This window comes from Microcoleus sp. CAWBG27 (assembly GCF_020883145.1).
GTDB lineage: Bacteria > Cyanobacteriota > Cyanobacteriia > Cyanobacteriales > Microcoleaceae > Microcoleus.
This window is the reverse complement of the sequence record NZ_JAHREU010000002.1, coordinates 70,440-185,782: the sequence shown is the minus strand read 5'-3', so window position 1 is coordinate 185,782 and position 115,343 is coordinate 70,440. Positions and strand designations below refer to the sequence as shown.

Annotated in this window: 87 protein-coding genes (2 of these 87 cut by a window edge); 50 read left to right on the top strand and 37 right to left on the bottom strand. The window is 45.1% G+C overall.

The features are described from left to right. The 5 genes from QZ938_RS02125 to QZ938_RS02105 all read right to left on the bottom strand — a co-directional run. Positions 1-1,320, bottom strand: the 5' portion of a protein-coding gene (locus tag QZ938_RS02125) for a PP2C family protein-serine/threonine phosphatase (RefSeq protein ID WP_293155513.1). The gene continues 168 nt to the left of window position 1, outside the view; 1,320 of the gene's 1,488 nt are visible here — the first part of the coding sequence; the start codon lies at positions 1,318-1,320; its stop codon lies beyond the left edge, outside the window. Between the two features lie 452 nt (positions 1,321-1,772). Next, the gene (gene ftsY, locus QZ938_RS02120) at positions 1,773-3,476 is read right to left on the bottom strand and encodes a signal recognition particle-docking protein FtsY (protein ID WP_293347197.1); all 1,704 of its coding nucleotides are present in this window, start codon (positions 3,474-3,476) and stop codon (positions 1,773-1,775) included. 119 nt (positions 3,477-3,595) lie between these two features. Further along, a complete protein-coding gene (nusB, locus tag QZ938_RS02115) occupies positions 3,596-4,228 on the bottom strand; it encodes a transcription antitermination factor NusB (RefSeq protein ID WP_293347194.1) in 633 nt (210 codons plus the stop codon). A gap of 341 nt (positions 4,229-4,569) precedes the next feature. Continuing rightward, positions 4,570-5,295, bottom strand: a complete 726-nt coding sequence (locus tag QZ938_RS02110) for a DUF502 domain-containing protein (protein WP_293347191.1) — start codon at positions 5,293-5,295, stop codon at positions 4,570-4,572. An 82-nt stretch (positions 5,296-5,377) separates the two neighbouring features. After that, on the bottom strand, positions 5,378-6,565 hold the full coding sequence (locus QZ938_RS02105) for an RNA-guided endonuclease TnpB family protein (protein WP_293347188.1): 1,188 nt from the start codon (positions 6,563-6,565) through the stop codon (positions 5,378-5,380). A 424-nt stretch (positions 6,566-6,989) separates the two neighbouring features. Here QZ938_RS02105 and QZ938_RS02100 point away from each other — a divergent pair, with 424 nt between their 5' ends. The 3 genes from QZ938_RS02100 (at position 6,990) to QZ938_RS02090 (ending at position 13,681) form a co-directional block, all read left to right on the top strand. Then, a complete protein-coding gene (locus QZ938_RS02100) occupies positions 6,990-7,124 on the top strand; it encodes a hypothetical protein (protein ID WP_293347185.1) in 135 nt (44 codons plus the stop codon). 209 nt (positions 7,125-7,333) lie between these two features. Continuing rightward, positions 7,334-10,132, top strand: coding sequence for an NHL repeat-containing protein (locus tag QZ938_RS02095; RefSeq protein ID WP_293347182.1), 2,799 nt, complete (start codon positions 7,334-7,336; stop codon positions 10,130-10,132). Between the two features lie 726 nt (positions 10,133-10,858). Continuing rightward, positions 10,859-13,681 (top strand): PAS domain S-box protein, encoded by a 2,823-nt coding sequence (locus tag QZ938_RS02090; protein WP_293347179.1) that lies wholly within the window; start codon positions 10,859-10,861, stop codon positions 13,679-13,681. 109 nt (positions 13,682-13,790) lie between these two features. Here the strand turns inward: QZ938_RS02090 and QZ938_RS02085 are convergent, their stop codons facing one another. Next, positions 13,791-14,027: a hypothetical protein gene (locus QZ938_RS02085; RefSeq protein ID WP_293347176.1), complete on the bottom strand. Its 237-nt coding sequence runs from the start codon at positions 14,025-14,027 to the stop codon at positions 13,791-13,793. Between the two features lie 615 nt (positions 14,028-14,642). Then, positions 14,643-14,837 (bottom strand): hypothetical protein, encoded by a 195-nt coding sequence (locus QZ938_RS02080; RefSeq protein WP_293155487.1) that lies wholly within the window; start codon positions 14,835-14,837, stop codon positions 14,643-14,645. 382 nt (positions 14,838-15,219) lie between these two features. Here QZ938_RS02080 and QZ938_RS02075 point away from each other — a divergent pair, with 382 nt between their 5' ends. From QZ938_RS02075 to QZ938_RS02040, 8 genes are all read left to right on the top strand, one after another. Continuing rightward, positions 15,220-15,564, top strand: coding sequence for an STAS domain-containing protein (locus QZ938_RS02075; protein ID WP_293155482.1), 345 nt, complete (start codon positions 15,220-15,222; stop codon positions 15,562-15,564). A 154-nt stretch (positions 15,565-15,718) separates the two neighbouring features. Continuing rightward, complete coding sequence (locus tag QZ938_RS02070) at positions 15,719-18,625, top strand: TIGR03960 family B12-binding radical SAM protein (RefSeq protein ID WP_293347173.1); 2,907 nt, start codon at positions 15,719-15,721, stop codon at positions 18,623-18,625. Between the two features lie 1,062 nt (positions 18,626-19,687). Beyond that, positions 19,688-22,048 (top strand): Rne/Rng family ribonuclease, encoded by a 2,361-nt coding sequence (locus QZ938_RS02065; protein WP_293155476.1) that lies wholly within the window; start codon positions 19,688-19,690, stop codon positions 22,046-22,048. Continuing rightward, on the top strand, positions 22,041-22,238 hold the full coding sequence (locus tag QZ938_RS02060) for a hypothetical protein (protein ID WP_293365338.1): 198 nt from the start codon (positions 22,041-22,043) through the stop codon (positions 22,236-22,238). The genes QZ938_RS02065 and QZ938_RS02060 overlap by 8 nt, the downstream gene beginning before the upstream one ends. 32 nt (positions 22,239-22,270) lie before the next feature. Next, positions 22,271-22,801 carry a ribonuclease HII gene (locus tag QZ938_RS02055; RefSeq protein ID WP_367181816.1) on the top strand — a complete coding sequence of 177 codons (531 nt, stop codon included), beginning with the start codon at positions 22,271-22,273 and terminating at the stop codon, positions 22,799-22,801. Between the two features lie 183 nt (positions 22,802-22,984). Then, positions 22,985-29,074 carry a trifunctional serine/threonine-protein kinase/ATP-binding protein/sensor histidine kinase gene (locus QZ938_RS02050; protein WP_293347167.1) on the top strand — a complete coding sequence of 2,030 codons (6,090 nt, stop codon included), beginning with the start codon at positions 22,985-22,987 and terminating at the stop codon, positions 29,072-29,074. Positions 29,075-29,199: 125 nt separating this feature from the next. After that, positions 29,200-29,595, top strand: a complete 396-nt coding sequence (locus tag QZ938_RS02045) for a response regulator (RefSeq protein WP_293155470.1) — start codon at positions 29,200-29,202, stop codon at positions 29,593-29,595. Positions 29,596-29,635: 40 nt separating this feature from the next. Then, positions 29,636-31,405, top strand: a complete 1,770-nt coding sequence (locus QZ938_RS02040) for an adenylate/guanylate cyclase domain-containing protein (RefSeq protein WP_293347164.1) — start codon at positions 29,636-29,638, stop codon at positions 31,403-31,405. 263 nt (positions 31,406-31,668) lie between these two features. Here QZ938_RS02040 and QZ938_RS02035 read toward each other — a convergent pair whose 3' ends face one another. Together QZ938_RS02035 and QZ938_RS02030 are read right to left on the bottom strand one after the other, a co-directional pair. Further along, the gene (locus QZ938_RS02035) at positions 31,669-34,683 is read right to left on the bottom strand and encodes a PAS domain S-box protein (protein WP_293347161.1); all 3,015 of its coding nucleotides are present in this window, start codon (positions 34,681-34,683) and stop codon (positions 31,669-31,671) included. Positions 34,684-35,015: 332 nt separating this feature from the next. Beyond that, entirely contained in the window at positions 35,016-35,294 is a 279-nt protein-coding gene (locus tag QZ938_RS02030) for a hypothetical protein (RefSeq protein ID WP_293155461.1), read from the bottom strand. Between the two features lie 430 nt (positions 35,295-35,724). Between QZ938_RS02030 and trpD the strand changes: the two genes are divergently transcribed. Then, the gene (trpD, locus tag QZ938_RS02025) at positions 35,725-36,840 is read left to right on the top strand and encodes an anthranilate phosphoribosyltransferase (protein WP_293347317.1); all 1,116 of its coding nucleotides are present in this window, start codon (positions 35,725-35,727) and stop codon (positions 36,838-36,840) included. Positions 36,841-37,302: 462 nt separating this feature from the next. Here trpD and QZ938_RS02020 read toward each other — a convergent pair whose 3' ends face one another. Then, complete coding sequence (locus QZ938_RS02020; protein WP_293347158.1) at positions 37,303-38,055, bottom strand: retropepsin-like aspartic protease; 753 nt, start codon at positions 38,053-38,055, stop codon at positions 37,303-37,305. 135 nt (positions 38,056-38,190) lie between these two features. On the opposite strand from QZ938_RS02020, the gene carA reads away from it, so the two are divergent. From carA to QZ938_RS01990, 6 genes are all read left to right on the top strand, one after another. Beyond that, on the top strand, positions 38,191-39,342 hold the full coding sequence (gene carA, locus QZ938_RS02015) for a glutamine-hydrolyzing carbamoyl-phosphate synthase small subunit (protein WP_293342395.1): 1,152 nt from the start codon (positions 38,191-38,193) through the stop codon (positions 39,340-39,342). A gap of 283 nt (positions 39,343-39,625) precedes the next feature. After that, positions 39,626-39,982 (top strand): STAS domain-containing protein, encoded by a 357-nt coding sequence (locus QZ938_RS02010; RefSeq protein ID WP_293155451.1) that lies wholly within the window; start codon positions 39,626-39,628, stop codon positions 39,980-39,982. Between the two features lie 395 nt (positions 39,983-40,377). Next, positions 40,378-41,160 (top strand): PEP-CTERM sorting domain-containing protein, encoded by a 783-nt coding sequence (locus QZ938_RS02005; protein ID WP_293347155.1) that lies wholly within the window; start codon positions 40,378-40,380, stop codon positions 41,158-41,160. A gap of 280 nt (positions 41,161-41,440) precedes the next feature. Continuing rightward, the gene (locus tag QZ938_RS02000) at positions 41,441-41,896 is read left to right on the top strand and encodes a ribonuclease III domain-containing protein (RefSeq protein WP_293342401.1); all 456 of its coding nucleotides are present in this window, start codon (positions 41,441-41,443) and stop codon (positions 41,894-41,896) included. Positions 41,897-42,132: 236 nt separating this feature from the next. Continuing rightward, positions 42,133-43,581: a 23S rRNA (guanosine(2251)-2'-O)-methyltransferase RlmB gene (gene rlmB / locus QZ938_RS01995; protein ID WP_293347152.1), complete on the top strand. Its 1,449-nt coding sequence runs from the start codon at positions 42,133-42,135 to the stop codon at positions 43,579-43,581. Between the two features lie 493 nt (positions 43,582-44,074). Further along, the gene (locus QZ938_RS01990; protein WP_293342407.1) at positions 44,075-44,353 is read left to right on the top strand and encodes a DUF1816 domain-containing protein; all 279 of its coding nucleotides are present in this window, start codon (positions 44,075-44,077) and stop codon (positions 44,351-44,353) included. A gap of 186 nt (positions 44,354-44,539) precedes the next feature. Here QZ938_RS01990 and QZ938_RS01985 read toward each other — a convergent pair whose 3' ends face one another. The 3 genes from QZ938_RS01985 to QZ938_RS01975 all read right to left on the bottom strand — a co-directional run bounded on the left by QZ938_RS01985 (position 44,540) and on the right by QZ938_RS01975 (position 47,920). After that, a complete protein-coding gene (locus QZ938_RS01985) occupies positions 44,540-45,376 on the bottom strand; it encodes an alpha/beta hydrolase (RefSeq protein ID WP_293347149.1) in 837 nt (278 codons plus the stop codon). Positions 45,377-45,572: 196 nt separating this feature from the next. After that, positions 45,573-46,877 carry a serine hydrolase gene (locus QZ938_RS01980; protein WP_293347146.1) on the bottom strand — a complete coding sequence of 435 codons (1,305 nt, stop codon included), beginning with the start codon at positions 46,875-46,877 and terminating at the stop codon, positions 45,573-45,575. A 587-nt stretch (positions 46,878-47,464) separates the two neighbouring features. Next, positions 47,465-47,920 (bottom strand): helix-turn-helix domain-containing protein, encoded by a 456-nt coding sequence (locus tag QZ938_RS01975; protein ID WP_293175010.1) that lies wholly within the window; start codon positions 47,918-47,920, stop codon positions 47,465-47,467. 596 nt (positions 47,921-48,516) lie between these two features. On the opposite strand from QZ938_RS01975, the gene gatA reads away from it, so the two are divergent. Together gatA and QZ938_RS32970 are read left to right on the top strand one after the other, a co-directional pair. Further along, positions 48,517-49,977 carry an Asp-tRNA(Asn)/Glu-tRNA(Gln) amidotransferase subunit GatA gene (gatA, locus tag QZ938_RS01970; RefSeq protein WP_293347143.1) on the top strand — a complete coding sequence of 487 codons (1,461 nt, stop codon included), beginning with the start codon at positions 48,517-48,519 and terminating at the stop codon, positions 49,975-49,977. 122 nt (positions 49,978-50,099) lie between these two features. Beyond that, on the top strand, positions 50,100-51,263 hold the full coding sequence (locus QZ938_RS32970; protein WP_363318760.1) for an alpha/beta fold hydrolase: 1,164 nt from the start codon (positions 50,100-50,102) through the stop codon (positions 51,261-51,263). A gap of 272 nt (positions 51,264-51,535) precedes the next feature. Here QZ938_RS32970 and QZ938_RS01960 read toward each other — a convergent pair whose 3' ends face one another. After that, positions 51,536-52,279, bottom strand: coding sequence for a pentapeptide repeat-containing protein (locus tag QZ938_RS01960; RefSeq protein ID WP_293347140.1), 744 nt, complete (start codon positions 52,277-52,279; stop codon positions 51,536-51,538). Between the two features lie 741 nt (positions 52,280-53,020). Here QZ938_RS01960 and QZ938_RS01955 point away from each other — a divergent pair. The 5 genes from QZ938_RS01955 (at position 53,021) to QZ938_RS01935 (ending at position 58,124) form a co-directional block, all read left to right on the top strand. Further along, positions 53,021-53,671 (top strand): ATP-binding protein, encoded by a 651-nt coding sequence (locus tag QZ938_RS01955; protein ID WP_293157864.1) that lies wholly within the window; start codon positions 53,021-53,023, stop codon positions 53,669-53,671. A gap of 245 nt (positions 53,672-53,916) precedes the next feature. After that, complete coding sequence (locus QZ938_RS01950) at positions 53,917-54,993, top strand: RNA-guided endonuclease TnpB family protein (protein ID WP_293347137.1); 1,077 nt, start codon at positions 53,917-53,919, stop codon at positions 54,991-54,993. A gap of 236 nt (positions 54,994-55,229) precedes the next feature. Beyond that, the gene (locus QZ938_RS01945) at positions 55,230-55,568 is read left to right on the top strand and encodes a DUF3593 domain-containing protein (RefSeq protein WP_293347135.1); all 339 of its coding nucleotides are present in this window, start codon (positions 55,230-55,232) and stop codon (positions 55,566-55,568) included. A gap of 268 nt (positions 55,569-55,836) precedes the next feature. After that, positions 55,837-56,100: a hypothetical protein gene (locus QZ938_RS01940; protein ID WP_293343186.1), complete on the top strand. Its 264-nt coding sequence runs from the start codon at positions 55,837-55,839 to the stop codon at positions 56,098-56,100. Then, entirely contained in the window at positions 56,097-58,124 is a 2,028-nt protein-coding gene (locus QZ938_RS01935; protein WP_293347132.1) for a serine/threonine-protein kinase, read from the top strand. The genes QZ938_RS01940 and QZ938_RS01935 overlap by 4 nt, the downstream gene beginning before the upstream one ends. Here the strand turns inward: QZ938_RS01935 and QZ938_RS01930 are convergent. From QZ938_RS01930 to QZ938_RS01920, 3 genes are all read right to left on the bottom strand, one after another. Beyond that, positions 58,101-62,504, bottom strand: coding sequence for a DNA polymerase III subunit alpha (locus QZ938_RS01930; RefSeq protein ID WP_293347129.1), 4,404 nt, complete (start codon positions 62,502-62,504; stop codon positions 58,101-58,103). The genes QZ938_RS01935 and QZ938_RS01930 overlap by 24 nt on opposite strands. A 166-nt stretch (positions 62,505-62,670) precedes the next feature. Then, positions 62,671-63,090 carry a lysozyme inhibitor LprI family protein gene (locus QZ938_RS01925; protein ID WP_293347126.1) on the bottom strand — a complete coding sequence of 140 codons (420 nt, stop codon included), beginning with the start codon at positions 63,088-63,090 and terminating at the stop codon, positions 62,671-62,673. A 62-nt stretch (positions 63,091-63,152) separates the two neighbouring features. Next, positions 63,153-63,461 (bottom strand): DUF2499 domain-containing protein, encoded by a 309-nt coding sequence (locus QZ938_RS01920; protein WP_293347123.1) that lies wholly within the window; start codon positions 63,459-63,461, stop codon positions 63,153-63,155. Between the two features lie 312 nt (positions 63,462-63,773). Between QZ938_RS01920 and csaB the strand changes: the two genes are divergently transcribed. The 3 genes from csaB (at position 63,774) to trmB (ending at position 66,341) form a co-directional block, all read left to right on the top strand. Further along, positions 63,774-64,820, top strand: a complete 1,047-nt coding sequence (csaB, locus tag QZ938_RS01915; RefSeq protein WP_293347120.1) for a polysaccharide pyruvyl transferase CsaB — start codon at positions 63,774-63,776, stop codon at positions 64,818-64,820. Between the two features lie 13 nt (positions 64,821-64,833). After that, the gene (locus QZ938_RS01910; protein WP_293154534.1) at positions 64,834-65,586 is read left to right on the top strand and encodes a Uma2 family endonuclease; all 753 of its coding nucleotides are present in this window, start codon (positions 64,834-64,836) and stop codon (positions 65,584-65,586) included. A 122-nt stretch (positions 65,587-65,708) separates the two neighbouring features. Continuing rightward, complete coding sequence (gene trmB, locus QZ938_RS01905; RefSeq protein ID WP_293154537.1) at positions 65,709-66,341, top strand: tRNA (guanosine(46)-N7)-methyltransferase TrmB; 633 nt, start codon at positions 65,709-65,711, stop codon at positions 66,339-66,341. 595 nt (positions 66,342-66,936) lie between these two features. Here trmB and QZ938_RS01900 read toward each other — a convergent pair. The 4 genes from QZ938_RS01900 to QZ938_RS01885 all read right to left on the bottom strand — a co-directional run bounded on the left by QZ938_RS01900 (position 66,937) and on the right by QZ938_RS01885 (position 71,597). Next, positions 66,937-68,127, bottom strand: coding sequence for a lipase family protein (locus QZ938_RS01900; RefSeq protein WP_293347117.1), 1,191 nt, complete (start codon positions 68,125-68,127; stop codon positions 66,937-66,939). 265 nt (positions 68,128-68,392) lie between these two features. After that, positions 68,393-69,226 (bottom strand): Uma2 family endonuclease, encoded by an 834-nt coding sequence (locus QZ938_RS01895; RefSeq protein ID WP_293154543.1) that lies wholly within the window; start codon positions 69,224-69,226, stop codon positions 68,393-68,395. A 22-nt stretch (positions 69,227-69,248) separates the two neighbouring features. Next, positions 69,249-69,878: a hypothetical protein gene (locus QZ938_RS01890; protein WP_293347114.1), complete on the bottom strand. Its 630-nt coding sequence runs from the start codon at positions 69,876-69,878 to the stop codon at positions 69,249-69,251. Between the two features lie 204 nt (positions 69,879-70,082). Next, on the bottom strand, positions 70,083-71,597 hold the full coding sequence (locus QZ938_RS01885; RefSeq protein WP_293347111.1) for a phospholipid carrier-dependent glycosyltransferase: 1,515 nt from the start codon (positions 71,595-71,597) through the stop codon (positions 70,083-70,085). A 333-nt stretch (positions 71,598-71,930) separates the two neighbouring features. On the opposite strand from QZ938_RS01885, the gene QZ938_RS01880 reads away from it, so the two are divergent. Beyond that, complete coding sequence (locus QZ938_RS01880) at positions 71,931-75,377, top strand: CHAT domain-containing protein (protein WP_293347108.1); 3,447 nt, start codon at positions 71,931-71,933, stop codon at positions 75,375-75,377. 131 nt (positions 75,378-75,508) lie between these two features. Here QZ938_RS01880 and QZ938_RS01875 read toward each other — a convergent pair whose 3' ends face one another. From QZ938_RS01875 to acsF, 4 genes are all read right to left on the bottom strand, one after another. Beyond that, a complete protein-coding gene (locus tag QZ938_RS01875; RefSeq protein ID WP_293347105.1) occupies positions 75,509-76,918 on the bottom strand; it encodes a site-specific DNA-methyltransferase in 1,410 nt (469 codons plus the stop codon). Next, on the bottom strand, positions 76,903-77,427 hold the full coding sequence (locus QZ938_RS01870; RefSeq protein WP_293347102.1) for a hypothetical protein: 525 nt from the start codon (positions 77,425-77,427) through the stop codon (positions 76,903-76,905). Before QZ938_RS01870 ends, QZ938_RS01875 begins: the two co-directional genes overlap by 16 nt. Next, a complete protein-coding gene (locus QZ938_RS01865; RefSeq protein WP_293347099.1) occupies positions 77,424-77,783 on the bottom strand; it encodes a hypothetical protein in 360 nt (119 codons plus the stop codon). The genes QZ938_RS01870 and QZ938_RS01865 overlap by 4 nt, the downstream gene beginning before the upstream one ends. 270 nt (positions 77,784-78,053) lie before the next feature. Beyond that, the gene (gene acsF, locus QZ938_RS01860; protein WP_293347096.1) at positions 78,054-79,127 is read right to left on the bottom strand and encodes a magnesium-protoporphyrin IX monomethyl ester (oxidative) cyclase; all 1,074 of its coding nucleotides are present in this window, start codon (positions 79,125-79,127) and stop codon (positions 78,054-78,056) included. Here acsF and QZ938_RS01855 point away from each other — a divergent pair. The 3 genes from QZ938_RS01855 to rpmF all read left to right on the top strand — a co-directional run bounded on the left by QZ938_RS01855 (position 79,111) and on the right by rpmF (position 80,406). After that, the gene (locus QZ938_RS01855) at positions 79,111-79,410 is read left to right on the top strand and encodes a hypothetical protein (RefSeq protein WP_293347094.1); all 300 of its coding nucleotides are present in this window, start codon (positions 79,111-79,113) and stop codon (positions 79,408-79,410) included. The two genes, acsF and QZ938_RS01855, sit on opposite strands and share 17 nt — an antisense overlap. A gap of 108 nt (positions 79,411-79,518) precedes the next feature. After that, positions 79,519-79,995, top strand: coding sequence for a TM2 domain-containing protein (locus tag QZ938_RS01850; RefSeq protein WP_293154576.1), 477 nt, complete (start codon positions 79,519-79,521; stop codon positions 79,993-79,995). A 237-nt stretch (positions 79,996-80,232) separates the two neighbouring features. Then, complete coding sequence (gene rpmF, locus QZ938_RS01845) at positions 80,233-80,406, top strand: 50S ribosomal protein L32 (RefSeq protein ID WP_293132726.1); 174 nt, start codon at positions 80,233-80,235, stop codon at positions 80,404-80,406. A gap of 152 nt (positions 80,407-80,558) precedes the next feature. Here the strand turns inward: rpmF and queA are convergent, their stop codons facing one another. After that, positions 80,559-81,689, bottom strand: coding sequence for a tRNA preQ1(34) S-adenosylmethionine ribosyltransferase-isomerase QueA (queA, locus tag QZ938_RS01840; RefSeq protein WP_293347314.1), 1,131 nt, complete (start codon positions 81,687-81,689; stop codon positions 80,559-80,561). A gap of 145 nt (positions 81,690-81,834) precedes the next feature. Between queA and QZ938_RS01835 the strand changes: the two genes are divergently transcribed. After that, entirely contained in the window at positions 81,835-82,224 is a 390-nt protein-coding gene (locus QZ938_RS01835) for a hypothetical protein (RefSeq protein WP_293154581.1), read from the top strand. Positions 82,225-82,420: 196 nt separating this feature from the next. Here QZ938_RS01835 and QZ938_RS01830 read toward each other — a convergent pair whose 3' ends face one another. Continuing rightward, entirely contained in the window at positions 82,421-82,987 is a 567-nt protein-coding gene (locus tag QZ938_RS01830; RefSeq protein WP_293347091.1) for a YraN family protein, read from the bottom strand. 12 nt (positions 82,988-82,999) lie between these two features. On the opposite strand from QZ938_RS01830, the gene QZ938_RS01825 reads away from it, so the two are divergent. Then, on the top strand, positions 83,000-83,521 hold the full coding sequence (locus QZ938_RS01825; RefSeq protein ID WP_293347088.1) for a pentapeptide repeat-containing protein: 522 nt from the start codon (positions 83,000-83,002) through the stop codon (positions 83,519-83,521). A 440-nt stretch (positions 83,522-83,961) separates the two neighbouring features. On the opposite strand, the gene dnaG is transcribed toward QZ938_RS01825, so the two are convergent. Continuing rightward, positions 83,962-85,962 (bottom strand): DNA primase, encoded by a 2,001-nt coding sequence (dnaG, locus tag QZ938_RS01820; protein ID WP_293347085.1) that lies wholly within the window; start codon positions 85,960-85,962, stop codon positions 83,962-83,964. Between the two features lie 228 nt (positions 85,963-86,190). On the opposite strand from dnaG, the gene QZ938_RS01815 reads away from it, so the two are divergent. The 3 genes from QZ938_RS01815 to QZ938_RS01805 all read left to right on the top strand — a co-directional run bounded on the left by QZ938_RS01815 (position 86,191) and on the right by QZ938_RS01805 (position 90,882). Further along, positions 86,191-87,126 (top strand): NAD-dependent epimerase/dehydratase family protein, encoded by a 936-nt coding sequence (locus tag QZ938_RS01815; protein WP_293347082.1) that lies wholly within the window; start codon positions 86,191-86,193, stop codon positions 87,124-87,126. 173 nt (positions 87,127-87,299) lie between these two features. Next, positions 87,300-88,226 (top strand): Rpn family recombination-promoting nuclease/putative transposase, encoded by a 927-nt coding sequence (locus tag QZ938_RS01810; protein ID WP_293347079.1) that lies wholly within the window; start codon positions 87,300-87,302, stop codon positions 88,224-88,226. A 460-nt stretch (positions 88,227-88,686) separates the two neighbouring features. Continuing rightward, complete coding sequence (locus QZ938_RS01805; protein WP_293365335.1) at positions 88,687-90,882, top strand: tetratricopeptide repeat protein; 2,196 nt, start codon at positions 88,687-88,689, stop codon at positions 90,880-90,882. A 428-nt stretch (positions 90,883-91,310) separates the two neighbouring features. On the opposite strand, the gene QZ938_RS01800 is transcribed toward QZ938_RS01805, so the two are convergent. Together QZ938_RS01800 and QZ938_RS01795 are read right to left on the bottom strand one after the other, a co-directional pair. After that, positions 91,311-92,048, bottom strand: a complete 738-nt coding sequence (locus QZ938_RS01800; RefSeq protein ID WP_293347073.1) for a hypothetical protein — start codon at positions 92,046-92,048, stop codon at positions 91,311-91,313. Continuing rightward, entirely contained in the window at positions 92,045-92,371 is a 327-nt protein-coding gene (locus QZ938_RS01795; protein WP_293347070.1) for an MgPME-cyclase complex family protein, read from the bottom strand. The genes QZ938_RS01800 and QZ938_RS01795 overlap by 4 nt, the downstream gene beginning before the upstream one ends. A 346-nt stretch (positions 92,372-92,717) precedes the next feature. Between QZ938_RS01795 and QZ938_RS01790 the strand changes: the two genes are divergently transcribed. After that, positions 92,718-92,873 carry a hypothetical protein gene (locus QZ938_RS01790; RefSeq protein WP_293347067.1) on the top strand — a complete coding sequence of 52 codons (156 nt, stop codon included), beginning with the start codon at positions 92,718-92,720 and terminating at the stop codon, positions 92,871-92,873. Here the strand turns inward: QZ938_RS01790 and QZ938_RS01785 are convergent. Continuing rightward, positions 92,836-94,242, bottom strand: a complete 1,407-nt coding sequence (locus tag QZ938_RS01785; RefSeq protein WP_293347064.1) for a TIGR03985 family CRISPR-associated protein — start codon at positions 94,240-94,242, stop codon at positions 92,836-92,838. The two genes, QZ938_RS01790 and QZ938_RS01785, sit on opposite strands and share 38 nt — an antisense overlap. A gap of 83 nt (positions 94,243-94,325) precedes the next feature. Here QZ938_RS01785 and QZ938_RS01780 point away from each other — a divergent pair, with 83 nt between their 5' ends. The 8 genes from QZ938_RS01780 (at position 94,326) to QZ938_RS01745 (ending at position 104,592) form a co-directional block, all read left to right on the top strand. Then, on the top strand, positions 94,326-95,627 hold the full coding sequence (locus QZ938_RS01780) for a DUF1887 domain-containing protein (RefSeq protein ID WP_293154610.1): 1,302 nt from the start codon (positions 94,326-94,328) through the stop codon (positions 95,625-95,627). Then, entirely contained in the window at positions 95,624-97,300 is a 1,677-nt protein-coding gene (locus tag QZ938_RS01775) for a hypothetical protein (RefSeq protein ID WP_293154613.1), read from the top strand. The genes QZ938_RS01780 and QZ938_RS01775 overlap by 4 nt, the downstream gene beginning before the upstream one ends. Further along, positions 97,263-97,931: an RAMP superfamily CRISPR-associated protein gene (locus QZ938_RS01770; RefSeq protein WP_293154616.1), complete on the top strand. Its 669-nt coding sequence runs from the start codon at positions 97,263-97,265 to the stop codon at positions 97,929-97,931. The genes QZ938_RS01775 and QZ938_RS01770 overlap by 38 nt, the downstream gene beginning before the upstream one ends. Next, on the top strand, positions 97,928-99,487 hold the full coding sequence (locus QZ938_RS01765) for a CRISPR-associated protein Csx10 (protein WP_293347061.1): 1,560 nt from the start codon (positions 97,928-97,930) through the stop codon (positions 99,485-99,487). Before QZ938_RS01770 ends, QZ938_RS01765 begins: the two co-directional genes overlap by 4 nt. Further along, positions 99,487-100,974 (top strand): RAMP superfamily CRISPR-associated protein, encoded by a 1,488-nt coding sequence (locus QZ938_RS01760; protein WP_293347058.1) that lies wholly within the window; start codon positions 99,487-99,489, stop codon positions 100,972-100,974. The genes QZ938_RS01765 and QZ938_RS01760 overlap by 1 nt, the downstream gene beginning before the upstream one ends. After that, on the top strand, positions 100,971-101,552 hold the full coding sequence (gene csx19, locus QZ938_RS01755; RefSeq protein WP_293347055.1) for a CRISPR-associated protein Csx19: 582 nt from the start codon (positions 100,971-100,973) through the stop codon (positions 101,550-101,552). Before QZ938_RS01760 ends, csx19 begins: the two co-directional genes overlap by 4 nt. A gap of 18 nt (positions 101,553-101,570) precedes the next feature. Next, complete coding sequence (locus QZ938_RS01750; protein WP_293347052.1) at positions 101,571-103,853, top strand: TIGR03986 family CRISPR-associated RAMP protein; 2,283 nt, start codon at positions 101,571-101,573, stop codon at positions 103,851-103,853. Positions 103,854-104,004: 151 nt separating this feature from the next. Next, positions 104,005-104,592: a Uma2 family endonuclease gene (locus QZ938_RS01745; protein ID WP_293347049.1), complete on the top strand. Its 588-nt coding sequence runs from the start codon at positions 104,005-104,007 to the stop codon at positions 104,590-104,592. Positions 104,593-104,638: 46 nt separating this feature from the next. On the opposite strand, the gene QZ938_RS01740 is transcribed toward QZ938_RS01745, so the two are convergent. Beyond that, complete coding sequence (locus tag QZ938_RS01740; RefSeq protein ID WP_293347046.1) at positions 104,639-105,121, bottom strand: hypothetical protein; 483 nt, start codon at positions 105,119-105,121, stop codon at positions 104,639-104,641. 170 nt (positions 105,122-105,291) lie between these two features. On the opposite strand from QZ938_RS01740, the gene QZ938_RS01735 reads away from it, so the two are divergent. The 3 genes from QZ938_RS01735 to QZ938_RS01725 all read left to right on the top strand — a co-directional run bounded on the left by QZ938_RS01735 (position 105,292) and on the right by QZ938_RS01725 (position 108,240). Continuing rightward, positions 105,292-105,918, top strand: coding sequence for a hypothetical protein (locus tag QZ938_RS01735; protein ID WP_293347043.1), 627 nt, complete (start codon positions 105,292-105,294; stop codon positions 105,916-105,918). A gap of 68 nt (positions 105,919-105,986) precedes the next feature. Beyond that, positions 105,987-106,613, top strand: coding sequence for a hypothetical protein (locus QZ938_RS01730; protein ID WP_293347040.1), 627 nt, complete (start codon positions 105,987-105,989; stop codon positions 106,611-106,613). A gap of 412 nt (positions 106,614-107,025) precedes the next feature. Continuing rightward, entirely contained in the window at positions 107,026-108,240 is a 1,215-nt protein-coding gene (locus tag QZ938_RS01725; protein WP_293347037.1) for a glycosyltransferase, read from the top strand. Positions 108,241-108,432: 192 nt separating this feature from the next. Here QZ938_RS01725 and QZ938_RS01720 read toward each other — a convergent pair whose 3' ends face one another. The 3 genes from QZ938_RS01720 to QZ938_RS01710 all read right to left on the bottom strand — a co-directional run bounded on the left by QZ938_RS01720 (position 108,433) and on the right by QZ938_RS01710 (position 112,169). Beyond that, positions 108,433-109,341: a MoxR family ATPase gene (locus QZ938_RS01720; RefSeq protein WP_293347034.1), complete on the bottom strand. Its 909-nt coding sequence runs from the start codon at positions 109,339-109,341 to the stop codon at positions 108,433-108,435. Between the two features lie 450 nt (positions 109,342-109,791). Beyond that, positions 109,792-111,006: a bifunctional riboflavin kinase/FAD synthetase gene (locus tag QZ938_RS01715; RefSeq protein ID WP_293347031.1), complete on the bottom strand. Its 1,215-nt coding sequence runs from the start codon at positions 111,004-111,006 to the stop codon at positions 109,792-109,794. A gap of 239 nt (positions 111,007-111,245) precedes the next feature. Further along, positions 111,246-112,169: an MBL fold metallo-hydrolase gene (locus QZ938_RS01710; protein ID WP_293152959.1), complete on the bottom strand. Its 924-nt coding sequence runs from the start codon at positions 112,167-112,169 to the stop codon at positions 111,246-111,248. Positions 112,170-113,697: 1,528 nt separating this feature from the next. On the opposite strand from QZ938_RS01710, the gene QZ938_RS01705 reads away from it, so the two are divergent. After that, the gene (locus QZ938_RS01705) at positions 113,698-114,627 is read left to right on the top strand and encodes a hypothetical protein (protein WP_293347028.1); all 930 of its coding nucleotides are present in this window, start codon (positions 113,698-113,700) and stop codon (positions 114,625-114,627) included. Here the strand turns inward: QZ938_RS01705 and QZ938_RS01700 are convergent. Both QZ938_RS01700 and QZ938_RS01695 read right to left on the bottom strand, forming a co-directional pair. Next, positions 114,595-115,173 carry a hypothetical protein gene (locus QZ938_RS01700; RefSeq protein WP_293347025.1) on the bottom strand — a complete coding sequence of 193 codons (579 nt, stop codon included), beginning with the start codon at positions 115,171-115,173 and terminating at the stop codon, positions 114,595-114,597. The genes QZ938_RS01705 and QZ938_RS01700 overlap by 33 nt on opposite strands. 167 nt (positions 115,174-115,340) lie before the next feature. Next, a protein-coding gene (locus QZ938_RS01695) for a hypothetical protein (protein WP_293152974.1) crosses the window boundary here: on the bottom strand, positions 115,341-115,343 show its end. It continues 162 nt past the right edge of the window; the window shows 3 of its 165 coding nt (coding positions 163-165); the start codon falls outside the window, past its right edge — the gene reads right to left on this strand; the stop codon is at positions 115,341-115,343.

Sequence of the window (115,343 nt, the reverse complement as noted above, 5' to 3'; positions counted from 1 at the left end):
CGCTGTCAAGTTATCCTCATCAAAGCGATCGCCTCTTTGATTAGCAGCATCAGTAAATCCGTCTGTGTAATAAATAATAGTATCACCAGGCTGCAATTGCACGTGGGCTTCTTGGTAGCGCGAATCAGCATCCAAGCCAATCAACATTCCCTCCAAAGTATCGAGCCGAACAATCGAATTAGTTGCAGCTTGCCACAGCAAAGGCGGGTGGTGAGCAGCATTACTGTAAGACAGAATGCGAGTTTTCGGATCGTACTCCGAATAAAACAGAGTCACAAAACGGTGAGAATTCTCCAAATCCGCGTGCATTACCCGGTTTAAATGTTGCAAAATTCTCGCAGGCGAATGGCGGTTCAAAACCTCCGCCCGCAGCATACCCCGCGTCATCGTCATCAACAGGCCAGCCGGTACCCCTTTGCCCATTACGTCGCCGATGACAATGCTCCAGCGACCCTTGTCGATTTTGGACTTGAGATTTTTAATCAGGGATGGGGGGTGTTCCCCCTCATTCTCCTTGCCGATCGGGTCATAGTCAGCGGGAATAAAATCATAATAATCACCGCCGACTCTGCTAGCAGTTTGGCAGCGGGCGGCCACATCAAGACCGGGAATTGTGGGACAACTGCGGGGTTGCAGCCGCAATTGAATTTCCGCCCCAATTTCTAACTCTCTGTCCAGGCGTTCTTTTTCGGCCAACTTCACCGTCAGTTCGTCTTTGCAAATTGCCACGGCGGTTTGATCCGCCACCAAGCGAACTAATTTCTGCCTGCCGGGAGTCCAAATATATTGTGGGTCACTGCTAAAAACAAACAGCCGTCCGCGTTCCAAATTCTTGACTAAAATTGGCGCCCCAAACAAATGAACATCCGGGCCCAAATAACGGCCGACTTGCAAATCGAGACTAGAAGTTTGCCCGCTTGTTTGAGAAAAAGATTCACCAGCCGCGCCCGCACCTGCTGTAGCTTGCCTGGTGGCTATTTCCAGCGCTTTCCGCATATCTTGGCACTGCCGTCCTTCCTGACAGTGCAACTGCTGGAACCTGACTTGACCGTTGGGTTTGAACAGCACTAGGGCTCCCCCGTCGGCGTCGGTAACGCGAGTTGCCACCAAAGGCACCAACTCCAAAAATTGGTTGAGATTGTTAAAACTACGCAGGGCAAATCCCAGCGAGCCCAACATATCTTGAACGTTGTGCTGGTATCGGTGCAAGCGCGCTACCAGTTCTTTGAGGGCAAATACTGGCGTCGCGTCGGTGGAATTGCGACCCGTAGGGCGGTCAGCAGGTTGAGGTGAGGGGCGAGGCAAGGGCACAGCAGTCATTTTATATTGGTGATTTTCGATCTTAAAAGGAGATTGAGTGAGTGAGGAATTACGTACCACACGAACAGAAATCCGGTTATTTTTCGAGCAAGTAGTTTTGGCAGTATGCCATTGGTGCGAATTTAAGCCTGAAATCGTCAAGAAATCTCGTTTATAGCTGAGTCTAAATCCCCCTTAATAAGGGAGACTTTGAGCCCTTCTGAAACTACTTAATCAAGGTATGTAGTTGGGCTTTAGCCCTCTTTATCCATAGGCCTAAAGAGGGCTAAAGCCCAACTACGTACCTAATTTCGATGAGGATAATAAAACCACACTGTTTTTTAAGGGGGGCGCCCGGTGGCCGTCGGCGCAAGTCCTGCGATCGTAGTTTGAGGTTAAGGATTTGATATGTTGAAGCTCTGTATTCGCTTTCCCAAATCGGGACGGCTAGAGATACCTCATCAATCTAAAATCTAAAATCTAAAATCGAGTAGGGCTTCCACAAATTCGTAACTAGAAAACGGGCGCAAATCTTCGATGCTTTCCCCCACTCCAATAAACCGGATTGGCAGACCTAGCTGCTGCACTACTGCTAGGGCAACACCACCTTTAGCAGAACCGTCAAGTTTTGTCAATACTACTCCGCTTAATTTTGCCGATTCAGCGAATACTTCTGCCTGTCGCAAACCATTTTGACCTAGGGTGGCATCCAAGACCAGTAGAGATTCTACGGTAGCGCCGGGGGCTTTTTTGTCTACAATGCGACGGATTTTACTTAATTCGTCCATCAGATTTTTTTTGTTTTGCAGGCGGCCTGCGGTGTCTACGATCAACAATTCTGTGCCTCGGGCGCTGGCGGCGGCGATCGCATCAAACACTACAGCAGCCGGATCGGTATTTTTCCCCTCGTTGGCAATAATTTCGACACCGCTGCGGGATCCCCAAACTTTGACTTGTTCGACGGCGGCGGCGCGGAAAGTGTCGGCGGCGGCAATCAGGGTTTTGTAGCCTGATATTTGGGCGATGTGGGCAAGTTTGCCGATCGTCGTAGTTTTGCCTGCACCGTTAACTCCTACAATCAACCAGATGTTGAAAGTGTCTTTTTCCGGGGCAAAAGTCAAGCTGTAGGCGGGATTGCCGGCGGCGGTTTCGGCTGTCGGAGCGTCGAGAATGTCGCGCAGGATGCTTTTGAGAAAGGCTAGAGCCTGTTCTGGCGGCAAAACTTCTTTTGTGAGTCTTTCTTGGAGGCGCTTAATAATGATGTCGGTGGCGGCGACTCCGACATCGGCTTGTAGGAGCAAAGTTTCAATTTCGGCTACCGCGTCTTGATTGAGCGGGCCTTGACCGACGATCGCCTTTAGTCGATTAATTAAGCTGCGGCGGGTTCTTTCCAAACCTTTCCGCAGTTTTTGCAACCAACTGATTTCCTCAACGGATACTTGATCTGGCCGGCGCCCTTGACTGGCTAGGATTTCAGATGACCAGAGGAAGCCTTCGTCAAAGGCAAAACCGGGAATTTCTTGGATAATTGCGGCTCTTTCGGCGGCGGCTGCGATGACTTCTGGTTCCTCAAGGGCGGTTTCCTTGAGGCGTTCGATGCGATCCATGCGATCGGCTTGAGCTCGGGCCCAAAACGGCAGGGCTTCGGCTGTAGAGTCTTCAGATGCGATCGATTCTGTGTCTGCGAGCTCAGTTGCAGGTTGAGCAATTGCTATATTTTCTGCTGTAACTTCTAATTTTTGAGTAACAGGTTGAGGCGCGATCGACTCAGGGGACTGTAACAGAGGTTCGGGAATCTCTACTGAGCTTGCTGCTTCTGGCTCTTGACCGTCGCTACTTTCATCTTGCAGTGATGGTGAAACTTCTGGAACTTCTGCAACAGTTGGTGCAGATTCTGCAACTTCTGCAACTTCTGTTTCGGCTGCTGGAACTTCCGCCGGTGCTGTTTCAGTAACTTCTGTTTCAGGTTTTTGCTGTTTTTGAATATTTTTGTAAGCAGCTTTGGCCCAATTGAGATAATCCTCAGCTACAGCGGGGGAAGTTTCCTCAACTGCTGCATCTGTTTGAGGCTCAACCGGTGCGGATTTTGCCGCCTCATCTTGGGGCTGTTCGGGGGGAGTTTCTGGTTCAGAAGATCCGCTTTCGCTGTACTGGCGACGAAACCAATTAAATACCATAGAAGTAAATGGGGAAATAGAGAATAGTTATCAGTCATTTAGCCATCAGTCCTTAGTTTAGAGCGGATTGTGGATTGTGGATTGCCGATCGCTAATGACTAATGACTGCTGACTAATGACTACTGACTTACAACTTCTGCATTGATTTTATCGACGACTCGGCGGAGGACTCCGTTGATGAACCGATGTCCTTCATCACCGCTGTAGCGTTTTGCGAGTTGGACGGCTTCGCTGACGCTGACTTGTTCAGCTAAGCCGAGATAGAGGATTTCGGCGATCGCGATTCTCATGATATCTCGATCGATCCTGGGCAGGCGATCGATTTGCCAGTCTACCAGGGCTTCCGAGAGCAATTCGTCAATTTGAACGCGGTTGGCGCTGACTTTTGTCAGGATTTGCAAAGCATAGGTACGGACATCTTGCTGGTTGGCTAGCTGGATCAGTTCCGGAAACTCCATTGCTGAACCCAGACGGTTGATGGCGGTTTGGGTGAGTTCGAGTGCATCCCGCACCATTGCTCTAGCACTTTGTATATCAGCGGCGCGGATTTCGCTAGCCAGCAGTTTGTCGCTACCTCGCTGCACTTCGGAGGCTGCTGCTTCTAGGGATTCTTGAACTTCTGTAGTCAGGGTGCGGATGGCGGCGAGGAGAACATCTTGCAGTTTCTTAGCTTCTAAGAGTTCTGGATTCGCCGGTAGTTGGCTGATACCGAGGAGTGCGAGTTCGCGTGAGGTTTCGCGTGCTTTTTTCATATGTTTTAGATAGCAATTGGGAATTTAGGAATTTCAGAATTGTTGAGATTGCTAAGCGCTGGTTCAGAGCATAGACTTGGACTTTAGCAGAAAAACTCGCAAAAAAACCTGCCCTCAGTAACGATTGTTTCTGGGCAGGTTTTGGAAAAATATTATTTGCGATGGGGAAAGTTTACGCGTGATGAAAATGTAGACAAAGCGAACCAAAGGCTGTCGTCTAAGCTCTACAGGATGTCAATTGTATATTTCGCTGAGCATTATTAAAAATCCTCTCCCTCTCTCCCCCTCTCCCCCTCTCCCCTTCCAACACCCCACACAATCTATATTCAAAAAACCTTTGTCTAATCTTCTTCGACTGGTACAGGCTGGTATCTTGATTCCGATAGCAAGGGTTCGAGTGTTTTGCCGGGGGGGTTGCCGGGGGTGACTGCAACTGAGTTGCTGGGGTTGACGATGCCGCCGGAGATGATGACTTTAAAGGCATCTTCGATCGACATTGACAAATTAACGACATCTGCTTCCGGGACTATAGCGTACCATCCGGTGGTGGGGTTGGGAGTGGTGGGGATGAAAATGCCGATCGGGCTTTCGCCGGAAAGATGAGACGGAATGTCGTTACTCTCGATCGTACCGGTCACAAATGCTAAAGTCCAGATTCCCCGCCGGGGATACTCTACCAACACCACCCGGCGAAATTTGTCATTAGATTTGAGGATAGTTCCCAGCAGTTGTTTCAGGGTTTTGTAAACCGAACCCGCTAGGGGAATGGCCTGTAACAGGCGTTCGCCAAAGTCTAGCAGCCACTTCCCGAAGATGTTGCGGGCCATCAAACCAATGACTAAAATGCTCAGCAGGGGTACAGCCAACCCTACTAAGAGATTTAGCAGGTTGACCAAAATCGGGTGGAGTCCGTCAAAAGGATTAATCTGCTTGGGAATTTTGGTAAGAAAATTGATCACCCAACTGGCGACGGTAATTGTCAGCCAGATGGTGGTAGCTAAGGGTATCACTACCAGCAGACCTGCGATCAGGTCATTTTTTAAGTCTTGTTTGATGCGTTGGAGCACGGCGGGTCAAATCTCCTCGTAACTGGCTGCAATCACCTGATTGACATCCACCCCGGCGTAAACGCGCGGGGATTTCCAAACCTCACGATTTAGGTTTCTGCTTCTGTCCCTTGCGGGGTTTCGCACCAGCCCGAACAGATTTACTCTGTTCAGGTCTTACAGTCGCTCCACAGACTGAAACGGCAAGCCCTGCCGCCAAAATATTTTTTGCTGCATTGATATCTCGATCGTGGTGAGTCCCGCAATTAGGACAATCCCATGAACGGACATTCAAGGGCATCTTTTGAGCAATATATCCGCACTCAAAACACCGTTTTGAACTCGGAAACCATCGGTCAATCTTGACCAAGGTACGACCGTACCAATCGCACTTGTACTCAAGTTGCCTGACCAGTTCGCCCCAACTAGCGTCACTAATAGCAAGGGCAAGTTTCCGGTTTTTAACCATGTTTTTCACAGCCAAATCTTCTACGGCGATGGCTTGATTTTCACGCACCAACCTAGTTGTTAACTTGTGAAGATTATCTTTCCTTGTGTCAGCAATTTCTTGATGCACTCTTGCTACTTTACGCCGTGCTTTGTGCCGATTATTCGACCCTTTTTGTTTTCTACTTAAAGCTTTCTGCGCTCTTTTTAACTTGCGATATTTTGCCTGAAATCCTTTGGGATTGACAATCTTTTCGCCGTTGCTCAGTGCCACCAAGCTTGTAATTCCTAAGTCAATGCCAACTTGACTATTTGTTTTAACCAGTGCTTCAATTTCAACATCCACCAATAGGGAGATTGACCACCGACCAGACGGTGCAAGTTTCACCGTAATAGTTGATGGTCTTGCACCCTCTGGTAATGTTCGACTCCAGCGAATCGACAACGGTTGGGTACATTTTGCCAGAGTTACTTGTCCGTCTTTGAACTTAAATGCCGATTTGGTAAATTGTGCGCTACCACCGTTTCGTTTCTTCTTGAAGTTAGGATACTTTGCCTGCCCGTCAAAAAAGTTGGTGTAAGCAGTTTGCAAATGTCGCAAGCATTGCTGCAATGGTACTGAAGAAACAGCATTGAGAAAATCTAATTCTTCAGTTTTTTTCCACTCGGTTAACATTGAAGAAGTTTCAGCGTATCCTACCCGTTTTTGTTCTGTGTACCAAGCTTCGGTTCTTGCAGCTAAAGCACGGTTGTAGACCAAACGAGTACAACCTATAGTGCGTCGCAACAAAATTTCTTGTTCCGGCGTTGGGTAGAATCGATAGCTGAAGGCTTTTAGTGTCATGCTTACAGTGTAATACCTAAATTGTAAGATGTGCGTAATTTCTTGTCAAGTTTTGTAAAGCCGTCGAGCGAAGGACGGGTTTTAGACCCAAATTTTTGATAAAGCAACTGCACGGGCTGTACTGAAAGTTACTGTGGACGATCGTCTTCTCTGCTGCCAAACCCTACGCTTGCCGAGCGCGGAAGAGTTAGGGATCGGCGGTGCTATATCTATATTTTAAATAATTATTGCAGGCAAAGCGCCTGATTTTAATATATGCGGGCTGTGCAACACCCGAGCATATTGTATATTTTAAGACAATTTGCCTCGTAATTCAAAAATAGGCTCATATTGTTAAGGCTGCCGGAGTCGGGGTGTTTCCTGTAGAGTGCTTTTGGGCTGCTTCCACAATTGATAAATTTTTAGGATGGGGCGGGCTAGAACAATGCCAGTGGTGATTGTATCGCGATCGCGCCCGCTCCCATCGGACAATCTATTTTTTGAGAACTTGACAGAAGTGCGATCGAGAAAGGTGAGAGATTTTACATTAAATGTTTCTCAAATGCCAGCTACTTCTTAAACTATTTGACTCCGTTAAAAAATGGATGCCGTGCCACGTAGACTCCTGATTGGAAGGTTAAAAAAATTACACCAAAGTTCCTAATCCCAAATTCAATTCTGCAAGTAAATCTTCAATCTAAAATCTCAAATCGATTGACTATTCTTTGAAAAACCGTAAAATATAGTCAAATTTATACCCGATCGCGGTAATCTCGCCAAAAATAGCTTATGTTCAATACAGCCGGACTGTTTGAAGAAAAACCTCTTCAGGGAAATATTGCGGGTGTTTCAGCAGAAATACCAGACTTATTTGGCAGTAAGTTCGTTAGCGAAGCCCTCGTAGAGGATCGCCTAAATCGATTGACCCAAATTGCGATCGGGGATACGAATGTTTTATTTGATACCAGCTATGGTTTGACTCAAACATCCGATTTGGTTGCCGGTGCGACTGGTAGTGCGATCCTCTACGAGGGCTTCGCTAACGACCTTTTTGACCAAATCACCGACTTCCGGCTCCCGCACTCACCAGACGACAATCTTAAATGCGATCGCACTCTAACATCCCAGACCGATATCTCCACTCAACTTCAGAGAGACGAACTTACAGGGATGGATTTTGCTGTGGGTGATGCTGGTAGCGATCCAGAGCGATCGCAATCCCGAACTGCTGCGCTATTACCTTCAGAAAAATGGGCTTTCAATTTCCCAGATTATACCATCGACCACCAAGGTTTAAACAGCCTCAATATCAAAATTGGTTACGGCTTAAAACCCGGAATCACCAAAAATGAATATCCCGATTTTGTGCCAATCTACAAAAGTATTGATAACTTCCTACTTAACTACCCCAATGAAACGGACACCTGGGAAAATATTAACAAAAATCTGAGTCAAAAAGTGCTAGAGGAAAATCCGGCACTGACCGATGTTACCATCCAACTCGAAGTTTTGCCAACAAATAGATTGCCCTACGAACGAGCAACTACAGTTTTCCGAAGTCGTGTCGGTCAACTCAAAGAAAATGGCAACTTTTCCTTGAAAGACTACGCAATTAATCACCAAGGATTGAACAAGATCGATCTGGATGTTGATTATCAGTACAAACCGGGGACTTCCCCAAACGAATATCCCGATTTCTTGTCAATCTTAAAGAGCATTGATAACTTTTTAAGCAAGTATCCCAATGAGACAGATTTCTGGGAAATTGTCAATAAAAGATTGACTCAAAACATCCTCAACGAATATTCTGGCTTAGCAGCAATTAAGATCGATTTGAACGTTTTGCCAAGCCAAACATTACCCTATAACCGCACCAGCAAAGTTACTCGCACTCAACCCAGCAATCCTCAAGGAACTTTCCTCGTTGGCAATACAAAAGGCAATAATGTGCTGCGGTTTGACGGCAATACGGGCAATCTTCTAGGCGAATTTATCCCATCGGGCAGCGGCGGTTTATTTAGTCCAGATACAATTCTTTTTGGCCCAGATGGCAACGGCGACGGTAAGCCGGACATTTACATTGCCAGTGGCGACAAGCCAGGAAATTCCGGACAACCGACAGCATCTGCCGTATTGCGATATGACGGAGTTAGTGGCGGATTTATTGACAAGTTTGTCGGCGACAATCCGAACACTACTGCTGATGAAACTGGCGGATTGTCTCGTCCTTATGGTTTAGCTTTTGGTGCCGACGGTAATTTTTATGTCAGCAGTTTTTTGACCGATCAAATTCTTAGATACAACGGCAAAACAGGACAATTTATAGATGTATTTGCAACGGGCAAACAGCAAGCGGGAGGATTGAATGGGCCGAACAATTTACTGTTTGCTCCTGACGGCAATTTGTACGTGACAACGCAGGGGAGTGTTGCTCGTGATGGCAAAGCTGATTTTAGTGCAGGTTTCGCCAGCCAGGTGCTGCTTTACAACCCGCAAACTGGGCAGTCAAGTATCTTTGCTTCCCCCGATCCTTCGCCTCGGAGTCAGGGATTTGTGAGTCTTTTGGGCATGGCAATCGGGCCCGCTGACGGCGACCTGTATGTGAGCGATTTTGCTAACGATATCAGGCGCTACAATTTAAAAAGTGGGGATTTGGTCAAGGTTTTATCTACCAATTATACTGATACTTCCCCCAGTAGCAATTATGTAGGTGGTTTGGCATTTTCGCCGATCGGCAATTTGTTTGCAGTTGGCTTTGACAACCGCGCCAATGCTAACAATGTTGGTGCGGTTTTGCGGTACAATGGCAAAACTGGGGAACCGCTGCCAATATCGAGCAATCCTTTGTCTAGTAACAGTTCGATTTTTGTCCCTCCCGACAGCAAGTTACAGCGTCCGGTAGGAATTGCTTTCTTTCCTTCGGATGCTAAGCTGACCGAGAAGTGGAATTTTACAGCGGCAAATTACCCAATTAACCATCAAGGGTTAAACAACCTAAATCTTGATGTAAACTATCAGTACAAAGAGGGGATTCAAAATTATCAGTATCCCGATTTTGTGCCGATTTACAAGAGCGTTGATGATTTTTTAGTTAACTATTCTAACGAAACTGATTTTTGGGAAATTGTTAACAAAAATTTGACCGAAAAAGTGCTTGCCGAAAATCCAGCAATTTCTTCGGTGACTGTTGATTTGAATGTTTTGCCAACGAACCAATTGCCTTACGATCGCAGCAGTACCGTTACTCGCACTACAAATGGTAAATTAGGGGAAGCCTGGGATTTCAAGATTCCTAATTATTCGATCGCTCACCAGGGTTTGAATAACCTGAACATTGATGTCAAGTATCAGTACAAGCCAGGAATTACGCAGGCTGAATATCCCGACTTTGTGCCGATTTACAAAAGCATAGACAATTTTTTGGTTGATTATCCAAATGAAACGGATTTATGGGAGATTTTGAATAAGAATTTGACGCAAAAGCTGCTGGAACAAAATCCGGCTTTGGATTCGCTGGAAGTTAGTATCGAGGTTTTGCCGACTAACAGATTGCCTTACGAACGAGCTAGTATTGTGTCGCTGGCTTAGCGTCTAATTCAATACGGTTAACTTAACGATTTTTGACGAATTTCACTTCGCGATTTTCTAGGCAATACAGGCATTATTTGCCAGTTAGATTGTTCTTAAGTTAAGCGTATTGGCTTCAAAATGTTTTTTTTGTGGACAATTATTGACAGGGAATACATTCCTTGCTAAGGTGTGTGTAATTCAGTAGGTTGCGTAGAAACGGAGTTTTTGTGCATCCAGAACGAACGCATTTAAATTGTCTGTTGTGGTCAAAAAACATTTTTTTGAAGAAACTGGGTTTATGAATTAAAGCGAGTTTGCAAAGATCTATCTTGGGATAGATGGGTCTGTTTCAGGCAATTGCTATAAAGCAGTCCAGGCTTTAGGTGGGTTAAAAACCCGGTTTCTGGGTTAAGATCGATCGCTCATAGGATTTGAACTTTGAGATTTGAGATGGGTAATGACTTATTCTGTATGGGTTTGCAGTTTGCCTAAAGTTGCATTATTTTGTGAAACGGGTATCACAGATTTTGCGTAGAAATCGGGTTGTTCTGTGTTTGGAACTAAGAAAGATAGTTGTTTTGCGATCGAAAATCTGGATGCAGTCGCTTTCCTGGCGCAGAGGTTCCAGCAGTAAGCTGAGTATTTTTTATCTTTTCTTTAGAATGACGATGGAAATTAGGTAAATAATGGAATTATTCAAGGATTTTTGATTGCATTTTTCTGTAAATATATCAAGGAATTTTTGTGAAAACGCTCAATATCCTCTTAGTAGAGGACAGTCCCCTAGATGCCGAGCTGATTGAGGCATATCTCATGGATGGCGGTCTAGACTTTTGTTTGCTGTGCGTGGAAACTCGGGAAGATTTTGCCGTAGCGCTGGAAAAACACTGTGTTGATATTATTTTGGCAGATTATATGCTGCCTTGTTTTAACGGGATAGCAGCGCTGGAAATGGCCCGCACTACTTGTCCGGGAGTGCCGTTTATTTTTGTGTCGGCTACTTTGGGCGAGGAAGTGGCAATTGAGACTTTGAAAAGCGGGGCTACAGACTACGTTCTCAAACGGCGTTTGACGCGGTTGGTTCCGTCGATCGAGCGGGCCCTGCGGGAAGTTAAAGAACGGCTCGATCGCAAAGCAGCTCAAGCACAGCGTCAAGAAAGTGAAGCCAGGTTTCGGATGATGGCAGATACCGCGCCGGTGATGATTTGGATGTCGGATATCGATCGACTTGGCGATTACTTTAACAAAGTTTGGTTGGAGTTTACCGGTAAAACTTTGGCGCAAGAAATCGGCATCGGTTGGATGGAAAGCTTGCACCCTGACGACTTGCCAAAATATATGGATGTTTACCGGAGAGCCTTCGACGCCCGCAGCGAGTACCGGATCGAGTACCGCTTGAGGCGCTATGACGGGGAGTACCGCTGGGTTGTGAGTACGGGGGTACCCCTGTACAGACCCGATCGCACTTTTGCCGGTTACATCGGTTCTTGCATCGATATTAGCGATCGCCAACAGGCAGAACAAGAACGTGTTATGGCTTTGTCCCGGGAACAAGCAGCTCGCAAGCAAGCAGAAGAAACAGCTCAAGCGCTACTATCGGCAAACGCTCGAATTACTAACATTCTCGAAAGCATTACCGACGCTTTTGTCGCCTTCGATTTAAACTGGAACTACACATATATTAACCACAAAGCTCTTGAGCTTATAGGCAAGTCACAAGTCGAACTAATTGGGAAAAACATTCGGGATATTTTTCCCAAGGTTGTCGATTTACAGTGCTACGAAATGGCTACCAAAGCATTAGCCGAAAAGGTGACGGTCGAGTATGAAGAATTTGTACCTTTATTGAATAAGTGGTTGGAAGTGCGTTTTTATCCTTCCGAGTCTGGTTTGTCGGCTTACATCCAAGATGTGAGCGATCGCAAGCAATCAGAAGCAGCACTCAAAGCCAGTCAAGAAAAGCTGAGAATGTTGGCAGAATCTAACTTGATCGGAATTCTCTTCGGCGATGTTGACGGCGGTATCAGTGAGGCTAACGACGAATTTTTGCGCCTGGTTGGCTACACGCGGGAACAGTTGCAGCGCGGGGAACTCCGCTGGATTGACATTACACCGCCGGAGTACCTACCGCTGGACGAAATCGGCATCGCAGAGGCAAAGGCCGAGGGCGTTTGCACTCCCTACGAAAAGGAATACATTCGGCCCGATGGCAGCCGGATTCCGGTGTTGGTGGGGTATATTTTGTTGGGGGAAAAGCGGCAAGAATCAGTGGCTTTTATTCTTGATTTGACGGTTCGCAAGGAGTTGGAAAAAGAACTGCACGATCGAGCCGAGGAATTGGCACGGGCGAACCGGATTAAAGACGAGTTTCTGGGAACTTTGTCCCACGAATTGCGGACGCCGTTGAATGCGATGCTGGGATGGGCGCAACTGCTGCGCCACCGCAAGTTTGATGAAAAAACGACTGTTAAGGCTCTGGAAACGATCGACCGCAATACGCGATCGCTGGGGACGCTAATTGAGGATTTGTTAGACGTGTCGCAGATTATGACTGGCCAACTGTCGCTGAATTTGCGGTGGGTAGATTTGATTTCGACTGTTGAAGGCGCTATCGATACTCTCGCCCCGGCGATTGGGGCAAAAAATATTGAAATTGTGACGGATTTCGACCAAACTGCGGGGCGGATGTTTGGCGATTCCGGCCGCTTGCAGCAGGTGGCGTGGAATTTGCTGTCGAATGCAATTAAGTTTACTCCTGACGGAGGACAGGTGAGGGTGGCGCTGCGTAAAATGGAGAAAACGAGTATCCCCGGACAATCCGCCTGTTATGAAAATTTGTCACCGCCTAGTGTGGAAATTGAAGTCAGCGACACGGGACAAGGGATTCGGGGAGAGTTTTTGCCGCACGTTTTTGAGCGCTTCAGCCAAGCTGACAGCTCTGCAACCCGATCGTACAACGGATTGGGTCTAGGTTTGGCTCTCGTGCGCCATTTTGTGGAAATGCACGGGGGAACAGTGCAAGTAGAATCGGCTGGCCAAGGACAAGGAGCGAGCTTTTTCGTTAGATTGCCAATTAAACAGCCAGAGGGCGACAGCGGATTTTCTGTTACCGGGGCTGGGGAGTTTTTGGTTCGAGAAACCCCGGCCAGATCCCCTATAGATCCGTCTTTTGTTAGCAGCAACCTTTCGGGAGTGCGGGTGTTGGTGGTTGATGGCGACGCCGATTCCTTGGATTTTGCGCGTACAGTGCTCGAAGATTGCGGAGCCGAGGTGGAGACGGCTGTCTCGGGAATGGAAGCCTTGGAAGCGATTTCTAGGCTGAATCCGGATGTGTTGGCGATCGATCTTAGGATACAAACCGCTGAAGGAGAGGCTCTGCTGCCGCAAGTGCGAGAGCAAATGGGGGACAGGGAAATTCCGGCGGTGGCTTTCACAGCTTACGGTAGGCTGGAGGAACGGGTGCGGGCGCTGCGACAGGGTTTTCAAATTCACCTACCCAAGCCTCTCGATCCTGCTGAGTTGGTGGCGGTGGTGGCAAGTTTGGTGTCGCGGGCGATCGATTTTTGATTGACTTGGCAAGGATGGAAATCTTCACTAAAAATCAATTTTCTTTCATTCGGGCGATCGTACATTCATTATATAACAATCAATAACCAATGACCCAACCGTTAATCGCTCAATCTCCTTCGGCAATTTGATTTGAAACCCACTCATTTATGCCTTCAGGACCAATAACATAACGATAATGAGTAGAGCCTCGAATGATTACTTTGATTTTTTTAGGACTGATTTTTTCGCTCTCAATAGTTAGGCATCCGTGGCCTGTTTCTTGCCAAGTCTGTATCAGCAAGCTCTCGATTTTGGCAAATAGACTGCTGACTGAAGTTTCCCTGCTATCTGGTTCTCTTGACATATTAGATGGGTTGAGATACAAATTGACAGACTCTCTCGCCACTAGGACGCGAGCCTCTCTATTTGAGCTATCGGCGCAACTTCTTCTTTTTTATGCAAATTACCTATATTTTTTACAAAACTTTACACAACTGGCGATCGCGCCTGATTTATATGGTGTGCGATCGATTACCGCAATAAGTAAGGTTCGTAGTGCGGACTTCAGTCCGCAGCTTTTTGCGGACTGAAGTCCGCACTACGAACCATTTTTTATGGTAATGCACCGGACATGATATGAGTCGTCTCTCGCTGGAGGAGGAGCGAAGTCCGAACGATCGAACCAATTTAATTATGGTCGTGCCAAACCGGATTTCTGTCTCAGCCAGGTAACAGTAATCATTAATAAATTACTATTACAGCTAATTTGTCAAGCCCCTAAAGTTATATATTTAATTTAAGTAAAAGTATTTTTTTGATAGTGAGGTGAACAAACCATCGCCTCAAATGTCAAGCTCATCAACTGGGTGCGAGCTTTTAAAAGTACCGTGCCGGGGTAAATGCTTCTGAGACTCCCGTCTTTCCCACCGTGCAAGGATTTTTTTTCAATCTGTGATTTTTCCGCGCTCTCCGGTTCCAACTATCTACTAGATACCAATTGCACCCGGCCAGCATCCATTTCATCCATTAATAACTCTAAAGCCTCATAATCAATATCCGAGATGTAGCCCAAACGGGTCAGCTCGTTGTTGATTTCGTTTTCAATGTCAGGCGTCAACTGCTTAATGTAGAGGGCTTTTTCTACAAGTTGACGAATAGCATGAGTTGCTTGCATAGTATATCGGAGAACTCCGTACAGTTTTATTGTCATCTTAACAGTCGATGGAGTGAGTGATCCAAATCAGAACTAACCAGTGATTTCAATTACATTGCTCGGTTTAACCTAACAGCTAGGGTAAGGTCGATCGCAATCTTTACGATTGCCAACACTAAACCTCGTCGCACAAATAAAAAATAGTATAGTAGCTTACCTTTACTCCGTAAATCTTGCATAAACTTTTATAAAAAAGACTAAATAAATAAAGATTCAGTAAACCACTCAAAACTACCGGTCGGTTTTCCTCAGGTAGGGTTACGCTCGTAGGTGTCAAGTAGGTTTAGGCTTACCTCCGTCCAGTACGGTAGTTGAAAATACGTAGCAACCATAGGTTTGATATATGCAGACACTTCTTGTCCATAAACCAATTACGGTGATTCGACCCCTAGACCACCTAAATGCAGCCACAGCCGGAGAATTCACAGAGCAACTAACCACAACAATTTCAGCCCCTGGAGTAGTAGCGGTACTCGTAGATGTTGGCGCAGTAACATTTATTGACAGCGCGGGTTTGATGGCATTGATTTCCGGCCTCAAGCAGGCGAAAAAAATGGGACGCAGGTTTAGTCTGTGTTCAGTTACCGCCGGAATTAGAATGATTCTGGAACTCAGCCAACTCGATCGAGTTTTTGAGATATTTGAAAATGTCGAAAGCTTTGAAGCAGCAAACTCTTGTCTTGTGTAAACAAGCACTTCTAGAATCTACTCACCGGTGAAAACAAGTAAGCAAACACAGCAACTTCAGTTAAAGGCCTCCAAAGAGATAGGACTGCCGTTGGCGTATTGGCAGATTTTAAGGTAGGCTGCTTAAGAGTCGCAAGTATTTAGCGAGTCGAGCCGTGGCAGTAAAAGTCGAAGAATTACTTACAGCAGAAATCAATCAGCCTGCTCGTTATCTAGGAAACGAGTTGGGGGCTGTCCGCAAGCCTTGGGATGGGGCGTCTGTACGCTGGGTGCTCACATATCCAGAAGTGTATGAAGTTGGTGCTTCCAATCTGGGACACATCATCCTTTACAATATTTTGAATGCTGGGCCGAGACAGTTGTGCGATCGAGCTTATTTGCCGGCACCAGACTTAGCAGCAAAACTGCGATCGACCAAAACTCCCCTGTTTGCTGTAGAATCCAGGCGATCGCTCACAGAATTTGATATTCTCGGCTTCAGCCTCAGCTACGAACTCGGAGCAACAAACATTCTGGAAATGCTGGATTTAGCCGGCATTCCCCTAACTTGGAAAGAAAGAGCGACAAATGCCCAAAATGGTGGCGATTTGCCGCTAATTTTTGCTGGCGGACAAACCGCAACCTCCAATCCCGAACCCTACGCTGACTTTTTTGACTTCATCGCTTTGGGAGATGGAGAAGAATTGCTGCCAGAAATTGGCTTGATTTTGGCTGATGGCAAAACTAATAATTTGAGCCGAGAAGCTTTGTTGTTGGATTTAGCGCAAATTCCCGGCGTTTATGTCCCCCAATTCTACGAAATGGCGGCAGACGGTTCTGTTCATCCCAACCGCCCGCAAGTCCCAGAAAAAATTCTGCGCCGCGTGGCGACTCCCATACCAGCTTATTCGATCGGGCTAGTACCCTACGTCGAAACAGTACACGACAGACTGACAGTCGAAATCCGCCGGGGATGCACCCGCGGCTGTCGCTTCTGTCAGCCGGGAATGCTGACTCGCCCCGCCCGCGATGTGGAACCGCAGCAAGTCGTAGAGGCGATAGAAGAAGGAATGAAAGCCACCGGGCACAGTGAGTTTTCCCTGCTTTCCCTGAGTTGTTCCGACTATCTGGCACTCCCGGCTGTGGGGATGGAAATCAAAAACCGCCTCAAAGACAAAAATATCTCTCTGTCTTTACCCAGTCAGCGGGTTGACAGATTTGACGATAATATTGCCGACATTCTCGGCGGCACGCGGCAAAGCGGTTTGACTTTTGCCCCGGAAGCCGGCACGCAGCGGATGCGCGACATCGTTAACAAAGGTTTGACGAATGAAGAATTGTTGCGGGGTGTCAAAACTGCGGTCGATCGCGGTTGGGATAAAATCAAGCTGTATTTTATGATCGGTTTGCCGGGAGAAACCGATTTTGATGTTCTGGGAATCGCCGAAACAGTCCGCTGGCTGCAAAGGGAATGCAGGCTTAATGGCAGGCGGCCACTGAATTTTAACTTGACAATTTCTAATTTTACCCCCAAGCCTCACACTCCTTTTCAGTGGCATTCGGTTTCTACTGCCGAGTTTTCACGGAAGCAAAAATTGCTGAAGGGTGAATTCAAAGCGATGAGAAATATCAAGGTGAATTATACCGATGTGCGGATTTCGGCAATGGAGGATTTTGTCGGTAGGGGCGATAGGCGTTTGGGCGCTGTAGTCCGCCGTGCTTGGGAACTTGGCGCTGGTATGGATGCTTGGTGGGAAAGCTTAGATCAAGCATACAAGGCTTGGACAAGGGCGATCGATGAATCGGGACTTACCTGGAAATACCGCCAAGTCGAAAGCGGCGAATGGAATCTGTTTGAGAAGGAAGAAGGAAGTTCGGCAACGAGCACTGTACAAGATGTAACGGATAGAATGAAGAATGAAGAAGGAAGTTCGGCAACGAATTCTGTAACGGATGTAACGGATGTCAGTCCGATGGAAGTCGGAAGAAGGAAGAAGGAAGAAGGAAGAAGTACAAACTCCGCCACTCTCCCAATCTCCCAATCTCCCAATCCCCCAATCTCCCAATCCCCCAATCCCCCACTCTCCCCCTCCCACACTCTCCCCCTCTTTCTCGATCGACCTTTACCTTGGGATCACCTAGACACGGGGATCGACAAAAACTGGCTGAAAATTGACTTGCAAAAGGCTTTAGAAGCAGCGACGGTTCCTGACTGTTCCTTTGAAGGGTGTTCGCGGTGCGGGGTTTGCGGCACAGATTTCGGACACAATGTGGTTGTGGATGCCCTGCCAATTCCGGAGTTTGCTGGGGAATTCGTGCCGAATACAGAACGGAAACAGCGTTTTCGGGTTTGGTTTGGGAAGGTGGGCGATATGGCTTTGGTTGGTCATTTGGATTTGCTGCGATTGTTCGATCGAGTTGTCCGTAGGGCTGATCTACCCATTTCGTTTACCGGCGGCTTCCACCCAAATCCTCGGATTTCTGTCGCAAATGCTCTGCCTCTGGGCGTTACCAGCACTGGGGAAATTGCTGATTTTGAACTCACTGAGTCGATCGATCTTGAGATTTTTCGAGCAAAATTGGTGGCGACTCTGCCGGAAAATATTCCGATTTACAAGGTTGAGTCGATCGACCTCAAAGCTCCTTCTGCCAGTCAGTTGTTAGAAGCTGCGGAGTACGTCATTACTGTGGCTGCAACAGGCCTGTTGACCGAAAATGGCGAATCTGACCGGGATGATTCTACTGCTGTCTCCGTCGCAGATACTGCCAATTGGGAAGCTTGGGTGCAGGCGATCGCCGAAACAGAGGCTTTTTGGCGGGTGCACACTACTAAGTCGGGAAAGACGCGGGATGTCAATTTGCGCGATCGGCTGCACAAACTCGAACTTGTTGAGCAGAAACCAGAAAACAGCACCTCCGGTAAATCCGAAGGTACAGCCGTCTTGCGCTATACCGGCAGTTGTCGCAGCGACGGCAACTTGCTCAAGCCAGAACATCTGGTTTTTATGCTCGAACAAGTAAGCGAGCAACAAATTCAGCTTGTGCAGGTTCAACGCAGTCAGCTAATCCTGAGTTATTGTTAAGATAGGGAAGCTAAGAGTGGAATATTTCACCCGGGGTTCCCTATCGGGATGTATCGTTTTACGCTATAATTGCTTGTTATGGAAGCCGCAGCGGCTTGAGCGCTTTTGTCGCTCGTCGCTAAAAGTCAACCAGCAACGCGGGCTGGGTGCAAATTGCTTCTGTTCAAGACTTCAAGCCTTTTTGTAGATTCACGGGCTAAATCTAGCGCTAAACCCGCAGGAGCAGGGCCTGAACCAAATTGATGGATTAATTTCGATCGATCGAGTGGTTGTCGATCGTCGGCTTACTCAAAAATCTCATGGTTCAAGCCGCAGAGCGGGTATTCAACAATAGATGTTTTTGACCTCGATCGAAAACGGATACAAGCCCGGACTTAATTCGTGGAGAACCCCAAATTTTAGACCAAGGTTCAAGCTCCCAGATTCATCTGCGCTTGTAAATCTCAAATCTAAAATCTCAAATCTAAAATCGACTGACCAGGTTTTAGGGTTGGCAGGGGCGGAAGTTCCAGTCGAATGCCAAGAGTAGAATCTGTTGAGTGCGATCGCGCAAGAATTCAACAAAAGTCTAGGCGATTTAACTCCTACTTAACTTTCCCTCAAAACCAGCCCTCAACCACGCAAGCAGAGTTATCAGTTCGTAGTGTTAAGTTGTGTGTTCAGTTGTGTGTTAAGAAATTGGTGAGAGTGTCGCTGAATTTATTCCCTGAGTTCAAAGGAAGAGTTGCAAATGTTGAATTTTGAAGTATTGAGGAAAGCAATTCTCAACTTAAAACTCAATATTGCTAACTCGATAAAAACCTCCTTATTTCTATCTCTCAGATTTATCTGCTGAGCATAACTCATAACTCTCGATCGGGCGGGTTTAACTACTTTTTTATCTGTAACAGTGAACAGTGAACAGTGAACAGTGAACAGTTAAATTGCCTTCCACCCTCCACCAACTCACAGCTAATAACTCTTCAAGCTACTACTACTACTACTACTAATTACAGTTAAAGTCAGAGGCACTCAGAGGGCGTTAGTGTCTCTAACTTACTGACAGTTTTTTGAGGAAATTGAATGACAAAGCAGATAGTTATAGCAGAGCAGCATCGCATTGCTGCCGTCTTTTCAGAAGATCAAATCCAAGAACTCGTGGTAGCCACAGGCAGCCATCAAGTCAGTGACATTTACTTGGGAATTGTCGAAAATGTACTTCCTGGAATAGATGCGGCCTTCGTCAATATTGGCGACCCAGAACGCAACGGGTTCATGCACGTCACAGACCTCGGCCCACTGCGGCTCAAACGATCGGCAGGAGCAATTACAGAACTCTTGACCCCCCAGCAAAAAGTGCTGGTACAGGTGATGAAAGAACCGACGGGCAGCAAAGGCCCCCGGCTGACAGGCAACATTACCTTACCCGGGCGATATTTGGTACTGATGCCCTACGGCAGGGGAGTCAATCTTTCACGGCGCATCAAGTCGGAAGCCGAGCGCAACCGCCTCCGAGCCCTGGCTATTTTGGTGAAACCGGCCGGGATGGGGCTGCTGGTAAGAACCGAAGCCGAAGGCATGACTGAAGAAGCCATCATGGAAGATTTGGAAGTGCTGCAAAAGCAGTGGGAAGCTGTTCAACTTGAAGGTGGTTCCACGCGGGCGCCGGCACTGCTCAACCGCGATGACGATTTTATCCAGCGGGTGCTGCGGGATATGTTCAGCGGCGACGTGAACCGGATTGTGGTGGACTCGCAAAATGGGATTAAGCGGGTGAAGCAGCAGTTGATGAGCTGGAACGGCGGTAAACTTCCTGCGGGAGTTTTGATCGACCACCACCGAGAGCGCGCCTCGATTTTAGAATTTTTCCGCGTCAACGCTGCGATTCGAGAAGCTCTCAGACCAAGGGTAGATTTACCTTCTGGCGGTTATGTGATTATTGAGCCGACAGAAGCGCTGACGGTAATTGATGTGAACTCTGGCTCGTTTACTCGATCGGCAACAGCTCGCGAAACTGTACTCTGGACAAATTGCGAAGCAGCCACGGAAATTGCCAGACAGTTGCGACTGCGGAATATTGCCGGGGTGATTATTGTTGACTTTATTGACATGGAATCCCGCCGCGATCAGTTGCAGGTGCTGGAACATTTCAATAAAGCTCTCAAAGCTGACAAATCTCGACCCCAAATCGCTCAACTGTCGGAATTGGGACTGGTAGAACTCACCCGCAAACGCCAAGGTCAAAATATTTACGAGTTATTCGGCCACAGTTGCCCTACTTGCAGTGGGTTGGGTCATCTGGTACAACTCCCGGGCGAAGAGGACTTCGGCGCAGCGGTGCGGGAAGCAGCCGATCGCACTGTGACTTCCTCCAACCGACTGATGTTGAATTTGCCAGAAGGATTGGAACGCCGCAGCTTGGCGCCTGTAGCTGCTGCAACTGCTGCACCAGTGCGAGAAGAACGTTCCCCCGAACTCGCTCGGGCTGCTTGGGAACCTCAGAGCGAAAGTTTGGATTTTGTTGAGACCGGCGGCAACGCCTCGGCTTTGGACTTGCTCAACCATCCCAGCTATCAGGATTTGGGCAACGGAACCAGACGGCGCCGCCGCCGCCGGATTGGTGAAGAGCCTTTTGCTGTCACACCAGAGGAGGAACCGGTGCGTAGCAAGTTGCGGCTGCCGAATACTTCGAGTGCGCCCGTCGCGGAGACACGCTCCGAGTATCTGGCACCCCCCGGCATCCGCGCAGCTTCCGAGGGCTTCGGGCTGGTGAATATGTCAACTGTTGGCAGGCGCGAGGAATTCGATCGCGTGCGGCCAACTAAGTCTGAGCTGCTGAAGCCGATGGTGGAGCCTCCGGAGGTGATTTCGGTGGAAATGACGCCAGAGGAGCAGGATGTTTATGCTCTGATGGGGGTTTCTCCTTTGGTGCTAACGGATCGCAGCGTCAAAAATCCTAAAAATGCGATCGTTTCGGTGACACTCCCCGGAGCTGGGCCGAATAAGCCGCCTTTTGAGCAGCTCGAATTTGAATTTGAAGCGCCTGCGCCAGCACAGAATGTTGAGGAACAAAATTATTATTCAGAAATGTCGGTTGTTGAGCCGGTATTTGCTGAGGATGACGATGACGATGATGCTGATGATGAGGCTGAAATTTACGGCGCAAGTTCGATCGACGAAATCGATGATTTTGAGCCGATGGAGGAAGCCGACGATGTGATGGCTTTCTCGAATCAGCCGAATAAGCTATATGAGTCGATCGAATCCTATGAGCCGATCGAATCCTATGAGCCGATCGAATCCCACGAGCCGATCGAATCCCACGAGCCGATCGAATCCCACGAGCCGATCGAATCCCACGAGCCGATCGAATCGAGCGAACCCGAGGAGCCTGCGATCAACAGGCGCCGCCGCCGTCGCTCCTCTGCTGTTTTGGATGAGTGATTATGAAGGAAGAAGGAAGAGGGAAGAAGGAAGAAGGAACAAAGAAGAAGGAAGAGGGAGGAAGGAAGAAGGAACAAAGAAAAAGGAACAAAGAAGAAGTAGAAATTTTTACTCTCTTCCCATCTTTCCATCTCCCAATCTCCCCCTCTCCCTCTCCCCCTCTCCCCCTCCCCCTCTTTCCCTCGGATAATTGCAGGTGTAGATGAAGTAGGAAGAGGAGCTTTGTTCGGGCCAGTGGTGGCAGCCGCCTGCATTTTGCCCGACGAAGTTCTCGAAGAATTAGTAAGTTGCGGGGTGCGCGACAGCAAACAGTTGAGTGCCGCAGCCCGGAGTCGGTTAGCAGTCAAAATCAGGGCTGTGGCGGTTGACTGTCAAATTGGTGCAGCTTCGGTGCGGGAGATCGATCGCCTGAATATTTTGCAGGCTTCTTTGTTGGCAATGAAACGGGCGATTTTGAAATTAAATGTCGCGCCCGATTTGTGTTTGGTTGACGGCAATCAAAGAATACCCAATTTGTCGATCGACCAAGAGACGATGATTAAAGGTGATTCGCGATCGATTCAGATTGCCGCTGCTAGTATTGTCGCCAAAGTTTGGCGCGACGAATTAATCCTGCGGATGGCCGTCAAATATCCCGAATATGACTTGACAAACAACAAGGGATATGGTACAAAAAAACATAGATTGGGGTTAGAACGTTACGGTGTGTCTGTCTTTCATCGGACATCTTTTAGTCCCTGTCAAAAATCTTAAAATAGCACTAAAAAACCTAATTAATTTCAGCCAGAGCATCTAAAATTTGAACAGCCAAGAATTTTGGATTAATTGTTCTCGGCGCATAAACTCTACTCTGTAAGATGTGCAATATGCACCTTACCGCTTTATCATTTTCAGCCTCCGATAGCATCTACAGAATATTGATTTAACCTCTTCACCATGACTGATAATATGTTAAAAATTCCCGGCTATCACCTCACCGAGCAAATCTATAATGGCTCTAGAACCCAGGTTTATCGAGGAGTTTCTGAGTCAAACCAAAAAGTAATTATCAAACTGTTATGGAGTGAGTATCCCACTTTTAGCGAACTGATACAGTTTCGCAATCAGTACACGATCGCCAAAAATCTTGACCTTCCGGGAATTGTCAAACCCATTGCACTCTTAAACTATCAGAATGCTTTTGCTCTGATTACCGAGGATATTGGAGGTATTTCCCTATCTGAGTATACTGTTAATTCAGAGCAATTGGATAATATCAAATCCAGTAAATCTGACATTTCCTCCCTCCAGAGTTCGCCTCTACCGCTAAATGAATTTTTGCCGATCGCAATTCAGATCGTCCAAGCCCTAGAAGGACTATATCACAACCGAATTATTCACAAAGACATCAAGCCCCAGAATATCATCATTAACCCGGAAACTAAAGAAGTTAAATTAATTGACTTCAGCATTTCATCTCTTTTACCCAGAGAAAACCAGGAAATCCAAAATCCAAACATCTTAGAAGGAACCCTAGCTTATATGTCCCCCGAACAAACGGGACGCATGAATCGGGGTATCGACTACCGTACCGACTTTTACTCGTTGGGAATTACATTTTACCAAATACTAACAGGGAAATTGCCCTTTGACTCTAACGATCCAATGGAGTTAGTCCACTGTCATATTGCCAGAATGCCAACTGAGCCAATCAATCTGGTTCCAGCTATCTCAGTGATGGTGAATAATATCATCATAAAACTGATGGCAAAAACTCCAGAATCACGCTATCAAAGTGCTGCTGGGCTGCGCTACGACTTAGAAAAATGCTCGCAGCAATGGCACGAAAATGGGACTATTAGCGAGTTTGTATTGGCAAATCGGGATATTTGCGATCGCTTCGTCATTCCCGAAAAACTCTACGGTAGAGAAACTGAAGTTAAAGCCCTATTAGCAGCCTTCGATCGCATCAGCGAAGGTAATATCGAAATCATGCTAATCGCTGGCTTTTCTGGCATTGGCAAAACAGCCGTTGTCAACGAAGTTCACAAACCCATCGTCCGCCAACGGGGTTACTTCATCAAAGGAAAATTCGATCAATTTAACCGCAACAGTCCCTTCTCGTCGTGGGTGCAGGCATTCCAAAGTCTCATGCAGCAACTGCTCACCGAAAGCGCCACCGAAGTCCAAAAATGGCGAGCAAAAATCCTAGAGGCTTTGGGTGAAAACAGTCAAGTTATTATTGATGTCATCCCCGAATTAGAACACCTAATTGGTAAGCAGCCAGAAGTCCTCAAACTAGAAGGAGTCGCATCTCAAAATCGTTTTAATTTGCTATTTGGCAAGTTTATCCGAGTATTCGCCACCAAAGAACATCCTTTAGTAATTTTCTTGGATGATTTGCAGTGGGCAGACTCAGCTTCTTTGAAATTGATGCAGTTGCTGATGAGCGAAACAGATACCCGCTATCTGTTGTTAATGGGAGCATATCGAGACAACGAAGTATTTCCGGCTCACCCGCTAATGTTGACATTGGGTGAGATTAGGAAAGTAGAGGCTAATTCGTCAGCATCTTCTCTAGAAAAGCAGGATATCGATCCACCAGTCCTGAAAGTCAATCAAATTACCTTAGCACCTCTCAACCTAACTTCCCTAAATTGCCTAATTGCCGATACTTTTTCTTGTCCAATAGAAAGAGCAATGCCTTTGACGGAATTGATTTTTGCCAAAACCAAAGGCAATCCCTTTTTTGCAACTAAATTTCTGCAATTTTTGCACAGCGATGGATTTATATCATTTGATTTCACCCCCGGGGCAAGGGGAGGTTGGCAGTGCGACATTGCCAAATTGAGGGCGCTTTCTTGGACTGATGATGTCGTCGAGTTTATGGCAATTCAGTTGCAGAAGTTGCCTGAAAATACTAAGCAAGCTTTAAAACTTGCAGCTTGTGTAGGTAATCAATTTGACTTAGCAACGCTAGCAATTGTCTCCAAAAAATCCGAGTCGGAAACAGCAGCCGATTTGTGGCTAGCACTGCAAGAAGGATTAGTTATTCCCACCAGTGAAGTATACAAATTTTTTCAGGAATCTGAATCAGTTGAAATTCTTCAAGGATCGGAGTTATCGGTTCCCTACAGATTTTTGCACGATCGAGTACAGCAAGCGGCATATTCTCTAATTCCCGAATCCCAGAAACAGTCCACCCACCTCGAAATCGGACAACTGTTGTTGAGGAATACGCCAGAAGCAGAACAAGAAGAGAAGATTTTTGATATTGTCAACCAATTAAATATCGGGGTGGAGTTAATTACCGATCGAATCAAACGAGATGAGCTTGCTCAATTAAATTTAATAGCTGGACGTAAAGCTAAATCTTCCACGGCTTACGCGGCTGCTGAAAAATATTTAACTTTAGGCATAGAACTCCTGGATGTTGAGTGTTGGCAGAATCATTACAACCTGAGTTTAGCACTTTACGAAGAAGCCACAGAGGCGATGTATCTGAATGGTGATTTTGAGCAAATGGAGCCATTGGCAGAAATAGTCCTGGAAAAGGCAAATACACTCTTAGATCAAATCAAAACTTATCAAGTTAAAATTCAAGCTTTGAAAGCGCAGAACCAACTCAAACAATCTTTGAATTTTGGGTTAGACATTCTCAAACTCTTGGGGATAGATCTACCTAAAGATCCAGAACTGACAGAAATTCCCTTGGCTTTTGAAAAGACGCAATTGGCTTTACAAGGAAAACCGATTCATGACTTAATTGATTTACCTGACATGAGTGACCCGCAAAAACTGGCAGCAACTCAGATGCTGTTACAACTCTGTCCTTCTGCTTACATGGTCACTCCAGTTTTGTTACCTCTCATTACTTTTAAACAAATTCAATTAGCCCTTAAATATGGTAATGCACCAACTCATACTCATGCCTATGCTAATTATGGACTCATTCTCTGCGGAGTCATGGGGGAGTTAGAATCGGGCTATCAATTTGGACAACTGGCACTAAATCTACTAGAGAAACTCGATGCTAAGCCTTTTAAATCTATGACAATGTTTGTAGAAGCTTGCTTTATCAAGCATTGGAAACAGCATATTACACAGACCTTAAAACCTTTTCTAGCTTCTTACTTTAGCGGTTTAGAGACAGGAGATTTAGAACACGCTTGCTATTCTGCCCACAGGTATTGCTACCATTTATTCTTTAGTGGATCGGTCGAGCTATCAAGCGTGAAACTAGAGATGGAAACTTACGGTGATGCGATCGACAAGATGAATCAGGATAGCATTCTTCAATTGCATCAAATTTACCATCAAGTTGTATTAAACTTACTGGAAAGGACGGATAATCCTTGCTTTTTAATCGGTTCAGCTTGTGATGAAGCTAAAATGTTACCGATTCATATTGCCAATAATTACAGAATAGCGTGTTACTATTTTTTCTTAAATAAGTTAATCCTTTGTTATCTTTTTTGTGACTACCACCAAGCGATCGAGCATTCTGCCGGAGCAGAAGAGTATTTAGATGCAGGAGTAGCTTCGATATTAGTGCCGATTTTTTATACCTACGATTCTCTCTCTAAGTTGGCGGTGTATCCAGATGTAGAGATTTCGGAACAACAACAATTCCTCGAAACTGTAATCGCCAATCAGGAGAAAATGCAAAAATGGGCGAATCATGCCCCGATGAATTATCTACATAAATTTTATCTAGTAGAGGCAGAACGGCATCGAGTTTTAGAGGAAAAATTAGAGGCGATCGAATTGTACGATCGCGCCATTTCCCTCGCCAAAGAAAACGGTTATCTCAACGAAGAAGCACTAGCCCAGGAACTCGCGGCTAAATTCTATCTCGCTTGGGGTAAAGATAAAGTTGGCACAGTTTACTTAACCGACGCCTACTACGCTTATGCGCGTTGGGGTGCAAAGGCAAAGGTTGAGGATCTAGAAAAACGGTATCCCCAATTGCTCGCCCCAATCCTGAACCAGAAAAAGAGCATTCATACAGACGAAACAATTGTGCTAATGAACTCTGGAACTATCTCATCCACGAGTTCCAGTGTTTCAGAAATCCTGGACTTCGGGACAATCATGAAAGCATCTCAAACACTTTCAGGAGAAATTCAGCTTGACAAATTGCTGTCAATTTTAATGCAAGTAGTGATGGAAAATGCCGGAGCAGAAACAGGCAATTTTATTTTGCAAAAAGCAGGTGATTTAGTAATTGAAGCTACCGGAACTAGCGGTGTTGCAGAAATAAAAGTTCTGGAGTCAATTCCTCTTGAAACTAGCAATAAGTTACCTCGAAGCGTCATCAACTATGTTTTTAGGACTCAAGAATATGTCATTTTTAACGACTTGTTCGAGGAAATCAACCAACCAGAATCTCCCATTAAAAATATTAACGATCCATACATAAATCAGCACAAACCAAAATCAGTATTGTGTTTGCCTATTCAACATCAAGGAAAGGCGATCGGTATCCTTTACCTAGAAAACAACTTGACAGTCGGTGCATTTACTCCCGATCGATTAGCAGTTCTACAATTATTGTCTTCTCAAGCTGCCATCTCGATCGAAAATGCCCAACTCTATGCCAATTTAGAAGCAAAAGTAGAAGAACGCACCCAAGAACTCCAGCAGTCAGAAGCTCGTTTTCGACAACTTTACGAGCAATCCGCCGATGCAATTTTGCTTTTAGATGGAGATGTTTTTATCGACTGCAACCCCGCCACGGTCAAAATGATGCGTTGCAATGACAAAAAACAGCTTCTTTCCTTGCCGCCGGCTCAACTTTCTCCGGAGATTCAACCAGACGGTAGAAACTCTTTTGAAAAAGCCCAGGAAATCACAGCCATTGCTTTTTCGCGAGGTAGCTATCGCTTTGAATGGATGCACCGCCGCAGCGACGGAGAAGACTTTTGGGTGGAAGTATTGCTGACTGTAATTCCTGTAGATGGTAGGCAAATTCTGCATACGGTGTGGCGAGAAATTGGCGATCGCAAGCAGGCTGAAGCAGCTTTGTACCAGAAAAATCAAGAACTAAGCGATACTCTCCAACAGCTCGAAACCACCCAAGAAGAACTGATTCAATCAGAAAAAATGGCAGCTTTAGGACAACTTGTGGCGGGAGTTGCTCACGAAGTTAACACACCCTTGGGTGCAATTCGTTCTTCAGCGGGAAATGTGTCTAAGTTCTTGGATCAAACTCTCGAACATTTGCCAGCACTTTTTCAATCTTTATCTCCAGAAGAAGGGCAAAAATTTTCAGAATTACTTCAGCGATCTCTCCAACAAGAATCAACACTATCAACCAAAGAAGAACGCAAATTGAAGAGAGCTTTAAGAAGCGAACTGCAAGAATTAGAGATTGAGAATGCCGATACTGTTGCAGATATATTAGTTGTGATGGGGATCTACGATCGTATCGAAACTTGTCTCCTGCTACTCCAAAAACCGGATAGTTTGCACATCCTAGGAATCGCTTACAAACTATCTGAATTAAAAAGAGGCATCGCTACTATCAATACAGCTACAGATCGAGCATCAAAAGTTGTGTTTGCCTTAAAAACCTATGCCCGTTACGAACAGGCAGGCAATAAGACAACAGCCAGCATTGCTGAAGGGATCGAAACCATCTTAACTCTCTATCAAAATCTACTCAAACAAGGAGTTGAGGTAGTCAGAAACTATACCGAAATACCGCCGATACTATGCTATCCAGATGAACTAAATCAAGTGTGGACAAATCTCGTTCACAATGCTTTGCAAGCAATGGATAATCGTGGCACATTAACTATTGGATTGACGGAGCAATCCGATCAGGTAAAGATTAGCGTTACTGACAGCGGCAAAGGCATCCCTGAAGAGATCGAGGCGAAAATATTCGAGCCATTTTTTACTACTAAACCCGCAGGAGAAGGCAGCGGATTGGGACTGGACATTGTGAAGAAGATTGTCGAAAAACATCAAGGAAGGATTGAGGTAGAATCAATTCCAGGTGAAACTACATTTAATGTTTTTCTGCCGATCCTTAGAGTATAATTATGAAATGTACCAATATCAGGACTTAAGCATAAGCTGGTTTGCAAGACTATTAGTAGCGGTAAGGGGCGTAGTTCCCACCCTACCAACATAGTTATATCGCTAATAATAGAGGATAAAAAATAATGTCTAAGCCAGTTATTTTGTGTGTTGATGATGAGAGAATTGTGTTAAATAGTCTGAGAACGCAACTGTCAAGAGCATTCGGTAGTGATTACCTCTATGAAGGAGCGGAAGATGCGGATGAAGCTCTAGAGTTAATCGAAGAACTTAATGAGGAAGATATAAGTATTATTTTGATTATTTCTGATTGGCTAATGCCGGGAATTAAAGGAGATGAGCTGCTGATTCGGATTCACAAAAAATTCCCCAAAGTCATTAAAATTATGCTGACTGGTCAAGCTGACGAAGCAGCGATTAACCGAGCTAAGAACGAAGCGAATCTCCATTGCTGTTTGTCTAAACCTTGGTCGGAAGCCGAACTGTTGGAAACGATTAAATCTGGTTTAGCGCAACTATAGCCGAGTTGTTGAAAACTATTAAATCCGGTCGGTCTCAATTATGGATCTACAAGTAATTGTCTGTGTTGATGATGAGAAAACTGTACTCCGAAGTCTGAAAGCAGAACTTCAAGAGGCAATCAGCAATGATTATATTATCGAAATTGCTGAAGGTGGGGAAGAAGCATTAGAATTAATCATGGAATTGCTAGACGATGGCTATGAAGTCCCGTTAATTATTTCCGACCATATTATGCCTGAAATGAATGGAGATGAGCTGTTAAGGCGAGTTCATATCATTTCACCCAAAACTCTGAAAATCATGCTCACAGGACAAGCAGATATTGAAGCGGTAGGAAATGCTATCAAAAATGCAAATTTATATCGTTATATCGCCAAGCCATGGCAGCAAGAAGACCTGAGTTTGACGGTAAAAGAAGCTGTCAATAGTTACCATCAAAACAAACTGTTGGCGGAACAAAATGCCCAACTCCAGCAAATGAATAGCGAGTTGGCAAAGTTAAACTTTGACCAAGCTTTACTGATTGCCCAACTCAATGAAAACGAAAATCGCTTGACACAGTTTTTGGAAGCAATGCCAATTGGTGTGGGGGTGCTGGATGCTGAGGGCAAAGTTTACTATATCAATCAGAAAGCCAAAGAGATCTTTGGTAAGGGAGTGGTGCCGGATATAAATTCAGAACAATTGTCAGAGGTTTATCACACTTATCGAGCAGGCACGGATCTAGAATATCCTCCTGAAGACTTGCCAGTTGTGCGGGCGTTGAGAGGAGAAAATGCCGCCGCTGACGATGTAGAAGTCCACAACGGCGACAAAATTATTCCCTTAGAAATTTCGGCAACTCCTATCTACGATCGCACGGGAAAAATTACTTATGCTATTAATACCATCCTAGATATTACCGATCGCAAAAAAGCTGAAGCCGAGCGCAAAAATCTGATTACAGAACTTTTTCAAGTTAATTGCAATCTGGAACTGGCACTAGATACAGAAGTAAAAATTACTGAGGCGACAAGTCGCTTTGTACCAAATCAGTTTTTATCTTTTTTGGGATATGACAGTATTGTTGATGTTAAATTGGGAGATGCGGTAGAGTTGGAAATGTCGATTTTATTTTCTGACATTCGAGATTTCACTACTCTCTCTGAACAAATGACACCGAAAGATAATTTTAAATTTATAAATTCATATTTGAGTTATATGGAACCGCTGATTGTGGAAAATCACGGGTTTATTGATAAATATATTGGCGATGCAATTATGGCTTTGTTTAGCGAGGGCGCCGACAATGCTGTGAAAGCGGGAATTGCGATGCTGCATACTCTTGCTGAATACAATCAACATCGCGCTTCTACGGGCGATGTGCCGATTCAGATTGGGGTGGGAATTAATACTGGTTCTTTGATGTTGGGTACTGTTGGCGGACGCAATCGGATGGACGGTACTGTGATTGGCGATGCGGTTAATTTGGCTGCTCGGATTGAAAGTTTGACGAAGAATTATGGGGTGTCGCTGTTAATTACTCAGCAGACTGTCGATGGCTTGAGAAATCCTGCTGATTATGGGATTCGCGTGATTGATAAGGTTCAGGTTAAGGGGAAGTCTGAATTGGTTACTGTTTATGAGGTTTTTGATGCAGATTTGCCGTTCGTTAAAGCGGGGAAGTTGGCTACTTTGCCAGTGTTTACTGAGGCTTTGTCTTTGTACAATATCTATAATTTTACTGAAGCGGCGGGGTTATTTGCTGATTGTTTGCGGGAAAATCCGGGGGATAGGGTGGCTCGAATTTATTTGGATAGGTGTCAGTAGTTAGTTGGCAGTTTGCAGTTGATAGTTGGCAGTGTAGACGCGATTTCCAATCGCCGGGATTTCTAAATTGGGATATAATCATTGGGATGTCATCGCATGGCAAATCAATCACCCGGCGGTTGAAACCGCGTCTACACAAACCAAACCCGCCTCCGCGGGTTAAGGATTTCAAACGATGATTTCTCATCTGGTGAATACCCTCTTCGTCCGCGGAGGCGGACATCGTTTGTGTAGTCGCGATTTCTAATCGCCGGGGCTTCAACTTACGCACTAATTTGCTCGATCGGCATTTCGATGATAAATTCGGCTCCTTGGCCCGGTGCAGACACGCAAGTCAGCATTCCGCCGTGTTCTTGGAGGACTTTGTAGGAAATGGACAGGCCCAAACCGGTGCCTTTGCCTGCGGGTTTGGTGGTAAAAAAGGCCTCGAATAATTGCTGGCAAACTTTTTCGGGCATACCGGGGCCGTTGTCAGAAACCCGAATTACAGCATTGGAGTTTTGGACTTCCGTCTTAATTTTAATCTTGCTGCGGTTAGCTTTGGCTTCGAGAGCCGATCGCCCTGCGTTGTATTCCTCGATCGCGTCGATCGCATTTCCGATCAAATTCATAAACACCTGATTGATTTTACCGGAATAGCACTCAACTAAAGGCAAGTTGCCATATTCTTTAATTACGGCAATTTCGGGATAGTTGTCTCGGGCTCTCAGGCGGCTTTGCAGGATTAACAGCGTGCCTTCAATGCCTTCGTGTAGATTAACCTTGGTCATTTGAGAATCGTCTTTGCGAGAGAAATTTCTGAGCGATCGCACAATTTCCCGAATGCGATCGGCTCCAATCTGCATCGAAGAGATCGCTTTTGGCAAATCTTCTAAGAGAAAATCTAGCTCGATATCCTCAATTTTCTGTTGAATTGATGCCGGCGGCTGCGGGCAGTGTTCCTGATACATCTCGATCAAATTCAGCAAATCTTCGGTATAGTGACCTATGTGGACGAGATTGCCGCAAACGCTACTAACGGGATTGTTAATTTCGTGAGCAACACCGGCTACCATTTGACCGAGGGTAGACATTTTCTCGGTGTGAATTAATACTGCTTGAGTTTGCTGCAATTCCTGTAAAGTATATTCGAGCTGAAGTTTTTGCTGGGTTAACTCGGTTTGCGATCGCAGCAAAGCTTCCTCGCTGCGTTTTTGTTCGGAAATATCAGTAATTAACCCTTCCAAGGCGAGCAATTCGCCTGAGTCGGAATATACTCCCAAACCTTGCTCCCAAACCCATTTTAATTCACCGTTTTTAGAAGTTATGCGGTAATTTAACTGATATGGTCGATTTTCTCGCAGGGCAATTTCTACGGCATTACAGAAGATTTCGCGATCGTCCGGGTGAGTCAATTCCGAGAGAGAAACTTGCCGGGTGCCGATAAATTCTTCGGGAGAATAGCCGGATAATTGATAGCAGCCTTCGCTGACAAACTCCATACTGCGATCGGCATCGTTGCGAAAGCGGTAGGCCATCCCCGGCAAATTGCTCATTAGGGTAGACAAGGCGCGCTGGCTTTCCCGCAGGGCTTCTTCTGCGTGTTTGCGATCGGTAATATCTGTCATCACCACGAGCACGCAGAGTTCCCCCTCCAAATGAATCAATTCGGCTGACACCAAACACACCACCACCGATCCCGACTTCACCCGAAATTCGCATTCGGCGTTGCGAACAACACCCTGTACTTGCAGCAATTGCCTAAAATCAAGTCTGTTTTGAGGCTTTACCCAAATATTTAATCCCGCTACTGTATTGCAGGTCATTTCTTCTAAACTGTAACCAGTTATCGATAAAAAACTATCATTAGCTTCTATAAAACGACCCTCAGCAAAAGTAGTAATAGTCATTGGATCTGGACTCGATCGAAAAGCCTTAGAAAACTTTTCCTCCGACAAACTCAACCTTTTAATAGCTTCTTCCAACTGACTTGTCCGCTCTTTAACCCGGCATTCCAATACCTCGTTAGCCTGCTTCAGAGCAACCTCTGCCTCCACCCGATAAGTGATATCGCGCACCACGGCTTGCAGCCGCATTTTGCCGCCGATATCCATAGAAGTTAACAGCACTTCCGCCGGAAACTCTGAACCGTCCAAACGGCAGTGTACCCAGTCAAAACGACTATTTCCTGTTTCCATAGCCGTATTAATTCGCTCTAGAGAAAGACTCATAGAATCTTGCCCGTTCGGTTGCAGCCGCGGGCTAAATTCCGAAGGATGCTTGCCACAAAACTCCGATTCACTGCTGCATCCAAATAAAGTTAAAGTAGCCGGATTGCAATCTAAAAAACTCTTTTCGTCTAGCAGCATTACCGCATCTGTCGTCGATTCGTACAGAGTGCGAAACTTTTTTTCTGAAGCTTGCAAAGAAGCAATCAACTGCATTCTTTCTTCTCCAGCCTGCTTTTGCGTAGTAATGTCCTGCATTACTTGAGAAAAGCCCTGTAACTCTCCGCTTTCATCCCGCAAAGGAGTCACAATAATCTTCGCCCAAAATCGGGAGCCATTTTGGCGGAACCGGTAGCCTTCACTTTGATATCTACCTCTTTCGCTAGCTGTGATTAATTTTTCTTGGGGTTTGCCAATTGCAATATCTTCAGGCGTATAAAAGCATTCAGAATTTTTCCCAACTATTTCGCTAGATTCATACCCCAAAATTCTTTTAGCTCCCGAATTCCAGCTTGCTACATACCCCTTAGTATCTAGCATGAATATAGCATAATCTTTAACACCTTCTATTACCATTCGCAGGCGTTCTTCACTTTCTCTAAGCCTAGATTCGGCATTTTTGCGCTGGGTAATATCTTCGACAAAACCTTCGTAGTAGAGCAATTGACCGCCTGGGTTGCGGACTGCGCGGGCATTTTCCGCGATCCAAATTACTGTTCCATCTCTGCGATAAATCTGCGACTCAAAATCTGACACGATGCCTTTTGCTTGCAAAGCAGAAATAAAATCATTGCGGCGATCGGGATTGACGTAAAGCTGATCGCTAATATTAGTCAGACTGTCCATCAATTCTTCGGCAGAATTATATCCGTAGATGCGAGCCAAAGCTGGGTTAGCGCTGATGTAGCGACCGTCATGGGTTGTTTGGAAAATGCCGGAAACAGCATTTTCAAACATACTCTGATATTTTGCTTCCATTTGGTGCAGTGCCTCCTCTATATTCAGGCATTCTATCGTTTTATTTTCTAATTTACAGTCGTTCGTTTTGTTTGCTAATTTTTGGTGTGCCATTTTTGAATACCCTGGTGTGTTTTTGTGAAAGATTCAATATTGTTGAGTGTCTGTTAGTAGTATAGATGCTGGATCGCCAAGTCGATAAATCCACCGCCGAGCCGTGCGATCGTTGTTGTCAAGCCTTAATTGCTTGCAACACATATCAGGACACAACGCTGTGTTGTGTCCCTACAGAATATGTGTATTGGATCCAATCGAGAACGGCTAGAGTCTGAGATTCTCCGGACACTGCTGTATTTATTGACTTCATCTACTGCGCCGTTAGTTGTTAGTAGAGTTACGAAAGTTTAACCAGTCGGGTCTATTTTATTTTGAGCTACAAATGACTGTCAAAATCGGATTTGCCAATCAATCTGCTGAAAGTTGCGATCGTTCGATCCAAACTCGTCTGTTAAAAGCTTCCTGAATAAATGAGGAATAATTGTACATCCTGAAATTAGCTGCAAACTGTTTTTTCCAGTTTCGGCTGTGACTGTTTGGTGAATAGCTTGGAAGTACAGTACCAACTGCTGATTTTTTAGACGATCGCCCGATGGCGTCCCGCTTGCAGCCGGTGCTACGGCTAACTTGCTGCAAGTAATCCGCCACTCTAGCTGAATGGTTGCCACTAATGCTGCCAGTTATCATTGTAGGACTTACGTAAATGTCACATTAAAAGGTATGTTGTTGCGCTTGAGCGCTCTTAAAGAGGGTTCAATCGGAACACACGTACCTAAAAATTAACTCCTAGAAGAGTGCCAGTTGCGTCCAGGACTGCATTGATTTTTGCTGGCAGATTATATAGCTGACGGTCGATCGCTCTTTAGTAGATGAGGCCCTTGTCTAAAATTGTCACAATCCGAGGGAGCATTGTTGTATCAAAAAATTCATATTGAGTTAGTTTCTTGGAATAAATTCTGTAGCCATGCTGTCATTTCGGCAAAAATCTGGGTCAGGGCGCGCCAAATGTCGGCAGCAACTCTGGTAAAATCCCGATCGACACTCGGCCCATGCCCGACATCAAAAAGCCCACCCCAGCAAACAATTCATCGTCGCTACATGACTGATTCTCCCGTACTTACAACAGCAGATATATCCGCAGCTTCAACTTTGACAGCGGACTCTCCCCTGTGGCCAGCCCTGCTGCAACAACTGTTAGACAGACAATCTCTCTCCCACGCCCAAGCCGCCGACTTAATGCAGGGATGGCTGGCAGAAGCCATACCCCCCGTGCTTTCAGGAGCCATTTTAGCAGCCCTCCAAGCCAAAGGCATCTCGGCCCCAGAATTAGCAGGAATGGCTCAGGTATTGCAGTCTCAGTCCCTGACGGGCGAGTCCCAGAGCGTTGTCGATCGCCAATCTCCCATCTCGAATCTCAAATTAATTGATACTTGCGGCACAGGCGGCGATGGTGCGTCCACATTTAACATTTCCACTGCTGTAGCCTTTGTCGCTGCTGCGGGCAAAGTTCGAGTCGCCAAACACGGAAATCGATCGGCATCTAGCAAAGTCGGTTCGGCTGACGTGTTGGAAGCACTCGGAGTCAACCTGGGCGCAGATCCTGCCAAGGTAAAAGCTGCGGTAGACGCTACGGGCATCACCTTTTTATTTGCGCCTGGGTGGCATCCCGCACTTAAGGCTGTAGCGTCGCTCCGCCGCACTTTGAAGGTGCGGACTGTTTTTAACCTTTTAGGGCCGCTCGTCAATCCTATGCGCCCTACAGGGCAGGTAATTGGGGTGTTCGATCCCAGTCTGGTATCAACTATTGCCCAAGCTTTGGGCGAGTTGGGAACTGAGTTGGCGATAGTCGTTCACGGCCGAGAAAAGTTGGATGAGGCGGGTTTGGGTGATGTGACGGATTTGGCGGTTTTGTCGGGCGGCCAGGTTGAACTGACGAGTTTGCACCCCGAACAGGTAGGATTGACGCCAAGTGCGATCGGCTCGTTAAAAGGCGGAAATGTTGAGGAAAACGCCGAGATTTTGAGCAACGTGTTGCAAGGCAAAGGTACAGCAGCACAAATGGATGTTGTTGCTTTGAATGCGTCTTTGGCTTTTCAGGTGGGAGGTGTAATTCCGATCGGTTCCCACGCAGCAGGAGTTACTTTGGCCAAGGAGATTTTATCGAGTGGTGAATCTTGGTTGAAGTTGCAGCAGTTGGTGGAGTTTTTGCGTTGAGTAAATAAGTTCCGCAGTGCGATCGATGTGTAAGATTTAACAGGTATTGAAGGATATTAGTAGGGTGCATCTCATGAATGAAAATATACTCTTAGGGGCTCTCGCATTTCGGCAGTAAATCTCTGATTATCACTCATAAATTATGTGCCGAAATGCTTCGCCCTTGCCAGAATGAGATGCACCCACCAGATGCAACCATCGGGAATTCTATCCATTACATCCGTCAAATCCCGCACATTGCTCTTTTTGGTAATCGAGAATTCTATCTGTTACATCCGTTAAATCCCGCACATTGCTCAGGGAGCATCCCGATTGTGCAAACATATCCGCAAGGGCGAAGCATTCGCGCCTGTATGTTATCGACTATAGGAGAGATTGTTAGCGCGAATGCTTCGCCCTACAAAAACGGGATGCTCTCCATTGCTCATTGCCGAACTTCCTTCTTCCTTCTTTCTTCTTCCTTCACACTCGCGTGCGAAATTCAATCACATCTTGCTTAATAGTCACATCTTTATTACCAAAAAAATCGTGACCGAGCAGCCCAATTTCTAGTGCTGGGGAGATGGGTACAACTATATTATTAATCGCCAAACCGCCAGCTTCAATTGAAGTAAGACTGCCGAGAGAAAAAGTAGCCTCTCCGTTCGGAGTTTTTGCTTGCACGGTTCCTTTAGGAACTATCCCCAAAGCGGTAGCCATTGCTGGTGTAATGACGGTGCGACTGGCTCCCGAATCTACCATCATCTCAAACTTTTGTTTGCCGTTAAAGGTGACTTCTATGACTGGGATATTAGCTTCTCGGCGTTTAATTTTGACTAGAAACACTCCCGACTTGGTATCAGGCGAAGCAGGCGAAGCAGGCGAAGCAGGCGCAGCAGGTGAAGCAGGTGAAGCAGGTGCAGTGGGTGGAGTTGATTCTTGAGGGGCAAAACCGCATACCGATCGACTCAAGCTGACAGTTTGGCCGCTGGAGTTCCGCATAAAGCATCCCTCGCTCTCTTGAGCTGTCGCTCGCGAAGAGTAGACGGCGGTATCAAGTAAAATTGAGCTGCTCAGAGAAATAACTGCTGTAAAAGCCAGTAAAGGTTTTCGCAGGTTTTGAGGGTTCGGCAGAGACTTCATTGAATTGGAAGATAAAGGTAAGGGAGATTGACCGATCGTAATTTGATGAAACAGTTTAGGTCGATCGTAACAACGACAACTGCCTTTTGGCATAGACAACCCTGGACTCCGGCACCAACACATTCTGCCTCGGCTGGCACAAATTCCAATAATATCTGTATATTGCCGGCTAGCATCAAATCCCAGGCAGTGGTAAGAATTAACCAAACGACTGTAATTAAGGATGCCATGTCACTTTCAACTGCACAACCCGCTCTCCTAGTCCTAGCTGACGGTACTGCTTACCGCGGCTGGTCTTTTGGCGCTGACGCCACCGTCGTCGGCGAGGTCGTATTCAACACGGGAATGACGGGCTATCAAGAAGTTTTGACCGATCCGAGCTATTGCGGTCAAATTGTCACTTTTACTTATCCAGAATTGGGCAATACCGGGGTAAATCTCGAAGATGAAGAATCTGCACGGCCGCAAATTCGAGGTGCGATCGCCCGTAACGTATGCAGCCGACCCAGCAACTGGCGCTGTTCGCAATCCCTGCAAGACTACCTAAAACAGTACGACATCCCAGGTATTTACGGCATCGATACCCGCGCCCTGACCCGCAAAATTCGCACCGTGGGAGCCATTAACGGCGGCATTTCGACGGTGATTCTCGACCAGGCCGAGCTTTTGGAGCAAGTTCAAGACGCCCCCAGCATGGCCGGGCTGAATCTGGTGAAGGAAGTAACCACCCGCGAGGTTTACGAGTGGTCTGAAGCCACAGATGCCGTATGGGAGTTCAGTCCGACAGTTAAGCCGGATAGCGGCGAAATGTGGACGGTGGTAGCCCTAGACTTTGGGGTCAAGCGCAACATCCTGCGCCGTTTGGCGAGTTACGGCTGTCGGGTAATTGTTGTACCCGCCGACACGTCAGCCGAGGCAATTCTCAAATACAACCCGGATGGCATTTTTCTGTCCAACGGGCCTGGAGATCCTTCGGCGGTAACGGAAGGGATCGCGACGGCGAAAGCTTTGTTGAAGTCCGACAAACCTGTGTTCGGCATCTGTATGGGACACCAGATTCTGGGCATTTCCTTGGGTGCGGAAACTTTTAAACTGAAGTTCGGGCACCGGGGATTGAATCATCCGGCAGGTTTAACTCAGCAGGTAGAAATTACCAGCCAAAATCACGGTTTTGCGATCGACCCTGATTCCCTAGTCCCGGAAGTAGAAATTACTCACCTCAACTTGAACGATCGCACCGTAGCCGGATTGAAGCACAAAACCTTGCCCCTGTTCTCAGTCCAGTACCACCCAGAAGCCAGTCCGGGCCCCCACGACGCTGACTATTTGTTCGATCGATTCGTCCAGTCAATGCGAGACAATCAGAAAGTACCAGCTTAGTCATTGGTCAATAGTCAATAGTCATTAGTCATTAGGACACATGACCAATGACTGATGACCAATGCCCAATGACCAATCACCAATGCCCCATGCCCCATGCCCCATGCCCCATGACCAATGCCCCATGCCCCATGACCAATGCCCCATGCCCCATGCCCCATGCCCCATGACCAATGCCCCATGACTAATGACCAAAAAACTGTAGACAAAATACCAAAAAACTCCTATAATGAAGCCTCGACTTTAAGCCATACCTAGCTAGGAGGGTGTCATTCCTGAGTCATTGACCCTGACCGTTAGCCTCAGAGGCACTCGCGAAGTCAAGAATAACCATCAGTTATTTCGCTTGACTGGCCTGCTGGACGCTTTTTCTGAGGCCACTTTTCGGAAGGTACTAAGCAAATGTATTGACGAGGGCCCAAAACACGTAATTTTGGACTTGTCTCAGATAGATTTTGTGGATAGTTCCGGCTTGGGCGCACTTGTGCAACTTGTCAAGAAAGCCCAAACCATGGAAGGGACATTGCAAATTGTCTCAAATCCCCGCGTAACTCAGACTGTTAAACTGGTTCGCTTAGAGAAATTTTTGTCTTTGCAGCCTTCGGTTGATGAGGCGGTAAAAAACGTCAAGGATGCTTGACGCTACAGTGGGTTTAATTAGCTATCCGGCGATCGATGCTGGATAGCAAATTTTTATATTATTGAAAAATTGATACTTGACAGTTGACACATAGGGGTTGTGTCCTCGTGATTGCGTTTTAGAGTCAATTAAATAGAGCTTGCTGAATAAAACTAGAAAGCTTGCCATATAGGGGGTTCAAGATTTCTTGGCTCTACCCAAGAGCAAGTTATAGGATTATAGAGGCTTAAAATCCTTGTACTTTCCTTGTTAGTTTCTGAATAAATTTGGAAATTTAGCAATAAACCTACTATTTTTTTAGCTGTATAGCCTCATTTTTCGACTACCTACACTTTTTCAACAAGCCCTAAATATGATTTAAAGTCTCAAAAAAACCCAATTACAAACGAACAGTTATGAGTGGAAAGTCAGGGCAAACATTTTTAAAATATTTGGCAGCGATCGCCATCGCCTCCACAGCGACATTAACCGCGATCGTTCCAAAAGTTCAGGCAGCAGTTCTCACCTACAATTTTGATACTCGTCTGTTTAACGGGTATTTCAAAATCAATAAAATAGACCAGTCAAAATTGGACGAACTGGCAGCAATTGCAGCAGTAAATCCTTTTTTTGATGGCATGATATCGCAACCTATAATCGAAGGCAAGTTGTTTTACAAACAAACTACATACAATTATGACACGAGGGAAACAATTGAAGGCGACCCTACCATAAATCCCACTTTTCAGAACTTAGTAGGAGAGCCAAATTCATTTATATCCTACGTTTCCTATTATTACGGTCGTTTCAGTCAAAATCAACTGCATTTGGATGGATTAGTAAGTAACGGGTTGAATAGCCAGTCATGGGTTAATAGAGTTCTGCCAAGCGACAATTACGCAGGACATATTGACAAAATTTCATTTGGTTTAAGTTGGAGTCTGAGCAGCAATGTATTTGGCAGCACTGTGCTCAGTTATTTGAGACAATCTCGCGAACGTAACGGTGTGCGAGATTATCTTTTGGACAGATATTATCCACCACAAGCAGATTCTATTAATTACGAGTTGGTTTCAGAGGATGACTTTGCACAACCAGTTCCCGAACCGATCGCAGTTGCAGGTACGGCTTTAGGCTTAGCAGGAATTGCAGGATTAAAGCATAAGAAAAAACGCACAGATTTAAGTGCCAAAAACTAAGACAACTTACGCACCCCAGGTACAAAACTGGGTTTTATTGCGAAAATCCTTCCACCTCGCTGGAGATTAGCTAAAATAACTGCTTTCTTGGATATTCATGCGTTCGGAATAGGCCGATTGTGACTTACCTAACATTCCTGTTTCCCTGGCTGACTGGAAAATCTCCATATTGTGGTTACGCTCAAAGACAAAAGATGCTATTATTAGCGACAGCGAACGAATGCAGAACAACCTAAGTGAATGTAAAAATCAAGCTGTGCGGAAATTTTATTAAAAAAGTATGTCGCCGATCGCCGATGACAACCCAAAGCTGAGTCTGACAGAACTCGGTTTAGATCGAATCCATCCTCCGAGGGCGACACCCGCAGAAATAGAAAGAATTTCGCCCGCAGCATGGGCATATTTGGGGGATGCAGTTTACGAACTCTACATTCGGAGTTCGTATTTAATGCCACCGAGAAGATTGCAAGCTTATCACGAATTGGTGGTGGGGCAAGTACGAGCAGAAACTCAAGCGCGTCACTTGCGATCGATCTCTCCTTACTTGAACAGTACAGAATTAGCAATTGTCAAGCGCGGCCGCAATGCCGTATCGGGCCGTTCTAAGCGAGCAGATCCAGAAATATACCAACAAGCCACCAGCTTAGAAACGCTGGTTGGATATTTGTACCTGACAGACCCCGAAAGATTGACCGAAATTTTGGGATTTTTACAACTTGAGACTGAAAATATTTAGCCGTTGAAATTTTAGAAGCGGTGAGGAATTAATTGATAATTCTGGCAAGGTTAGCGTAAAAGAGCAAAAAGCTCGCCAAGACAAACACGATTGATATGTCGAACGTTAGCAAGTTAAGCAGCAGTAAAATCCTTGCTCCCTCAATCTAACATCTAAAATCTCAAAGCCCTAAGATTGCTCCCTCAATCCTAAATCCCAAATCTAAAATCTAAAATCGTGTTGACCACAACAAACAAATGAGAAAATTTACTAGACCAAACTCCTCGCGATCGAATTCCGACAGCAAGCCCTGGAACAGCGAAGGCCGCCGTCAGGACTCACAACCGTCCTCTGCCCGGTTTGAACGCAAGCCCCGTCCCGACACTCGCGGATCCGAGGCCCCTCAAAAGCGATCGACCTTTTCGCCCCAATCCCGAGAAATGCCCGTGCGAGCAATTTTCAAACGGAGAATCGATTCCGACAGCCAACCGCCCACCGGCAGAAATAATTTCCCAGACAGAGACAGAGACAAAGACGGATACAGCAGCCCGCGGCCAGCCCGCAACAATTTCCGAGACAGAGACAGCAGCCCGCAGGAATCCCGCAGCAATTTCCGAGATAGATACAAAGACAGAGACAGCAGCCCGCAGGAATCCCGCAACAATTTCCGAGACAGAGACAGAGACAGCAGCCCGCAGCCAGCCCGCAACAATTTCCGAGACAGAGACGGCAGCCCACAGCCAGCCCGCAACAATTTCCGAGACAGAAACAGAGACAGCAGCCCGCAGGAATCCCGGGGCAATTATTACAAAGACAGAGACAAAAACAGAGACAGAGACAGCAGCCCACCGGAATTCCGCGGCAACCATTTCCGAGACAGAGACAAAGACAGAGACACTCGCCCGGTAGACACGCAGTCAAATACAGTCGTGCAGCCAGACGCAGACACAGATGACATGATTTACGGCCGCCATGCAGTGCAAGCAGCTTTAGAAACAAACCAAGTCCTGAACCGAATTTGGGTTGTCCCGCACCTGCGCTACGATCCCCGCTTTCACAGCTTGCTAACCGAAGCCAAGGCCAACGGCAGCATTATCGACGAAGTTGACGATTTGCGCCTCGACTACATCACGCGCAAGGCAAACCACCAAGGCGTAGCCGCCCAAGTATCAGCTTACGAATACCTGGATTTGAGTGAACTGATCGCACAGGCTAAGGCTGCTTGTGCAGATCCCGTAATTGTGGTAGCCGAAGGACTCAACGATCCCCACAATCTAGGGGCGATTATTCGCACCGCAGAAGCATTGGGAGCTCAGGGGATGGTGATTCCGCAGCGACGGGCAGTTGGGATTACCTCGGCAGTGAGAAAAGTGTCAGCCGGCGCATTGGAAAGCCTGCCAGTGGCAAGGGTTGTGAATCTTAACCGGGCCTTGGAAGAATTGAAAGAGGCTGGATTCTGGATTTACGGCACAGCAGCAGGCGTGGGTGACTCATTAGAGACAATCAACTTCTCCGGGCCGACTGTTTTAGTTGTGGGCGGTGAAGCTGACGGTTTGAGCCTTTTGATACAGCGCGGATGTGATGGATTAGTTTCAATTCCTTTAAGGGGAAAGACTCCTAGCCTGAATGTCTCGGTAGCAACGGGAATGGCTTTATACGAAATTTACCGCCAGCGCGGGCCGAAAAAATTTCACGTCCACGGATAGTGAAATTGGTTGAAAAAAACAGCACAACAGAGTAATTTATGTAAGTAGCTAAAGCCTGGTTATCGGTGTCTCTAGCTACTGAGACCTCACTAGCAAAATCCCGAGTAGAATCTCACCTGGGAAAACACCTAATATGTACTCAAATTAGAGCGCAACTGCATAACAAACAGATAACTCTGAGGATAAAGCACTTTGGTTATTCCCAATTGGTCAGCAACTACGGTGATGCAAAATATGCGACTACCGCCAAAATATTGAGCGGTAGCACACTCTGAACAAGTAATAATACATCGGCCGCCCTTACGGACAGGCGAAAGTAGAAGGAGCCTTCTCCCTACTTTCCAACAGGAAATCGACACCAATCTATTTAGATATTAACTTTAAATAGGTTTGGATTGATTCTTTGTAGCATTAAAGCCGCGTAAATAACAAAAGCGCAGGCGTTGCCCGCAGCACCCTGAAAACACCGTTAAATACATTAGAAGAAAAGCAGATGAAAGAACTCTTGATTAGCTTGCTCAACTTTTTCGGATTGGCTTGGTGGGTTGAAGTGAAAACTTCAGCGCCGCGGTGCATTTACTATTTTGGCCCCTTCTTGACGGCTCAAGAGGCGGAATCGGCAAAAGGAGGATATGTAGAAGATATAGAAAATGAAGGTGCAGAAGGTCTTAGTGTTTCCATTCAGCGTTGCAAACCTATTGCTTTGACGGTTGCAGATGATTTGGGAAAGTTTGGTGAGGGAGGGTTTTTGCCTGTTTTGAGCGGCCAGTAGCAGCAGCAGGAATTTTGAGTTTTGAGTTGTCAATTCAAATCCGGTAAGATCGGAATTATACTATGCAAGCTAACCCCGATCGCTCTTCGGGACGCTCGCACTGTTTAACTCGGATGCCAAGGCCAACGATATAGCTTCAAAACTCTAGACGGTTGGATGATTGATTGCTTCTGAAAAATTCAAAACTCAAGACTCGGCATTACCAACTGCTTGGGGGTGACTCTCAATCCACCGATCGATATCTGTGACTACCCGATCGGGAATTTCCCAAGGAAATAAGTGGGCTGTATTGGGATAGCACTGCCACTGACTGTCATGAAGGTGGCGGGCTGTTTCTAAACTGGATGCTGAGGTGATATGTCGATCGGCCTCTCCGGCCAACACCAAGCACGGACATTGAATCTCGTCAAGATGCAGCAGTCGATCGTATCCGGCTCTCAGAGCGGTATTTAACGCCTTTGTAGCCTTGTGGGAAGTCTGGAGGTAGGCGGGAGTACCTGCGGCGGCTAAGTAGCGATAAGGGGTCGGTGTATGCTGCTGTATCAAGTAGCGAAAGAGCGATCGCCTGCCAAAAGTATCAATATTCCACTGCCAACCGGGTACCACCCAGTTGATAATTCCGGCTAAACCGGTGTAAAGATTATCTTGCCAAGAAATGGGCGGGTGACTGCCGCGCGGTTTGGCGGCTGATGCCAGTAGAATCAAACCAGCCACTCGCTGGGGATATTTCATGGCTAATTCCAGCGCTAAAATGCCTCCTAAAGACCAGCCGATGACTAAAGTGCGATCGACTCCCAATCGGTCTAAAAGCGCTTCTAAATCAAGCAAGTGGTCAGTCATTTCAAAGGAATTTGAGGTGCGACTGTTACCGTAGCCGCGCAAGTCTGGGGCGATCGTCCGGAACCGCTGTGATAGGTGTTCTGTGAAGACAGACATACAATCGCCGGAACCTGGATGGCCGTGCAAGCAAAGGATCGGAAACCCTTCACCTTTGACGGAAACGTTGAGTTTTGTATGTGGCATTTTCTAATTTGGCGATCGAAGGACAATCAAGGTTTGTAGTGAGGACTTTAGTCCTCTCCAAATGCGGACTAAAGTCCTCACTACAAACCAATCTTAGTAAGTTATTCGTCGCCCGAATTCTTCGATAATTTCGTAGCGATCGCGCAGAATATCTCCTGGATTCAGGCACATAAATTTTTAACAAATTCTCAGATGTTTAAAAGCTGGGATTATTACTAATATAATCGGCTATTTTAGCAATAGACTGGCGGATTTGTAGGTCGCCACTGGTGCGGCTGTCTATCACAGTCATCACGTAGGCTTCGCCGTCAATGTTCATCGCTAAAGTTGTGCCCAGCACCAGAGAATTCTCCCCGGTTTTTTCGCCCAACCACTGAGCTTTAGTTCCTTTCAAGGCGGCAAATCCCAAAGCGCGATCGTACTGCTGGTTGAGAGTTTCCACTAACAGTTTAGAACCCGGTGTTTCGCCGTTGTAAATTTGCACCATCATTTCGGTGAGTTCGTTAGCAGTTAAGCGGTTGGGCCCGGAACCGGGGTTGCTGGGCATAGTTTTTTCACCCATTAATTTGAAGTTCACGCGGGTGACTTGGTAGCCGCGATTTGCTAAGAATTGATTGATGTAATCGGCACCCAAATAATCGATCAGTTGATTGGTGGCGATGTTGCTGCTGCGATCGATCATTTCTTCTAACAGTAGCTGTACCGGGTAATTGCGATTGGACAAAATCTTGGTCGATGAGTCTTCGGTGAAATTGCCCCGATCGACGAATACTTCATGGTTCAGACTGATTTTTTCTTGGTCGAGTTTTTGCATCAGGGCGACAGCTATCGGCACTTTAATTAAGCTGGCCGGGCTGACAGGAGGCACATCGCCCCGCAGGTTGACGCATTCTCTAGAAAGGTGGCAAATCCCGATCGACGCTTCATTCGACAAACCGCTTGAACGGGCAACCTCTGCCAAAAAATCTGATTTTGCTTGCTGCACTTGAGAGGTTGCTGCGGTTAAATTTTCCCGGTATTCTTGAGCTTTGGAGGCTGTGAGGGGAGCTAAAAATGAGTTTTGCGGAACTTCTTGTAAGTTGTTGAGGGCCTGGTGCCACAAAAATTGATTTTGCTGCGAAGATTCGATCGACTGATTTGACTTCCCTCCCGTTTCTACGGCTCGGTTTGCCAAACGGACTGCTTGCTGTAAGTTGTCGTTAGCTCTCTGTTCTACTAATATTTGAACTTCCACCTCTTGCAACTGCTGTACCAATTTTTCTTGAGGATTGCCAGCGAAGGGAACTAAGCCAGAGAGCAGGGTTGGTTCTGCCGAGGGTGAGGCGGGTTGTTCTAGTTGGGTGACGAGCCGATCGCGAATTTTGTAGAGTTCGTCTAGGGAACGCGGGTTAGATGATTGAGCAAGTGAACTGGCGATGGTTAACACCTGAACCAGTCCGATGCTGGCTGCTACTGCCGCCATCTTGTTTGCGATCGACAAAAAACGGCTGAACCCTGGCATATTCCACATCCTCAACACAACCAAATTCAATCTAAGCAGCTATTGTTCCACGAGTCAAACGATTTGAGATTTTAGCCGTAGCCGTAGCCGTAGGGTGCGTCGCCATCGACAATCCTCAACAAAGAGCGACAATCGATCGAGCGACGCACCTTTTGTTTTCAAGGGCACAGCACACAAACCCAACATTTTTGTGGTAGCAAGCTTTTTCATCAATGGGTTCCGGTGCGTCGCCGTGAAATTTTCGATTGAATGCAAGGGATTTATCGCAGGCGACACACCCTACAAATACTGTAGGGTGCGTCGCCATCGACAATCCTCAACAAAGAGCGACAATCGATCGAGCGACGCACCTCTTATTTTCAATAACACAGCACACAAACCCAAAATTTTTGTGGTAGGAAGCTTATTGATAATGCGATCGGGTGCGTCGCCACAAAAAAGTCGATTTAATTTAGGGATTTTTCATGGCGACACACCCTACGAATACTGACAACTGACAACTGACAACTGACAACTGACAACTGCCAAAATAAAAGGAGCGATCGCACCCAAGAGCGATCGACCCCTCTAAAATTATTGAGAACTATCTACTTTCTGCGGCGCCTCCGCCAATCAACACCCAACCGCTTGAGATAATCCCAGCCGCGTTGGGGCCAAACATGAGCGCTACCGGTCTTTTCAGCAATCCAGCGAGCTACTTTGGGGCCTGTCCAGTCTCCGCCGTCGGGGGCTGGGCCTTGGAGGGCTTGTCGCAGTTCTTCTTGCTGTTCGGGACTCAGCAAGGATTTGGCAGGAGGGGGCTGGCGGTCTCCGCTGCGGTTTCTCACAGAGTTAGGCCCTTCTCGGTTATAGCGCTGGACAATTTCTTTGGCGTAGTCGTAGTTAATCCCTACGACTTGGGCTGCTTGTTTGATAGTCCAATTTCGGGAAACTAAGAGTAGCAAGTGCCAGCGGCGCGACTCTGTGGTGTTTTGTGCCTGCCGGTAGCGAATTTTGAGTTCCTCTGCCGTCAGGTGAGATTCTAAGTGAGCTTTAGGTGGCATTCCTCCAACGGGGCATCGGGAACTTCTTACCATATATCTTTGCTTTTGGGGAGAATTCCGGATGAAATTGTCTTTTTGGGGATCGTTGGGGCAAATATGTAGCTTTTTTAACCGGCGATGCACCCACATAGACCCAGTTGAGGAAGCGCTGTAAGTGGGTGCAATTGCCGTTATATTGGCTAAGTGGCTGAAAGTAGAAGTCAGTAACCCAGCCCTAAAGGGACTGAGCTTGCAAAAGTAATTAAGCAAGCTGTACTGACGGGCCTAAGTCTTAACTGACTACGTTATTTGGGTCACGACACCGGAGAATGATCCGCTAGTTTTCCGCTCTGTCGCTGGTAGTTAAACAGTCTTAAGGTCACTGAGACAGTGTTGCCAGCCTAACAAGCCCTTATAACATTGACCGACAAGCGAACATTACCCGCAAGGGATTAGGAGACAACCAAATCTCCACGGAGGGGCAACCATACCCCTCCAACCCCGAAAGTGGCAGATAAAGATTCAAGGCGGTTCAAACCGCCGAGTTGTTTTCCTCTCAGATCTAAAGATACTGAGTTTCCCACTTACCGAATGTTTTTTATGATAAAGGTACGAGCATGGCATCCATCCGCGAGTTGCACCGACAACTGGTCAATAAAGAACGCTCTGCTGTGGAAATTACCCAAGAAGCATTAGACCGAATTACCCAGCTAGAGCCGAAATTGAAAAGCTTTCTGTGCGTGACAGCAGACAGCGCATTGGCGCAGGCCCACAAAGTGGATGCCCAAATCGCAGCAGGCGAGGCAATTGGGTTGTTGGCCGGCATTCCGATCGCCGTTAAGGACAATATGTGCACCGAGGGAATTCCCACAACCTGTGGATCTCGGATTTTGGAAAATTTTGTACCTCCCTACGATGCAACCGTCGTCTCCAAACTCAAAGCAGCCGGTGCCGTCATTCTGGGCAAGGCCAACATGGACGAGTTTGCCATGGGGAGCTCGACGGAAACTTCTGCCTATCAAGTTACCGCGAATCCTTGGGACTTGGAGCGCGTGCCCGGAGGTTCTTCTGGCGGTTCTGCCGCAGCGGTAGCCGGCGGAGAATGCGTCGTTAGCTTGGGTTCGGATACTGGGGGTTCGATCCGTCAACCTGCTGCTTTTTGCGGTTTGGTGGGGCTGAAACCGACCTATGGGTTGGTTTCTCGTTACGGCTTGGTGGCCTACGCTTCTTCTCTCGATCAAATCGGGCCCTTTGGCAGGACTGTTGAGGATACGGCGATTTTGTTGGGGGCTGTCGCTGGTTATGACAGTAGAGATTCCACGAGTCTCAATGTCCCAATTCCTGACTATGCCCAAGCTTTGAGACCCAGTTTGCGACCGAAGGGTCAGATTAGAATTGGTGTAATTAAAGAAACTTTTGGCGTCGGGTTGGACTCTGCTGTTAAAGAAGCCGTGACAAAGGCGATCGAGCAATTTCAACAATTGGGCGCAGAAATTCAAGTCGTTTCTTGTCCCCGGTTCCGCTACGGTTTGCCCACTTACTACATTATTGCTCCGTCGGAAGCTTCGGCGAATTTGGCGAGATATGATGGAGTAAAGTACGGTTTCCGATCGCCCGATCCCGACAATCTTTTGGATATGTATGCCAAAACTCGCGCTCAAGGGTTCGGTGCAGAAGTTAAACGCCGGATTGCGATCGGCACTTACGTGTTGTCCGCTGGATATTACGACGCCTATTATCTCAAAGCTCAAAAAGTTCGGACTTTGATTAAAGAAGACTTTGAAAAAGCTTTTTCTCAAGTTGATGTTTTGGTCTGTCCCACTGCTCCGACTACGGCTTTTAAGGCAGGCGAAAAATTCAACGACCCCCTGAGTATGTATTTGTCAGATTTGATGACTATTCCGGTGAATCTTGCTGGTTTGCCAGCTTTGAGTTTGCCCTGTGGATTTGATGATAAAGGACTGCCGGTGGGTATACAACTGATTGGTAATGTTTTGCAAGAATCTCGGCTGTTTCAAGTGGCTCATGCTTACGAACAATCCACTAATTGGCACTTGCGTCACCCGGAATTGAATTAATTTTTGAAATTCGGCGGAACGCTGCTGCGGAAGTTAGTAATCGATCTAAAGCTAATGATCTGAATTAATCATTTGTCATTAGTTTTTGACCGATTTCTAATCTCCCGCGTGTCGTATTTTCTATGAACAAGTTACTGGTATTTGTTTTGTCTAAATCCCTCATAAATTTTGGGATAGTTTTGGCGATCGCTTATTCTGCTGCTTGTGTATTGCTATTTGTAGCGCAAGGTAAGTTTATATTTTTTCCGGCGCGGGCGATCGAAACTACGCCAGATGATTTTAAGTTGAAATATCAAGATGTTTGGCTGCCAATTTCCAGTAAAAATGGCACGGTGGAAAGCGTACACGGATGGTGGATTCCTGCCTCGAATACCCCCCCCAGCTCCCCCTTGGTAAGGGGGGGAGAAAGAGGGGCTGTTTCTTCATTTAATACCGGAGACTCGGATACCCCCCCCAGCCCCCCCTTGTTAAGGGGGGGAGCAAGAGGGTCGGAAATCCCCCCCAGCCCCCCCTTGCTAAGGGGGGGAGAAAGAGGGGCTGTTTCTTCATTTAATACCGGAGACTCGGATACCCCCCCCAGCCCCCCCTTGGTAAGGGGGGGAGCAAGAGGGGCCGTTCCCAGTCCACAAAGTAAGGGAGGAGCCATTCAAGTCCCCCCCCTTGATAAGGGGGGGTTAGGGGGGGTAGTTTTATACCTGCACGGTAATGGTTCAAATGTGGGAGCAAATGTCGAACACGCTAATCGATTTCATCGGTTAGGTGTATCGGTATTTTTGATCGATTATCGCGGTTATGGAAAAAGTCAGGGCGATTTTCCGAGCGAATCTCGGGTTTATGAGGATGTTCAACAGGCCTGGGATTATTTGGTGAAACAGCGGGGGATTAACCCAAATCAAATTTATATTTACGGTCATTCTTTGGGAGGGGCGATTGCGATCGATCTTGCAGTGCGCCACCCGGAGGCTGCGGGGTTAATTGTGGAGGGTTCTTTTACTTCGGTACGGGCAATGGTGGACTTCCAAAAACCGCTATTTAAGGTGTTTCCGATAGATTTTTTGCTAGCGCAGCGGTTTGATTCTCTGTCAAAAGTCGATCGCCTGCAAATGCCGGTACTATTTATTCACGGGACTGCTGACAGTGTAGTTCCAGCCGAAATGAGCAAAAAAATGTTTGATGCAGCACCCGAACCCAAACAGCTTTACATGGTTCCCAATGGAGGACACAATAATGCGGCACAAATCGGCGGTGCAGAATATCTGGGGGTAGTGAGCAAATTTTTATTGTAGGGTGCGTGAGCTCATAGTGCGATCGTAAAAAAAGAAAGTCCAGGCGCAACTATCAGAAAAAAAAGGTACGTAGTTGCGCTTTAGCGCTCTTATCTTATATATGATAAAACACAGGTACGTTGTTGCGCTTTAGCGCTCTTATCTTATATATATAAAAGAGCGCTTAAGCGCAACTACGTACCTAAGCTTCAGCGCTCTTATCTTATATATATAAAAGAGCGCTGAAGCGCAACTACGTACCTAAGAATCAACCCCTATCAACGGCTTACCACTTAATTCAACCTTAAAATATCTAACCACCAGTCATTGACGGCACGGCAGTAATTGCAGTAATTGTTCGAGCTAATCGGTTGTTGTTTGTTAACATCACAACCTCGCCGAGATATTTTGCGGTTCGGCATCCGGGCGCCGCATAAATTAGCATCTGTAAAATTAGCTTTGTTCAATCTCGCATCGCTCAAATCGGCCCCTCTGAGGTCAGCACCGCTGAGATTTGCACCGCTTAAATCAGCTTCTTTGAGGTCAGCACCGCTGAGGTTTGCCCCAGTAAAATCGGCATTTCTCAAGTCACTTCGACTTAGGTTAGCTGCGATCAAATTACTGCATTTTAAGTTAGCCAACTGGAGAGATGCGTCGAGCAGAGAACTCTCGCTGAGATTGGCATTTTCTAAGTTTGCTCCCCTGATGTCTGCCCTGCTCATGTCGGCTTTGCTGAGGTCGGCATCGATTAAAAAGGCATTTCTCATGTTGGCGTTATTTAAATTAGCTTCCATTAAATCCGCCGCAGTCAAATCCGCATCTACTAAGTCGGCCCTGCTGAGAGTGGCGCGACTCAAGGAAGCGCCAAACAAATCTGCACGGCTCAAGGAAGCACCAAATAAGTCGCATCCGGGACATCCTCTTGTTGCTAGCAGCCGCTTGATTAGAGGCAGATTTTGAGCTTGTAAGGGAACTGCTGCGCCAAATGGGAGTAGCAGAATCACTGCTGCCAGAATTGTCAGTTTAATTTTTGTCATCAGGTGTTGCGCGTTTAAATTGTATATGTCAATTACCTATTACCTAGTTGTCAAATCATCTCCTCATCAGACTTTCTCCCTGGATCTCTCCCCTCTGCCGGAATCTCCTCGAACATAACAGACTATGTAGATGCAAGCAAAGCTTAGTCCGGGTAATTCATCTAACTGCGTTTTATCGCCTAGTTTTCTCCTGGAATAACGCGCGCGGGGCTAAAAACAGGGGTTATTGCTAGATTTTTCGCTGTCAAATCCAATATTTTTAGCAGAAACGGCCTTGTTTGCAGCAGTCTTAGTCTAGTGGATTGACGTGGCACGCCGGTGTGAGATTCGCGGACGATCGCATTTGCGGATATTACTTACTCCTTTAGGATGAGAGCGATTACCTCGAATCAGCTTTGCAGGCTACCGGCGAGCCACCGTTGGCAGTGGCTCAATGCCTTGTATTTTGTAGTTGGCGACGGCTGGGGTAAATGAGCTAGCTCCGGCAGTGATTCGGTAATTTCTGGTGGATGCAGGCGGATTGTGCTACGGGGGCGATCCCTCTCCGTACAGGCGATCGGTAAATAAGCCAATTGGCTTAGACTCTTAAGACATATTGCTGATGCGATTCCTTCTGCAAAAAAGATAGCATTTTGGTGTGATCGCCGAAATTATACTTAACAAGCAAGTATAAAAAAAGACAAGGTGTGTCGGCGGGTGTGAAAATTGGGTACAACTAATACTTTCAGACGAGGAAAATTAATGTCGAACAGCATAGATCAACTGGCAGAAGGCGGCAGAGGCATCAAACTCATGTGGCAGATTGCAGACGAGCTGAGTTACACCCGGACTTTCGACGGTCGAAATTGTTTGTCGCTGAGCAAAAGTTACGAAGTAGAAAGTCGCGATCGATCGCAAAAGATAAAAAAGGCTAGCGCTTTAGATGGGTTAATGAATTTTTTAAAGAAGTGGGATTGGCAAGATGACATTGAGCAGGAAGCGGAACTGAATGAAAGTTCTTTTAAAAACATCAGCCTGCAAGTCAACACAGATATGAATGCTTTAACTAAAGTTTTGGACTGGTTGGAGCAGTTGCAAGATGTATCGATCCCCAATGAGGTTTGGTTCCAATTACAGCTAGCTTTAGCTGAAGGTTTCACTAATGCAGTTCGTCACGCTCACAAAAATCTGCCCGCAGAAACTCCTATTCAACTGCAAATTACGGTATGTAGCGGACACTGGCAATTCAAACTTTGGGATTGTGGCCCGCGTTTTGATTTTGATGCTAAGCTCCAAGAAATTATCGCAACAGATAGAAAACGCTTTGCTGATTTAGAGGTTTTGAGCGATACTTCCTTGATACCTAGCAGACCGACAACTTTGGACATATCTCAGTTTCCGATTGCTGGGTAAAGTAACAATTAACAGACTGGCACGGTTGAAAATGTGTTATCCTAATAACGGTGTTAGGGGAAGAGTTACGGGTTGTGTCTCCGCGCGGGTCAGGGATTTTTAATACTAGCGACCTGCTGCGGAGAAGGTTAAAAGCTATGGGCTTGGGTGAGGTTGACAAAGGCTAGACAAATGTAGACTAAGGTAATAGAAAAACTTGACAAACCTAGAGAAAAAAGCCTACGATCGAGAAAGTTATTTAATTGATGCTTGTGCTGTTATCGATCAAGACCAAGTTAAAATTAACAAGTGCCGAAAAACAATTGATGAGTAAACACGCTGGAATAGCTCGTTTTACATACAATTGGGGTTTGGCGACTTGGCAAAACTTGTACCAAGATGGATTAAAGCCCAACAAATATATTCTCAAAAAGTTTTTCAATAATCACGTCAAGCCAGAGCTAGAATGGATTAAAGAAAAAGGAATTTGTCAAAAGATCACTCAATATGCTTTCGACCAATTAGGTAATGCGTTCGATCGTTTCTTTAAAGGACTTGGTGCTTATCCCAATTTTAAAAAGAAGTTTCAACACGATTCTTTCACTATCGATGCTGGTGGCAAGCCGATGAGAGTTGGTGGTGTCAGGATTAAATTACCGACAATTGGCTGGCTCAGAACCTTTGAGGGATTGCCAAATGTCACCACTTCTAAGATGACGATTTCTAGAATTGCTGAAGATTGGTATTTGTCTTTTGCCTATGAGCAACCAGAACAAGTAACAATCAAGCAATTTGAAGTTGTAGGAGTAGATTTAGGCATTAAAACCCTAGCTACACTTTCAACGGGAGTTGTGTTTGAAAATTCCAAACATTATGACCGAGAAGCAGCTAAGTTGAAGCGATTGCAGAAGCAATTATCTCGAAAAAATAAAGGTAGCAATCGTCGATTCAAAGCCAGGATGAAAGTGGCTAAACAACACAATCGAATTGCCAATCTCCGCAAAAATACTCTTCATCACGTTACTACTTATTTGAGCAAAAACCACGCCCAAGTAGTAATTGAAGATTTGAATGTAGCCGGGATGATGGCTAATCATAAGCTAGCCAAAGCAATTGCTGATTGTGGATTCCATGAATTCAGGCGACAACTAGAGTATAAGTGCCAGAAATTCGGCTCCAAACTAATAATAATTAGTCGGTGGTATCCCAGTTCTAAAACTTGTTTTAGTTGTGGAAATATTCAGGATATGCCTCTCAAAAAACGCACCTATGACTGTTGCTCGTGCGGCATATCTATCGACCGCGATCTCAACGCGGCGATTAACTTATCGAGGTTGGCTTAACCTTGAATGCTCATGGAGGGATAGCCGCTCCGATGCCCCCTGTGAAATGAGAATTAATGACTAGGCTTGTCTAGGATTTATATAGCAGTCTCTAGCAGTTCGACAGAAATGGGTTCCTTTATCAAATTAGACTTTCAAATTAGACATGAAAAATTAACCACAAAAAGTTAAAATTTATTCACATTAATTTTTAATTTTTTAATCTATGATGGTATCTGGTCGCTCACCAAATACTAATGATTTCCAAAGAAAGTTTATTTGTGCTGTCTCTATTTCCCTACTTGGGTTTTCTCTGGTTTTTGACGAAATCTGGAAAAACTCCTCGTTTAGCTCTGATGGGATTTTACGGCACTCTCGTGTTTGTGGGTGTGACTATTCCCGCAGCAATTTACGCAAAAGTTGCCTACAACGAGTCGCTAGCAAATGTCGATTGGCTCCACGGTTGTGCGGAACTATTCTTGACACTTGCCAATATTTTAGTAGTTTTAGGCTTTCGGGAAGCGGTGATTAAAGCCAAAGCATCCTCACAGAATGGTGGCGAGGAGGAAGAATGTCTTGCAGACGGGGGAAAATAGCCGCCGTTAACAGTTGACAGTTGACAGTTGACAGTTGACAGTTGACAGTTGACAGTTGACAGTTGACAGTTGACAGTTGACAGTTGACAGTTGACAGTTGACAGTTGACAGTTGACAGTTGAGGGCGATCTCTACCTAGAAGGAAGAGGATTGGAGTAATGAATCGTCTGATTTTAATTTCTACGCCAAAGGGAGATGCTTTCAACCAATTATTTCTGGTATAAAACCCGGTTTCTGGCTTAACATCCATCGCTGACAATAGCTGATTTTGGCTAGAAACTGGGTTTTTACGGCGAAGCGCATTCTAGAGTTGCCGATCGGCTTACTTGCAAAATTTCAACCAAGCATTAAAATATGTGGAAACTCAAATCAAGCACTTCTAGCGCCGAGCTTGCCTGAGATCCGAGATTTTGGGTGGGGAAAACCCGTATCTGTGGCGCGATCGACAATCCTGCTCTCGCCGTCAGCGGAAATAGACTACCATATTGCTAAGTCTAGCTTTGGTGGGAATCTCCAGGCAGGAAAAAGATGAGCTATTGTCTCAATCCCCATTGCAACAAGCCGCAGAATCGTGATTCAACCAAGTTTTGTCTGGCGTGCGGCTCAAAATTGCTGCTGAAAGAGCGTTACCGCGCCCTTCAACCTATCGGTGAAGGAACATTTGGCAGAACTTTTTTAGCTGTCGATGAAGATAGGTTGAAAAGTCGCTGCGCCATTAAACAATTTTTCCCCCACGTTCAAGAAAAGGCAGAATTAGAAAAGGCAACTTCACTGTTTAAACAAGAAGCTCATCGCCTGTACGAACTCGGAGAACACCCGCAGATTCCAAGTTTACTGGCTTCTTTTGAACAAGCAAAACACCTGTATCTTGTAGAAGAGTTAATCGAAGGAAATAATTTGTTTCAGGAGTTGCAGCAGCGCGGAGCTTTTAGCGAGGAACAGATTTGGGAATTGTTGATTAATTTGTTGCCTGTTTTGCAATTCGTGCACGAGCGGCAGGTAATTCATCGGGATATTAAGCCGGAAAATATTCTGCGGAGAAATCCCCAAACTTTCTCGACTCCTGGTAATGGAAAAAAAGGGATAAGTCTGGCAGAATCTTCTACTGTACAGGGGAAATCGAGGGGGGGTCAGTTTGTGCTGGTAGATTTTGGAGTTGCTAAGCACATTAGCGCGATTTCTGAGGCGAAAACTGGTACGATAACGGGAACTGCTGGCTATGCACCGATCGAACAAATTCGCAGCGGTAAGGCGTATCCGGCGAGCGACCTTTACAGTTTGGGCGTTACCTGCATTCACTTACTGACTGGGGCGGTGCTGAATGATTTGTTCGATGCTTTGGAATGCAAATGGATTTGGCGATCGCACTTAGCGCAAAAAGGCATCAAAGTCAGCCAAAAATTAACAACTATTTTAAATAAATTGCTCAAAGATTCCGTAAGGGAGCGATATCAATCCGCGGCAGAAGTGCTGCACGACTTGGTGAAATTTGGGCAATATCCCCGATCGCAAATTGCGTATAACTATCGCACCAAAATAGCCATTAATTCGTCTGTAACTCACTCGCAGACAGCGACAGCAACCGCCGTATCTGCCGCGCCACCTCAGAATGTGCAGGTGACAACCGCAGCTAGCAACCCGCAATTATTATCTCATAACTGGCAGTGCGCGCGCATTCTTCACGGTCATTCAGACTCGGTTAATGCTATTGCAATTAGCCCTCAAGGTAGTATTCTCGCTAGCGCCAGCGACGATAAAACAATTAAGCTGTGGAACCTGCAAACAGGGGAATTAATCCATACTTTTTTCGGCCATTGCGCGACGGTTGATGCGGTGGCTATCAGCCCCGATGGGAGAATGCTGGTTAGCGGCAGTTTTGACAGAAAAGTTATTGAGTGGAAGCTGGATAAAAAGGCGATGATTCGCGAGTTTTACAGCGATTATGGGTCGCCGTACAGTCACCGGTACGGCTCCGTATATTCGGTGGCTTTTAGCTGCGATGGAGGGGCAATAGCAAGCGCTAGTGGGGACAATAGTATTAAGCTGTGGAACCAGCACAACGGAGCTTTAGTTCACAAACTTTCGGGACATTCTGACAAGGTTTTATCTGTGAGTTTTCGCCCTCAAAGTATGATGCTGGCTAGCGGTAGTGCGGACAAAACTATTAAGGTTTGGCGTGTAGGGATGGCCCAGAGTGTGCGGACTTTTGTCGGACATTCTGATTGGGTTTATGCGATCGCCTTCAGTCAAGATGGTAAGATGATTGTCAGCGGCAGTGCTGATACTACCGTAAAATTGTGGAATCCCGATACCGGGGAATTGATTAATACTTTGAGCGGCCATTCTGATGAGGTGATATCGGTGGCTATCAGTCCCGATCGCGAAACTATGGCTAGCGGCAGTCGAGATGGTACAGTTAAACTCTGGAACTTGCAAACAGGCGAATGTTTGTGCAGCTTAGTTGGGCGCAATCCGGTGGCTTTTAGTCCTGACGGTCAAACTTTAGTCACCGGTGGCGATGGGGATGAAATGTTAATTTGGCGGGCGTTTGTTTAGTTGGGCGAGATAACTGAGATACTGGGAAATGCGATCGACATCTGCGTCAAGTAAGCGATTGGCCCAAGAATATATCTTAAGTTGCGATCGCATTTCCCGAAATATTGCAGCATCCCCGCGACTGTCGAGAGGGAAAACCCAAGCATCAAATCCCGCCGACTTGAGACGGCTAACAGCGCCATCGCCATCTTGTACCCACAATTGACGCTTGATGCGAAGCGGTTGACAGCAATATTCACCGACAACGATTCCCCCCACCGAAACGCTAGCATCCTCTCCACGATTAGAAAGTTCTTGCAAAATAGCTTTCAGCGAATTGAGATTTTTGGCATCTTGCACCTGCGACGGTGTAAACTTGACAATCACCATTTCTGTAACTTCCACTGGTTTTGTCGATCGTCCAAAGTTGACCGGTTGATTCGCCCAAGAATTTTGTATTTCCGATGGCGCCACCCAAGAATTTTGCGTTTCCGATGGCGCCACCCAAGAATTTTGTGTTTCCGATGGCGCCGCCCAAGAATTTTGTATTTCCGATGGCGCCGCCCAAGAATTTTGTGTTTCCGGTAGTGGGCTCTCGATTTCCTCTGTAACCTCTGGTGTTGCTACAGGCTTTGCAGTATCTACAATGATCTGAATTTCCTCGCCATCCTTCTCAATTTTCCCACTAATCTGTAAGATAGCATTCTCTGTAATATGCTGTTTAACTTCTTCATAACTCTTGGGAAACACAACAGCTTTGATTTGGTGTGTCAAATCTTCTAACTGCAAAATTGCCATCGCATCGCCTTTTTTTGTCACTACAAGTTTGATAGCATTGAGCATGACAATAACGGATACTTTACCCTTTTTCTCTGCCAACTGTGCGAGAGTCACCACATCTGGATCTTGATTGGATTGAAGCAGAAACTTGAGGGGATGCTCTGATACATAAAAACCCAGCAATTCTTTTTCTAAACGCAATTTTTCCTGCGTGTCAAAATCTTTCACAGTTTTTGATTTTGGGGCCGAATCATAGGTATTCGCCGACTTAGCAAAGCTGTTCCCACCTAACAAGTCAAACAGATTACCTTGACCGCTTTCCCGATCTTTTTTGCGGTCTTGGGCCCATTTCATCACCCCTTCAAGGTCGTTTATTAATTGACGGCGGTTGGGTGCGATTTTGTCAAAAGCACCACAGTGAATCAAGGCTTCTAGGGCGCGGCGGTTGACAGAATGTAGATTTACGCGATCGCACAAATCTGGTAAAGACTTAAAATGACCCCCTGACCTGCGCGCCTCCAAAATATTCTCAATTGCCCCTTCACCAACATTTTTAACTGCCGAAATCCCAAACAAAATTTTATGTTTTTCGGCTTTTGTCATCTCCATCGGCAATGGCGTAAAAGTAAGTTCAGAACCATTAATATCAGGTGGCTCAACGTCAATCTTCAGCTTGATACAATTAGCAATATATCTCTGTACTTTCTCCTGATCGCCTCGGTTAGCTGTCAGCAGTGCAGCCATGTATTCAACAGGAAAATTTGCTTTTAAATAAGCAGTTTGATAAGTGATATAGGCATAGGCCATTGAATGGGATTTATTAAAGCAGTTAGATGCAACTAGACTATTTTCTAGAATAAAATTGTGGTCTTTTTCAACACCTATGTCATATACCTCTTGAGTTCCTAGAGATTTGCGACTAATAATTTTAATAGTCCTCATCATTTCTATATGTAGGACACTCATGGACTTGATTTGTTTTAATTCTAATTCTAATCCTAGTTCAAATATTTCGTCAATCGGCAACATTTGACGTTCATAGTTCATAAACTTGTGGTCTTTAGTAGCGCGAATTATCGAGCCATCTTCCAGAGTATATTCAAAAACTTCCTGCATTCCTCGGCGATGCCACTGTACAATTGACTGTGTATAAATATAACCATTACTATCAACAGTGTAAACAGTACATTGAATTTGTTCCTCGACAATTTTACCAATAGCCATCGGCCCATATTCCACCGTCAATATCTGCGTGTCATAGCTCAAGCAATATTCTGCGAATTGTAGCATCTGCCCGAACAACTCTTCGGCAATTCTTTGAGTGACACCATTCTTAGTTGCGCCATCAATAAATGTTTCCTTTTGCTTCTGCATTTCATCAGCCTTCTTCTTGCCCATGGCGCGGCGCAGCAAGTCAGCTTGCCCTAAAGAATAGCCCGCCAAATCTTGAGCCATCCGCATGATTTGCTCTTGGAAACAAAGCGTTCCATAGGTCTCTTTCAAAATCGGTTCTAACAGCGGATGGTCGTATTTAACCACTTCTCTGCCGTGTTTGCGATCGATAAATTGTGGAATCAAACCAGCATCCAGCGGGCCGGGACGATAAAGCGCCAGAATAGAAGAAATATCATCCAGACAAGAAGGTTTGATTTTTTTTACTACATCCAGCATCCCAGAAGATTCTAGCTGAAAAATACCTTCTAAATCTCCTTTTTCTAATAGTTGATAAGTCTTTGCTACATCACCGGGTAACTTGTTGTTCCTAGTAAATGTCTCTTGAGCTCTGCGTTCTATGTCAGAAGGTAAGCCTTCAGCATTGATAGTTATATCTTGAGTTTGCTTAACATAATCAACAGTTTTTTGGAGAGTCGTTAAATTTTTGAGTCCCAGAAAGTCCATTTTGAGTAACCCCAAAAATTCCAAGTCTTCCATAAAATATTGGGTGATTACAGCACCATTTTCATTCTTTTGCAGGGGCACAATTTCATCAAGGGGGATGGAAGAAATCACCACGCCGGCGGCATGAACACCATAGGTTTTGTTAGTTCCTTCAATGCGAATTGCCATGTCAATCCACTGACGCACTGGGACTTCGGTGCCAGTTTCGGCATTAGTACAAATAGTATTTTCGTAGTTGGTTTTAAATTCCTGTGCCGGTGTTGCATCGGAAATCATTACTTTGAGTTTTTCCGGTTTCCCCCGCGATACAGGAATCATTTTCGCCATCTCATCGGCTTTTTTGTAGGGAATACCTAAAACTCTGGCAACATCTTTCAAAACAGCTTTTGATGTCATCCTGTTAAAGGTAATAATTTGCGCTACGCGGTCTGTACCATATTTGTCTGTGACATATTTAATCATATCGTCCCGTCTTTCGATGCAGAAATCGCTATCAATATCTGGCATCGATTTACGTTCGGGATTGAGAAATCTCTCGAATAGTAGTCCGTGGTGTACAGGGTCTATGTTTGTAATGTTGAGGACATAAGCAACTAAAGAACCTGCCGCAGAACCACGTCCTGGCCCGACGGGAATATTGTTGTCTCTAGCATATTTCATGTAGTCCCAAACCACTAAAAAATATTCAGAGAAACCCATCTGCTGAATCATTTTTAGCTCATATTCTAGTCTTTGTTTGTAGACGGGGGGGATTTCATTTCTGGTACGGGCTTTGAGTCTTTCTAATAATCCTAGCCAAGATATTTCTTCTACATAGGTATCGGCGGTATGTTCTGGGGGAATTGGGATTGTGGGAATCCGAGCTTCTCCTGTTAGATCGTATCTTGATACTTTGTTTGCTACTTCTAGGGTGGTTTCGATCGCCTCTTCGATCGTTTCATCATCCAAATGGTCTCGAAATAGTTGCGCCATCTCCATAGCAGACTTCAGATATTCTGTGCCGCTGTAGCGCATCCGCTTTTCTTCTTCAATCAGTTTGTTGGTGTTGATGCACAACAAAGCATCGTGAGCTTCTACGTCGTTGCAGGAAATATAGTGAGAATCATTGGTGGCAATTATTTTAATATTGAATTCGCGGGCAATTTTGACGATTTCAACATTAACCATCCGGTCTTCTTGGGAACCGTGGTCTTGAATTTCTATATAATAGTCTTCTCCAAATACTTCTTTATACCATTTGGCAACTTCGCGGGCAGTATCTAGCTTGTTTTGCAGAATCATTTGGGGAACTTCGCCACCCAAACAAGCGCTGGTAACAATTAAACCTTCGGAGTATTGTTTGAGGAGTTCTTTGTTGATGCAAGGACGGGCAAAAATACCTCTTTCGGGCATTCCTTTTAAATGGGAAATTGTGGTAAGCTTTACTAAGTTTTTATAACCTTGCGTATTTTTAGCTAAGACAACTTGATGGTATTTTCTTCTACCTCGAACTTTGACTTCGATGTCGCCGTTGACGACATACATTTCATTGCCAATGATGGGCTTGATATTTTTATTTCGGCAAACTTTGATGAGTTCGATCGCGCCATACATCACGCCGTGGTCTGTAAGGGCGATCGCGGGCATCCCCAATTCTACCGCGCGATCGGCGAGCTGCTGTAGCTGAGACGCGCCGTCTAGCAGGCTGTAATCGCTGTGAATGTGCAAGCCAACGAAAGACATAGCGATTTTAATATTGTAGATTTTAGATTCTAAATCTTACACCATTGGCGTGTCAAAGCATAAAATAAAAAACAAAGCTTATTATCACTTTTGAGATAATTTGGACTGGGGGGTTTGATACCGCATAACATGAGTTTGCTGTGAAACTGATGATTCGATCGCACTTTTACAAACTAGCTTGTTCCAAATAACGCTCCAAGTCTTTAATCCGTTCTTTTGTGACTCTGGCTCTGCAATAACCGTAGATAGAAGGAGCCACGCTACCACCCTCAAAGTAACCTGCTTCATAATCGCAAGATTCATCTCGAAACTTGAGCCAACTGCGCTGTGCGACTATCAATCTCTGGCTTTGTTTGCTGTTGAGTTTTGGCTGAAGTTGCTGATATACTTGATTGAGTTTTCTGTCTGCTGCTTGGAATTCTTGGCTGGAACACAGACTCTGATCCAGTGTCGTTTGAGGGCTTTTACAGTTAGGTTGTTGGGCGAGTATTAAGGATGTATTACTAGCTTGACTTGGAAGTAAAGATGTGGCTGTCAAGAACAGTGAACTAGCTGCCAATGTTGTCGAAATAGTGATATTTTTCAAGGATTTTTCTCCTTAGTTTGTTAGTAATGACTGATTTCCTATCAACTATCAACTGTCAACTGTCAACTGTCAACTGACTGCTGAGCCGATCGCCAAATCCACCAAGCAGCCGCCCAGAGAGTAAAATTACCGATGACAGTCATCGCAGCTTGCAGGGTAACAATCCATTCTAGGGCTGGGGAGTTGTCGAAAAAGTGCCACGTACAGGCGCACATAGCGCTGACAAGGGCGGGGAGCATTCCGACAGAAAGGGCCCACCAAGCTCGGTTTTTAGTGACTTCGCCGTAAGTCCAAATTAACCAGATGGCGGCAATCCACTCGACGACACTAGAGACATGAATAATCCAGGTTGGAATTGACAAAGCGTGCATTTTTTGTATTCTTAAGGGAAATGTATTTATTTGTTTAAGGTCGTTAACTGTTAACTGTTAACTGTTGATACCAATTTTTTATGACGCTGTTCCCGAATCCGATCCCCCCTTAGCTTGCCCCCTACTCCCCCTTAATAAGGGGGGGGACAAGATTCCGATCAAAGTCCCCCTTCTTAAGGGGGATTTAGGGGGATCGAGATATGTGCAACGACCCATTAAATTGGTATGACTGTTAAAATATTTTAGGGATCGATCGCAACAATTAGATATTGTAATAGTTATATTCCATCATAAACCAAGAAAAGAGTAGAAATGCGAGCAATTTTGTGCGGCTATTACGGTAAAGGCAACGGCGGCGACGAGGCGCTGTTGGCTTCGCTACTGCAAATGTTACCAGATGGGGTGACGCCGATCGTCCTTTCTGGCAATCCCGTCGAGACAAATCAGCGGTACGGAGTAGCTGCGCGCGATCGCATGAATGCCTTCGGTGTCCTCGATACACTCCGCAGCGCCGACGCCCTCATCTGGGGTGGCGGTAGTTTAATCCAAGACAGTACCAGCCTTGTCAGCCCTTTTTACTATGGTGGCTTGATGGGATTAGCGCAGCAGATGGGCTTAAAAACTGTTGCTTGGGCCCAGGGAATTGGCCCTTTGAATCGTGAGATTACTCGTAAATTATCTCAGCGGTGTTTTGCTGGATGCACAGGCGTCAGCGTGCGCGATAAAGGCTCAGCTACCATACTTGCAGATTGGCAAATTCCCTTTACATTAGCGCCGGATCCTGTGTGGGCTTTGGAAAATTCCCCCGTCTCGGGTTTGTGGGATTTGCCGTCACCGAGAGTTGCGGTTTGTTTGCGATCGCACTCTACACTAACACCCGCCCGTTTGTCAATCCTAACTCAAGCTTTAGTTGACTTTCAAAAAGCCACTCGCACCTTAATTTTGCTGCTGCCTTTCCAAGCTTCTCACGACTTAGAAATTGCCAAACATTTGCACGAAGCACTGCCGCAAAGGAGTCGCATCCTCAGTTTAGACGATCCGAGGAAGTTGAAGGGAGTTTTCCGGGGAGTCGAAATGGCGATCGGGATGCGCTACCACAGTTTAATTATGGCAGCATCCGAAGAATGTCGCTGTTTTGCCCTCAGCTACGATCCCAAAGTCAGCCAATTGATGGATGAGTTAGAAATGCCGGGATACTTATTATCAGAATTGCCCGAAGATCCGTATTTAATCAGCAAAACCTGGATGGATCACTATGCCAACGGCGCCGCACTATCGCCAGACAGGATAAAATTTATTGTAGGGCGATCGCTCTTTCATAAGGAAGTATTACAAACCGCCCTCCTGCAATCTCCATAAGAGGTAAAATACCATGACTGTCAGTACCGCAGACTTAAACATTACCTGGGAAAAATTGCCAGACGATTTCATTTTAGACGAGGAACCTGTGGAAAACATCGACCAACCCCTGCTAGCTGCCGCCCTGCGAGAAATCTTAGAACTTGCGGGGTTAATAGTAGCAGGAATCTTAATTGCTCCCAATATGGGAGTTTGCGCTACAGTAGACGACAAGCTAGTTATCAAATCGCCAGATTGGTTTTATGCCCGTAACGTACAGCCGCTTCCTAGTCAAGAAATCCGCCGCAGTTACACTCCCAACCTAGAAGGCGAAATTCCGGCGATTGTCATGGAGTTCTTATCAGCTACAGTCAACGAAGAATATTCTACAGTATCGACTTATCCCCCCGGCAAATGGTATTTTTACGAGCAAATATTGCAAGTACCAATCTATGCAATTTTTGAACCTGCCACAGGAAGACTAGAAGTTAATCAGTTGAATTCATCAGGACAATATCAATCATATCAGCCCGATGCAAGCGGACGTTATTGGATTCCGGGAGTCGGATTATTTCTGGGTGTTTGGTATGGCACAAAAACTGAAAGAACAGGATATTGGTTGCGGTGGTGGGATGAAAGCGGAGAGATGTTATTGTGGGGTGCAGAAATAGTTGAAAGAGAAAGGCAGGAAAGGGCGATAGCCCAACAGCAAGCCCAACAAGAACGAGAACGATCGGAAAGATTAGCAGCACAATTAAGAGCAGCAGGCATAGAACCCGAAATTTGATACAATAATTTAGCAATCAAAAATCCTAACGCTGCGATTTTTTATTTCTAAATTTATGTGCGTTAATCCGCGTTAATCTGCCGATATCAGCGGTTAAAAATTATATTCAGGAGACAGAAAAATTGGCAAGAGTAAGAGTTCGAGAACACGTAAATCCCCTATCGATGAGATATCGAACATCCGCCAGTGCCCCAGATTGGACGAAAATATATAGCGACTTAAATTTGCCACTGCATTTAGATATCGGCTGCGCCAGAGGAAGGTTTTTGTGGCAAATGGCGCAAGTACAAACTGATTGGAATTTTCTCGGATTAGAAATTCGGGAACCTCTGGTGGATGAGGCAAATCTTTGGCGCGACGAAAAAGGCTTGACAAATCTGCACTATTTGTTTTGCAATGCGAATAGTTCCCTGAAACCAATTTTAGAAACTTTGCCCGCTGGTACTTTGCAGCGAGTGAGCATTCAATTTCCCGATCCGTGGTTCAAGAAAAAACACCACAAGCGGCGGGTGGTACAGCAGGAATTAGTCGGCGAGTTGGCGACTTATCTGGCTGTTGGCGGTGAAGTGTTTATTCAATCGGATATTGAGGAAGTAGAAGTCGAAATGTGCGATCGCTTTTCATCTGATCCTAGCTTTAAACGCACAAATAACGGTGAATGGTTAGCAGAAAATCCCATGCCCGTAGCCACTGAAAGAGAAATTGCTACTCTCAAACGGGGGGAACCAGTTTATCGGGCAGTGTTTCACAAATAAAGGGTATCAAACATAAAGTGTTTCACAAATAAAGCCCGCCGAATTAATTGTGATGTTTCACAAAAATACAGCCCGCCGAATTAATGGCGATGTTTCACAATAATTAATCGTGATGTTTCACAAATAAAGCCCACCAAATTAATGGCGATGTTTCACAAATAAAGCCCGCCGAATAGAATTCGGGGCTACACAAACAATGTCCGCCTCCGCGGACTGAAGATAAGAGTATCAATAAAAGGTAATTTGGTGTTTGATATAATATCAAATTTATTAAAATTACATTTTATACTATTTGCTTGAATTGGCATTTATGTCTTTTCTTGAGTCCGCGGAGGCGGACATTGTTTGTATAGGCGCGAATTCTATTCGCCCGGATTATTTGCTACTCGCCCAAACTTAAATTGGCATTTATGTCTTTTCTTGAGTCCGCGGAGGCGGACATTGTTTGTATAGGCGCGAATTCTATTCGCCCGGATTATTTGCTACTCGCCCAAACTTAAATTGGCATTTATGTCTTTTCTTGAGTCAGCGGAGGCGGACATTGTTTGTATAGCCGCGAATTCTATTCGCCGGGAATTGATGGTTTTACTCCACACTATTTTAACCCGGAATTGGGGGAGGTTCGCGGTTTGTTGGTTTCGACTTGTTTGTCGATCGCACTTCTGTAACTATCCACCACATGATTCGGCATCACATCCCCATTTTGCCCTAAAAAAGCCCACTCCTCACCGACGTGCACGTATTCAGTCTTAAAGAACACCGTAAAAGGCACCAGCGTAATAGCATCCGCCAAATTTACCACACGATAGCTGTTCGGTACAACTCGATTGTGATCCCTCGCAAACACCGGATCGCCCACCCTCGGACTGCCATAAGTATACAACTGCACCTGCTGTTTCAACCGAGGAACATTCACCGCAATGTCGATCGCAGCCAAAGTCGCGATCGCAGCACCCAAACTGTGGCCCGATACATAGCAAGGAACCGACGGATTCAGCTTTTTGGCAATGTCCAGCGTTTGAGTGGCAATATTGCTGTAGATGGTTGAAAAACCGGGATGAATTTTACCGTAGGACTTACTGAAAACCTTACTTTCTTTTGTAGCGTAGACAGCATTGATATTGAGTACCCATTCGATAGTTCTTTGCGTGCCGCGAAAGACAATAATATTGTGTTTTTTTGAACTGAGGACAAAACCAAAATAAACCGGGATTTTGCGATTAATTTTAACAACCTCCTTCGCTGTATTTTTTATAACTTTTTCCGCAGTATCTACATTTTTGCCGATCGGATCGGTTTCCCTATTTGGGGAAGCAGCCTGCTGCGGAATTTCTACCTCGACTTCTTCGGAGATATTGGCTTCTTCTCCTTTAATCGCCGCAACTAGAGTATAGTCTTTCAACTTAGCCGTATAAGCTGGCAATGATTTAATATTACCGTCATAGTGAGGCTCTACTTTGCCTTTGAGGTACTGCTGCGTTGCCAATTTGCTGCACAAAATCAGCAGTTTAGAAATCTCGCGGTTGTAGGGAATTGGTGGCGGAGATAGTTTGACAGATGCTTGAATTCGCCGGGATTCATTAATTTTTTTCGCATCGGCTTCTAAGGTTTTCAAGAAAATTCTATCGGCTTCTCTGTCGTTGAGTAAAGCTAAAACTTGTTTTTGGCGATCGCTATTGGCTTTCCGCCGCAAATATTCCGGTATTGCGGTAGCTGCTGACGCGGCCGCCAATGCTCCGAGCAACAGTTGTCTGCGGGTAATTTTTGCTGGAATATACTTGGTCATATACTAACTCTAAATATCAATATAGCGGTTCTCAAAAAAGTCAGGTACGTTGTTGGGCTTTAGCCCTCTTATGTGTATAATATAGTAACCGAAGTCGCATGAAAAAATTCATTTATAGTCATACCTCATCTTTCGCTCGAAAGGCTATATCAAAAAACGGGTTTTTTACCTAATCTGCTGGCTGCAATCTAATGATTTTAATAAAAAACCCAGTTTCTCACCTCGTCCTTAATTGCTACTTTCCCACTGTCAACAAAGGTTTCCCTCACAATTGCGGTTCAATTCCAGCTGAGCGCAATTGAGCGCGCAATTGCTCTAATTCTGCTTGAGCGCGATCGGCCCTTTGCCGTTCTTGTTCAGCTATTTGCCGTTCTTGTTCAGCCCTTTGCCGTTCTTGTTCAGCTATTTGTTGTTCTTCCTCAACTCTTTCAAAGCCAGTTAACAGCAAATTCCCTTCACTATCCCACCAGCGCAGCCAAGGTAAATCAACATTTTGATACCTTCCTTGCCAAATTCCTAATTCCACTCCTAAGGCTGGAATAGGATAATGACCGCGATCGTTCGCAGTCATTAATTGATACCTATTTTCTATCAAGTGATAAACTTCAACACTCGCCTTACTCACTTCATAAATCCCGTAAAAAGCCGGACGGATCGCATTTTCATAAACCCAGAATTTTCCCGGCTTAGTTTCCTGTTGCCCAGAGCGCAACAAAGGCGTTCTGTCCCGTTCTTGGGAACCATTTCCCGATACAAACTCTAACACAATTAACGGTGCGACAAACTCTTGCCACATCACATAAGAACGGCGCAATTGACCGTCAAGTGTTGGCGGGACATTTGGCACATAAAACCAGTCCGGCGCTTCTGAACCCTTTTCTAGGGGGTCTGTCAATCGCCAGTAAATGCCACTATCTTGACCGATACAATAATCAGCATCTGGATGAATGCTTTGAAGGATCGGAGTAATGGAATCCGTTAACAGAATGCTTTGGGGATGTTCTTGAAAGTTTTTCACAAAAGTGCCGTCGGATTCTGGTAGCTGAGTGTGATCTGGCCAACCTCCGGGGTTGTTTTCTACATCTAGGGAGAATTTCATGGTTTTATTTTAGTTACAGGTATTAATGAAGAATGTCTTTAATTTTTTCCTGAAACTCCTCTTGAGTTATTTTACCATTTATCAAGTCATCAGTCAGGGATTTAATCGAATTTTCTGTTACTTGAGCTGGAAAGGCGATCGCCCCAATATTTGCCTCAAACAAAGCCGCCCCTTCCGGTTGAGAACTATCGAAAACTTCCTTGAGTTCCGCTGCATCCATTTGGCGGCCGCTAGCATAATAAAGGTGCGTCGCCTGTCCCACCCTCCAAGTCAGTGCAAACAGCGACGAAGCCACCGCAAAACCGCCCACAAACGGCACAAACACACCCAAACCATACATTGATATCCAAGCCATAAACGCCACCCAAAAAGAACCCAAACCCCCGAACAAATTGCCTCCGATCGCCAGCGCATCTTGACCTTTGGGATAGCCCCATTTTGCCCCAATATCCCGCATCATTTTTAACAGCAACACGCTCGCCACCAGCAGCGTCACCGTCATACTTCCCGGCAGCGGGTTGAGTCCCAGAATTGCAGATCCAATGGCATAATCTATAATCAACTCGCGGATTTCTTTGTTGATTTCGACAAGATTGGGCGATCGGGCGATCGCTTCCATTTCCTCTGAGGTTTTTGGGGAGTTTTCAGACATAAGATTTCGTCTTTATGAAAATCTATAAAAACTCTTGTGGGGCAGGCATCTAACCTGCCCTATCCAGGCTTTTATCGAGAGATATATTATAACCCAATACGCTTCATTTAAGATTGTCATTCCGAGGAACGAAGCAATCGCACTGTCTATTTTTGATAGTTTTCCCTGTTGGAATTTATTATTTCAAGCGTATTGTATTCTAACCTAAACCCAAGACGGCAGCCACATCCTAATTTTCCATTCCATTTGCGACAAAGGCAATCCCAAATAGAGAGGCATCCAGAAAATAAAAGCACCCAAAACCAGAAAAATTATTGTTACCCCCATCCCTCGGAGGCGAGTTTGTGGGCTGTGCAGCCACCTGTCAGTCCACCAAGCAAGTGCTAAAGCTGCAAACACAGAACAACCCATATAATGGTACAAAAATACGCAGCGAGTCACCTTCACCCAAGGCAGCAAATTAGCAGCCCAATTAACTATTAAATATAACGCCAGCCACATTTCGGCAGTCGGCGGAAACAAAATCGGCCGCTGCTGTTCGATCGCCTCAACAGAAGCCACCCGGCGCGTTTCCATCCACACTAAAACCCGGTGAACCAAAACTCCTATTACTAGCAGTAAAGCTAAGGTTGACAGCCACCAAAGAAAAGGATTACCCATCGCGTGTACGTCAAAAATTACCGGATTTACACCACTCGGCAAAGGTGGCAAAACTGGATCTGATGGTGCATTGCTGCTAATAGTTTTGTAGAAGTAAACTATAGGGCGCAGCATCAAAGGCCAACTGTACCACGCCGAACAATAAGGATGCACGTTAGGCCCGCTTTTAATCCGCTGGTGATAAGTCAAAATTTCCGTTTGCATCTGCCAAAAGTTGGGAGTTGGATTGAGATGCAGGTGAGGAATCCAGGAGATGCTGTAAACTAAAATAGGAATCACAGCTAGACTCAAAATTACTTCTAAAAATTTGAGTTGAGTCAGTTTTTGTACTGGACTTTCCGGGGGCAAGAGAGCCGAATTTACCTCGGCACTCTGTTCTTCATTTCCTCGGTTTCCTTGGATTAAACGCACCGCCCACGCGCAGATCAAAATTAGATAAGTACCGAACAGAAACCACAAGCCGTTCCATTTAATAGCAGCAGATGCGCCGAAACCTATCCCGGACAGTACCAGCCAAAGCCAGCGCTTTTTGCCTTCTGCTTCTACGGATTTTAAAATAAATAATTGACCTAAGATTCCAAATAAAACTAGATAAATGTTGTTGAGCGCGTAGCGAGATTCAACTAAAAACAAACCGTCGCAGGCGATAAATAAAGCAGCCAGAAAAGCAAAGGTGCAGCGGCGCACTAGCTGATAAGCCAGAGCTCCGACAACTAGGGGAATAAAGGAACCCGTCAGAGCATTCAGCCAGCGGTAATCCCAAGGGGAGAGCGTTGAGCCTGCTAGACTGTTGACGGCTGTTTTGCCGAAGGGGAGGTGAGTGCCGATCGCAATTCCGATCGCAATTATGTACTGACTCAGCGGCGGGTGAGCGTTGAAAAAAGGCGTTTTGGTGAGATAATCGTTGGCAAACTTCGCGTAATAAACCTCGTCAAATACGAAGGTGTTAAATCGCTCCAGTTCCCAAAAGCGCAGAGTCAAAGAAAATAGGAACACACCGAGCATTCCTAGACCAAAAACAAGAGTGGATCTGTTGAATTGTTTTTTGTTGAGTTGCATAAAATAACCGAAAATAGTAGATGCTAGATTTGGGGGCGATCGCTAATTTAAAAATACTGAGTTGAGAATAGCTTAAAAACTATAATTATGCGTCATATCGTGTCCGGTCAATTGATCGTAATTCCTGTAGGGGCCGGTTCGCTTAAATATTTAACAAAAATGAGAGATTTTGTAAACCCGCCCCGGCCTCTAATAGCGATCGATCGGACATGATATCAGTCCTAGATTTGCCGATGTTGCCTCGTAATTAGCACGCAGCAAGGAAAATAGCAGATAACAAGGTGCGATCGACTATAATAGCAGTTAAACAGGTCTTTTTTTGAGCAAGGGTTTATGAATCTCGCTGTTTGGGTTTGGGGGCGTTGGGGGTTAGCTGTCGGTGCTAGTATCCTGCTAGCGTCAGCCACCACGCCAAATCCCAAGACATTTGCAAGCTTTGGCGATTGGTGCATCAACAAAGAGCATTTAACCCCCCAAGCCAGACATACGGTAGAGGTGTTGCTATCAAAAGCCAAAACACAAGAGTGCGATCGCGCTCAACAAACCCTGGCTAATCTAACAGAACTTTCTCTGATTCGCAGTCAAATAGTCGATATCCAACCCTTATCAAAATTAACAAATCTCAGAAAGCTCAACCTCAGTTCAAATCAAATAAAAGATGTGCAACCCTTATCGGGACTGACTAATCTGAGATTTCTCATCCTCAACTTCAATCAAATCTCAGACGTGAAACCGTTATCGGGACTGACTAATCTGACAGAACTTTTCCTCGAAGCCAATCAAATTGTAGATGTCACACCGTTAGCGGGATTAACCAATTTAACAGCATTTTCCCTAGCATCTAATCAACTTGCTGACGTGGCACTCTTGTCGAAAATGGCTAAGTTAGAGTTTCTTTATTTGGGCAACAATCAAATAAAGGATGTCAAGCCATTATCTACTTTGAGCAATTTGCTGTTACTCTTCATCGAATCCAATCAAATTGTAGATGTAAATCCTTTAGCAAAACTGACGAATTTAACAACTCTCAATCTGAGTAAAAATCAAATTCAGGATGCGACACCTTTAGCCCAATTGAGTCAACTAACAACTCTCGATCTCGGTGGAAATCCAATCCCGGAGGGGGAAGCGGATCGATTAATTCAGAAAAATAGACAGCGATTAAATCAGCAAACAAATCAGCAAACTGATGAAGCCGATCGATTGATTCAAGAAGCTAGCCAACTATTCGATCGCCAAACAGCAGCATCTTACCGGGAAGCATTGCAAAAGTTTGATGCAGCACGTTCGCTTTATCAAAGGCTGGGAAAGCGACAGGCTGAAGCTTACGCCCTGAATCAAATGGGATTAATTGCTAATAGATTGGGAGAGAGACAACAAGCCCTAGATTACTACAAACAAGCTCTTTCTTTGAATCGGATTTTAGGCGATCGCCCGAAACAAGCAATTATCCTCAACAACCTCGGTGCTGTGTACTATGCGTTGGGAGAGAAACAGCAAGCCCTAGACTACTATAACCAAGTTCTGTCAGTGATTCGAGAATTGGGCGATCGCCCGATCGAAGCTACCAACCTCAACAACCTGTTGCAAATACCCCCAAACAGTGACATATCATTGAACGATCGCTCTCTTCAAGCAATTCCCCTGAGCAACATACTGAATATATCCCCAAACACGCGCGCATCATCGGGCGATCGCACTGCCGAAGCTACCACTCTCAACAACATCGGCTTAGCCTACAATGATTTGGGAGACAAACAGAAAGCCAGAGAATATTTCAACCAAGCCCTTACCCTGTTTCGCGCTACGGGCGATCGCACTAAGGAAGCCACTGCTCTCACCAACATCGGCTTAGCCTACAACGATTCGGGAGAAAAGCAAAAAGCCCTCGATTATTATAACCAAGCACTACTTCTAAGACGGCAAGTGCGCGATCGGCGTGGAGAAGCCCTGACACTCAACAATATAGGCGTTGCCTACTCAGAATTGGGAGAAAAACAGACAGCACAAGAGTATTTCAACCAATCTCTTCCTCTGTTTCGCGCTGTGGGCGATCGGCCCGGAGAAGCTCTCACCCTCTACAATCTTGCTAATATTAAAGGTAATTTTGGCAATCTAATTGCAGCCCTCACTGACATTGAATCCTCCATCAAAATTATCGAAAACCTCCGCACCAAAATTAGCAGCGACGAACTTCGCACCTCATACTTTGCCACAGTAAATAACTATTACCAGTTCTACATTCAACTGTTAATGGAACTGCACAAAACCAATCCCAAATCTGGCTATGATACCAAAGCCTTAGAAGCCAGCGAACGTTCTCGCGCCCGCACTTTACTGGAACTTTTGCAAGAAGCAAAGGCCGATATTCGCCAAGGAGTTGCCCCAGAATTATTGCAACAAGAACGCAATTTACAACAGCAACTCGATGCCTTAGAAACACGCAACATCAACAATTTTAGCACTCGAAATCCGACTCCGGCGCAAGTAGCAGCAGTAGAAACACAGCGCCAAAACCTGCTATCTCAATATCAAGAAATTCAAGCAAAAATTCGCACCACCAGCCCCCGTTACGCCGCCCTCACCCAACCCCAACCTTTAAGCCTTTCACAGATTCAAGAACAAATCCTCGACGACAAAACAATCTTACTGCAATATAGCTTAGGAGAAAAGCATAGTTATCTCTGGGCTGTGAGTAAAACCAGCATCACCAGCTATGAATTACCTCCTCGCACGGCAATAGAAGCAGCCGCCCGCAATTTCCGTCACGCTGTGACTAATCCGCTGTACCGAGACATCCCCAATCGAGTCACCAAAGCTAGCAACGCCCTCAGTAAAATCATCTTACAACCTGTCGCAGCACAACTCGCTCAAAAACGCCTGCTGATAGTTGGTGATGGCATTTTAAATTATCTTCCCTTTGCCGCCCTCTCTCTTCCCGAAACATCCGGTGAAAATTCCCATAAGCCTTTAATTGTAGAGCATGAAATCGTGCTGCTGCCTTCAGCTTCCACCTTAGGAATATTAAGACAAAATTATCGCGATCGAGCAAACCCAACTCGGACTTTAGCAATGTTTGCCGATCCAGTTTTTAGCGCTCAAGACGAACGATTCAAAGCACCCGCTACTACTACAGATCGCGAAGCAATAGAATCAGTAAATCTCGGCTTAAGTCGCTCTAGTAGCGACAATAACCGACTGTGGAGCCGTTTAAAATTTACTCGCCAAGAAGCTCAAATAATTCAATCGTTAGTTTCAGAAAATTCTAGCACCCAATCCTTAGATTTTGCAGCCAATCGCAGCACAGCAACCAGTCCCAATCTCAGCCAATATAAAATCATTCATTTTGCCACCCACGGTTTCGCGAATAGCACTCACCCGGAATTATCAGGAATTCTCATGTCCTTAGTAGACACAAATGGCAAACCCTTAAATGGATTCCTGCGGCTTACAGATATTTTTAATCTCAAACTAGCAGCAGAATTAGTAGTTTTAAGTGCCTGTCAAACCGGATTGGGGCAGAACATTCAAGGCGAGGGAATTGTCGGATTGACGAGAGGATTTATGTATGCGGGTGCGAAGCGAGTAGTTGTGAGTTTGTGGAGTGTCGATGATGAAGGAACCTCGAAGTTAATGGCTAATTTCTATGAGGGAATGCTGAAAAAAGGCTTGACACCAGCGGCAGCTTTAAGGGCGGCACAATTAGAAATGTTGCAGCAGAAAGAGTGGCAGTCTCCCTATTATTGGGCGGCGTTTACGCTTCAGGGCGAATGGCGGTAAACAGTTGACAGTTGACAGTTGACCGCTTGAGGGTTTACAGCGGGGTTTTAAAACCCTGAATTTTGATAAAGTTGATGACAAATTAGCATCAATTTCAGGCGAATGCTTTTTGTGAATTGTTTTGTACGATCCTACTGCCATTCTATCCATTGCCTCACAATATCTTCTAGTTCCCCAGCAAACGAATCAGTTGAATAAAGAGCAAAGTTATTAATCATCTCGCTTTTTTCAGGTAGAGACTCAGCCTTAAACCGAGATTCATCTAAGTTAAAAAGCGATAATTGGCGAGACTCGTCATTTGATGTATTCTGGTTTAGGGATGTTTGCTGGCTGACAAAATCGCCCATCCGTTCGCAACCCTTAGCAAAGCGGCGCAAAGTAGTAGCGATCGCCTCCGAACTACGATCAATTCCTATCCATCTCCTGCCTAACTCCGAAGCAACACTCAAAGTTGTACCAGAACCAGCAAAGCAATCAAGAACTAAATCATTAGGATTTGATGACCCTCGAATAATTCTAGCAAGTAGATCTGGATTTTTTTCGGTTGGATAACCTGTAATCTTAATATTCTGATTGTGAGCATCGCGGAATTCAAGCCAAATATCTTGTACTGGAATTCCGCTACTACTGTCCAAATATATTTTACGACGGGGATTTCCAGTTTTCGACCAATATATTTCCCCTCTAGCATCCATTTCATCTAGTGTTTTAGGTGGAAACTGCCAATGCTTTCCCGGTGGCGGATTCATCCCTCGCCAAGACTTTCCTGTTTCGCCATTTCTCACTCCTGGCGCATGAATCGGAACCTTTTTATATTGCCGGCCAGTTTCTTTTTCAACGTATTCATATTCTTTATTGGCGCGTTTATCTGTCCATTCTTCAACTGGACGATTCCAGACATAAGTATCTGATTTACTATAAAAAAGTATAAAATCTGAAACATTTCCGTAAGTCTTTTTTGTGTAATTTTTAGGGTTACATTTTTTCCTAGTAATCCAATTTCTGAAATTGCGCCGACCAAAAACTTCATCCATAATTACCTTGATATAAAATGCCATATTTTCATCAAGGTGAACGTATATTGACCCATCTTCCGCTAATAATTCTCTAATAATTATCAACCTTTGACGAATAAATTCAATATAATTGTTACCTGCTAACAAGTCTGAATAAGCATCAGTCTGAGAACGCGATTGTAACACACTTCTAGTTGCAAAAGGCGGGTCTATATAAATTAGTCTTACTTTACCTTTTACTGAATTATCTTTAAGCAACGATGCTAATATTGGTAAATTATCACCATAGTAAAGACGGTTTTCATGTGCCATACTTTGCTGTTGATTGCTAGGCCACAGTTTTACACATTCAGCTTGATTAGTGTCTAAAACTTGACTTTCAGGCAGTTTGCCTGGATATGAAAAGCACACATCCAAACTATTGCTTAGCTGGCTTTCAATAAAATTTGATGCAGCTTGACCTTGTGATTGTTTGTTTGAAATACCAGTAGCCATTGTCACTCCTATTTTTAAGAACGCAGCCATTCCACTGTAATCCGATCTGGAACCATACGCAGTGTCAATACTATAATCTTATCTTGCCAGCTATTTTCTATGTTGGCGTAGTCATCCCACATTGAGCCGAGTAAAAGACCGGGCCCATCATTTAGAAAAATTACTTTGGTTCTTAAGTTATGATTTTGTGTATAACTTAGGATTTCATCAGCGCAGCTACGATAACCGCCTGTTCGATCGTCTTCTTGTGCACCACCTCTATCTGAATCATATCTTGCCAATCCTATTGCCAGCAAGTCATTTTCATTAATATCGTAAATCGCAAAATCAACAGGACGTTTCGGGTTGGGATAGTTGGCGAAGAGATTTCCCATCATAATATCTTTTCCTGCTCGCTCTGGCCCTTTGATTATCAAGTATGGAAAGTGTAAGCGGAATAAGGAGAAAAATATTTCAGTTAGGTCGTATCCCTTCTTTCCACGACTTTTGTATTCCCATAACAAAGCCGACATTGCCTCATCGGGAATTGGACGAGTCATATATGCAGCTTGAACTTCTTGAACTGACCTAAAACGCGCTCCGAACTGATTGGAAATTTCTGTTGCCTTTTTTTCCTTCTGAGCATTTCTACTGGGAGTTCAGGGCTAACATACTTGCGAAACACCCTAAAAAGTTGAACTCGCATCCATGTGCTGGGAACATCTGAAATCTTGATAAATAGACGCACTGATGATTCAGAAGTCCTGAGTAATTGCCCAAACATTACTAAAACTGGTTCGTAAAGTTGGCAAGCCTCCTGCAATATATCGGGATAGTATTCTCCGGCAGTCAATGTGATCCAGTTGTGTCCATCTGCTTTGTAGTCTGCAAAAGAGTTGCGTCTTCCGGTGTTCATATTACTCACTTTTCATCTCAAAATTAACTTCTTCATAAAGTTCCTCAATAAAATTTCAAATTTGATTCCCATTTCACCAAAACTTATCTAATATTACAATACGGTTTACTTAAGATGGTCATTGCGAGGAACGAAGCAATCTCCGTATCTATTTTTCATAGCGGTTTACCCCCAGGGGGATCTTAAGTAAACGGTATTGTCTAACATTATACAAAAAAAAGCGGCTCTGCTTCCGCAGAACCGCCGTCACAGAGGATGAAAAATCAAAACTTAACGGACTGCACCCTCAACAGAAGGCGACTCGATTGTCTTCATGAAGTACAGTTTCACCAACTGCCAACCGTTGGATACATACAGAGGCAATTTTTGGAACAATTGCAAAACTTTCGGAGTTTTAGACTCAACAATCGCGGTTAATTTCTGATTGTTTTTGAGGCAAACATCCAGGCGTTCGTAAAACTCGGGATTGTTTACGTCGAGCATGACGGGGAAGACGCGGCCTGCTGTTTCGTTGGTTTTTTTGATCACTTCAATGTCGTATTCGCGAGCATCGAGTCCGAGCGATCGATAAAAACCACTGCGCTGGATATCATTGAGATACATTGTCGCGAATACCGACAGCAAGAAGAAACGGCACCACAGCTTAGCGCGCCAATCATTCAACATCTGAGGCTGAGCTCTCATCACCGCATCGAAGAAATCTCCGTGGCGGTTTTCATCCTGACACCAATTTTCAAAGAATCGGAAAATTGGATAAATCTGATCTTCAGGATGGGCTTTCAAGTGCTGATAAATTGTGATGTAGCGCCAATAACCGATTTTTTCGGATAAGTATGTGGCGTAGAAAATAAACTTCGGCTTGAAGAATGTGTAACTGCGGCTCTTTGTCAAGAAACCCAAATCTAGGGACAAACCAAAGTCGGACAGCGCTTTATTCAGGAATCCGGCGTGCCGCGCTTCGTCGCGGGACATCAGCAAGAAACCTTCGGCGAGTACCGGATTTTTGTCTTTGAGTTTGCGTGCCAGTTCTTTGTATAGCAAGAATCCAGAAAACTCAGCGGTGCAAGAGCGTTCGAGGAATTCAATAAACAACTTGCGCTTTTCGCCGTCGATGTGTTCCCAAGATTGATCGAACTCGGCATCCCGCACGAAGTGAGTTTTGTTGTAGTCAACGCGGAACTCTTTGATAATTGCTTCGAGTTCGGCTTCGTTTACCGAGATGTCCATTTTGGCCATCTCGTCAAAGTCTGTTGTGTAAAATCTCGGTGTGAGAATAGTTTCTTTGGCTGGGGTTTTTGCTTCTTGCTGCTCGGCAAAAGCGGGTTTTTTGAGCGAATCTACCATATGTTTATTGGATGTTTTGCTTATAATTGCTCGCTTGTTTGATGTTTCGGGTACTGCGGGCGATCGCCCTTGTATCTCCGACCACCGCTGTCCGGCGCACTTTTGCGCTTTCTGTGACACTCAGATCAAAGCTGCTGAAATTGCCACAGCCTCCAGTTTACCAAGCTCTCGACCCTGGAAATATGTCGCTGGCGTTAAGAATTGCTACGCAAAATTACTCATCGGCTTTGACACAAAAGGCTTTCGGGAAGAAAATGCTGCTTTTTGTCAATTCATAAGATAAAGCACAAATAAATTCCGCTGTCAAGCTGTTTAACCACAAAATAGTGAAGTACAAAATATATATTGAGGGAGCGCAATAGTTAAAATAACCAGGCAGGACGGGCATCAAATGAGCAATTTAGGTGTTAGTTACCTTTTATGGGCAGCTTGTTTTTTCGGCCCATTCGGACTCCACCGCCTCTACAACGGCAAGATTGGCACGGGTTTGCTGTGGCTGTGTACCTTTGGGTTATTTGGGTTCGGGCAATTGTTTGACTTGCTGGTGTTGCCGAAGATGGTGGACGAGCACAATGCCACTCTCAGGGGCAAACTAGGGGTATCTCCCCAAGGTATACCGCTATCTTCCACCAGCGGGGCGATCGCCTCGACATACCAGAAGCAAACCCCGGAACAGTTAGGGATTAAACTCCTGAAGGCAGCTTATACAAAAAATGCAAGATTATCTGTCACTCAAGGGGTGATGGCAACCGGCGCTACTTTTGCTGAAGTGGAAGAGGCTTTCACGGCAATGCTGAAAACGGGTTATGTCAGCATCGAGAATGACCCAGTAACTGGCGTCGTGATGTACTATTTTCACGAACTTTAAGCTGGAGTGGGTGGCTCAGCCGAGGGATTTGATGTGTGGTTACAGAGGCTAATGGCTGACGCACCCTACGTACTATAAATGTAGGGTGCGTCAGTCTGGGGATTGAGCCTGTTGTTCGAGAAGCTAGTCGCTGACGCACCCTACTAATGGATATTGCTTGTTGTGGTTTGTCGAGCCAGCGAGGCAAAATCGGCTAGAATGTTTGTTTGTCTATACAACCAGAAAGTATTTAGCGTCATGGCAGTCCCTAAGAAGAAAACCTCCAAATCCAGAAAGAATATGCGTAAAGCCACATGGAAGCGCAAAGCTGTAGTGGCAGCTCAGAAAGCTTTGTCTCTCGGCAAATCTGTTCTGACTGGGCGTTCCAACAGCTTCGTGTATCCCGGCAATGAAGAAGAGGAGGAAGAATAAATAGATTAAAAATTAACAATTGGCATTTCTGATATTTTGCACCATTCTCGGTTAACAGGCTTTGCCGGCTGTTGGGCAACACATATATTTTCTTGTGGGTGGCCACTTCTGGCCGCCCTAAAGGAAACCTTGAGAATGGTGCCAGATATGAGTTAATCGTTCCTTGCCATCGGTAAAATAATCGTGGCATCGCCAAAAGAATAAAATCGGTACTGATTCTCGATCGCCTCTCGGTACAAATCCAACAGCCGAGGCCTTCCAATCATCGCGCTTACCATCATCATCAAAGTAGAGCGCGGCAAGTGAAAATTGGTAATCATCCCGTCTACAACCCGCCACTTGTAACCGGGATAAATAAACAAATTTGTCTGGCCGCAAAAAGGCTGCAACGAAAAATCTTCGCTCGCCGCCGCCGCTCCCTCTAAAGCTCGCACTGCTGTCGTACCCACGGCAAAGATCCGCCCGCCTCGGGCTTGAGTTTCCCGGATTTTCTCGACGGTGCTGGCGGGTACTTCCACCCATTCGCCGTGCATTTTGTGAGCCGTCACGTCTGTCACCTCCACCGGGCGAAACGTTCCGACTCCCACATGGAGGGTGACAAAAGTTTTTTCGATTCCCCGCTCTTCCAAGCGGCTGAACAATTCTTCGGTGAAGTGCAAGCCTGCTGTCGGAGCTGCCACCGCCCCAGGCTTTTCGGCATAAACAGTCTGGTACTGTTCCGGCGCAGCTTGGGAATTTTCGATGTACGGAGGCAGGGGTACGTGGCCGTATTCATCCAAAAACTTCGTCAGAGTCGAATCTGTGGGGATGTCAAACTCTAACAGCCGTCCTCCTGTTGGCTCGTCTCTAGCAATTACTGTAGCAGTCAATCGACGATCGACTCCCACAGCCTGGGGAAGGCAACAGCAAGGCCCTTCCGCAGAGTCATCACAGGAGGCGGGCTCAAACTCAATTTTGGCTCCCAACTTTAAGCGTTTCCCGGGTTTAACCAAAGCCAGCCAGCAGTTGTGGTGCCGTTCTTCCATCAACAATATCTCCACAGCCGGGCCGTTGGGTTTATGCCCGTAGAGCCTCGCTGGCAGAACACGGGTGTTGTTCAGTACCAGCAAGTCTCCGGGTTCGAGCAAATCCGGCAAATCGTGGAAAATCCGGTGTTGGTGGCTGCTCGGAGAATCTACCACCAACAACCGAGAACTGTCCCTCGGCACTACGGGATTTTGGGCAATGCACGAGGGCGGAAGTTCGTAATCATAAGCGTCCAAAGACCAGTCAATCTCTGTCATCGGGTGAATTCCTGTCAAAAATCTGTCAGCTCGGTAACAAATTGGGTAAAAACCCCCATCCCAAGTCGGGTGCTTTTCCCCTTGTGGTGGCGGGTATAGCCCGCGACTATAGAGGTGTAGCATCAGCTTTGCTCGAAGGATAGTTATGGAATACCTCTACTACATCGCCAATACTAGCCTCACTCTGAGAGTCGTGGATTACCTACGCACGGCTAGTCATCTTCCTTTGCAATTTATCACTGTTATTCACCAAATTGACGGCTGGGTAGTGAAGGTGAAAATGAGCCAATATTTGACTCCAGAAATGCACGGGGATTTTCGGGCTTTTATGAACGAAGTCGGGATTCCTTACGATCCTGAAATTCGCTTGCAAATGGCACTGTGGAGCTTGGAAACGGGACAGTCGCCACTGAGCGTGATGCGCCGCTACCAGGTGGCCGTGGTTTGTCACGGAAGCCCAGACCGCAAAGAAATTGAAGCGTTTCGCCAGCAGTTTGTCAAGGGTCTTGGATATTGCCCGGAAACTCTGGCCTAGACTGCGGAGCAGATCAATTGCCTGCGATCGCACAGTCCGATCGGGAGAAGGCAAGAGGGGCAGAGGAGTTAACGCTTTTTCCACGTCTGTTAAAGATGAAGAAACCAATGGGCTACTGTCAAGGCAAGTTAACAATTAAAAATTACCAAGCGGTATTACTTTTTAATTTTAGCCTGTAATTTTTAATTTGACATTTCTAATCACTAAAAGCCGATCGAATGTATTCTTGCAGGGTAAGCCGGTAGTTTCCGGCAAGGGCGGATTGAGAGTTCGCTGTCGTTGGTGGTAATATTTGCTTGGTCTTTTGCCGCGAAGGCTCGCACCTGACTAAGGCGACATCGAACCGACAAGAATTATTTGCTAAATCTGGACGAGTGCTTAAAAATATTTCGGCGGTTTGCCAAAGTTTGGCTTGTTTTGCTGCACTAACAGCCAAGATTCCGCCAGCATCCCAATTTCCACGACGGCGAGTTTTGACCTCTACAAAGGCTAATGTTGGGAATTGGCGATCGCGAATTCCTGGGTTGTTTTCGCTTGATTCATCTCTTCCGAGGGCGATGATGTCAATCTCTCCCCAGCGACAGCGGTACTGGCGGTGCAGGATTTCCCAACCTTGCTGCTGCAACCACTCGGCGACTAAGTTTTCTCCCAACGTGCCGATATCCCGAGAGTTTGCCGGTTGGGGAGAGTGGGAGGCGGCGGGAACCACCGAAGAGGAGCGCTTTCTGGTAGAATTCAATTCTGAACTGTCATTGCTGCCCATTAGCTTTAACTTATGAATTCTGGAATTCGCCAACATCGCAAAAATATTTATACTTTCTTGCTGAGTTTTGTTATTTTAGCAGTAATTGCCGTTGGGGCGATCGCCATCAATCCCGCACCTGCTTTCGCCTTGGATCGCGACAAAGAAATCCTAGTTGGTGCTGATTTTAGTGGAAAAGTTTTGACTAACGACAGTTTTAATAAAGCTAATCTTCGCAACAGCAATTTTACCAATGCAGATTTGCGTGGCGTGAGCTTGTTTGGTGCCAATATGGAAGATGCAAATTTTGAAGGCGCTAATTTAACGGGTGCGACTTTGGATTTGGCTCGCATGATGAAAGCTAATTTAACTAATGCTATCCTTGAGGGTGCTTTTGCTTACAATACCAGACTGGAAGGAGCTGTTATTGACGGTGCTGATTTTACTGAGACTCTGCTCCGAGACGATATGATCGAAAAGCTTTGTAAGGTTGCAAAAGGTACTAATCCGGTGACTGGTAGAGAGACTCGCGAAACTCTGTTTTGTGATTATTAAAAGATAAGACGGCGGTTGAAACCGCGTCTATACAAACGATGTCCGCCTCCGCGGACTGAAGGTAATTTGTAGGGTGCGGATATAGCCTTTCTCAAAAAGATGAGGTATGACTGGCATCAGTATAACCGCTTAGACGTATAGGGCTCTCTTCCCAACAACGTCCGCGAATCTTTCTGAGAACCGCTATACATCGAAAATTTCTGAATTCAATGAATAATCTCATAGCGACGCACCTGATACCATTTACAAAAAACCTGGTTAGACAAGAAAGACAAGAATTATTTTTTTCTCTACCCCGTGTGTCAGGTGCGTCGCTATCTGAATTGTCGATTTAATGCAGGGATTGAGCATGGCGACACACCCTACGAATACTACGAACCCGGAAGGACTGAAGTCCTCACTACGAACCTGGTTTGTAGTGAGGACTTTAGTCCTTCCACTCAAGCCCAAGGTAGGGAGGTTAAATCGTAAAAATTAACTTGACGCAGCCTCTCTAATTCCTCTATCCATTCTTGTTCGGCACACATTTGTTGGTAATGTTCTACAGCAGCATCGGTTTTCTGCCACATATCGATCGCAATCCGGCGACGCTTGATGCTGATGATTTGCTCGATACAGGCGATCGCCGATCGAATAACTAAAGGCGCGCGATATACATTTTTTTCCGAAAACTCGTTTAAATGAAATAAATGCGAGATTTGATTGAGTTGGGTCGGATATTCAATAAAACTATCTTGTAATTTTAATATTAACTCAGAAGGCGCTGTTTGTAAATAGATGTTGTGCAGTATTTCTGCATTCAAAATGTGGTGCCACAAAAATCTGTGATGAGACAAGCTAAACTGCACGTCTCTAGCTTCTATGGCTTCTCTGACTTCTTGACGGTATTCGGGACAGTGCAAGTAAATCTGCAATAATTGCGCTTCTGCTTCTTCTAACAGACTGCGGGCTGCTACTGAAAAGCCTGTTTTTGAACTTTTGCTGTCGCTGCTTGCACGCTGCTTTTTATATTGTTTGCTCGGCTTCAGCTTGTTTCTAATTAACAGTGGCATTGTTAATGCTTCGTCTTGATTCAGCCGCTGTCCCCAATCGCTGACTACTTGATTGAGCAAGTTTTCGGCTATCATTTTTGTGAGGCGAAAATCTCCTTTACTGAGGATTTCGGCACTTTTTTGCAGATAGTGTGATAACTGATTGTCGTCAGTAATATTAGTTAATAATTTAATGATTCTTTTGGTGATTTGCTGGGAAGTATCCGCTTGCTTCAAATCTTGATTGACGAGCATTTGTTGAATTTGCCAATCGAGCCACAATGGGGAATTGTCTAGCAATTCTCGATATTGTTCTGGGGAGTAAGTTTTGAGGTATTCGTCGGCATCTTTGCCGTCGGGAATGTTGAGTACCCGCAGTTGTACTTCTCCTTGATAGGCGAGTTGTTCTATTTCTCCGATCGCCCTTTCTGCTGCTTTGGTTCCTGCTTTGTCGGCGTCGAAGTTGAGGATAATTTGTTTAGAATCAGTGTACCGCAATAACTGCCGCACTTGGTTTAAACTCAGGGCTGTGCCGAGGGATGCTACGGCGTTGGAGATGCCGGCTGCCTGAAGTGCGATCGCGTCAAAGTAGCCCTCTACGACGATCGCGCGATCGGCTTTGCTAATAGCTATTTTGGCTGTATCTAAGCCATATAAAGTCTTGCCTTTGTCGAATAGTTCTGTTTCGGGAGAATTGAGATATTTAGGTTGTTCGTCGCCGAGAGCTCGCCCGCCGAAACCGATGACTCTGCCTTGGGTGTCGCGAATGGGAATCATGATGCGGTTGCGGAAGCGATCGTAATAGCCGCTTCCTCCTGATTTGCGCGGTACAATTAATCCGGCTTGTTCTACTAATTGCGCCGGATAGTTTTTTTGTTCTACTAAATAACTGTAAAGTGCTTCCCAACCTTGAGGTGCATAACCTAGTTGAAATTGTTGGATAGTTTCTTCGCTGAGCTTGCGTTCTGATTTGAGATATGCTAGGGGTTCTTCTCCTTGAGATTGCCGTAAAGCGTGTTCGTAAAATTTGGCGGTTAGTGCTGAGATTTCATACAGTTGTTCCCGCAAAGAAATTTGGCGCTGCAATTCTTGTCGGTGTTCTGGTTCGACTGTTTTGATGGGGACTTGGTAATTTTTTGCTAGTTCTAATACTACTTCGCTGAAGGAGCGTTTTTCTAATTCCATGAGGAATTTAAAGGCGTTTCCACCTGCACCGCAGCCGAAACAATAGTACATTTGTTTGGCTTGGTTGACGGTGAAACTGGGAGATTTTTCGTCGTGGAATGGACACAAGCCGACGAATTCTTTGCCGCGTTTTTTTAAGATGACTCTACCGGAAATAACGTCTACTATGTCGGCTCTTTGTTTTACTTCTTCGATGGTTTCTGGGTGCAGCCGGGGTACTTGCATAGGACTATGTTAGATCAGTTTAAATTATGTTTATTTTGATCGATCGCACAATTTGAGTTTTTCTGTACGTAGAAACCTGGTTTTGTACGAAAATACTTCTAGTCAGCCAGGATATGCGGTTTGAAAATCCGGTTTATTTGAGTTCGATGCGATCGCCAAGTGCTGGCAAAGCAAGATACTCGCTTTATTGTAAGATATTGAGACTAACTGTAAGGAGCACGGGCAATAATGCGAATTTTAATGATGGGCGGTACTCGGTTTATTGGGGTTTATCTTACTAAGATTTTAGCAGCACAAGGGCATGAAGTGGTGTTGTTTAACCGCGGCAACAAACCTGTGCCGGTGGCGGGCGTGAAACAGATTTTGGGCGATCGCACAAATGTTGCACAATTGCAAGAACAGTTATCGGCGGTTGAGTTTGACGCGGTTTTTGACAACAACGGTCGGGAATTGAGCGATACAAAGCCTTTAGCTGAGATATTTAAGGGGCGGGTGCAGCACTTTGTTTATATGAGTTCTGCGGGGGTTTATTTGAAATCCGACCAAATGCCTCATATCGAAGGAGACGCTACGGATCCCAAAAGCCGACATTTGGGTAAGTGCGACACGGAAAATTATTTAGCCGAGTCCGGTTTGCCTTGGACTTCGATCCGCCCGACTTACATCTACGGCCCTCAAAATTATAACGATTTGGAGGCTTGGTTTTTCGATCGCATTGCGCGCGATCGCCCGATTCCGATTCCTGGTAACGGGATGCACTTCACGCAGTTGGGGCACTGTCAGGATTTGGCGAGTGCGATGGCGGGGGTTTTGGGTAACGAAAGGGCGATCGGGCAAATTTACAACGTTTCGGGCGATCGATTTGTCACCTTTGACGGTTTAGCCCGCGCCTGCGTTCAAGCCGCAGGCAAATCACCCGATGCTATTAAGATTGTACACTACGATCCGAAACAATTTGACTTCGGCAAAAAGAAAGCTTTCCCCATGAGATTGCAGCACTTTTTCGCCTCGGTTAACAAAGCTGTCACCGAACTTAACTGGAAACCGGAGTTTGACTTAGTTTCGGGATTGAAAGATTCGTTTCAGAATGATTATGTAGTTTCCGGGCGAGACAAAGCTGAGATAGATTTTTCCGTTGACGATGAGATTTTGAAATCCGTTTAAACTAAAATAGGACTGACTCGCGATCGCATCAGAAACCCGGTTTCTTGGTAGATTTATCGTTATTGTTGCCAAAAATCATAGAAACCGGGTTTCTCGCCCATGCGTCTCAACCATGTTAAATCAAAGTAAAGCGTACAGCCTGCACTCTAAATATCTGAGGTGAAAAAAATAATATGAGATTCATCAATCCCAAAATAGACTTTGCCTTCAAGAAAATATTTGGCTCGAATCAAAACACAGATATTCTGATTAGTTTTTTGAATGCCCTGCTCAATGATGGGGAAGCAATTATTGAAAGCTTAGAAATTATCGATCCTTCTCTACTCCCCCCGATAGTCGAACTTAAAAATAGCTATTTAGATGTCAAAGCCAGACTAAACGACGGCACATTCGTAATTATCGAAATGCAAGTTTTGAACGTGCAGGCATTTAGCAAGCGGGTTTTGTACAATGCTGCCAAAACTTATGCACTGCAACTAACAATGGGAGAATTTTATCGGCAATTGCGGCCTGTGATTGCTTTGACTATCACAGATTTTGAAATGTTTAACGATTCTCAAGACGTGATTTCGCGTTTTGTTTTCAAAGAAAAAATACGCCTGTCTGATTATCCCCAAAATCAGATGGAGTTAGTTTTTGTAGAGTTGCCCAAATTCCAGAAAGGATTAGAGGAATTAGAAACAATCGCGGATAAGTGGGTTTACTTTATTAAAACCACTAGCACCTTGAATGAAGTACCTCAAATAATGGCTACAGTCCCCGAAATTCAAAAAGCTTTTGAAATTGCCAATCAAGTTGGTTTAACACTAGAGGAATTTAACACCTTGCAGAGTCAAGAGTTTTTGATTCAAGATCAGCAGGGTTCTGTGGCTTTAGGCAGGGAAGAAGGCAGGGAAGAAGGCAGGGAAGAAGGCAAGAAACAAGGACAAATAGAGTTCACTATGCGTTTGCTGAATCGCCGTTTAGGTCAACTAAACCCGGATACTCAAACCCGAATCGGGGAATTGTCGATCGACAAATTAGAGAATTTAGCTGAAGCCCTGTTAGATTTCTCAAGCGCGGAAGATTTAACAGCTTGGTTGCAGGCTAATTCTCAATAAACTGACTGCTAAGTTGTTGTGTAAATAAACATTGCCTATTAGGGGCGGGCTAGAAGCCCACCCCACAAGAGTTGGATTGTTTTTTGAGATACAATTCAAATGGTGAACAGATGATTTTTTAAACTGCAACTGTCACTACCAACATGATGCACTGACGATTTTACCACTTGTCGGCAGAATCTACTGGTATTTTGATAGACTTTCTGCTGTAAAGCCGATCGCAAATTAGTTAAACTGAATCAGATACAAAACCTCTCCCCAAACCCATGTTTTACTCCGAAAGGGGAGAAAAACTAGGAAATATCAGTTTAACAGTTGACAGTTGACAGTTGACAGTTGACAGTTAGCCGAAGCAGAGCGACCTCTACATAGAAGTCGGAGGATTGGAGTAATGAATAGTCTGATTTTAATTTTTCCCTCAAAGGGAGAGGCTTTTAACTAATTCTTTCTGGTAAACTTCATGCTTGGAATCACACTCGGCACTCGTTACAGCATCATCCGTCACTTGGGAGGCGGCGGATTTGCTCAAACTTATTTAGCTGAAGATAAGCAGCTACCAGGTAATCACCTGTGCGTCGTCAAGCAGCTTAAACCTCAAGCAACAGATCCCGAAACTTTACAGATAGCAAGACGTTTGTTTGATACGGAAGCACAAGTATTATATAAGTTGGGAAATCACGATCGCATTCCGCAACTTTTTGCTTACTTTGAAGAAAATCAAGAGTTTTATCTAGTTCAAGAATTTATCGAAGGCCACGATTTAAGTCAAGAAATTATACCCCCCCAAACCCCCCCTTACCAAGGGGGGGCTGGAGTTGGTTCCCCCCCTCACCAAGGGGTGGCTGGAGTTGGCTCCCCCCCTCACCAAGGGGGGGCTGGGGGGGGTTCTTCTAGAAATGCTGGAGGTATGAAAGAAGATGAAGTGATTGGAATTTTGCAGGAACTTTTGGAAATTTTAGATTTCGTACACCAGCAAAATGTGATTCACCGCGATGTCAATCCGCGCAATATCCTGCGCCGAGATCGAGATGGTAAGTTAGTGTTAATTGACTTCGGCGCAGTTAAAGAAATTACTACTCAAATCACCAATCCTCAGCCCAAGAATAGCTTAAGTGTGAGCATCGGTACTCCCGGTTATATGCCCAGCGAACAATCTCACGGCAATCCGAAACTCAGCAGCGATATTTATGCAGCAGGTGCGATCGCAATTCAGTTTCTCACGGGCATCAATCCCCACCAAATGCCGAAAAATCCCGATACAGAGGAAATTATTTGGCACGACAAAGCATCGGTGAGTCCTGAATTTGCCAAGATTTTAGATCGGATGGTAAAGTACGATTTTCGGCAGCGGTATTCGAGCGCCGGTGAAACACTGGAAGCTATTAAAGAGTTGCAAAATTCTTTCAGCGGTACTGTTCCAATATTACCTCCGGTTGTTGCTGCAAAAAAGCTGCCTAAACCGCAGCAAAAACTATATTTTAAAATTGGCGCGATCGCCAGTTTTATTGGTATCACTATTATAGCATCAATTTATGGTGTCAATACTTTTAATTCGGCAAATGCAACTGACTTGCACAATCGAGGGATTACTCTTTACAATTTAAGCCGATTTGAAGAAGCTCTCGCAGCTTACGAGCGAGCCATAACTCTCCGCCCGGATTATGCGGAAGTTTGGCAGGAAAAAGCTAAAACTTTATATGAGTTGAAAAAATACAAGGAATCACAGTCAGCCTACGATAAAGCAATAGAATTAAAGCCGGAATATTTAGAAGCTTGGACGGGACGCGGTTATGCTTTGGATAAGTTGCAGCAGTCCAAGGAGGCGATCGCATCTTTTGACAATGCTTTGAAAATCCAGCCGGATTATCCCGCAGCCTGGGAAGGTAGAGGCGATGCTTTATTAGACTCGCAGCGGTACGAAGAGGCGATCGCATCCTACGAAAAAGCCGTACATTTTCAGCCAAATTTGTACCGTGCGTGGTACAATCGGGGACAAGCTCACCAAAATTTGAAACAGTACGATCGCGCTGTAGAATCCTATCAAAAAGCAGTTGAAATTAAATTCGACAATTCAGACGCTTGGTACAATTTAGGCAATGTTTTCTTAGAATTGAACAAAAACCAAGAAGCTTTTGAATCTTACGAAAAAGCCGTGCGGTTTCAGCCTAATTTTTATCAAGCTTGGTACAGTAAAGGCATCGCTTTGCTGAAAATGCGCCGCCATGAAGAAGCAGTAGAAGCTTACGAAAAAGCTGTTAAATTAAAACCGGATTATCATCAAGCCTGGTATAATTTAGGTTGGTCTTACCACGAGTTACGCAAGTACGAATCAGCTATTGAGTGTTACAGCAAAGCCTTGGATTTAAATCCAAAAGAATCTCAAGGCTGGTACAATAGAGGTAATGCTCAGTACAATTTGAAGCGGTACGAAGATGCGATCGCCTCTTACAACGAAGCTGTCTATGTCAAGCCGGAATATTCGGAAGCCTGGTACAGCCGCGGTAACGCCCTTGTAGCGGTGAAAAGATTCGGAGATGCGATCGCCTCCTATGACAAAGCAATCCGCTACAAGCCGGATTATGGAGCCGCAATGGAAGCAAAAAAGCGAGCCGAAAGTCAGCCCGGAATCAGCCCACAGCCGCCCCAAAAACCATAAATTGTTAATTAGCAAAACCGGGCGAAGGTCATTCGCGTCTATACAAACAAAACCCGCCTGCGCGGGTTGAAGAAACTGGGCGAATATAATTCGCGTCTACACAAACAAAACCCGCCTGCGCGGGTTGAAGAAACTGGGCGAAGGTCATTCGCGTCTATACAAACAAAACCCGCCTGCGCGGGTTGAATAAACCGGGCGAATAGAATTACGTTACCGGGCGAAGGTCATTCGCGTCTATACAAACAAAACCCGCCGACGCGGGTTGAAGAAACCGGGCGAAGGTCATTCGCGTCTATACAAACAAAACCCGCCTGCGCGGGTTGAAGAAACCGGGCGAGTAGAATTACGTTATTTTCTTTAATCAGCAGAGGCGGACATCGTTTGTATAGGCGCGAATTCTATTCGCCGTCTTATCTACAAACATAGTTTTACCTAACAGCAGGACTAATTACCGTAACACGGCGGCTGTCTACCAACATCGGCCAAAAACCGCGATCGCTCAATGCTTTTACCGCCGCAGTAGCAGCGTTTTGATCCGTTGTATAAGCAACGAATAAAAAGGGACGTTGGCCGTAGGAAGCTAAGCCTACTTGGGTACCCAATGCTTGCTTGACTTGGCCGGCTAATTCCGGTTGATTGAAGTAATCTACTAACACGGCATAACCGGGGCCGAGGGCTTGGGGATTGAACCCACTATTCCCAGTCTGGGGATTGGCGATTGGTTCTGAACCTGTTGCTGGCTGGGGGTTGTAGACTGGCAGGTTTTGGGGAAGTGCTGCTGCGGGCGATCGAACTACGTAAGCTTGCAATCCGACAACATCTTTGATGTATTTAACCCAATCGATCGCAATTTGCGAGTTACGAAACCCACCAACCCGCGTCACAGTATCGTTAATGTACCGACAAACTGTATTGTCATTATTTCCGGGAAAAGAGCGTTTTGCTTTTTCTTGCTGTTCCGGTGTTCGGGTAACAATCAACAGTAGATATTCGTCGGACTTCGGTGGTTCGCAGCTTGACTGAGCTTTAGCAGAACTCGCTAAAATTGTCAATGTCAAAATTGCGATCGAAGTAGCAGAAAATAGGGGAACAGACACAATAAAATTGTACAATTTTCCCCTAAATTTTCCTAACTCCGCTGTGGATTTTTTTGGTTGTTTATTCATGCTGTCTGTAGGGATGCGAGGGCATCGGGAATAGTTGCTGACGGTGCTTGAAATTCACCAGTCAGGACATATTCTAATCGCAGTTTCAACCAGGTAATGAACACTGGATCTGTGGAAACAATAGCTGCTGCTGGTTGAGGGCATTTCGCTTTAACTTCTGCCATTGCCGGTGCTTCCTGGAAAGCGGGTTGTTTGACCAACCAGAAGTCTATTTGTTTTTCTTGTTCGTGGTAGTTGCGAGTTCTTTCTTTAAACACTTCATCAAGGGCTTCTTCTTCTAGCAAAAAGCGTTGGCTGGCTAAAACGTAGTAGTAGGTTTGCATTTTTGTCGGTTGTTAAGGGTTGGTAGTTGGCGGTGAATGTCGCCTGTATCTGTGAGTTTTGTCGATTAAGGGTGAATTTGCCGAGTTGTGGCAGTTCGAGAACCTTAGACTATTGTGCCGTTTACTTTACCTTATTTGTTGTCATTTTGGGTAGGTGCAGCGCCAGTTATGTCTGAAAAATGATTGGTTTGAGGGAAGTTGGGGGAGTTGGAGATTATTTTTCTGGGGGTTGATTTTTGTGGAAAATTTAGGTGACAATAGTAAATTAGATATAGTTGCACGTTAAAGAATTACAAATTATTAAGGCAATCTTGGGCTGTCATACCGGATGAGGAGTGGTTTGCATATGGACAGTATTGCGATCGGTATTGCTTGGTGTGTCGCTTGGGGCGATCGGCGATCGCGCTACGGAGATTCGTTCCGTAAAGGGCGATCGCCCCTTGCGATCAACTTGTGCTATTTTATTATTTATACAAATTCCAAGTATTTTGACTTTCTCTAACCATTTCTTGCCGCAAATCCCAAGGTAGTAAAACTTCAACTTGTGAACCCAAGGCTCGCAACCATCTGACGACATAGTAGTCTGTAAGTCGGTACTTAACTTGGTAGTAAATATCGGTACTAGGACGAGACTGAAGTATATCTAAAAGAATCTGTCGATTGTCTGGGTTGGGAGTATATTGTTTGATTAATGTGGCGGCGCGATCGCAGTCTATGGCGGTAAAAGTATTGTGGATGGCGATTCCTTGCAGGTAGGATTGAGCAAAAGTGCGATCGAACCGCAATACCATCAGCGCTGTTTCTTTATAAAAATCGCAGCCCCAAGCTTCTTTTAACAAATCATTAACTGTTTTGGGAGTTGGCAGGTTATTTTCCCGATATTTTTCCCTTAACAATTGCGGTACGCGGGTATCTTGCCAATCTAGCCGTTCTATGCGTTTACAAATAATGCGATCGAGCCGATATTTGTACCAATTGATATCACCTTTCGGAGTGCTACCATAGCCGCACAAATATTTAGCTCGTTCCATAAAGTAAATGCAAACTGGATAGACGACACATTCTTTAATCAGATTTTGATGAGCGCTGCGATAGGTAAGCAGCAAAGGAGTAATGTTTCCCGAATCCCAAATTTCCTGCAATTCACTTTGAAATTGCTCGACAGCATCTTCGAGGGGACTGGATTCTGGTACTAAATAATCAACATATAAAAATACGCGATGATTATCTTCATCTCCTGCTGCTACAACTTGTTCAGCTAACAAAGGTAAACTAGGATCGAGAAAACTAAACATATCCAAATAAATCTGTGCTTTAGAATTCAAATCGCTCTCAAAATTGGAGCTTTCCGATCGATTAAAGATTGACGGGATTGTTTCTATTCGGCGATAATTCTTACTTCTGCCAGGAGCATCAGCGATTAGTTGCAGCCAATTCCGACTCACTAACAAATCGAAATCATTTTGCAGAGATTTGCGGACTTGAGCGAATAACTTTTCTGCCAAGAGTTCGTCTAAATCGCGATCGGAAATTGCGATCTGTTTTTGTAAAGATTGCCGCCACTCCTTTACAGACACATCCCATTTTATTAACCACTGTTGCGTTGTTTTGTTGGAAGCACAATTTTGGTCTGGATAGTTGGCAATATCTTCTTGCTTTTCATCTTTGTAATTCTCGCCAAAGAAAGCGGCGCGCCAATCAGCATAGGTAAAGGAATTTGCAAGGGCATTATATCCTTCGTCGCTGTAAAGCCAATTTAACAAAACCCATAACCGGATGGCGCGGGTGAGATTTTGCATTTGGTCGATCGAGCCGTTGGCTAACTGTTGTAAAATTTGGGGGTTGGGGGGATTGGGAAAGGTTGGGTGCACGGTGGTTTGAGGAATTGGTGTTGTGTTTTTATAGCCTAAGGGCGATCGGAAGCACCCCCTTCCGATAGAATGCCATAATCGGCGTGAAAGTTGAGCAAGACGGAGAGACAGGCTTTATGAGTACATCTGAGTTCGACAAGTACAAAGTTGACCACCTGTTTTTGCTGATTGGCGAGAACCCTTTGCCAAATTATGTGGCGGCGAGACTTTTGTTAAATCCAGGAGGTACACCCTACCTTGTGTATACGACTGCTACAGATAAGCCAGCCAAGCGTCTGCAAACAATATTGAGTAGCGAACCAATTGGTTTAAAGACAGCTCAACTTGTGCCGCTCAACGATGGCGAAGCCGATGCCTATCAGATTCAAAAGGCAATTCGCTCTAAGTTAGAAACTATCAAGGATGGAAAAATTGGATTGAATTATACGGGCGGTACGAAGGCGATGGCTGTACACGCTTACAGAGCAGTTTTGAGCAAAGAGCTTCCCCAGACTGTGTTTAGCTATCTTGACCCCCGTAGATTGGAGATGTGTATCGATCGAGAAAATGGCGCTCGCATTACTCTTAAAGTTAAACCAGAATTGCTGCAAGTCAAACTTGCAGAACTTTTTCAAATTCACGGTTTAGAGTTGAAAGCAGATCCTACACAAGAAGCCCATTTACCAGATTTAGCCGCAGCACTCGCCGAAGTCTTTAAGGATGAACATAAAGCAAAGCAATGGTTTGATTGGTACTATGGCATCTTCCGTGAAGAGGCACGTAAGAAGAAAAAAAATGGTGATTGCGGTGATTGGAAGAGCCAAACAGCTTTGCTAGAGTTAGCAATACCTCTGGAAAAATTACCTCAAGAAATATTGACAGCATTTCGTTCAAAAAATATTATATCTGATAATAAGCTGTCGTTAAAAGAAGTGCAAAATAAAAATATGTTCAGTAAATTAGAGCATTTTTGTGATTGGCTCGATGGTTTCTGGCTAGAGCATCATGTTTTGCAACAAGTCAAAAATATTGCCGATCGACATTCCATCAAGGACTATGGAGTTAATTTTAAAGTTCCTCTTACTGGAACTAGAGACGGATTTGAATTCGATGTGGCGTTTACACGAGGTTATCAGCTTTTCGCAATTTCTGTTTCAACAACTAGCAAAAGAGACTTATGTAAAGTAAAGCTGTTTGAAGCCTACTTACGGGCGCGGCAAATGGGTGGAGATGAGGCAAGAGTAGCTTTAATTTGCTGTACTAACGAACCTGATGGACTCAAAGCTGAACTAGCGGTACTAGATGACAAAAAGATAGCTGTATTTGGGCGGGACTATTTAATGGATTTATCGAGCAAAATTGAAGCATGGATTCAGCAAAACGATAAGGATGCAAGTGCAAAATGAGAAAATTTACTGTCACTGTACTAGACACCACTGGAATTCAACCGTACATTTTTGGGAGTAACCGCTTGCGCGAAAATATCGGTGCATCCTACCTAGTCTCTCAAGCAACGGACAACTGGGGGAGAAATGCTTTAGATACATTGAAAGAAAAAATAAAGCAAAAAATTTACGCTTTCGATCCTGAGAAACATCAACCAGAGGCAAAACCTTACATTGAAGATGATGAATTAGCTGCTGAATTAGTTTATGCAGGTGGTGGCAATACAGTATTGTTGTTTTCAGACAAGGAATATGCCGTGCAATTTACTCAAATTTTGAGCAAGCGAATCTTAGAAGAAGCACCAGGAATTAATCTTGTAGCTGTTCATCAAGAATTTGATTGGGATAGTCAATCTCTATATGATATCGTTCAGAATTTGATGAAAAATGACTTGGATTCCAAAAAGCGCAGCCGGATACCCTCTGCACCATTGCTGGGTTTGGGCGTGACTGCAACTTGTCGATCGACTCAGTTAGTTGCTGTAGGTGAAAGTGCAAAATTTGAAGATGATGAACCCTATCTTATTTCTAGAGAAATCCAGAAAAAACTGGACGCTGTTCCTTTAGCAAACCGTCAACTTCGAGAAAAATTACTCAACACTACTTCAGGAATTTACGAATTTCCCTTTAAAACTGACTACATGGGTCGTTCGGAAGGGGATTCCAGCTATGTTGCTGTGATTCATGCTGATGGCAATAGCATGGGAAAACGCTTTCAAAAATTTGGCGAAAAGCTGTCTAATCGCAACTACATCATCGCCATGCGTAAACTTTCCTACAGTGTTAATCAGGCTGGCATCAATGCACTCAAAAAAGTGGTAGAGGTACTGGTTAATTCCATTGATGTAGATACAGATGGGAAGAGAAAGGTAAAGGGACAGTTTGAAATAAGAGATAATTACTTACCATTTCGTCCTCTAGTTTATGGTGGTGATGATGTCACATTTGTTTGTGATGGACGCTTAGGGCTAGAATTGGCTGCAATTTATCTTGAAGCACTTGAAAACCAGCCCATTGCCGATGGTCTGCCTATCAAGGCTTGTGCTGGAATTTGTGTTGTTAAAACTCACTATCCCTTTGCACGAGCTTATCAACTAAGCGAAGATTTGTGCCGAAAAGCTAAAAGCTTTGTTAAAGATGAAAGGAAAGACTATGGTAAAGAAGATTTCTCAGCTTTGGATTGGCATTTGGCAGCCAGTGGCTTAATTGGGTCAATTTCTGAGATTCGCGATCGCGAATTTCAAGTACCAGCAGGTAGTTTGTCAATGCGACCTATTAGTTTGAAAAAAGAAATCGATAGCGATTGGCGTACTTGGCAAGGTTTCAGCAAAGTAGTCAAACACTTAAATGAAGATGAAGATTGGAAAAATCGTCGAAATAAGGTGATTGCCTTAAGAGATGTACTGCGTCAAGGAATTGAAGGAACGCAGAAGTTTCTCAAAAACTACAGAATCAAGGATGAGCAACTACCTCTTTTTCCAGAATTTGGCGGTCAAAATAAAAGTTTAGCTGAGAAAGGTTGGCTGAATGGAGTTTGTGGTTATTTTGATGCCATTGAAGCCATGGATTTTTATATCTCATTGAGGGAAGAATCAAATGCCGATTTACCGACTGAAAATAAAACTGCTGAGTGATACAACTTTTGGACGGGGAGATGGAGTCGCAGGTTTAATTGACCAAGAAGTGGAACACGATCCTTTTGGTTTTCCGTACTTGCGGGGACGTACTCTCAAGGGATTGCTGAGTGAAGAAGGCGATAACTTAATTGCAATGTTGACTAATCATCGCCCATCTTGGGAAAGAGTTGCTTGCGATTTGTTCGGTACATTGGGCAGTACCATAGGGACAACGGGCGCAGTTCATGTAGGTGATGCTTGTTTGCCAGAGGATTTACGTCAAGCAGTTGCTTTCCAGATTAAGGATGAAACTTTAACAAAAACAGAGGTACTTGATTCCCTAACAACTATCCGTCGTCAAACTTCTATAGACCCACATTCCGGTACACCCGATGAAGGTAGTTTGCGTTCATTTCGTGTAGTTTTGCGCGACCTTTGTTTCACTTCTGACTTGATTTTTGAGAAGATGCCAAGTGATGAGATGTTGTCACTTATAGCCGTAGGTTCCCTAGCACTTCGGCGCTTGGGTAGCGGACGCAATCGAGGTCGCGGTCATGTGCAATGTACGTTGCATGATGTAAACGGTGATGACATTACGCATCGCTACGCCAACTATTTTGGACAAGAAATTAAGGAGAAAGTTGCATGAAAGCAATTACTTTAACATTACATACTCAGCAACCAATCCTCGCTACTTCATTTCAAGGCGATCCCAACAGCGATGTATCATACTCTTACATTCCGGGTAGCATGATTCGCGGTGCAATTATTGGGCGTTACATGAGGCAGCATCACTTGTCAGAACTCGATCTAACCAATGAAGAAGTGAAGCGATTGTTCTTCGATGCCAACAGTACGCGCTACTTAAATGCTTATCTTTTGAGTCAGGAAAAGCAACGCACTCTTCCTTTGCCTTTATCTTGGTTCAAGGATAAGGATGCAGAACTTAAGGATAATTCGCCTATTACTGTCTATGATTTCAGTATTGAGAGAGGAGACAATCCAGAAACTCCAAAATCTGTTGGTGAATACTTCTGGAGAAAGGAACGGGGAGCGGTAAAATTATACAAAGACAAGCGACGGATTAATATTCATAATTTTCGCGATCGCCAAAAAGGACGTTCTACAGACAATCAAGGTGAACTCTTCCGCTACGACGCCCTAGATGCGGGACAAAAGTTTCAATCAGTAATCCTCTGCGAAGATAGAGACGCAATCACACTTCAGATGTTATTAGTCACCGAACCAAACATCTGGTTAGGAGGTTCCCAAAGTGCCGGATACGGACATACCAAGATTATCGACTTAAAAATTATTAATCATTGGGATGAAATTGGAATTCCAGCAGAAGAGCGTGAAAATGATGAAAATTTAAGCATTACACTTTTGAGCGATACACTTTTAAGGAATGAATGCGGTCAGCCTGTAGCCGATCCAATGTTAATTAAACAAGCTGTCGAGGAAGTGTTAAAAATCTCATTACCTGAAACTAGCAATATTTTTGCTGGTAGCACTTTAATTGGTGGATTTAACCGTAAATGGGGATTGCCTTTACCTCAAGTGCCAGCATTAGCAGCAGGAACTGCGATCGTTTTTGAAGGTATTGAGATTAATGAATCACAAATTAAACAACTTGAAGCTTATGGAATTGGAGAGAGAAGAGAAGATGGTTTTGGTCGAATTGCTATAAATGGGCTGAAAAAAGAACATTTTTTAGCTATTTTCCCAAGTTCATCTAATACATCTAGTTTGCCACCTTTGAAAGATGAAGTATCCCGCCTTTTAGCTGAACAGATGGCACAAAGATTGTTGGAGCAAAAACTAGAACAGGAACTTCAGAAACAAGTTGGATATTTAAGTTTGCAAGATGGTATTAGCAATAGTCAACTTTCTCGACTTCAGTCTGTCGCACAACAGGCACTTCCAACAGGTGACTGCAACTTGCTTTTATCTCTTCTAAATAACTTGCCATCTAATGCTCGCAATCAATTCGATCGCACAAAAATCGGCAATAAATCATTCAGACAACAACTAGACGAGTGGTTAGCTAATCCGGGAGATTGGATTAATGGAATCGAAGTAAAAATTGCTGATGTAGATCGAAGGTTTGATGACGATCGCGCTAGACAAGATAAGCTAGCCCAAAAGTATACGCTGCGGCTGATTATGGCGGTAGCGAAGAAGGCAACTAAGGAGAAAAAATAATGAATCAAGAACGCCTAAACCGCAATCAGCATCCGATCGCCAAACGCATCATTGTACGCGGCATCTTAATTTTAGATACGCCGACTTGCTTGGGAAGCGGTGATGCAGATAGTCCCACGGATTTAGCATTGTTACGAGATAGTGTTAGTGACTGTGCCCTTTTAACTGGTGCATCGATTACAGGTGCTTTGCGTAACTACTTGCGCGAGTGCGAACACGGGTATGGTGCAGGCGAACAAAATTGCGATCGGGCTACTACCCTATTCGGTGGAACTCGTCGCGATCCTGACGGCGAAAAAAGTCCATTAATTATCAATGATGCTATTAGCAGCAAGATTCCTGTTATAGAATTAAGAGATGGTGTGGCAATTGAATCGATAACAGGTACTGCAAAGAAAGGTCAAAAATACGATTTAGAACTGTTAGCAGCAGGAACCGAATTTCAGCTAGGCTTTGAGTTGTCGATAGAAAAAAATCTCAGTCAAAGTCAACAGCAAGCATTAATTAACTTGTTGGCATTAGTTTTACGAGGTTTAGAGCATGGCGACATCAGTATTGGTATGAAAAAGCGGCGCGGTTTTGGTAGCTGTCATGTCAAAAACTGGCAGGTTTGGAACTTTCACCTCGAAAATCCTGATGAGCGAATGGCATGGTTAAAGTTTGAACATTGGCATAGAGGTTTATTACCCGATCGCGAAACTTATTCATCAATTGCTACTGCTCTGGGAGTATCATTAGAGAATGAGAAGGATCAGCGCGATCGCTTCCTCATCCACGCCACATTCAACTTAGTAGGTTCACTCCTCATCCGTTCCGGTCAAGATTCGACAGGACGCGCACCCGATGTCGTACACTTGAAATCTCATCGACCTAACGAATCCGAGTCACAATCAATATTATCCGGTACAAGTTTAGCAGGAGTATTGCGTCACAGAGCAGAGCGTATTGTCAAAACATTTGGTAGTTGTTCGCCAATTGTCGATAAGTTATTTGGTTTTGTGGCTGGCAAGCAATCTCAAGCTAGTCGTTTGGTAGTTCACGAGAAAGTTATTAAAGATACAACCGACTTAGTACAAAATAGGATTGCTATCGACCGTTTTACAGGTGGTGCTTATCACGGCGCATTATTTGACGAACAACCTATATTTGGTGGTGATGAAACTCGTGTTTGTATCGAGCTAGAGTTACGGAATCCAAAGGATTATGAAATTGGATTGCTGTTACTCTTGCTGAAAGATTTGTGGACAAGCGATTTACCTGTTGGAGGTGAAAGCAGTATTGGGAGAGGACGTTTAAAAGGAATCAAGGCAGACTTAATACATCATCATCCACAAAATCCACAACAATGGGAAATTTCTGAGGAAAATGGAAACTTGCACGTTACCAATAAAGCTGACAAAGGGGGTTCGGGAGAATCAGTTAGAGAGACGCTACAAGGATTTGTCGAAGAATTGTTGGTACATTTAGGGAAGGAGGTAGAGGTATGAAGGATGCGATGGATTGTTCATCTCAAACTAAAGAATTCGTTAATGACGATGAGTTATGCAGTTGGCTAGAGGAGCAAGCGAAGTCTTATCAACTACCTTATTTGTTAGGTCATGCTGATGATGGGGTAATTTGGGGTCGTTTTGATGAGTTAAATAATTGGAAACTCACCACTGCTGAAAAGATATTTCACAAACCTAATTTTCATGTTTGCTTTCCCAAGCTACGGTTATTGACATTGCAACAATGTCGTGTATTTGGTGAAAATGGTGAAGTCTTCCTTTGGCAGAGTGGAGTGAAGTGGAAATGGCGTTTGATTGGTAAGTCAGAAGAGGATAAAATCACAGAAAGCCAAATTCTTTATGGAACGCAGGGAAAAGAGAGAGAAGGCTTTACCTTACTTTCTGATGGTTCTCAGGGACTCAGACACGCCGTACCATTAACAGGTATTACTTTTGATAAAGAAGGAAAAAAACGTCCAGTTCGTCTTCTAGTACATCACTACATTACTTGTGATGATACAGGTATAGCTCGGATATATCTCAGCCGTCTTGTTGATTTAAAAACTCAGAAAAACTAGAAATATTGAGGATTTACTATGGCTCCTAAACATTTGAGACAAATACCAGAAAATCGCCAGGCGATCGCCCCTTACAATTTTGTCGAACTACCCGATCGAGTGGTAGAAGTGACTGAAGATTATCTGCCCAAAAGCAACTGCTACGATCCAAAGCGTCACACTGGAAAAATTGACTGTACTTTAACTACTTCATCACCTCTATACATTCGCTGCGGATTAACGACAGAAGAATTTAAAGATGGCAAAGAAGCTAAAGACTTGCCAGACTTTTTCTACACCAATCCAACTGCTGAAACTCAACAGCCTGTCATTCCTGGTAGTAGCTTGCGCGGAATGCTACGAACGCTTGTTGAAATTATTAGTTTTAGCAAGATAGAGCGAGTATCGGATCGGCAACATTTTTTCTTTCGGGCCGTTGCTACTACTGAAAATGATGATTCTTTAGCTCAAGCATACAAGAAATATATAAATCCTCAAAAGGTCAAGGCTGGTTATCTAAAAAAAGAAGGCGATCGCTGGTTTGTTTGTCCAGCAAAATCTCTCAAAGGCGTTACATTTGCTTGGGTTAAAGAGGAAGATTTGTCAACTGTTGATTTTCCTAAATTAATCAAAATGGATGAGCCGGGATATTTACCTCAGCACATCCCCGTTAGCTTTAAGAATATCAATAAAAACAAGAATAACCGTTATTTCGCAGAGGATGTTAGCCCGCCTAATACTCATCCAATGAATAACGGGATGTTAGTCAGCAGCGGTAATATGAAACAAAGTGATGACTCTTCTAAGAAAACCACCCGCCGCAATCATTGTATAGTATTTCAGCAGAGTCCAAGTCCAAATAGATTAGAAATTGACCCTATTGCTGTTGAGCATTACTGCGATGCACTTACTGACTTTCAAAAGTCGAATCCCTTTGATAGTAATTTAGGAGTTTTACAAGATAGTTTGCCCATCTTTTACTGTCAGCCACAACCAAATGAAAAGGTTATAACTTTATTTGGTCACAGTCCTAATTTTCGCATTCCATATTCTCATCAAGGTGATGGAAAAGCTGCTTCAGCAGTTGATTTTATTCCTTATGGTTTAGGTAAGTCTGATAAAATAGACTTGGCTGATGCTATTTTTGGCTTTATCAAAGATAAGCAACTAGGAGAAGAACAAGCCCAAGCCCGTTCTGGGAGAGTATTTATCAGTGATGCAATTTGTAAACAAACTACCCGTGACGATATATGGTTAACTGACAACACAATCACACCTAAGATTCTTGCCAGTCCTAAACCAACTACTTTTCAACACTACTTAGTTCAAACCAGTCATGCTAAAAACGATTTGAAACACTATGCTAGTAAGCCAGATGAAGACACTATTATCAGGGGACACAAGCTCTACTGGCATAAAGGCTCATCTCCGACAATTAAACATGAAAATCCAGATGATGTTTCGGATACGCAAAAAACAGAAATTAAGCCAATCAAGCCTGGAGTTGATTTTCACTTCACTATTTACTTTGACAATTTGACTCATGTAGAACTTGGGGCGTTATTATGGGTGCTCGATCTTGCTAAAAATGAAAAATATCGCCTGTCATTAGGGATGGGAAAACCTTTGGGAATGGGAGCAGTCAAGATTGAGTCAAAATTGTATCTCAGCAAGCGCAACCGACGCTACAGTAGCTTATTCGACGGTCTTAATTGGGCAAGTGGCGAAGAGTTTGAAGACAACCTAGATTATCCAATACTTTTTGAAAATTATGTGCTAGAAAAGATTCGGCAGACTGGAAAGTTCAGAGATATTGAGCGTATTCAAATGCTTTTAGCAATGCTGAGTTGGCAAGATAGCCCTTCAGCAGATAAAACACGTTACATGGAAATTGAACGGCAACAACAACCATTAGACGGCGATCCGAATGAGTATAAAACTCGGCGCGTACTACCTACACCATTGCAGGTAATAGAGAAGCCCGGAGGCTCGCGCCCTGTTCGACGATCTCCCATAACTCCCCAAAACCAGGAATCACCCGGCATCGCTAATTCACCACCTGTCAACCTTCCTCAATCTGACCAAGTAAATACATTCTGTGATGGTCAAATTGTAGAAGCTATAGTTTTAGACATTGTGACCAAAGTTATAGACGGCAAAAAAAACAAAACTACGATTACCTATGAGGTCAACGGCTCAAAGCTTGGGAAGACAGAAGAACTTTATAAAAAGTCTATTTCATTGGCTATTGGAGATGTTGTCAAACTGAGAATTACAGAGGTAAAAAATGGCAATATCAAAAAATATGAGCGTCTGGAGTAGCACGATCGGGAGTAACTAGCAGCGATCGCCCTTTCCACTCCCCATCCCACCAAGGCCGATCGCACATCCCACACACTTGCAAAAAACGGCCAGTATCACAAAAAATTAATAGTCAGTCAAAATAGGAATAGATTGCATCCAGGAGCAAATTATGATCGCTATTCGTGAAGACTATCAAAAAATGACGGCTGAAGAATACCTAGAATGGGAAGCCAAGCAAGAATTTCGTCATGAATACATTGACGGAGAAATTTTAGCGATGACAGGAGGATCTCTACCTCATAATGACATTGCTCTTAACTTCTATACTGCACTAAGACCTCATGTTCGTCAGAGAGGCTGTCGAGTTAATGTGTCAGATGCGAAAGTTCAGGCGCGTAAAAATAGTCGCTATTTCTATCCTGATTTAGTTGTCAGTTGCGATCCCGATGATTTGAAAGCTCGCGACTTTATTCAACACCCGAAAGTTATTGTTGAGGTTCTTTCTCCGGGTACAGCCAATTACGATCGCACAAAAAAGCTCAAATATTATCGTCAGATTCCGAGTTTGCAAGAATACGTCTTAGTTGATTCAGAAGAAATAACCGTTGAAGTTTATCGTCGAGGAGAAGGTAAAATGTGGTTTTACTGTCAGTATGAAGCTGGAGAGCCGATCGCCCTAGCAAGTATTGAGTTTGAATGTGCGATCGACCTTGTGTATGAAGGCGTTACCTTTGAACAAGAGTTAGAGGCTGACTAATTCGCCTCAGCCACAACCTAAACAGAAGACATCGCTCAAATCTTCCTCAAGGCCCACCGATGAGTTTGTCTGATTCCCGTACCAGCAATTCATTGGCGATCGCCACATTGTTTTTATAAATTTCCAATCGGATCGCGTTCCGGTCTGAATATTGAAAAGTTACAATATACGTAATACCTCGATCGCGATCGGTGAAACGATATTGCGGTCTGCTTGTCGTACCCTTAACATCAAAACCTGTTAGGTTAATCTTACTACCATCTCGCTGGTTTTTAACGTAAAGGATGTAATAAGCCGGTTCCCACGCCCAAAAAGAAGCTTGCCATTTCGAGTTAGAAAATGTTCCCCGAATCGAAAACGGCCCCACGGTTATCGGACAGTTGTTTACCTCGTCGTCAGTGCCCTTGCTGGTATTTAAACTAGCTTGACACGGCTGGTTTGGTTTGTCTGCCCTTGCTGCAAATGATAGAGATAAAGCAAGCGGTAAAGTGCAAACTGTTGCCAAGGCGATCGCTCGAACTTTTATCATTAATTTCACCTCAGTTATTGGTGTTTATTCCAACGAGCTTAACTGCAACTCCTCAAAACCGTGCAGATTGTTGCACAATTTAATACAGCCCTATCTTATCAAAGGCGATCGCCCTTTCCCATGCTAAAATAGTCTAAGTACATTAGCTCACCTCAATTTGGGAGGTTATTATGCCCTTCAGCGCTGACAAAACCGTCAGTTCAGTTCTCAAAGAATTTCAAGTTACCTACACCGAATCTAATTTCATAGTAGAAACAGAGTTTCATGTCTCTGACTATTTTCGAGAAGATTTAGAATTTACAATGCGAGAGGGAGTGGTTGACAATTCTGAATTTGCAGTTTGTGAAAATTTGATTTATCCAGTTATCAAAGAAGTTTGGAAGCGCTATTATAGCGGATTTGTTTTGTGGAGTCATCAATCTCTCACCTATGACCAATATCTTTCTGGATTTCCTGAATATATTTTGGCTAAGCGTTCTTCATTAGGAAAAGTCGTGTTTGAACAACCTTACTTTCTGTTAGTTGAAGCGAAACAAGATAATTTTGAAAATGGATGGGTGCAGTGTTTGGCTGAAATGATTGCCGCACAGCGACTGAATGAAAATCTAGAGCAAGATGTGTTTGGGGTTGTCTCGAATGGAGGAGTATGGCAGTTTGGAAAATTGAAGTCCAATAGTTTTACTAAGAACAAACAGTCTTACTTAATTGACGATCTAAATCGACTATTTGCAACTATCAATTACGTGTTTCAACAGTGCGAATTGTTGCTGGATGCTGAAAATGCCGATCGCACTTAAAGCCGATCGCCCTTTCCCATGCTAAAATCAGCTCAATAAAATACGCAACCTCAATCTGGTAATTAGTTATGCCATTCAGCGCTTACAAAACCATCGATGCCGTTGTCAAAGAGTTTCAGATTAGCTACACCCAATCTAACTTTATTATTGAAACTGAATTCAACATCCCCAATTACTTCCGAGAAGACTTGGAAATAGTCATGCAAGATGGTGCAGCCGACTGTTCGGAATATGCCATTTGCGAAAATCTGATTTATCCTGTTTTAAAGGAAGTTTGGAAGCAATATCGCCAAAAATTTATCTTATGGAGTCACAAATCCTTAACCTATGACGAAAAGCTTTCAGGATTTCCAGAGTATATATTAGCGAAAAAGTCTCCGTTGGGAAATGTTGTGTTTGACAAACCTTACTTTTTGTTAATTGAAGCAAAACAGGATAATTTTGAGGCAGGATGGGCGCAGTGTATGGCTGAAATGATTGCCGCACAGCGACTGAATGAAAATCCAGAGCAAGATGTTTTTGGGATTGTCTCGAATGGTGGAGTATGGCAGTTTGGCAAACTCAAATCTAATGTTTTTACTCGCAATCAAAGGTTTTATACGATTCAAGAATTAGATAAACTTTTTGCCGCTATTAATTATGTGTTTCAACAGTGTGAATTGCTGCTGGATGCTGAAATAGCGAGTCAGAATTGAAAAGTAGTATAGCAATCCTCTCATCATTTTCATAATTATTGTAGGTTTTTTTAAGAACCCGGTTGCCCCGATAGATAGGTAGGGTGGTTTTATTGTCTGGACAGGAAATTTTAAACTACCAAAAGTATTGCTCAAAAGTCGGCTCGCACTTGGGCGAAGGTACGTAGTTGGGCTTGAGCCTCCTTTATAAGATTAGGAAAGAGGGCTAAAGCCCAACTACATACCTAAAATAGCAGAAATGACTTTACTATCCCAGGCGTCAAATAAAATATTATAAAGTCTCAAATTTGTGCAGTGATTCGCTTTCTCTACGATCGCCCCCGCCGCACCCATTCCACCAAAAGCGATCGCCCTTCACCTCCCATAAGGCTAGACTGGTCTAAGTTTTACCATAAAAATTTCTACCCCGTTCATGAACATCGCCTATCTAGTCAACCAATACCCCAAAGTCAGCCACAGCTTCGTCCGCAGAGAACTCCTGGCTGTCGAAACTTACGGCATCAAAGTCGGGCGTTACTCGATCCGATCCTGCGAATCCGAACTCGTAGACGGCGCAGACAAACAAGAACAAGAATTGACCAAAGTTATCCTAGGAGTTGGCGTACAGGGATTAGCGTTGGGCTTGCTCCGCACTGCCGCAACTAGACCAATTCGATTCCTCGAAGCTTTGCGGTTAATGTTCAAAGTTGGCTTACACTCAGAACGCGGGATTTTGCTGCATCTAGCTTATTTCGCAGAAGCTTGCGTTCTTTTAAACTGGTTCGCAGAATCCGGTACCACACACGTACACGCCCACTTCGGCACAAATTCCACAACTGTTGCAATGTTATGTCGCGTGCTGGGCGGCCCGACTTATAGCTTCACCGTTCACGGGCCTGAAGAATTTGATAAAGCTACACTTCTTTCCTTAGATGAAAAAATTAAACGATCGCACTTTGTAGCAGCAGTCAGTTCCTTCGGCAAAAGTCAGCTATTTCGGTGGTGCGATCGCGCTTATTGGTCAAAAATCAACGTCATACACTGCGGCGTCGATGCAGCATTTTTAGCCGCACCCCACGTTCCCATACCCGCAGCACCCCGCTTAGCCTGCATCGGGAGACTCAGCGAACAAAAAGGTCATTTGTTACTACTAGAAGCCGCCAGCAAGCTAGCTGTTCAAGGCTTGGAGTTTAAATTGGTATTTGTTGGAGACGGGCCGCTGCGAGCTGAAATTGAACAGCAGATTGTACAACTCAATCTGCAAAACTATATAGAAATTACCGGCTGGGCCAGTGGCGATCGAGTTCAGAAAGAGATTTTAGCTTCCCGCGCCATGGTATTGCCGAGTTTTGCTGAAGGTTTACCCGTCGTAATTATGGAAGCCCTCGCCCTCAATCGGCCCGTAATTAGTACCTATGTTGCTGGTATCCCGGAACTCGTAGAACCCGGTGTTTGCGGTTGGTTAGTTCCTCCCGGTTCCGTAGAAGCATTGGCTGTTGCTATGCGCGCGGCATTGGAAGCACCTTTGGAAAAGCTAGAAGAAATGGGGAAAATAGGAGCCGAACGGGTTGCTCAACAACATAATGTTGATATAGAAGCAAAGAAATTAGTCGCGCTATTTCAAGCATCTATTGAACAATCATCATAAAAATTGTTCGTAGTCAGGACTTTAGTCCTTAAAAAAGTTTGTAGTCAGGACTTTAGTCCTTAAAAAAGTTTGTAGTCAGGACTTTAGTCCTTATTGACTAAAATTTAGACAGAGGACTGAAGTCCTCACTACAAACCGAGGACTGAAGTCCTTACTACGAACTAGAGGACTGAAGTCCTTACTACGAACTTTTTAAGGAATTGGAACAGATTTCAACAACTTATCAACAATCGTCTTCGCCTTTCTTCCGCCCGCCGGAATCAACCGATGAGAAAGTACGTGCGGCGCTAAATCCTTCACATCATCCGGGGTAGCAAAATCCCGCCCTGAAATAAATGCCAACGCTTGAGATGCTCGGTACAAAGCCACCGCACCGCGAGGACTCACCCCTAGAGTAATCTCTTCATCCTGGCGAGTCGATCGCACCAAATCCACAATATACTGCTTCAAAGAGCCTTCCACCTGCACCAAAGCACACAAACGGCGCAATTCCTGCACCTCTTCCAACGAAATACAAGGCTGCAAATCCTCAACAGCAAAAGTATCAGACAGCCGTTGCAACATTTGCAACTCTTCCGACGCAGCGGGATAGCCCAACGTCAAAGACAAGGTAAACCGATCCATCTGCGCTTCCGGTAGCGGAAAAGTGCCTTGATATTCGATCGGGTTTTGAGTCGCAATCACAAAAAACGGCGCCGGAACATTCCGAGAAACTCCATCTACCGTCACCTGCTTTTCTTCCATCACTTCCAGCAAAGCCGACTGAGTGCGAGGCGTCGCCCGATTAATCTCATCTGCCAGCAAAACATTAGCAAAAACTGGGCCCGGCAAAAACTCAAACTTGCCGCTGCTAGGATTCCAAATATTAGTACCGGTGATATCGGTTGGCAACAAATCGGGAGTACACTGAATGCGTTGAAACTTCCCATCGATCGATCGCGCTAAAGACTTCGCTAACAGCGTTTTTCCGACACCAGGCACATCTTCCAGCAGCGCGTGTCCCCCGGAAAGCACGGCTACCAGCACTAAGCGAATAGCATCCGCTTTACCGACAATAGTTTTACCGAGATTTTGTTTTAGCCGCTCAATATGTTCTCTCATATCCCTGATTTTTAAGTAGAAGTCATCAGTCATTAGTCATTAGTCATCAGTCATTAGTCATCAGTCATTAGTCATTAGGCATTAATCATTAGTCAGTTGGTAGGGGCGGTGCCCCCGTGCCCGCCCTCTTATGAGTCATCAGCAATAAGGAAGAAGGAATGAAGAAATATACAGCTAGCTTTTAGCTTTTTAGCGTTCCGCATTTTACGTTACTTACGTTAATTTACTTGGCTAATTGCTAGTTGTTAATTGCTTGTTCTTTTATTCTCATTCAGCCTGCGCGGACGCAAGTTTGTGTAGTAGCTATTTCAATCGCCCAAGCAAAACTGTACGCAATGAATTGACAATTCGGACGATGCTCGAAGCAACGTCCCACAATTATTTTTCTTGTGGGATGGCTTTGAGCATCGTCCGAAAATTTGATTAATAAATATTTTTGCAAGATACATACTAACCATTAGCAGCTAACACCTTTCTAGCAACATCACAATCTGCCTGAATTTGATTTTTTAGAGCATCCAGAGAAGCGAATTTTTGTTCGGGTCGCAAAAATTCTATCAAACTTGCGCTCAATGTTTGACCGTACAAATCCCCAGACCAATCTAACAGGTGAACTTCTACAGTGAGTTGCAGGCCGTTTACCGTCGGGCGGCAACCAACATTCATCACTCCATTTATGAATGATAAATCTGATGCTGGGCGCGGAATTAGAGATTGGGGATTTTCCCACTTATAGGAAAAACTTTCATCTTTTTTGATGATTCCGCCTCCATCCTTCACCGAGACTTGCACCGCGTACACGCCAAAACGCGGCAAAAATTTTTCCGGTGGCAGTTCGATATTAGCAGTCGGAAATCCGATCGTCCTACCCAGCCGCTGTCCGCCCACCACAGTCCCCACTAAACTGTAAGGCCGCCCCAGCAATTTATTCGCTTTTGTGAGGTCGCCGGATGCTAAACCTTCGCGGATCGCGGAACTGCTGATTCGATCGCCCTCAGCGCAATTGTGCAGGGGTACAAGAGCAACATCAATACCGTAACCTGAGGCGATCGACTGCAAATCCACAGCCGTCCCAGCACGTCCGCGTCCGAACCGAAAATCTACCCCCACACTAATTCGACTCGCTTGCAGTTGCCGCACCAGAATTTCCTCGACAAACTCAGCAGCAGTCAATGCCGCCAGTTCTCGATCGAACGGCAGCAGCACAAGTTGCTCGACACCCATTGCTGCGAGCAATTCTACCTTTTCTGCCAGAGGTGTCAGCAGTTTTTTGGGTTGACCTGTAAAAAATTCTTGCGGGTGGGGATTGAATGTCACCACAGTACCGTAAAGCCGATCGCCCGCATCACAATCGCGACCAGAGAGGCTGTTGCCCTCTGCCCGGGGGTGGGCACCATTGACATTCAGGGCGCTGCGGGCTGTTTCCGGCAGTGCTGCTGAGTCGTTTTCCCAGCTTGCCGGATGTTCGCCTTCCAAATTTTGAGCTCTGCCAGCGTTTGGGCGCAAGTTTTGCCCCGACGCAGAAACCGTCGCAGAAGTTAGCCCCGGCGATCGATTTAAAATTGGCTGCACGACTTGTTGATGCCCTAGGTGCAAACCATCAAAGTTTCCCAAGGCAACAGAAGTTGGAGTCAGAGCAGCGGTTGAAGAAGAAGTTATCCACACGCTTAAGATTTTGCCATACTTAGCCAGATTGCGATCGCCAGTCGATTTTAGATTTTAGATTTTAGATTTTAGATTTGACTCCACAGAATCGATCTGCGAGTTAGAACTTCAATCTAAACTTTTTTGTTCTCTGCGGCCTAAGCCAGGGCTTGTATCCGTCTTTAACTCAGGTAAGCCCTCACTTAAATTTTAGATTTCAGACCTCAAGATTTCCGAACCATCTGGCAATCTCAAATCCATCACGCAGGCACTTTAGGGGCTTCCACCGACCCTTCAGACGACCCTTCAGACAAATCCTTGTTTTGAGGAGGTAGCAACTGTAACGACAAACCTTCCCGCGCCATCAAACTGTTCGGGAATCTTTGAGCCACTTGTTCTCCCACCTTGTCTAAAAACTCGTCATTGTGCAGCGGATCGTGGTGAAAAATCACCAACTTTTTGACATTAGCAGCCTTTGCCACCTTCACTGCTTCCTGCCAAGTCGAATGTCCCCAGCCAACTCTGCTAGACTTTTCCGAATAATACTCCTCATCCGTATAAGTAGCATCGTAGATCAGCACCTCAGCATCGCGAGCCAGATTCAGCACATTTTCGTCCAAACGATCGGGAAAATGTTCGGTATCAGTCACGTAAGCAGCCGCATACCCCCGCCAGTTGACGCGGTAGCCGATAGCTTCACCGGGGTGGTTCAACAAAGCTGTTTCCACCTTAATCTCTCCGATTTCCATGGGTTCACCCACCTCTATATCGTTAAATTTGAGGTCGGCCCCCATAATTTGCAGGGGCACCGGAAAATTAGGGTGAAGCATCTGGTCGTTGAGTCGCTGCTGGATAGTAGCTTGATTGGGAGTAGGAGCAACGGCTCCATAGATGTGAAAACAATTGCCCTTAATAAAAGCTGGTACAAAAAATGGGAATCCTTGAATGTGATCCCAGTGAGTGTGAGTAAAAAACATATGGGCTTCTACGGGCATCTGCGACAGGAGAGTTTGTCCCAAAACCCGCAATCCAGTACCGCCATCGAAAATTAGGCGGCTGTCACCCACTCGCATTTCTATACAGGGCGTGTTGCCCCCGTAACGTACTGTTTCAGCTCCGGGAGACGCTATACTACCTCTAACGCCCCAAAAGTGAACCGTAAATTGGTTTTGCATACTAGACATGGGTTTTCCTGCAAGATTGTTCCGGCGAGCCATCGATAAGGTGTTTACATAAAATTAGTAAGGCTTTTACCATCAAACCCAAGCTTTTTGACGGTCTAGTTTCCCACTTGTTGGAAGTGCCAAGAGTCTCGCTTGCCAGAAAATGCAAAACTGTTGGGCTTGATAACTGAGGAATAAATTGCAAGGTAGACTGATGAAGTCTCGATCGCAACTATTCTTTTTCTCTCTTCACTAGCGTAACTTCAGCAGACACACTTTGGGGCAGCAGTTTTACCTGATTCTAATCTGGCGGCCGCTGTTTTCGGATCTCTGGACTTGGCGAGCGCGCTAGCGCGGTGGGTTGTTGCCGTTCCTACTTGATATCTATTACGGTCGATCGACTGTAATATCTAGTACCGGGGCGCGTTTGCGCCCATATTGGCAGAAATTGCCGATGAGCGTGATTGCGATACCCTACAATAATTACAACTAATTTTAACCGACTTCAGACGATCTACCCATCAAACCCCTACCCCAAGCGTCAGGGACTGCTGTTGGCGATCGCGCGGCTTAATTAACTGAACTCCCATTTATTTAACGAACCTCATCAGTAAAATCTCTTTCCACAGGATTCTTCAACCGGCGATGCTGCCATCCTTGGAACTATTGCCGTCCGATTCCCAGTGACTGGAAGTTTTGCCCGATCGATCCCTAAAATAAAAAGGGGCGTTGCTTAATCGGGCTATGAAAATGGATAACTTGAAAATTCAGAATATTGAGTTACTCGCTTGTTTCATTTTTTCAGGCGTTGCTTAATCGGGGTATGAAAATGGATAACTTGAAAATTCAGAATATTGAGTTACTCGCTTGTTTCATTTTTTCACATTGAGTCGTTCATACCCTAAATCAGGAACGCCAATATTCTAAGTCGAGGATTGGGTACGGTAGGGCATACCGGAACCTTTGCATTAAATGCAAGCAACGCTTTGGGAGATGAGTCCTCTACTTTAACTGGATAAATCCTGTTTAAGCAAGTCATGTCGTAGATCGAAGAATCCCCGTGCCTGGAGGCCCGGGAGTGTCAAAGCTGATGGCAACGCATCTGTTTGTTAGCAACGCTCGATCCCAATTTTTGTATTCTTTAATCTAAAATCGAAAATGGTATGACACTGGGGGCAGCGAGATTCCGGACTCTTGGCAAAAGGCTATATTTTGGTCGCGCGGTTCTCGGAGGGCGAATTCCAGCACTTAAAGTACCCGAAATTTCGGAAATTTTCAATTTTTGTGTTTTTTGCCGGCACCCAACTCCGATCGCCCTCGATCTCAAAAGTCAGTGAGAAATATTCGCGCGCTACCTGTTGTGCTTTTCTCAACTATCTTCAATCGCTTTTTTGGGAGTAATGATTTCTCGGAATTTGACTTATCTGTCGCACTTACCACAAGTTGGAATTTCTGGTATTATAAAGTCTCATACTCTTGTTTTGAGAAAAACAAAATCTGTGCAAAAGATGCCTGAATAACTTAAAGTTATTTGTGAAAAAAAGTAAGTATGAATCAATTTAAAAAAACTACAACCAAGCTGCATCAAACGCCAGGGAAAGATTCCGATCGCACTTGGGAACTCGATCGGCGACCATCCATCGACCTCTCCTTAGACTTGGCTGATGCTGGTGCTTTGAGGACATTTAGCCGTCTAGACGATCGCCCGCAGGAAACCCCAGAGAGAACCGAAAAAAAACGCCGGAGGGTGGATGGCAAGAGCAATCGAGCTCGATCGCCTGTGGTTTCTAGCACCTTTCTCAAGTGGCTGCTACCGCGTTTGAGTCGATCGAAAGGTGGGTTGGCAGCCTTCACCCTGGCAGCAGTTTGGGGGTGGTGGAACAGTCAGTTATTGCTTTCGACAGGGCTGGGAATCGCAGCGATGATGCTGGTTTACCGAGGACAGTCCGGGGAATGGCAATTGCTGCGATCGAAAGCCGAGCAATTTTGGGAGGGCCCGAACCGCCGTTTGGTTTTAGCAGTGGGCGCCGGCGGGATTGCGACTCTGGGTGCTTACATGAGTTTAGCGATTTGGGAGGATTCTGAGAGTCACTGGATGGCTTTGAGCCTGATTTTGCAAAATTTTGGCACGATCGCCATTGCAGGGCTGTTGCTGCGCCAAGCGCTGAGTCTGGGATCCTCAAAAGATGAGGATGAAGCAGCGCTCGATCGGATCTTGGGAGATTTGACTGATGCTGATCCTGTGAAGCGTTTGATTGCAGTGCGGCAAATGACCGATTTGGTCGATCGGGGTGGGTTTAACCGCGTGACTTCTGTCAAAAGTTGGGGCGCCCGTGCTCGGGCTGCCGAGTGCTTTCGGCTGATGTTGAGTCGGGAACCCGAAGCTATAGTCCGCAATGCCCTTCTTGAGGGTTTGCAGACTTGGGATGATACTTATGGCATTGTTTCACAATCCAAAAATAAAGTCATCGACTATTAGCTGACCGTCAAAAGCATAAAATGTAATGCGATGAATATTCGGGGCTTTGACGCGCAGGGGTGTGTTGGGCGCGATCGGAGAATTAGACCCTGCCAGATTGGGCGCTGGCATTTCATCTTGAACGATCGGGTTGCCGTCGATGTCGCAAGCAGATAAAACCGTTCGCCGCGAACTGGTGACAAGTCCTGCTACGCTGCGAACTGGATACTTGAAACTTACTTCTATTAGTCCGCTTTTTGGGGCACCCATTAATACTGTTGAGCCAGAAACCGTTAGGAATGCTGGGTTTGAAGGTTGGATGGCGACGGCATTGCTAAAAGTCACTCCCCAATGGGCAAACTGGTTTTCTACTACTTCAAAGCATTTCAATTCTTCTAAAGCTAGGCGAACCATTCCCGGTGCGCTGACGCGCGATCGCACATCTACCCCTGAACCCGATCGTTCTGGAGTAGCGACCAATGTCTGTTTGCCGTTTAAATCCATGCTTCGACAGGCAGTATCAAACTCTGCAAACCCGTCAGCTAGAAGACTTTTTGCATCAACCATAAAACCCTCGCGATCCCGTTTCCTAAGCAGTTGCATTTTTTTATATCTCCCTGATATTAGTTGTTTGTTGTGTTTTGGAATTGATAACGGCGAGACTCGTGATTTTATTGCCTGCAATCAGAGGTATCGAAAACCCATCGCCCGCCTTTTAAGAAAAACCTTCGACATTA

Bases quoted from the DNA above. Each gene is read 5' to 3' on its own strand.
- ftsY (WP_293347197.1), bottom strand. From the start codon at position 3,476: ATGGTATTTAATTGGTTTCGTCGCCAGTACAGCGAAAGCGGATCTTCT.
- nusB (WP_293347194.1), bottom strand. From the start codon at position 4,228: ATGAAAAAAGCACGCGAAACCTCACGCGAACTCGCACTCCTCGGTATC.
- QZ938_RS02105 (WP_293347188.1), bottom strand. From the start codon at position 6,565: ATGACACTAAAAGCCTTCAGCTATCGATTCTACCCAACGCCGGAACAA.
- QZ938_RS02100 (WP_293347185.1), top strand. From the start codon at position 6,990: ATGCCAGTGGTGATTGTATCGCGATCGCGCCCGCTCCCATCGGACAAT.
- QZ938_RS02095 (WP_293347182.1), top strand. From the start codon at position 7,334: ATGTTCAATACAGCCGGACTGTTTGAAGAAAAACCTCTTCAGGGAAAT.
- QZ938_RS02085 (WP_293347176.1), bottom strand. From the start codon at position 14,027: ATGTCAAGAGAACCAGATAGCAGGGAAACTTCAGTCAGCAGTCTATTT.
- QZ938_RS02080 (WP_293155487.1), bottom strand. From the start codon at position 14,837: ATGCAAGCAACTCATGCTATTCGTCAACTTGTAGAAAAAGCCCTCTAC.
- QZ938_RS02075 (WP_293155482.1), top strand. From the start codon at position 15,220: ATGCAGACACTTCTTGTCCATAAACCAATTACGGTGATTCGACCCCTA.
- QZ938_RS02065 (WP_293155476.1), top strand. From the start codon at position 19,688: ATGACAAAGCAGATAGTTATAGCAGAGCAGCATCGCATTGCTGCCGTC.
- QZ938_RS02060 (WP_293365338.1), top strand. From the start codon at position 22,041: ATGAGTGATTATGAAGGAAGAAGGAAGAGGGAAGAAGGAAGAAGGAAC.
- QZ938_RS02050 (WP_293347167.1), top strand. From the start codon at position 22,985: ATGACTGATAATATGTTAAAAATTCCCGGCTATCACCTCACCGAGCAA.
- QZ938_RS02045 (WP_293155470.1), top strand. From the start codon at position 29,200: ATGTCTAAGCCAGTTATTTTGTGTGTTGATGATGAGAGAATTGTGTTA.
- QZ938_RS02040 (WP_293347164.1), top strand. From the start codon at position 29,636: ATGGATCTACAAGTAATTGTCTGTGTTGATGATGAGAAAACTGTACTC.
- QZ938_RS02035 (WP_293347161.1), bottom strand. From the start codon at position 34,683: ATGGCACACCAAAAATTAGCAAACAAAACGAACGACTGTAAATTAGAA.
- trpD (WP_293347317.1), top strand. From the start codon at position 35,725: ATGACTGATTCTCCCGTACTTACAACAGCAGATATATCCGCAGCTTCA.
- QZ938_RS02020 (WP_293347158.1), bottom strand. From the start codon at position 38,055: ATGCCAAAAGGCAGTTGTCGTTGTTACGATCGACCTAAACTGTTTCAT.
- carA (WP_293342395.1), top strand. From the start codon at position 38,191: ATGTCACTTTCAACTGCACAACCCGCTCTCCTAGTCCTAGCTGACGGT.
- QZ938_RS02005 (WP_293347155.1), top strand. From the start codon at position 40,378: ATGAGTGGAAAGTCAGGGCAAACATTTTTAAAATATTTGGCAGCGATC.
- QZ938_RS02000 (WP_293342401.1), top strand. From the start codon at position 41,441: ATGTCGCCGATCGCCGATGACAACCCAAAGCTGAGTCTGACAGAACTC.
- rlmB (WP_293347152.1), top strand. From the start codon at position 42,133: ATGAGAAAATTTACTAGACCAAACTCCTCGCGATCGAATTCCGACAGC.
- QZ938_RS01990 (WP_293342407.1), top strand. From the start codon at position 44,075: ATGAAAGAACTCTTGATTAGCTTGCTCAACTTTTTCGGATTGGCTTGG.
- QZ938_RS01985 (WP_293347149.1), bottom strand. From the start codon at position 45,376: ATGCCACATACAAAACTCAACGTTTCCGTCAAAGGTGAAGGGTTTCCG.
- QZ938_RS01980 (WP_293347146.1), bottom strand. From the start codon at position 46,877: ATGCCAGGGTTCAGCCGTTTTTTGTCGATCGCAAACAAGATGGCGGCA.
- QZ938_RS01975 (WP_293175010.1), bottom strand. From the start codon at position 47,920: ATGCCACCTAAAGCTCACTTAGAATCTCACCTGACGGCAGAGGAACTC.
- gatA (WP_293347143.1), top strand. From the start codon at position 48,517: ATGGCATCCATCCGCGAGTTGCACCGACAACTGGTCAATAAAGAACGC.
- QZ938_RS32970 (WP_363318760.1), top strand. From the start codon at position 50,100: ATGAACAAGTTACTGGTATTTGTTTTGTCTAAATCCCTCATAAATTTT.
- QZ938_RS01960 (WP_293347140.1), bottom strand. From the start codon at position 52,279: ATGACAAAAATTAAACTGACAATTCTGGCAGCAGTGATTCTGCTACTC.
- QZ938_RS01955 (WP_293157864.1), top strand. From the start codon at position 53,021: ATGTCGAACAGCATAGATCAACTGGCAGAAGGCGGCAGAGGCATCAAA.
- QZ938_RS01950 (WP_293347137.1), top strand. From the start codon at position 53,917: ATGCTTGTGCTGTTATCGATCAAGACCAAGTTAAAATTAACAAGTGCC.
- QZ938_RS01945 (WP_293347135.1), top strand. From the start codon at position 55,230: ATGATTTCCAAAGAAAGTTTATTTGTGCTGTCTCTATTTCCCTACTTG.
- QZ938_RS01935 (WP_293347132.1), top strand. From the start codon at position 56,097: ATGAGCTATTGTCTCAATCCCCATTGCAACAAGCCGCAGAATCGTGAT.
- QZ938_RS01930 (WP_293347129.1), bottom strand. From the start codon at position 62,504: ATGTCTTTCGTTGGCTTGCACATTCACAGCGATTACAGCCTGCTAGAC.
- QZ938_RS01920 (WP_293347123.1), bottom strand. From the start codon at position 63,461: ATGCACGCTTTGTCAATTCCAACCTGGATTATTCATGTCTCTAGTGTC.
- csaB (WP_293347120.1), top strand. From the start codon at position 63,774: ATGCGAGCAATTTTGTGCGGCTATTACGGTAAAGGCAACGGCGGCGAC.
- QZ938_RS01910 (WP_293154534.1), top strand. From the start codon at position 64,834: ATGACTGTCAGTACCGCAGACTTAAACATTACCTGGGAAAAATTGCCA.
- QZ938_RS01900 (WP_293347117.1), bottom strand. From the start codon at position 68,127: ATGACCAAGTATATTCCAGCAAAAATTACCCGCAGACAACTGTTGCTC.
- QZ938_RS01895 (WP_293154543.1), bottom strand. From the start codon at position 69,226: ATGAAATTCTCCCTAGATGTAGAAAACAACCCCGGAGGTTGGCCAGAT.
- QZ938_RS01890 (WP_293347114.1), bottom strand. From the start codon at position 69,878: ATGTCTGAAAACTCCCCAAAAACCTCAGAGGAAATGGAAGCGATCGCC.
- QZ938_RS01885 (WP_293347111.1), bottom strand. From the start codon at position 71,597: ATGCAACTCAACAAAAAACAATTCAACAGATCCACTCTTGTTTTTGGT.
- QZ938_RS01880 (WP_293347108.1), top strand. From the start codon at position 71,931: ATGAATCTCGCTGTTTGGGTTTGGGGGCGTTGGGGGTTAGCTGTCGGT.
- QZ938_RS01875 (WP_293347105.1), bottom strand. From the start codon at position 76,918: ATGGCTGCGTTCTTAAAAATAGGAGTGACAATGGCTACTGGTATTTCA.
- QZ938_RS01870 (WP_293347102.1), bottom strand. From the start codon at position 77,427: ATGACTCGTCCAATTCCCGATGAGGCAATGTCGGCTTTGTTATGGGAA.
- QZ938_RS01865 (WP_293347099.1), bottom strand. From the start codon at position 77,783: ATGAACACCGGAAGACGCAACTCTTTTGCAGACTACAAAGCAGATGGA.
- acsF (WP_293347096.1), bottom strand. From the start codon at position 79,127: ATGGTAGATTCGCTCAAAAAACCCGCTTTTGCCGAGCAGCAAGAAGCA.
- QZ938_RS01850 (WP_293154576.1), top strand. From the start codon at position 79,519: ATGAGCAATTTAGGTGTTAGTTACCTTTTATGGGCAGCTTGTTTTTTC.
- rpmF (WP_293132726.1), top strand. From the start codon at position 80,233: ATGGCAGTCCCTAAGAAGAAAACCTCCAAATCCAGAAAGAATATGCGT.
- queA (WP_293347314.1), bottom strand. From the start codon at position 81,689: ATGACAGAGATTGACTGGTCTTTGGACGCTTATGATTACGAACTTCCG.
- QZ938_RS01835 (WP_293154581.1), top strand. From the start codon at position 81,835: ATGGAATACCTCTACTACATCGCCAATACTAGCCTCACTCTGAGAGTC.
- QZ938_RS01830 (WP_293347091.1), bottom strand. From the start codon at position 82,987: ATGGGCAGCAATGACAGTTCAGAATTGAATTCTACCAGAAAGCGCTCC.
- QZ938_RS01825 (WP_293347088.1), top strand. From the start codon at position 83,000: ATGAATTCTGGAATTCGCCAACATCGCAAAAATATTTATACTTTCTTG.
- dnaG (WP_293347085.1), bottom strand. From the start codon at position 85,962: ATGCAAGTACCCCGGCTGCACCCAGAAACCATCGAAGAAGTAAAACAA.
- QZ938_RS01815 (WP_293347082.1), top strand. From the start codon at position 86,191: ATGCGAATTTTAATGATGGGCGGTACTCGGTTTATTGGGGTTTATCTT.
- QZ938_RS01810 (WP_293347079.1), top strand. From the start codon at position 87,300: ATGAGATTCATCAATCCCAAAATAGACTTTGCCTTCAAGAAAATATTT.
- QZ938_RS01805 (WP_293365335.1), top strand. From the start codon at position 88,687: ATGCTTGGAATCACACTCGGCACTCGTTACAGCATCATCCGTCACTTG.
- QZ938_RS01800 (WP_293347073.1), bottom strand. From the start codon at position 92,048: ATGAATAAACAACCAAAAAAATCCACAGCGGAGTTAGGAAAATTTAGG.
- QZ938_RS01795 (WP_293347070.1), bottom strand. From the start codon at position 92,371: ATGCAAACCTACTACTACGTTTTAGCCAGCCAACGCTTTTTGCTAGAA.
- QZ938_RS01790 (WP_293347067.1), top strand. From the start codon at position 92,718: ATGGACAGTATTGCGATCGGTATTGCTTGGTGTGTCGCTTGGGGCGAT.
- QZ938_RS01775 (WP_293154613.1), top strand. From the start codon at position 95,624: ATGAGAAAATTTACTGTCACTGTACTAGACACCACTGGAATTCAACCG.
- QZ938_RS01770 (WP_293154616.1), top strand. From the start codon at position 97,263: ATGCCGATTTACCGACTGAAAATAAAACTGCTGAGTGATACAACTTTT.
- QZ938_RS01765 (WP_293347061.1), top strand. From the start codon at position 97,928: ATGAAAGCAATTACTTTAACATTACATACTCAGCAACCAATCCTCGCT.
- QZ938_RS01760 (WP_293347058.1), top strand. From the start codon at position 99,487: ATGAATCAAGAACGCCTAAACCGCAATCAGCATCCGATCGCCAAACGC.
- csx19 (WP_293347055.1), top strand. From the start codon at position 100,971: ATGAAGGATGCGATGGATTGTTCATCTCAAACTAAAGAATTCGTTAAT.
- QZ938_RS01750 (WP_293347052.1), top strand. From the start codon at position 101,571: ATGGCTCCTAAACATTTGAGACAAATACCAGAAAATCGCCAGGCGATC.
- QZ938_RS01745 (WP_293347049.1), top strand. From the start codon at position 104,005: ATGATCGCTATTCGTGAAGACTATCAAAAAATGACGGCTGAAGAATAC.
- QZ938_RS01740 (WP_293347046.1), bottom strand. From the start codon at position 105,121: ATGATAAAAGTTCGAGCGATCGCCTTGGCAACAGTTTGCACTTTACCG.
- QZ938_RS01735 (WP_293347043.1), top strand. From the start codon at position 105,292: ATGCCCTTCAGCGCTGACAAAACCGTCAGTTCAGTTCTCAAAGAATTT.
- QZ938_RS01730 (WP_293347040.1), top strand. From the start codon at position 105,987: ATGCCATTCAGCGCTTACAAAACCATCGATGCCGTTGTCAAAGAGTTT.
- QZ938_RS01725 (WP_293347037.1), top strand. From the start codon at position 107,026: ATGAACATCGCCTATCTAGTCAACCAATACCCCAAAGTCAGCCACAGC.
- QZ938_RS01720 (WP_293347034.1), bottom strand. From the start codon at position 109,341: ATGAGAGAACATATTGAGCGGCTAAAACAAAATCTCGGTAAAACTATT.
- QZ938_RS01710 (WP_293152959.1), bottom strand. From the start codon at position 112,169: ATGTCTAGTATGCAAAACCAATTTACGGTTCACTTTTGGGGCGTTAGA.
- QZ938_RS01705 (WP_293347028.1), top strand. From the start codon at position 113,698: ATGAATCAATTTAAAAAAACTACAACCAAGCTGCATCAAACGCCAGGG.
- QZ938_RS01700 (WP_293347025.1), bottom strand. From the start codon at position 115,173: ATGGTTGATGCAAAAAGTCTTCTAGCTGACGGGTTTGCAGAGTTTGAT.